The 114711-nt window shown below is 68.1% G+C and carries 110 protein-coding genes, 2 rRNA genes and 1 pseudogene (1 of these 113 only partly in view); 73 read left to right on the plus strand and 40 right to left on the minus strand.

All coding sequences use genetic code 11. From position 1 onward, the window contains the following. From GPX89_RS00005 to GPX89_RS00030, 6 genes are all read left to right on the plus strand, one after another. A 23S ribosomal RNA gene (locus GPX89_RS00005) occupies positions 1-84 on the plus strand; the annotation flags it as partial. A 187-nt stretch (positions 85-271) separates the two neighbouring features. Further along, positions 272-388 (plus strand): 5S ribosomal RNA (rrf, locus tag GPX89_RS00010). 158 nt (positions 389-546) lie between these two features. Continuing rightward, positions 547-1272 carry a rhomboid-like protein gene (locus GPX89_RS00015; RefSeq protein WP_157354366.1) on the plus strand — a complete coding sequence of 242 codons (726 nt, stop codon included), beginning with the start codon at positions 547-549 and terminating at the stop codon, positions 1270-1272. A gap of 23 nt (positions 1273-1295) precedes the next feature. Then, entirely contained in the window at positions 1296-1973 is a 678-nt protein-coding gene (nucS, locus tag GPX89_RS00020) for an endonuclease NucS (RefSeq protein ID WP_328601353.1), read from the plus strand. A gap of 10 nt (positions 1974-1983) precedes the next feature. Continuing rightward, positions 1984-2289 carry an ATP/GTP-binding protein gene (locus GPX89_RS00025; RefSeq protein ID WP_157354368.1) on the plus strand — a complete coding sequence of 102 codons (306 nt, stop codon included), beginning with the start codon at positions 1984-1986 and terminating at the stop codon, positions 2287-2289. 121 nt (positions 2290-2410) lie between these two features. Then, positions 2411-2983, plus strand: a complete 573-nt coding sequence (locus GPX89_RS00030) for a hypothetical protein (RefSeq protein WP_157354369.1) — start codon at positions 2411-2413, stop codon at positions 2981-2983. Positions 2984-3081: 98 nt separating this feature from the next. Here the strand turns inward: GPX89_RS00030 and GPX89_RS00035 are convergent, their stop codons facing one another. Next, on the minus strand, positions 3082-4053 hold the full coding sequence (locus tag GPX89_RS00035) for a coiled-coil domain-containing protein (RefSeq protein ID WP_157354370.1): 972 nt from the start codon (positions 4051-4053) through the stop codon (positions 3082-3084). 86 nt (positions 4054-4139) lie between these two features. Then, positions 4140-4598, minus strand: a complete 459-nt coding sequence (gene mce / locus GPX89_RS00040; protein WP_157386840.1) for a methylmalonyl-CoA epimerase — start codon at positions 4596-4598, stop codon at positions 4140-4142. Between the two features lie 152 nt (positions 4599-4750). Between mce and GPX89_RS00045 the strand changes: the two genes are divergently transcribed. The 3 genes from GPX89_RS00045 to GPX89_RS00055 all read left to right on the plus strand — a co-directional run bounded on the left by GPX89_RS00045 (position 4751) and on the right by GPX89_RS00055 (position 7460). After that, positions 4751-5935: an acetyl-CoA C-acetyltransferase gene (locus tag GPX89_RS00045; protein ID WP_328601354.1), complete on the plus strand. Its 1185-nt coding sequence runs from the start codon at positions 4751-4753 to the stop codon at positions 5933-5935. 240 nt (positions 5936-6175) lie between these two features. After that, a complete protein-coding gene (locus GPX89_RS00050) occupies positions 6176-6547 on the plus strand; it encodes a DUF3817 domain-containing protein (protein ID WP_157354372.1) in 372 nt (123 codons plus the stop codon). Positions 6548-6605: 58 nt separating this feature from the next. Next, the gene (locus GPX89_RS00055; protein ID WP_157386841.1) at positions 6606-7460 is read left to right on the plus strand and encodes a tetratricopeptide repeat protein; all 855 of its coding nucleotides are present in this window, start codon (positions 6606-6608) and stop codon (positions 7458-7460) included. A 74-nt stretch (positions 7461-7534) separates the two neighbouring features. On the opposite strand, the gene GPX89_RS00060 is transcribed toward GPX89_RS00055, so the two are convergent. Next, on the minus strand, positions 7535-8896 hold the full coding sequence (locus GPX89_RS00060) for a TrpB-like pyridoxal phosphate-dependent enzyme (protein WP_157354373.1): 1362 nt from the start codon (positions 8894-8896) through the stop codon (positions 7535-7537). A 119-nt stretch (positions 8897-9015) separates the two neighbouring features. Between GPX89_RS00060 and GPX89_RS00065 the strand changes: the two genes are divergently transcribed. Continuing rightward, positions 9016-9636, plus strand: a complete 621-nt coding sequence (locus tag GPX89_RS00065) for a TIGR03086 family metal-binding protein (RefSeq protein WP_157354374.1) — start codon at positions 9016-9018, stop codon at positions 9634-9636. On the opposite strand, the gene glgB is transcribed toward GPX89_RS00065, so the two are convergent. The 3 genes from glgB to GPX89_RS00080 are packed head-to-tail and all read right to left on the minus strand — an operon-like array spanning position 9599 to position 14491. Next, on the minus strand, positions 9599-11785 hold the full coding sequence (gene glgB, locus GPX89_RS00070) for a 1,4-alpha-glucan branching protein GlgB (RefSeq protein ID WP_157354375.1): 2187 nt from the start codon (positions 11783-11785) through the stop codon (positions 9599-9601). The two genes, GPX89_RS00065 and glgB, sit on opposite strands and share 38 nt — an antisense overlap. After that, positions 11782-13785, minus strand: coding sequence for an alpha-1,4-glucan--maltose-1-phosphate maltosyltransferase (locus GPX89_RS00075; RefSeq protein ID WP_328601355.1), 2004 nt, complete (start codon positions 13783-13785; stop codon positions 11782-11784). The genes glgB and GPX89_RS00075 overlap by 4 nt, the downstream gene beginning before the upstream one ends. Before the next feature lie 22 nt (positions 13786-13807). Next, positions 13808-14491, minus strand: a complete 684-nt coding sequence (locus GPX89_RS00080; RefSeq protein ID WP_407939285.1) for a PaaI family thioesterase — start codon at positions 14489-14491, stop codon at positions 13808-13810. 201 nt (positions 14492-14692) lie between these two features. On the opposite strand from GPX89_RS00080, the gene glgP reads away from it, so the two are divergent. After that, positions 14693-17260: an alpha-glucan family phosphorylase gene (gene glgP / locus GPX89_RS00085; RefSeq protein WP_328601356.1), complete on the plus strand. Its 2568-nt coding sequence runs from the start codon at positions 14693-14695 to the stop codon at positions 17258-17260. A gap of 3 nt (positions 17261-17263) precedes the next feature. Here glgP and GPX89_RS00090 read toward each other — a convergent pair whose 3' ends face one another. Further along, a complete protein-coding gene (locus GPX89_RS00090) occupies positions 17264-19318 on the minus strand; it encodes an AMP-binding protein (protein WP_328601357.1) in 2055 nt (684 codons plus the stop codon). 270 nt (positions 19319-19588) lie between these two features. On the opposite strand from GPX89_RS00090, the gene GPX89_RS00095 reads away from it, so the two are divergent. Both GPX89_RS00095 and GPX89_RS00100 read left to right on the plus strand, forming a co-directional pair. Beyond that, positions 19589-20956: an NCS2 family permease gene (locus tag GPX89_RS00095; protein ID WP_157354376.1), complete on the plus strand. Its 1368-nt coding sequence runs from the start codon at positions 19589-19591 to the stop codon at positions 20954-20956. A gap of 144 nt (positions 20957-21100) precedes the next feature. Then, positions 21101-21619 carry a DoxX family protein gene (locus GPX89_RS00100; protein WP_157354377.1) on the plus strand — a complete coding sequence of 173 codons (519 nt, stop codon included), beginning with the start codon at positions 21101-21103 and terminating at the stop codon, positions 21617-21619. A 163-nt stretch (positions 21620-21782) separates the two neighbouring features. Here the strand turns inward: GPX89_RS00100 and GPX89_RS00105 are convergent, their stop codons facing one another. The 3 genes from GPX89_RS00105 to GPX89_RS00115 form a co-directional block, all read right to left on the minus strand. Next, complete coding sequence (locus GPX89_RS00105; RefSeq protein ID WP_328601358.1) at positions 21783-23834, minus strand: ATP-dependent DNA helicase; 2052 nt, start codon at positions 23832-23834, stop codon at positions 21783-21785. 212 nt (positions 23835-24046) lie between these two features. Next, complete coding sequence (locus GPX89_RS00110; protein ID WP_157354378.1) at positions 24047-24616, minus strand: nicotinamidase; 570 nt, start codon at positions 24614-24616, stop codon at positions 24047-24049. Between the two features lie 106 nt (positions 24617-24722). After that, complete coding sequence (locus GPX89_RS00115) at positions 24723-26033, minus strand: nicotinate phosphoribosyltransferase (RefSeq protein ID WP_157386846.1); 1311 nt, start codon at positions 26031-26033, stop codon at positions 24723-24725. Positions 26034-26171: 138 nt separating this feature from the next. Here GPX89_RS00115 and clpS point away from each other — a divergent pair, with 138 nt between their 5' ends. The 10 genes from clpS (at position 26172) to GPX89_RS00165 (ending at position 33543) form a co-directional block, all read left to right on the plus strand. After that, positions 26172-26528, plus strand: a complete 357-nt coding sequence (clpS, locus tag GPX89_RS00120) for an ATP-dependent Clp protease adapter ClpS (protein WP_157354379.1) — start codon at positions 26172-26174, stop codon at positions 26526-26528. 22 nt (positions 26529-26550) lie between these two features. Continuing rightward, on the plus strand, positions 26551-27120 hold the full coding sequence (gene aosR, locus GPX89_RS00125; RefSeq protein ID WP_328601359.1) for an oxidative stress transcriptional regulator AosR: 570 nt from the start codon (positions 26551-26553) through the stop codon (positions 27118-27120). Between the two features lie 52 nt (positions 27121-27172). Beyond that, the gene (locus GPX89_RS00130; RefSeq protein ID WP_328601360.1) at positions 27173-28246 is read left to right on the plus strand and encodes a P1 family peptidase; all 1074 of its coding nucleotides are present in this window, start codon (positions 27173-27175) and stop codon (positions 28244-28246) included. A gap of 92 nt (positions 28247-28338) precedes the next feature. Beyond that, positions 28339-28764 (plus strand): M67 family metallopeptidase, encoded by a 426-nt coding sequence (locus GPX89_RS00135; protein WP_328601361.1) that lies wholly within the window; start codon positions 28339-28341, stop codon positions 28762-28764. 32 nt (positions 28765-28796) lie between these two features. Then, positions 28797-29075, plus strand: coding sequence for a MoaD/ThiS family protein (locus tag GPX89_RS00140; RefSeq protein WP_157354380.1), 279 nt, complete (start codon positions 28797-28799; stop codon positions 29073-29075). Positions 29076-29077: 2 nt separating this feature from the next. Then, positions 29078-30040 carry a PLP-dependent cysteine synthase family protein gene (locus tag GPX89_RS00145; RefSeq protein ID WP_328601362.1) on the plus strand — a complete coding sequence of 321 codons (963 nt, stop codon included), beginning with the start codon at positions 29078-29080 and terminating at the stop codon, positions 30038-30040. A gap of 534 nt (positions 30041-30574) precedes the next feature. After that, complete coding sequence (locus GPX89_RS00150) at positions 30575-31273, plus strand: rhomboid family intramembrane serine protease (RefSeq protein WP_235946607.1); 699 nt, start codon at positions 30575-30577, stop codon at positions 31271-31273. 75 nt (positions 31274-31348) lie between these two features. Continuing rightward, entirely contained in the window at positions 31349-32113 is a 765-nt protein-coding gene (locus GPX89_RS00155; protein ID WP_157354381.1) for a cyclic nucleotide-degrading phosphodiesterase, read from the plus strand. 54 nt (positions 32114-32167) lie between these two features. Next, positions 32168-32938 carry a ribonuclease PH gene (gene rph / locus GPX89_RS00160; protein ID WP_328601363.1) on the plus strand — a complete coding sequence of 257 codons (771 nt, stop codon included), beginning with the start codon at positions 32168-32170 and terminating at the stop codon, positions 32936-32938. Next, positions 32935-33543, plus strand: coding sequence for a non-canonical purine NTP pyrophosphatase (locus GPX89_RS00165; protein WP_157354382.1), 609 nt, complete (start codon positions 32935-32937; stop codon positions 33541-33543). Before rph ends, GPX89_RS00165 begins: the two co-directional genes overlap by 4 nt. Before the next feature lie 200 nt (positions 33544-33743). On the opposite strand, the gene GPX89_RS00170 is transcribed toward GPX89_RS00165, so the two are convergent. The 3 genes from GPX89_RS00170 to GPX89_RS00180 all read right to left on the minus strand — a co-directional run bounded on the left by GPX89_RS00170 (position 33744) and on the right by GPX89_RS00180 (position 35586). Continuing rightward, positions 33744-34151, minus strand: coding sequence for a DUF3817 domain-containing protein (locus GPX89_RS00170; RefSeq protein WP_407939286.1), 408 nt, complete (start codon positions 34149-34151; stop codon positions 33744-33746). Further along, positions 34148-34612, minus strand: coding sequence for a transcriptional regulator (locus tag GPX89_RS00175; protein WP_328601364.1), 465 nt, complete (start codon positions 34610-34612; stop codon positions 34148-34150). Before GPX89_RS00175 ends, GPX89_RS00170 begins: the two co-directional genes overlap by 4 nt. Before the next feature lie 98 nt (positions 34613-34710). Beyond that, positions 34711-35586, minus strand: a complete 876-nt coding sequence (locus GPX89_RS00180; protein WP_157354383.1) for an oxidoreductase — start codon at positions 35584-35586, stop codon at positions 34711-34713. A 122-nt stretch (positions 35587-35708) separates the two neighbouring features. On the opposite strand from GPX89_RS00180, the gene GPX89_RS00185 reads away from it, so the two are divergent. Both GPX89_RS00185 and GPX89_RS00190 read left to right on the plus strand, forming a co-directional pair. Further along, complete coding sequence (locus GPX89_RS00185; protein WP_157354384.1) at positions 35709-36365, plus strand: TetR/AcrR family transcriptional regulator; 657 nt, start codon at positions 35709-35711, stop codon at positions 36363-36365. Positions 36366-36441: 76 nt separating this feature from the next. Next, positions 36442-38481 (plus strand): MDR family MFS transporter, encoded by a 2040-nt coding sequence (locus tag GPX89_RS00190; RefSeq protein WP_157354385.1) that lies wholly within the window; start codon positions 36442-36444, stop codon positions 38479-38481. Positions 38482-38544: 63 nt separating this feature from the next. Here GPX89_RS00190 and GPX89_RS00195 read toward each other — a convergent pair whose 3' ends face one another. Then, complete coding sequence (locus tag GPX89_RS00195) at positions 38545-39744, minus strand: FAD-dependent oxidoreductase (protein ID WP_157354386.1); 1200 nt, start codon at positions 39742-39744, stop codon at positions 38545-38547. A gap of 210 nt (positions 39745-39954) precedes the next feature. Next, a complete protein-coding gene (locus GPX89_RS00200) occupies positions 39955-40617 on the minus strand; it encodes a PadR family transcriptional regulator (RefSeq protein ID WP_157354387.1) in 663 nt (220 codons plus the stop codon). 122 nt (positions 40618-40739) lie between these two features. Between GPX89_RS00200 and GPX89_RS00205 the strand changes: the two genes are divergently transcribed. Continuing rightward, positions 40740-41645, plus strand: a complete 906-nt coding sequence (locus GPX89_RS00205; RefSeq protein WP_328601365.1) for an FAD-dependent monooxygenase — start codon at positions 40740-40742, stop codon at positions 41643-41645. Here the strand turns inward: GPX89_RS00205 and GPX89_RS00210 are convergent. After that, positions 41642-42442, minus strand: coding sequence for a helix-turn-helix domain-containing protein (locus tag GPX89_RS00210; RefSeq protein WP_157354389.1), 801 nt, complete (start codon positions 42440-42442; stop codon positions 41642-41644). The two genes, GPX89_RS00205 and GPX89_RS00210, sit on opposite strands and share 4 nt — an antisense overlap. A gap of 122 nt (positions 42443-42564) precedes the next feature. On the opposite strand from GPX89_RS00210, the gene GPX89_RS00215 reads away from it, so the two are divergent. From GPX89_RS00215 to GPX89_RS00225, 3 genes are all read left to right on the plus strand, one after another. After that, on the plus strand, positions 42565-43608 hold the full coding sequence (locus tag GPX89_RS00215; RefSeq protein WP_157354390.1) for a zinc-dependent alcohol dehydrogenase family protein: 1044 nt from the start codon (positions 42565-42567) through the stop codon (positions 43606-43608). 156 nt (positions 43609-43764) lie between these two features. Next, positions 43765-44253: a hypothetical protein gene (locus GPX89_RS00220; RefSeq protein ID WP_157354391.1), complete on the plus strand. Its 489-nt coding sequence runs from the start codon at positions 43765-43767 to the stop codon at positions 44251-44253. Between the two features lie 31 nt (positions 44254-44284). Next, positions 44285-44701 (plus strand): hypothetical protein, encoded by a 417-nt coding sequence (locus tag GPX89_RS00225; protein ID WP_157354392.1) that lies wholly within the window; start codon positions 44285-44287, stop codon positions 44699-44701. Here the strand turns inward: GPX89_RS00225 and GPX89_RS00230 are convergent. Continuing rightward, positions 44698-45441, minus strand: a complete 744-nt coding sequence (locus tag GPX89_RS00230) for a VIT1/CCC1 transporter family protein (protein ID WP_328601366.1) — start codon at positions 45439-45441, stop codon at positions 44698-44700. The two genes, GPX89_RS00225 and GPX89_RS00230, sit on opposite strands and share 4 nt — an antisense overlap. Before the next feature lie 106 nt (positions 45442-45547). Between GPX89_RS00230 and GPX89_RS00235 the strand changes: the two genes are divergently transcribed. Continuing rightward, on the plus strand, positions 45548-46639 hold the full coding sequence (locus GPX89_RS00235; RefSeq protein ID WP_235946608.1) for a calcium:proton antiporter: 1092 nt from the start codon (positions 45548-45550) through the stop codon (positions 46637-46639). 18 nt (positions 46640-46657) lie between these two features. On the opposite strand, the gene GPX89_RS00240 is transcribed toward GPX89_RS00235, so the two are convergent. Beyond that, positions 46658-46888 carry a nuclear transport factor 2 family protein gene (locus GPX89_RS00240; protein WP_198347205.1) on the minus strand — a complete coding sequence of 77 codons (231 nt, stop codon included), beginning with the start codon at positions 46886-46888 and terminating at the stop codon, positions 46658-46660. A 399-nt stretch (positions 46889-47287) separates the two neighbouring features. Between GPX89_RS00240 and GPX89_RS00245 the strand changes: the two genes are divergently transcribed. The 11 genes from GPX89_RS00245 (at position 47288) to GPX89_RS00295 (ending at position 57924) form a co-directional block, all read left to right on the plus strand. After that, a complete protein-coding gene (locus tag GPX89_RS00245) occupies positions 47288-48124 on the plus strand; it encodes an ABC transporter permease (RefSeq protein ID WP_157354394.1) in 837 nt (278 codons plus the stop codon). Beyond that, positions 48124-48987 (plus strand): ABC transporter permease, encoded by an 864-nt coding sequence (locus GPX89_RS00250; RefSeq protein ID WP_198347206.1) that lies wholly within the window; start codon positions 48124-48126, stop codon positions 48985-48987. The genes GPX89_RS00245 and GPX89_RS00250 overlap by 1 nt, the downstream gene beginning before the upstream one ends. Positions 48988-48990: 3 nt before the next feature. Further along, positions 48991-50019 (plus strand): MlaD family protein, encoded by a 1029-nt coding sequence (locus tag GPX89_RS00255; protein WP_157354395.1) that lies wholly within the window; start codon positions 48991-48993, stop codon positions 50017-50019. Next, positions 50016-51065, plus strand: a complete 1050-nt coding sequence (locus GPX89_RS00260; RefSeq protein ID WP_157354396.1) for an MlaD family protein — start codon at positions 50016-50018, stop codon at positions 51063-51065. Before GPX89_RS00255 ends, GPX89_RS00260 begins: the two co-directional genes overlap by 4 nt. Next, positions 51053-52066 (plus strand): MlaD family protein, encoded by a 1014-nt coding sequence (locus GPX89_RS00265; RefSeq protein ID WP_157354397.1) that lies wholly within the window; start codon positions 51053-51055, stop codon positions 52064-52066. Before GPX89_RS00260 ends, GPX89_RS00265 begins: the two co-directional genes overlap by 13 nt. Next, a complete protein-coding gene (locus GPX89_RS00270) occupies positions 52066-53148 on the plus strand; it encodes an MlaD family protein (protein WP_157354398.1) in 1083 nt (360 codons plus the stop codon). Before GPX89_RS00265 ends, GPX89_RS00270 begins: the two co-directional genes overlap by 1 nt. A 256-nt stretch (positions 53149-53404) precedes the next feature. After that, positions 53405-54427, plus strand: coding sequence for an MlaD family protein (locus tag GPX89_RS00275; RefSeq protein ID WP_328601367.1), 1023 nt, complete (start codon positions 53405-53407; stop codon positions 54425-54427). Continuing rightward, positions 54424-55380, plus strand: coding sequence for an MlaD family protein (locus GPX89_RS00280; RefSeq protein WP_157354400.1), 957 nt, complete (start codon positions 54424-54426; stop codon positions 55378-55380). Before GPX89_RS00275 ends, GPX89_RS00280 begins: the two co-directional genes overlap by 4 nt. Positions 55381-55402: 22 nt before the next feature. Next, a complete protein-coding gene (locus GPX89_RS00285; protein WP_157354401.1) occupies positions 55403-55993 on the plus strand; it encodes a hypothetical protein in 591 nt (196 codons plus the stop codon). A 159-nt stretch (positions 55994-56152) separates the two neighbouring features. Beyond that, a complete protein-coding gene (locus tag GPX89_RS00290; protein WP_157354402.1) occupies positions 56153-57022 on the plus strand; it encodes an LLM class F420-dependent oxidoreductase in 870 nt (289 codons plus the stop codon). 98 nt (positions 57023-57120) lie between these two features. Next, on the plus strand, positions 57121-57924 hold the full coding sequence (locus GPX89_RS00295) for a nuclear transport factor 2 family protein (RefSeq protein WP_328601368.1): 804 nt from the start codon (positions 57121-57123) through the stop codon (positions 57922-57924). Here the strand turns inward: GPX89_RS00295 and GPX89_RS00300 are convergent. Both GPX89_RS00300 and GPX89_RS00305 read right to left on the minus strand, forming a co-directional pair. Then, a complete protein-coding gene (locus tag GPX89_RS00300; RefSeq protein ID WP_157354403.1) occupies positions 57921-58148 on the minus strand; it encodes a hypothetical protein in 228 nt (75 codons plus the stop codon). The two genes, GPX89_RS00295 and GPX89_RS00300, sit on opposite strands and share 4 nt — an antisense overlap. 113 nt (positions 58149-58261) lie before the next feature. Continuing rightward, positions 58262-59344 carry an AraC family transcriptional regulator gene (locus GPX89_RS00305; protein WP_235946609.1) on the minus strand — a complete coding sequence of 361 codons (1083 nt, stop codon included), beginning with the start codon at positions 59342-59344 and terminating at the stop codon, positions 58262-58264. Here GPX89_RS00305 and GPX89_RS00310 point away from each other — a divergent pair. From GPX89_RS00310 to GPX89_RS00325, 4 genes are all read left to right on the plus strand, one after another. After that, the gene (locus tag GPX89_RS00310) at positions 59343-60836 is read left to right on the plus strand and encodes a flavin-containing monooxygenase (RefSeq protein WP_157354404.1); all 1494 of its coding nucleotides are present in this window, start codon (positions 59343-59345) and stop codon (positions 60834-60836) included. The genes GPX89_RS00305 and GPX89_RS00310 overlap by 2 nt on opposite strands. A gap of 125 nt (positions 60837-60961) precedes the next feature. Then, positions 60962-61663 carry a hypothetical protein gene (locus GPX89_RS00315; RefSeq protein ID WP_157354407.1) on the plus strand — a complete coding sequence of 234 codons (702 nt, stop codon included), beginning with the start codon at positions 60962-60964 and terminating at the stop codon, positions 61661-61663. A gap of 98 nt (positions 61664-61761) precedes the next feature. Further along, complete coding sequence (locus tag GPX89_RS00320) at positions 61762-62307, plus strand: Rv3235 family protein (RefSeq protein ID WP_157354409.1); 546 nt, start codon at positions 61762-61764, stop codon at positions 62305-62307. Between the two features lie 135 nt (positions 62308-62442). Then, positions 62443-62784: a histone-like nucleoid-structuring protein Lsr2 gene (locus GPX89_RS00325; RefSeq protein WP_157354413.1), complete on the plus strand. Its 342-nt coding sequence runs from the start codon at positions 62443-62445 to the stop codon at positions 62782-62784. 49 nt (positions 62785-62833) lie between these two features. On the opposite strand, the gene GPX89_RS00330 is transcribed toward GPX89_RS00325, so the two are convergent. Then, entirely contained in the window at positions 62834-66397 is a 3564-nt protein-coding gene (locus tag GPX89_RS00330) for a BTAD domain-containing putative transcriptional regulator (RefSeq protein WP_157354414.1), read from the minus strand. Between the two features lie 269 nt (positions 66398-66666). Between GPX89_RS00330 and GPX89_RS00335 the strand changes: the two genes are divergently transcribed. Next, complete coding sequence (locus GPX89_RS00335; RefSeq protein ID WP_157354416.1) at positions 66667-66894, plus strand: hypothetical protein; 228 nt, start codon at positions 66667-66669, stop codon at positions 66892-66894. Between the two features lie 10 nt (positions 66895-66904). Here the strand turns inward: GPX89_RS00335 and GPX89_RS00340 are convergent, their stop codons facing one another. Continuing rightward, a complete protein-coding gene (locus GPX89_RS00340; protein ID WP_157354418.1) occupies positions 66905-68188 on the minus strand; it encodes a M20 metallopeptidase family protein in 1284 nt (427 codons plus the stop codon). A gap of 200 nt (positions 68189-68388) precedes the next feature. On the opposite strand from GPX89_RS00340, the gene GPX89_RS00345 reads away from it, so the two are divergent. After that, positions 68389-70980 carry an ATP-dependent Clp protease ATP-binding subunit gene (locus tag GPX89_RS00345; RefSeq protein ID WP_157386858.1) on the plus strand — a complete coding sequence of 864 codons (2592 nt, stop codon included), beginning with the start codon at positions 68389-68391 and terminating at the stop codon, positions 70978-70980. A 100-nt stretch (positions 70981-71080) separates the two neighbouring features. Here the strand turns inward: GPX89_RS00345 and GPX89_RS00350 are convergent, their stop codons facing one another. The 3 genes from GPX89_RS00350 to GPX89_RS00360 are packed head-to-tail and all read right to left on the minus strand — an operon-like array spanning position 71081 to position 74229. Continuing rightward, positions 71081-71914 (minus strand): DUF72 domain-containing protein, encoded by an 834-nt coding sequence (locus GPX89_RS00350; RefSeq protein ID WP_157354419.1) that lies wholly within the window; start codon positions 71912-71914, stop codon positions 71081-71083. A gap of 10 nt (positions 71915-71924) precedes the next feature. Next, positions 71925-73439, minus strand: coding sequence for a glycerol kinase GlpK (glpK, locus tag GPX89_RS00355; RefSeq protein WP_157354420.1), 1515 nt, complete (start codon positions 73437-73439; stop codon positions 71925-71927). A gap of 25 nt (positions 73440-73464) precedes the next feature. Continuing rightward, the gene (locus GPX89_RS00360) at positions 73465-74229 is read right to left on the minus strand and encodes an IclR family transcriptional regulator (RefSeq protein ID WP_157354422.1); all 765 of its coding nucleotides are present in this window, start codon (positions 74227-74229) and stop codon (positions 73465-73467) included. Between the two features lie 150 nt (positions 74230-74379). Between GPX89_RS00360 and glpK (GPX89_RS00365) the strand changes: the two genes are divergently transcribed. From glpK (GPX89_RS00365) to GPX89_RS00375, 3 genes are all read left to right on the plus strand, one after another. Beyond that, positions 74380-75918, plus strand: coding sequence for a glycerol kinase GlpK (gene glpK / locus GPX89_RS00365; RefSeq protein ID WP_157354424.1), 1539 nt, complete (start codon positions 74380-74382; stop codon positions 75916-75918). Between the two features lie 44 nt (positions 75919-75962). Further along, complete coding sequence (glpD, locus tag GPX89_RS00370) at positions 75963-77639, plus strand: glycerol-3-phosphate dehydrogenase (RefSeq protein ID WP_328601369.1); 1677 nt, start codon at positions 75963-75965, stop codon at positions 77637-77639. Positions 77640-77868: 229 nt separating this feature from the next. Beyond that, complete coding sequence (locus tag GPX89_RS00375; protein ID WP_157354428.1) at positions 77869-78699, plus strand: MIP/aquaporin family protein; 831 nt, start codon at positions 77869-77871, stop codon at positions 78697-78699. 18 nt (positions 78700-78717) lie between these two features. Here GPX89_RS00375 and GPX89_RS00380 read toward each other — a convergent pair whose 3' ends face one another. Continuing rightward, complete coding sequence (locus GPX89_RS00380; RefSeq protein WP_157354430.1) at positions 78718-79221, minus strand: PaaI family thioesterase; 504 nt, start codon at positions 79219-79221, stop codon at positions 78718-78720. A 143-nt stretch (positions 79222-79364) separates the two neighbouring features. Here GPX89_RS00380 and GPX89_RS00385 point away from each other — a divergent pair, with 143 nt between their 5' ends. From GPX89_RS00385 to GPX89_RS00395, 3 genes are all read left to right on the plus strand, one after another. Continuing rightward, positions 79365-79976, plus strand: a complete 612-nt coding sequence (locus GPX89_RS00385; protein WP_328601370.1) for a YbhB/YbcL family Raf kinase inhibitor-like protein — start codon at positions 79365-79367, stop codon at positions 79974-79976. 83 nt (positions 79977-80059) lie between these two features. Further along, positions 80060-80788 carry an ArsR/SmtB family transcription factor gene (locus tag GPX89_RS00390; protein ID WP_157354432.1) on the plus strand — a complete coding sequence of 243 codons (729 nt, stop codon included), beginning with the start codon at positions 80060-80062 and terminating at the stop codon, positions 80786-80788. A 59-nt stretch (positions 80789-80847) separates the two neighbouring features. Next, positions 80848-82197 carry an MFS transporter gene (locus GPX89_RS00395; protein WP_157354433.1) on the plus strand — a complete coding sequence of 450 codons (1350 nt, stop codon included), beginning with the start codon at positions 80848-80850 and terminating at the stop codon, positions 82195-82197. A 76-nt stretch (positions 82198-82273) separates the two neighbouring features. Here the strand turns inward: GPX89_RS00395 and GPX89_RS00400 are convergent, their stop codons facing one another. Next, a complete protein-coding gene (locus tag GPX89_RS00400) occupies positions 82274-83275 on the minus strand; it encodes an acyl-ACP desaturase (RefSeq protein WP_328601371.1) in 1002 nt (333 codons plus the stop codon). 302 nt (positions 83276-83577) lie between these two features. Here GPX89_RS00400 and GPX89_RS00405 point away from each other — a divergent pair, with 302 nt between their 5' ends. Together GPX89_RS00405 and fadD32 are read left to right on the plus strand one after the other, a co-directional pair. Beyond that, entirely contained in the window at positions 83578-84822 is a 1245-nt protein-coding gene (locus tag GPX89_RS00405) for a KasA/KasB family beta-ketoacyl-ACP synthase (protein WP_157354435.1), read from the plus strand. Positions 84823-84966: 144 nt separating this feature from the next. After that, positions 84967-86841: a long-chain-fatty-acid--AMP ligase FadD32 gene (fadD32, locus tag GPX89_RS00410; protein WP_157354436.1), complete on the plus strand. Its 1875-nt coding sequence runs from the start codon at positions 84967-84969 to the stop codon at positions 86839-86841. Between the two features lie 45 nt (positions 86842-86886). On the opposite strand, the gene GPX89_RS00415 is transcribed toward fadD32, so the two are convergent. Further along, positions 86887-87495, minus strand: coding sequence for an NADPH-dependent F420 reductase (locus GPX89_RS00415; RefSeq protein WP_157354438.1), 609 nt, complete (start codon positions 87493-87495; stop codon positions 86887-86889). Between the two features lie 39 nt (positions 87496-87534). Further along, entirely contained in the window at positions 87535-88110 is a 576-nt protein-coding gene (locus GPX89_RS00420; protein ID WP_328601372.1) for an NADPH-dependent FMN reductase, read from the minus strand. Between the two features lie 226 nt (positions 88111-88336). Here GPX89_RS00420 and GPX89_RS00425 point away from each other — a divergent pair, with 226 nt between their 5' ends. After that, positions 88337-89491 carry a lipase family protein gene (locus GPX89_RS00425; protein WP_157354442.1) on the plus strand — a complete coding sequence of 385 codons (1155 nt, stop codon included), beginning with the start codon at positions 88337-88339 and terminating at the stop codon, positions 89489-89491. A gap of 50 nt (positions 89492-89541) precedes the next feature. On the opposite strand, the gene GPX89_RS46150 is transcribed toward GPX89_RS00425, so the two are convergent. From GPX89_RS46150 to GPX89_RS00440, 4 genes are all read right to left on the minus strand, one after another. Then, positions 89542-89775: a putative sulfate exporter family transporter gene (locus tag GPX89_RS46150; RefSeq protein WP_407939287.1), complete on the minus strand. Its 234-nt coding sequence runs from the start codon at positions 89773-89775 to the stop codon at positions 89542-89544. A gap of 17 nt (positions 89776-89792) precedes the next feature. Beyond that, positions 89793-90104: a putative sulfate exporter family transporter gene (locus GPX89_RS46155; RefSeq protein ID WP_407939288.1), complete on the minus strand. Its 312-nt coding sequence runs from the start codon at positions 90102-90104 to the stop codon at positions 89793-89795. A gap of 4 nt (positions 90105-90108) precedes the next feature. After that, positions 90109-90264 carry a hypothetical protein gene (locus tag GPX89_RS00435; RefSeq protein WP_198347351.1) on the minus strand — a complete coding sequence of 52 codons (156 nt, stop codon included), beginning with the start codon at positions 90262-90264 and terminating at the stop codon, positions 90109-90111. 90 nt (positions 90265-90354) lie between these two features. After that, positions 90355-91407, minus strand: coding sequence for an AraC family transcriptional regulator (locus GPX89_RS00440; RefSeq protein WP_157354446.1), 1053 nt, complete (start codon positions 91405-91407; stop codon positions 90355-90357). Between the two features lie 110 nt (positions 91408-91517). Between GPX89_RS00440 and GPX89_RS45245 the strand changes: the two genes are divergently transcribed. Together GPX89_RS45245 and GPX89_RS00445 are read left to right on the plus strand one after the other, a co-directional pair. Beyond that, positions 91518-91643: a hypothetical protein gene (locus GPX89_RS45245; protein ID WP_268893239.1), complete on the plus strand. Its 126-nt coding sequence runs from the start codon at positions 91518-91520 to the stop codon at positions 91641-91643. Between the two features lie 2 nt (positions 91644-91645). Beyond that, on the plus strand, positions 91646-93370 hold the full coding sequence (locus GPX89_RS00445; protein WP_157354447.1) for a GMC family oxidoreductase N-terminal domain-containing protein: 1725 nt from the start codon (positions 91646-91648) through the stop codon (positions 93368-93370). Between the two features lie 26 nt (positions 93371-93396). On the opposite strand, the gene GPX89_RS00450 is transcribed toward GPX89_RS00445, so the two are convergent. Beyond that, the gene (locus GPX89_RS00450; protein ID WP_157354449.1) at positions 93397-94374 is read right to left on the minus strand and encodes an NAD(P)H-dependent flavin oxidoreductase; all 978 of its coding nucleotides are present in this window, start codon (positions 94372-94374) and stop codon (positions 93397-93399) included. A gap of 73 nt (positions 94375-94447) precedes the next feature. After that, complete coding sequence (locus tag GPX89_RS00455) at positions 94448-95701, minus strand: oxygenase MpaB family protein (protein WP_157354452.1); 1254 nt, start codon at positions 95699-95701, stop codon at positions 94448-94450. A gap of 104 nt (positions 95702-95805) precedes the next feature. On the opposite strand from GPX89_RS00455, the gene GPX89_RS00460 reads away from it, so the two are divergent. Continuing rightward, entirely contained in the window at positions 95806-96453 is a 648-nt protein-coding gene (locus GPX89_RS00460) for a TetR/AcrR family transcriptional regulator (RefSeq protein ID WP_157354454.1), read from the plus strand. Here GPX89_RS00460 and GPX89_RS00465 read toward each other — a convergent pair. Beyond that, positions 96443-97309 (minus strand): oxygenase MpaB family protein, encoded by an 867-nt coding sequence (locus GPX89_RS00465; protein ID WP_157354457.1) that lies wholly within the window; start codon positions 97307-97309, stop codon positions 96443-96445. The genes GPX89_RS00460 and GPX89_RS00465 overlap by 11 nt on opposite strands. Before the next feature lie 132 nt (positions 97310-97441). Here GPX89_RS00465 and GPX89_RS00470 point away from each other — a divergent pair, with 132 nt between their 5' ends. Beyond that, entirely contained in the window at positions 97442-98065 is a 624-nt protein-coding gene (locus tag GPX89_RS00470; RefSeq protein WP_328601373.1) for a TetR/AcrR family transcriptional regulator, read from the plus strand. Between the two features lie 79 nt (positions 98066-98144). Beyond that, entirely contained in the window at positions 98145-98705 is a 561-nt protein-coding gene (locus GPX89_RS00475; protein WP_157354459.1) for a TetR/AcrR family transcriptional regulator, read from the plus strand. Here GPX89_RS00475 and GPX89_RS00480 read toward each other — a convergent pair. Further along, positions 98695-99396: a TetR/AcrR family transcriptional regulator gene (locus GPX89_RS00480; protein WP_157354461.1), complete on the minus strand. Its 702-nt coding sequence runs from the start codon at positions 99394-99396 to the stop codon at positions 98695-98697. The two genes, GPX89_RS00475 and GPX89_RS00480, sit on opposite strands and share 11 nt — an antisense overlap. 125 nt (positions 99397-99521) lie before the next feature. Between GPX89_RS00480 and GPX89_RS00485 the strand changes: the two genes are divergently transcribed. From GPX89_RS00485 to GPX89_RS00505, 5 genes are read left to right on the plus strand one after another with little or no spacing between them, the layout of a single operon-like run. Then, entirely contained in the window at positions 99522-100382 is an 861-nt protein-coding gene (locus GPX89_RS00485) for a metal-dependent hydrolase (protein WP_157354462.1), read from the plus strand. A 31-nt stretch (positions 100383-100413) separates the two neighbouring features. Then, positions 100414-101295 (plus strand): metal-dependent hydrolase, encoded by an 882-nt coding sequence (locus tag GPX89_RS00490; RefSeq protein ID WP_198347207.1) that lies wholly within the window; start codon positions 100414-100416, stop codon positions 101293-101295. A 13-nt stretch (positions 101296-101308) separates the two neighbouring features. Then, the gene (locus tag GPX89_RS00495) at positions 101309-102877 is read left to right on the plus strand and encodes a flavin-containing monooxygenase (protein WP_157354463.1); all 1569 of its coding nucleotides are present in this window, start codon (positions 101309-101311) and stop codon (positions 102875-102877) included. Next, entirely contained in the window at positions 102874-103770 is an 897-nt protein-coding gene (locus GPX89_RS00500) for an SDR family NAD(P)-dependent oxidoreductase (protein WP_328601374.1), read from the plus strand. The genes GPX89_RS00495 and GPX89_RS00500 overlap by 4 nt, the downstream gene beginning before the upstream one ends. Next, complete coding sequence (locus tag GPX89_RS00505; RefSeq protein WP_328601375.1) at positions 103767-104819, plus strand: ferredoxin--NADP reductase; 1053 nt, start codon at positions 103767-103769, stop codon at positions 104817-104819. Before GPX89_RS00500 ends, GPX89_RS00505 begins: the two co-directional genes overlap by 4 nt. A 23-nt stretch (positions 104820-104842) precedes the next feature. On the opposite strand, the gene GPX89_RS00510 is transcribed toward GPX89_RS00505, so the two are convergent. Continuing rightward, entirely contained in the window at positions 104843-105631 is a 789-nt protein-coding gene (locus GPX89_RS00510; protein WP_235946610.1) for a class I SAM-dependent methyltransferase, read from the minus strand. A gap of 131 nt (positions 105632-105762) precedes the next feature. Here GPX89_RS00510 and GPX89_RS44180 point away from each other — a divergent pair, with 131 nt between their 5' ends. The 3 genes and pseudogenes from GPX89_RS44180 to GPX89_RS00520 form a co-directional block, all read left to right on the plus strand. Continuing rightward, positions 105763-106080 carry an MFS transporter gene (locus GPX89_RS44180; RefSeq protein ID WP_235946611.1) on the plus strand — a complete coding sequence of 106 codons (318 nt, stop codon included), beginning with the start codon at positions 105763-105765 and terminating at the stop codon, positions 106078-106080. After that, positions 106071-106634 carry an MFS transporter gene (locus GPX89_RS44185; RefSeq protein ID WP_235946612.1) on the plus strand — a complete coding sequence of 188 codons (564 nt, stop codon included), beginning with the start codon at positions 106071-106073 and terminating at the stop codon, positions 106632-106634. The genes GPX89_RS44180 and GPX89_RS44185 overlap by 10 nt, the downstream gene beginning before the upstream one ends. A 31-nt stretch (positions 106635-106665) precedes the next feature. Continuing rightward, positions 106666-107268 (plus strand): annotated as a pseudogene (locus GPX89_RS00520) (SGNH/GDSL hydrolase family protein); the annotation flags it as partial. A gap of 62 nt (positions 107269-107330) precedes the next feature. Here the strand turns inward: GPX89_RS00520 and GPX89_RS00525 are convergent. Together GPX89_RS00525 and GPX89_RS00530 are read right to left on the minus strand one after the other, a co-directional pair. Beyond that, a complete protein-coding gene (locus tag GPX89_RS00525; RefSeq protein WP_157354465.1) occupies positions 107331-108533 on the minus strand; it encodes an amidohydrolase in 1203 nt (400 codons plus the stop codon). Next, the gene (locus GPX89_RS00530) at positions 108530-109765 is read right to left on the minus strand and encodes an MFS transporter (RefSeq protein ID WP_157354467.1); all 1236 of its coding nucleotides are present in this window, start codon (positions 109763-109765) and stop codon (positions 108530-108532) included. Before GPX89_RS00530 ends, GPX89_RS00525 begins: the two co-directional genes overlap by 4 nt. A 49-nt stretch (positions 109766-109814) precedes the next feature. Between GPX89_RS00530 and GPX89_RS00535 the strand changes: the two genes are divergently transcribed. The 4 genes from GPX89_RS00535 to GPX89_RS00550 all read left to right on the plus strand — a co-directional run. Then, positions 109815-110897: an Lrp/AsnC family transcriptional regulator gene (locus GPX89_RS00535; protein ID WP_157354469.1), complete on the plus strand. Its 1083-nt coding sequence runs from the start codon at positions 109815-109817 to the stop codon at positions 110895-110897. A 79-nt stretch (positions 110898-110976) separates the two neighbouring features. Further along, the gene (locus tag GPX89_RS00540; RefSeq protein ID WP_157354470.1) at positions 110977-112200 is read left to right on the plus strand and encodes a serine hydrolase domain-containing protein; all 1224 of its coding nucleotides are present in this window, start codon (positions 110977-110979) and stop codon (positions 112198-112200) included. A 235-nt stretch (positions 112201-112435) separates the two neighbouring features. After that, positions 112436-114397 carry a thiamine pyrophosphate-binding protein gene (locus GPX89_RS00545; protein WP_328601376.1) on the plus strand — a complete coding sequence of 654 codons (1962 nt, stop codon included), beginning with the start codon at positions 112436-112438 and terminating at the stop codon, positions 114395-114397. Between the two features lie 41 nt (positions 114398-114438). Then, on the plus strand, positions 114439-114711 hold the 5' portion of the coding sequence (locus GPX89_RS00550; RefSeq protein ID WP_407939350.1) for an SRPBCC family protein. It continues 360 nt past the right edge of the window; only the first 273 of its 633 coding nucleotides appear in the window; the start codon lies at positions 114439-114441; its stop codon lies off the right edge, out of view.

Here is a 114711-nt window from a genome sequence, read left to right on the forward strand (position 1 = left end):
CAGACCATTGGGTTGATAGGCCAGAACTGGAAGTCTGGTAACAGATGTAGGTGACTGGTACTAATAGGCCGAGGACTTACCAACAAAGAAGCTACGCGTCCACTGTGCAGTATCTGAAACAACACACGACTCCGTCGGAGCAAAGGGGCAAGCCCCTTTGAACCCCGAGGGAATTCGTGGGGGCATGCCCCCACACCCCCTAAAAGGGGTCCGGGGACTTGGTCCCCGGGAAAATTCTCTCGGCACACGGAGTGTGACAGTTTCATAGAGTTACGGCGGCTATAGCGGTGGGGAAACGCCCGGTCCCATTCCGAACCCGGAAGCTAAGGCCACCTGCGCCGATGGTACTGCACTCGACAGGGTGTGGGAGAGTAGGACACCGCCGGAACATCATTCGCGAAGGCCCCCAGCATCAGCTGGGGGCCTTCGGCGTTTCACGGGTACGGTCGTGGTGTATCCAGGATGCATATCGAGAGATATGGGTTCACAGAAAGCTCCCAGCGGATCGTCAGTTCGCGTGGGGATGGACAGACAATGATCGAGGGCATGGTCATCGAAGCAGTGCCGGCTACGACGCCGGTGGTCACCCGCGGACGGTTTCGGCTGTCGGCGTTCTGGCTGCCCGCGACGTACAGCTATGTCGGGCTGCTGATCGCCGTCGCTATCGCCCTCACCATGGTGAGCGCGAAGTCCGCGACGCGAATCGTGTTGCACGCCAGCACGAACCTGCACAACTTGGCCGACGGCCGGTTCGGCACTCTGTTCTCGAGCGCCTTCGTCGTCAGTGAGGGCGCTGCCACGGTCTTCATCATCGTTCCGCTGCTGGCATGCCTGCTCGCTGTGGCGGAGCGGCGTTTCGGCACCGTGCGGCTGCTGCACACCTTCCTGGTCGGGCATGTCGCCACGACCGTGCTGGTGGCCATCGGCCTGTGGGTGGCGGTGGAGTCGCAGCTGGTGCCGAACAGCATCACCACGGTGGAGGATGTGGGCGTCAGCTATGGCGCGATGGCCGTGGTGGGAGCGCTCGTCGCGGCGCTGCCGCCGCATCGCCGCTTCGTCTGGACGGCGAGCTGGCTGACGCTGGCGCTGGGCGGCGTGCTGGTGTGGCACACCTTCACCAATGTCGGTCACTTCCTGGCGCTGTGCCTCGGCCTGGGTATCGGCCGTCTGATGATCCGCCGTCAGGTGGCTCCGTTGCACCCGCTGAACTGGCTGGAATACCTGTTGCTGGCAGTCGGTTCCGTTTTCGCGTGCCTGATGCTCCTGGGCTGAGAGCCGGTCACTAGACTCGACCGGTGCGCCTTGTGATTGCTCGATGCCAGGTCGATTACGTTGGCCGTTTGACCGCCCACCTGCCCATGGCCCGCCGTCTGCTCATGATGAAGGCCGACGGTTCGGTGCTGGTCCACTCCGACGGCGGCTCCTACAAGCCGTTGAACTGGATGAGCCCGCCGTGCTGGCTGGAGGAGCGGGAGACCGATTCGGAGACGAGCCAACTCTGGGTCGTCACCAACAAGGCCGGTGAGGAGCTCCGCATCACCGTCGAGGATGTCGAGCTGGACTCCAAGCACGAGCTGGGCGTCGACCCGGGCCTGCAGAAGGACGGCGTCGAGGCGCACCTGCAGGAGCTGCTGGCCGAGCACATCGAAACCCTCGGCGCCGGTTACACATTGATCCGGCGCGAGTACATGACCGCTATCGGCCCCGTTGACATCCTGTGCCGCGACGCCGACGGCGCGACGGTGGCGGTGGAGATCAAGCGCCGCGGCGAGATCGACGGCGTCGAACAGCTCACCCGCTACCTCGAACTCCTCAACCGCGACCCGCTGCTGGCTCCCGTCGCCGGCGTCTTCGCCGCCCAGCAGATCAAGCCGCAGGCCAAAACCCTCGCCACCGACCGCGGCATCCGTTGCCTGACGCTGGATTACGACGCCCTGCGCGGCACGGAGTCCGACGAATTCCGCCTGTTCTAACCTCGACACCATGCCCCGCCGCAAGCCCCGCCCCAAGGACTCGGCGCGATCCCGCCAGGATCCGCGCCCCTTGGGCGACGTCTTCGGCCGCACCGAACCCGGCCCCGGCACCGACGAAACCTTCATCGTCCGCACCGTCCCCGGCACCCGAGCCACCAAGCCCTACCGTTGCCCCGGCTGCGACCACGTCATCCCACCCGGCACCCCCCACATCGTCGCCTGGGCCGCCCACGACGGCGAAGACGACCGCCGCCATTGGCACACCGGCTGCTGGAAGGGTCGCAACACCCGAACCATCACCCGCCGCTGGTCCTGACCCGTTCGTCGGTCGGTAGCGTCGCCGTCGGTGTGGGAGATGGGTTCTCCGCGAGTGCCCGTGAACACTGAGCCGAGGAAATCCACGATGGAGGAATCGGGAGCGGCATGGAGCAATTCCGGTGAGTCACAGCGCCTATCGACTACCGCGGGCAGGTTCGGCGCCCGCTCGGGCGATATGGGTGGTGCTGGGTTTCGTCACGATGTTCGGGTTGCCGGTCGTGGGCTGGTTCGCGGGTGCGTTGGCGGGTGCGGGCATCGTCTACGGTCTGAGCCCGGAGGACCACTCGTACCTGAATGCGGCTATCCCGTTGGGCGGCCTGGCCGGATTGGTTCTGGCGATTCTCGGTTGGACGCGTTCGATGCGCGTAATCCACCGGTACAGAATCGATTATCTGCGCAGTACGGGCACCTCGGTGACCGGCTCGGTGAATTTGTCCCGCTGTGAATACCTTTCGAACCCGCGCGGCCCCGGTTCATATGTGGTGCACCTTCATGTTCGTTTCGAGGATCCGCGCTCGGGTGTCGTCTACCAGGTGGTGCGAAAGTACCGATTTCGCCAGAGCCGGGAGCGGAGCGCGCGAGCGATGCAGGCCCGGCTCCCGCTCGGTACGCCGGTCACGGTCTTGCTCGGTCGGGGCGGTGCTGTCGCACTGGATGTTCCGGAGCGGCCGATGTGGTTCTACGTGTGGTGAACGGCCGGTACGGCGGGACACGGGCATAAGGAAGGCCGCTTCCCGGGGGGTTGGAAGCGGCCTTCGTACGGATGCGGGTTGTCGCCCGGTGGAGTGAATTAGCTGGAGATGTCGGCGTTTTCGCGTTCGTCGACGAGGTCTTCGTCGTCGCGGGCATCGGAGATGGCCTTGCGGCCGCCCTTGTTGAGGGAGCGCTGTTCCGGTGCGCCGTCGAGGAGTTCGCTTTCGCGGTTGACGGCGGCGAGCATGGCCGGGACCGAGTCGAGCTGGCCGCGGATGCCGAGCAGCTGGGCCAGGACGCGACCGCGCAGGACACGCATCTCCTCGGCGAGTTCCTTGGCGTGCGCGATCTTTCGATCCGCGGTGTTGGTCGCCGAGGTGATGAGGCGGTTGGCCTCGTCGGTGGCGTCCTTGATGCGCTGGGCGGCCTCGGCGCGCGAGGTGGCCTCCAGCTCCTCCATGGCGCGGGTCAGCTTGGTGCGACGCTCCGCCATGGTGACCTCGAAGTCCTGCTGCGTGGCCTTGCGCTTGGCCTCGGACTCCTTGGTGAGGCGGTCGGCCTCGGCATTGGCGGCTTCGACGATCTTGGCGGACTCGGAGCGCGCGTTGGCGAGGGTCTGCTCGAATTCGATCTCGAGCGCTTCGCGCTTCTCCTTGGTCTCGGAGAGGAGCGATTCGTACTTCCCACGCATTTCGGTCGCCTGCTGTTCGGCGATCGAAATCATTTCCGCGGCTTCGGCTTGCGCCTGGGCACGAACCTCGGAGGCCTCGTCGGAGGCCAGGCGCAGCATGCGCGAGATGCGATCGGACATACCTTCGGCGGTGGTCGGCGGCACGGAGAGCCGGTCGACCTCCTTACGGAGCTCGTCGATCTCGTCCCGGGCATCCTCGAGCTGGGCTGCGAGATTGCGGGCCTGAGCCGCGGCGGCATCGCGATCGGTCGCGGTGACCCTTAGCTCGGCATCGAAACGGTCGAAGTAGTTACGCACCTCGTCACGGTCATAGCCCTTCCGCACAACGGTAAAGGGCAGTGCAACGAAGCGATTACGATCGGGCTCAGTGGACGACATGCCCCACAAACTACAGCCTGACGACCACTGATGGTGACCCGACCGCGAATGTTGTTACAGCCTCTTTAGGGTGCCGGATTGCGGTACTAGTGGGTAGTTTTCGCGGCCGGTTCGACGAGTTCGACCAGCACACCGCCAGCATCCTTGGGGTGGATGAAGTTGATGCGGGAACCTGCGGTTCCGCCCCGCGGCTCTGCGTACAGCAAACGCAAGCCCCGTTCACGCAGTTGCGCGGAAACCGCCTCGACATCGGTGACCCGATATGCGAGCTGCTGCAGGCCAGGCCCGTTTCGATCGATGAACTTCGCGATCGTCGACTCCTCGTTCAGCGGAGCCAGCAACTGCAGAGCGACCGAGCCCTCGGGCGTGCCGGGCACCGACAGCATGGCCTCGTGCACGCCCTGCGCCTCATTGATCTCGCGATGCGTCTCGACCATCCCGAGATTGTCCCGGTACCAGGCCACCGCGGAATCGAGATCCGGCACGGCGATACCCACATGATCGACGGCGACAACGTATTCCGACGGGATGAATTCGGTGTTCATCGACGGCGCCGCCGTCGTGTTCTCGGTGTTGCTCACACCACGAACGGTAGCGCGCACCCACATACCCTCGCCGAAGTGCTGCGAGTTACCGTGGAGTACTGCTCCGATGGTTGGCGGAGCGGTCACCATACGACGTAAGCGAGGCCATCATCGTGTCCACCACCTCCGTCATCGTCTCCGGCGCGCGTACCCCCGTCGGCCGGCTGCTCGGATCGCTGAAGGGCTTCAGCGGCTCCGACCTGGGCGGGGTCGCCATCAAGGCGGCGCTGGAGAAGGGCGGGGTCGCGCCCGAGCAGGTCGATTACGTGATCATGGGCCAGGTGCTCACCGCCGGTGCGGGCCAGATCCCGGCCCGGCAGGCCGCGGTCGCCGCCGGCATTCCGATGGACGTCCCGGCGCTCACCGTCAACAAGGTGTGTTTGTCCGGTATCAACGCAATCGCCTTGGCGGATCAGCTGATTCGCGCCGGTGAGTACGAGATCGTCGTCGCCGGCGGCCAGGAGTCCATGACCAACGCCCCGCACCTGCTGGAGAAGAGCCGCGAGGGCTACAAGTACGGCGACGTGAACCTGCGCGACAGCATGGCCTACGACGGCCTGTACGACATCTTTACCGACCAGGCCATGGGCGCGCTCACCGAACAGCGCAACGACGCCGACAAGATCAGCCGCGAGGAGCAGGACGCCTTCGCCGCCGCCTCGCACCAGAAGGCCGCCGCCGCGTGGAAGAACGGCGTCTTCGACAACGAGGTAACCCCCGTTGCCATCCCGCAGCGCAAGGGCGACCCGGTCCTGTTCGCCGAGGACGAGGGCATTCGCGCCGACACCACCGTCGAGTCCCTGGGCAAGCTGCGCCCGGCCTTCCGCAAGGACGGCAGCATCACCGCCGGCTCCGCCTCGCAGATCTCCGACGGCGCGGCCGCGGTCGTCGTCATGTCCAAGGCCAAGGCCGAGGAGCTGGGCCTGAGCTGGATCGCCGAGATCGGCGCGGCCGGCGTGGTCGCGGGCCCCGACTCCTCCCTGCAGGAGCAGCCGGCCAACGCCATCGCGAAAGCCTGTGCGAAGGAAGGCATTTCCCCCGCCGACCTCGACCTGGTCGAGATCAACGAGGCCTTCGCCGCGGTCGGCATCGCCTCCACCCGCAAGCTCGGCATCGACGCCGACAAGGTGAACGTCAACGGCGGCGCCATCTCCATCGGTCACCCGCTGGGCATGTCCGGCGCCCGCATCGTCCTGCACCTGGCCCTCGAACTGCAGCGCCGCGGCGGCGGTGTCGGCGCGGCCGCCCTGTGCGGTGGCGGCGGCCAGGGCGACGCCCTGATCATCCGCGTGAAGTAAGCGGAATCATCCGCGGAACCAGACGGATCGGCTATCACCGACGGCCCCGGCTCGAAACGAGCCGGGGCCGTTCGGTTTTGGGGGTTCGGTGGTGTTCGTGGTCGGGGTCCGGGGCACGGCCTCCCATTTCTGTCATGGGGGTTTGGGGGCACCGCCCCCAAAACAATCTCCTCACCCGCTGGCAGCGGGTGTGACCAGCTCCACTACGGGGCGTCGTAGGCGTCGGGCACAATGGACCCCATGGGTGATCTGTTCGACCTGTCCACGGTCGCGAAGCGCGTGCGGTTCTTCGGCCTCCTCGAGGTTCCCTCCTGGGTGCTGCTGTTCATCGGCTCGGCGCTGAAGCGCGCGGATGCGCTGGGCATCGCCGATCAGCCGATCAAGTGGCCGGTGATGGTGTTCGGCATGCTGCACGGCATCGTGTTCCTGGCCTACGCCATCAACTGCCTGTTGGCGTCGCGTGAATTCGAATGGCCGGGCAAGACCACGGGTCTGGCGCTGGCGTCCTCGGTGGTGCCGTTCACCTCCGTGTGGTTCGAGCGGTGGGCGATCAACTCCGGTCAGCTGGGTGAACTGAGCCAAGGCGCGACACCGGCCGCGGCTCGTTCGTGACAAACTGGATGTCGTGACTCGACCCGCACGCCGTCCTTCCGCCGCCGCAGCCGCCGCCATGTCGGGCGCGGTTGACCTGTCCGCCCTCAAGCAGCCGGCCGCCGCGCCGGGGGAGGTCCCGGGCGACCACGCCGTCACCGAGGCCAACTTCGAGGATCGGGTGCTGCGGCGCTCGACCCAGGTGCCGGTGGTGGTGGCGCTGTACTCGCAGCGCAGCCCGGGCAGCATCGAACTGGTGAAACTGCTGGAGAAGCTGGTCGCCCAGGGTGGCGACTGGGATCTGGCGACCGTCGAGGCCGAGGCCAATATGCGGATCGCGCAGGCCTTCGGCGTGCAGGGCATTCCGACCGTGGTGGCGGTGGCCGCGGGCCAGCCGCTGGCCGACTTCACCGGCAACCAGCCCGAAGAGCAGGTCACCCAGTGGCTGGCCGCCGTCGTGGACGCCGTGCGCGGCAAGCTCCCCGGTGTCGGCGAGGGTGAGGCCGCCGAGCCCGAGGCGCCCGAGGACCCGCGCTTCGTCGCGGCCGAAGAGGCTTTGGAGCGCGGCGATTTCGAGGGTGCCGTCACCGCCTACCAGACGATCCTGACCGCCGAGCCGAACAACGCCGAGGCGAAGGCCGCCCTGCGTCAGGTCCAATTCCTCTCCCGCGTCCAGGAACTCGATCCGGCCGCCCTCGCGAAGGCCGACGCCGACCCGGCGAACCTGGACGCCGCGATCGCCGCCGCCGACCTGGAAATGTTCAACCAGCAGCCCGAAGCCGCCTTCGACCGCCTCATCGCCCAGGTCAAGCGCACGGCAGGCGACGACCGCACCCGAGCCCGCACCCACCTGCTCGAACTCTTCGAACTCTTCGACCCCGCCGAGCCCATCGTGGTCGCGGCCCGCCGCAAGCTCGCCGCCGCCCTCTACTGACGCTTTCCACGATCAGGGAGCTCTCACCGTTGGGAATCGGACGAATTCCCGCAGTGAGAGCTCCCTGATCTTGTTCAGACCTTGGGGAGGGCGCCCAGGGCGGCGTCGATGCGGGGCTGGGGGAGTTCGAAGTCGGGGATTTCGCCCGAGAGGTAGCGCTCGTAGGCGGTCATGTCGAAGTGGCCGTGGCCGCACAGGGCGGTCAGCAGGACCTTCTCCTCGCCGGATTCGGTGCAGCGCTCGGCCTCTTCGATGACGGCGGCCAAGGCGTGTGAGGGTTCGGGGGCGGGGAGGATGCCCTCGGTCTTCGCGAACATGACTGCCGCGGCGAAGCATTCGCGCTGCTGCTTGGCCACCGCCTCGAACATTCCGAGCTCGTAGATGTGCGACAGCAGCGGCGACATGCCGTGATAGCGCAGCCCGCCCGCGTGCACGGGATCGGGGATGAAATCGTGGCCGAGGGTGTGCATCTTCATGAGCGGCGTGAAGCCCGCGGTGTCGCCGAAATCGTAGGCGTAGATGCCGCGCGTGAAGGACGGGCAGGCCGCGGGCTCGACCGCGCGGATGACGGGATCGGCTCGGCCCGCGAGCTTTTCGCGCAGGAAGGGCAGGAACAGGCCCGCGAAGTTGGATCCGCCGCCGGTGCAGCCGACGATCAGGTCCGGAAGTCGTTCGCTCGCAGCCGCGAACTGCTTCAGCGCTTCCTCGCCGATGACGGTCTGATGCAGCAGCACATGATTGAGCACGCTGCCCAGGGCGTAACGGGTGGCCGGATCGGCCGCCGCCACCTCGACCGCCTCGCTGATGGCGATGCCCAGGCTGCCGGGCGAATCCGGGTCGTCGGCAAGGATTTTCGCGCCCGCCGCGGTGACCGGTGAGGGGCTGGCGTGCACGGTCGCGCCCCAGGTCTGCATGAGGGTGCGCCGGTGCGGTTTCTGGTCGTAGGAGGCGCGCACCATCCACACCTCGCAGTCGATGCCGTACTGCGCGCAGGCGAAGGCGAGCGCGCTGCCCCACTGGCCCGCCCCGGTCTCGGTGGTGAGACGGCGGGTGCCCTCGGCGAAGTTGTAGAACGCCTGCGGCACAGCGGTATTCGGCTTGTGCGAATCGGCGGGGGAGACGCCTTCGTATTTATAGTAGATGTGTGCCGGTGTGCCCAGCGCCTTCTCCAGCCGTCGCGCCCGGTACAGCGGCGTCGGCCGCCACAGCCGGTACACGTCGATGACCTCGTCGGGAATCTCGATGTAGCTCTCGGCGCTCACCTCCTGCCGGATGAGCTCCATCGGGAACAGCGGGGCCAGATCCTCCGGTCCGACCGGCTGCCTCGTATCCGGATGTAGTGGTGGCGGCGGTGGCGCGGGCAGGTCGGGGACGACGTTGTACCACCGCCGGGGGATCTCGGATTCGTCCAGTGTGATCTTGGTGCGCTCGTCCATCGCAGCCTCCCGGCTCGAATCGGCTGATCTACCCAGACTCCTCCCGCGATCCGGTGTTGGTGTCGAATTCGCCGGATTGTCTCTATCGCACACGGCCCATAGTTAGTAAGCTGGTGCGTATGATAAGCACGTACGACGAATTGTTGAGATCCGGGACCGAACTGATCGAATTGGACGCGCGGGCGGTCCGCGTGAGCATCTCGGTGGTGTCGTGTCTGACTCCGGCGCAGCTGGACGCGCCGACGCCCTGTGTCGGGTGGACGCTGCGAGATCTGCTGGAGCACATGATCGTTCAGCACAAGGGCTTCGCCGCGTCCGCGCACGGCGAGGGCGATATCGCGTTGTGGAAGCCGCAGCCGCTCAGCGATGATCCGATCGCCGAATACCGGGCGGCGGCCGAGCAGGTGCTGGCGGCCTTCGCGGAGCCGGGCGTGCTGGAACGGCAGTTCCCGCTGCCGGAGGTGCGGGGCGGCATCGTGATCCCCGCGCCGCTGGCGATCAGCTTCCACTTCATCGACTACGTCGTGCACGCCTGGGATGTGGCGCGGGCCCTGGGCGCGACCGTCGAATTCGAGGACGATCTGCTGAGCGCGGGCCTGCCGGTCGCGGAGGCGGTGCCGCGCGGCGCGGATCGGGAGCAGCCGGACGCGTCCTTCGCCCCCGTCATCGAGGCGCCGGACGCGACCGGGCTCGACCGGATCCTCACCGTCCTGGGTCGCTCGCCCCGCTGGCCGGAGTGACGGGCGACAGCCAGATCGCACCGTGCGGCGGCAGCGTCAGCACGATCGAGGCCGGACGGCCGTGCCACGGTTCGGCCGTCACCGGAATCTCCCCGGCATTGCCGATGCCATTGCCGCCGTAGGCGATGGCATCGGTGTTCAGCACCTCGCGCCACGAAAGCTGTTCGAGCCCCGGCACTCCGATGCGGTAGCCGTCGAGCCGGCGGCCGGAGAAGTTGTAGACGCAGGCGAGGATCGAGCCGTCGGCGCCGTAGCGCAGGAACGACAGCACATTGTTGTCGCGGTCGTCGGCGTCGATCCAGGAGTACCCGCCGGGCGAGGTGTCCTGACTCCACAGCGCGGGTTCGGCGACATAGCGCCGGTTGAGATCGCCGACCAATGTCTGAATGCCTTGGTGCAGTGGGTTTTCCAGCTCGTGCCAGTCCAGCCCGCGGTCGTGGTTCCATTCCCGGAACTGACCGAATTCCTGCCCCATGAACAGCAGTTGCTTGCCGGGGTGCGCCCACATGTAGGCCAGCAGTGCGCGCACTCCGCTCGCCTTGGTGAAATCGTCGCCGGGCATGCGGGTCCACAGCGTGCCCTTGCCGTAGACGACCTCGTCATGGCTGATCGGCAGTACGTAGTTCTCGCTCCAGGCGTAGGTCAGCGAGAAGGTGACCTCGTTGTGGTGCCAGGTGCGGTACACCGGATCGTGAGCCAGATAGCCGAGCGTGTCGTGCATCCAGCCCATGTTCCATTTCATGGTGAAGCCCAGTCCGCCCACCTCGGTGGCGCGGGTGACGCCGGGCCAGGTGGTGGACTCCTCGGCCACGGTCAGCACGCCCGGATGATGCTTGTGCACGGTCGCGTTCATTTCCTGCAGGAACGAGACCGCCTCCAGGTTCTCGCGCCCGCCGTGAATATTGGGCTCCCAGTCCGGGCGTGAGTAGTCCAGGTAGAGCATGGAGGCGACGGCGTCCACGCGCAGGCCGTCGATGTGGAATTCCTCGATCCAGTACAGCGCGTTGGCGACCAGGAAGTTGCGGACCTCGTGGCGTCCGAAGTTGAAAACGTAGGTGCCCCAGTCGAGTTGCTCGCCGCGGCGGGGATCGGCGTGCTCGTAGAGGGCGGTGCCGTCGAAGCGGGCCAGCGCCCATTCGTCGCGCGGGAAATGCGCGGGCACCCAATCGAGGATGATGCCGATTCCCTTGCGGTGCAGATGATCCACCAGGTAGCGGAAGTCGTCGGGAGAGCCGAAGCGGGCGGTCGGCGCGTAGTACGAGGTGACCTGATAACCCCAGGACCCGCCGAACGGATGCTCGGCGACCGGAAGCAGCTCGACGTGCGTGAAACCCTGCGCGAGAACGTATTCCGCGAGCTGATCGGCGATCTCGCGATAGCCGAGCCCCGGTCTCCAGGAGCCCAGATGCACCTCGTAGCCGCTGACGGGAGCCCGCAGCGGATCGGTCTTCGCCCGGGTCCGGAGCCATTCGGCATCGCCCCAGGCGAATTCGCTCTCGGTGATCACCGAGGCCGTCGCGGGCGGCAGTTCGGTGGCGAACGCCATCGGGTCGGCGTGGTCGACGGTGCGCCCGTCGGCCCCGTGCACGCGATACTTGTACAGCGCGCCCGGCCCGATGCCCGGCAGGAACAGCTCCCACACCCCGGAATCGCCGAGTTTCCGCATGGGCGCGGTGTTTCCGCTCCACCCGTCGAAGTCGCCGATCACGGCCACGCCGCGCGCGTTCGGCGCCCACACCGCGAACGCCGTCCCGGAGATCTCGCCGTCCAGGGTGGAGTAGCGCTTCGGGTGCGCGCCCAGCACATCCCAGAGCCGTTCGTGCCGCCCCTCCCCGAGCAGATGCAGATCGACCTCGCCGAGCGTCGGCAGGAATCGGTACCCGTCGGCCTCCACGACGGTGCGCCCGCCGGGGTAGGAGGCGACGATCCGGTAGTCCCAGAGGTCGGCATACGGCACGACCCCTTCGAAGACGCCGCGATCACTGTGCGCCAGTGGATGATCCACGCCACCGACGCGTGCCGCGACCGTCTCGGCGTGCGGCCGCAGCACCCGGATGATCGTCCCGTCGGGATGCGGGTGCGCGCCCAGCACCGTGTGCGGATCGGGGTGGGTGCCCGCCGCCAGCAGCACCAGGTCGCGCCGATTCATCGGAACGATCGGCGATGGGCGAGCTCGGTGCGCGCGGCGGCCGGGACCGGCGGCAGGGTCAGGATGTGCGCGACCGCCCGCGTCGGATCCAGGCGCACGTAATTGCTCTGGCCCCAGTGGTATTCCTCGCCGGTGATCTCGTCGACCACGACCGGCCGATCGTGCCATTCGCGGCCGATGGCGGCTAGATCCAGCGACACCATGCCCTGTTGCGCGCCGAACGGGTCCAGGTTCACCACCACCAGGACGGCATCGCCGGTGGTGGGATCGAACTTCGAAAAGGCCAGCAGCGCATCGTTGTCCACGTGATGGAAATGGATGCAGCGCACCTGCTGCAGTGCCGGATGCGCGCGCCGGATCTCGTTGAGCCGGGTGAGCCACGGCTCCAGGGATTCCCCGCGCGCGGCGGCCTCGGCGAAACGGCGCGGGCGCAGCTGGTATTTCTCCGAATCCAGGTATTCCTCGCTGCCGGGCTGCACCGCCTGGTGCTCGTACAGCTCGAAACCGGAGTAGACGCCCCAGCTGGGTCCGAGCGTGGCCGCCAGCACGGCGCGGATCGCGAACATGCCGGGCCCGCCGTGCTGCAGGCTCTCGTGCAGGATGTCGGGCGTGTTCACGAAGAGGTTGGCCCGCGCCTCGTCGGCCTTGCCCGCCAATTCCCGCCCGAATTCCTCGATCTCGTGTTTATGGGTGCGCCAGGTGAAATACGTGTAGGACTGGCTGAATCCGCGCCGCGCCAATCCGTACATGCGGGCCGGTCGGGTGAATGCCTCGGAAAGGAAAATGATCTCCGGATTCCGGTGGTGCACCTGTGCGATGAGCCATTCCCAGAAATCGGCGGGTTTGGTGTGCGGATTGTCGACCCGGAATATGGTGACGCCCAATCCGATCCAATGCCGCACCACCCGCAGCACCTCGGCGTAGAGGCCGTCAGGATCGTCGTCGAAATTCAGCGGATAGATGTCCTGATACTTCTTCGGCGGATTCTCCGCGTAGGCGATGGTGCCGTCGGGCAGTGTGGTGAACCATTCCGGATGCGAGGTCACCCACGGATGGTCGGGCGCGCACTGCAGCGCCAGGTCGAGTGCCACCTCCAGGCCCAGATCGCGTGCGGTCGAGACGAAATCGGCGAAGTCGGCCTCGGTGCCGAGCAGCGGATGAATCGCGTCGTGCCCGCCCTCGGCGGAACCGATGGCCCATGGCGAGCCCACATCCTCGGGCCCGGCGGTCAGGGAATTGTTGGGCCCCTTGCGATTCACCTTCCCGATGGGGTGGATCGGCGGCAGGTACACCACGTCGAAGCCCATGGCGGCGATGCGCGGCAGATCCTTGGCGGCGGTGGCGAAACTGCCGTGCACCGGTGTGCCCTCGGCATCCCAGCCGCCGGTGGAGCGGGGGAAGAATTCGTACCAGGCCCCGTACAGCGCCCGCTGTCGTTCCACCTGGACGGTGTGCAACGGACCGTGGGTCACCAACTCCCGCAAGGGCGTTGCCCGCAGGATGGCGCCGACCTCGGCGCTGAAGGCGGGTGCGACGCGCGCGGGCAACTGTGCGTCGGCGCGCAGTGCGGCCGCCGCGTCGCGCAGGATCTCCCACTGCTTCTTGGGCACCGCCAGGGCGGCCCGTTCCAGCAGTCGCGCCCCGATTTCGAGATCATTGGCCAGATCGACCGCGCTCTGCCCGACCGCGAGCTTGGCTTCGACGCCGGAGCGCCAGGTGGCGATGGGATCGCTCCAGCCCTCGATCCGGAAGGTCCAGCGCCCGGGCTTGCCGGGGGTGAACACCGCGTTGAAGACGTCCGGCTCGTACTCCGGTGTCATGCGAATCCGCTGTGTGCGAGACGAACCCGGGCCGCGCACGGCCAGCGTGGCGGCCACCGCCTCGTGGCCCTCTCGCCAGACCACCGCGCGCACCGGCACGACCTCGCCGACCACGGCCTTGCTCGGCCGGCCGCCGGGGATCGCGGGGGCGGTGTCATCGATTGCGATGCGGCCGGTCACGCCCTCGAACTTACCGGAGTGGCTACTGCTGGCCCGGTTTGAGGAGCACGAACAGGCCGTGCGCCTCGGCGCAGAGCCGGTCGCCGTCGTGCAGGGTGGCGCGCACGAACACCTTGCGGCCCTCCTGCCGCTCGACCCAGCCGTGCACCTGCAGTTCGGTGTTGAGTGGGGTGATCGACCGGTAGTCGACGTGCAGGAAGGCGGTGCGGGTGGCCTGCCGGGTGTAGATGGCCGCCGTCATGCCGAGCAGGTCGTCGAAGCCCAGCGCGATGTGGCCGCCGTGGGCCGCGTTGTTGCCGCCCAGGTGGAAGGTGCGGAAGGTGATGCGCGCCCGCACGCCCTCCTTGCTCGCCGAGTCGACCAGGAACGGCGGCAGCGTGATGTTGCCGCGCGCGGGCAGGTCGTTGCGGTGCCAGGCCGGGGCGTTCCATTCGTCGCCGACGACCTCGTCCAGCTTGGCGTTGAGTTCCTTCAGCGTGGTGATGGCCTCCAGCGCCAGCTCATCGGACGGGTCGGCCAGCCGCACCCGGTCCATGAGCCCGCGCACCTGGTCGATGAACTCGCCGTAGTGCACGCCGCCCTTGGTGTTGTCGCGGCCCAGTTCTCGGATCGGCCGGAACCCGCCCTCGTGATGCTCCTGGGTGGGCGGTCCGTCAACCGCTTCGATCTGCTGCTCGCTCATATAGAACACGTTATCGGTTGCCATCGGGATGCTCCCGCCCGCCCCGGCCTTTTGAGCTGCTGATACGTGCAAGGTTCGCTCGCGGCCCAAGGCGCAGGTCGATGGAGCCGCTCGTTCTGGACTGAGCGGAGCGGAGGAGCGAAGCGGGGGAGCGGAGGGAGGGAAGAACGAGACTTTCGGGGCCGCGAACCCGCCCGGAGCGAAGCGGAGGGCAAAATAGACACCGTGAAGGCACTGCGTCGATTCACCGTTCGAGCCCACTTGCCGGAGCGGTTGTCCGCATTGACCGAGCTGGCGACCAATCTGCGCTGGTCCTGGCATGGGCCGACACAGGATGTGTTCGCCGAACTGGACCCCCGCTTGTGGGTCGAGGTCGGGCACGATCCGGTGCGGATGCTGGGGGAGGTTCCGGCCGAGCGGCTCGACGAGCTGGCGGCCGACGACGCCTACACGCGACGGGTGGATGCGGCGGCCGCCGATCTGGCCGACTACCTGGCCCGGCCGCGCTGGTTCCAGAAGCAGCAGCGGGGGCCGCGCGGAATCGCCTACTTCTCCATGGAGTTCGGTGTCAGCGAGGTGCTGCCCAACTATTCGGGCGGGCTCGGGATCCTCGCGGGCGACCATCTCAAGGCCGCCTCGGATCTGGGACTGCCGCTCATCGGCGTCGGATTGCTGTACCGCTCCGGCTATTTCCGGCAGTCCCTGACCGCGGACGGCTGGCAGGCCGAGCACTATCCGGCCCTGGACCCGATGGGCCTGCCGTTGCGCATGCTCACCGACGGCGGCGCGCCGGTGCTCATTCACGTGGCGATGCCCGAGGGCCGGGTGCTGCGGGCACGCGTGTGGATCGCCCAGGTGGGCCGGATTCCCTTGCTGCTCTTGGATTCCGACATCGCCGAGAACGATCCGGAACTGCGGGCCGTCACCGACCGGCTCTACGGCGGCGACCAGGACCACCGCATCAAACAGGAGATCCTCGCCGGTATCGGCGGCGTGCGGGCAGTGCGCGCCTACACCCGCGCCAACGGCCTGCCCGACCCCGACGTCTTCCACATGAACGAGGGCCACGCCGGATTCCTCGGCATCGAGCGCATTCGCGAATACATGGCCGCCGGAATGGATTTCGACTCCGCGCTGACGGCCGTGCGCGCCGGGACGGTCTTCACCACCCACACCCCGGTCCCCGCCGGCATCGACCGCTTCGCGAGCGGCCTGGTGCGCCGCTACTTCGGCGGTGCGCACGGCGAGCGGGAATCCCCTGTGCTGCCGGGCGTCTCGGTCGATCGCATCCTGGCCATGGGGCGCGAGGCCGACCCCTCGGTGTTCAACATGGCCCACCTCGGCCTGCGACTCGCCCAGCGCGCCAACGGCGTTTCGAAGCTGCACGGCGAGGTCAGCCGCGCCATGTTCGCCCCGCTGTGGCCCGGCTTCGATGCCGCCGAGGTGCCGATCGGCTCCATCACCAATGGCGTGCACGCCCCCACCTGGGCCGCGCGCGAATGGATCGACAAGGCGCGCGAACTCATCGGCGACGAACTGGTCGAGGAGGCCCGCGGCTGGGAACGCCTCTGCGATGTGGACCTGCGCGAACTCTGGTCGACCCGAAATGCGCTGCGCGGCCTGCTCGTCGACGAGGTGCGCCGCCGACTGCGGAACTCGTGGCTCGAACGCGGGGCCGCCCCCGCCGAACTCGGCTGGATCGACGAGGTCTTCGACCCGAACGTGCTGACCGTCGGCTTCGCCCGCCGCGTCCCGACCTACAAGCGGCTCACCCTGATGCTGCGCGATCCGGACCGCCTGCGCGCCATGCTCCTCGACCCCGAACGCCCGGTGCAACTGGTGGTCGCGGGCAAGTCGCACCCCGCCGACGACGGCGGCAAGGCCCTCATCCAGCAGATCGTCCGCTTCGCCGACGACCCGGCCGTGCGCCACCGCATCGTCTTCCTGCCCGACTACGACATGTCCATGGCCCGCTACCTGTACTGGGGCTGCGACGTCTGGCTCAACAACCCGCTGCGGCCATTGGAAGCCTGCGGCACCTCCGGCATGAAGTCGGCCCTCAACGGCGGCCTCAACCTGTCCATCCGGGACGGCTGGTGGGACGAGATGTACGACGGCGAGAACGGCTGGGCCATCCCCACCGCCGACGGCGTCCGCGACGAGCACCGCCGCGACGACCTCGAGGCCGCGGCCCTCTACGAACTGCTGGAACGCGCGGTGCTGCCGCGTTTCTACGACCGCGACCACGACGGCGTGCCCGTGCGCTGGATGGAAATGGTCCGCCACACCCTGCGCACCCTCGGCCCGAAAGTGCTGGCGTCGCGCATGGTCCGCGACTACGCCGTCGACTATTACGCCCCTGCCGCCGCGGCCTATGACGCGGTGTCCGCCAATGACTTCAAGGGCGCCCAGGACCTCTCGGTCTACCGCCGCCGCGTCGAATCCGCCTGGCCCAGCGTAAAAGTCTTCCAGGTCGACAGCTCCGGCCTGCCCGACATCCCGGTCATCGGCGCCGAGCTGGCGCTGCGCGCCCGCATCGACCTCGGCGGCCTCACCCCCTCGGATGTCTCCGTGCAGGCCGTCCTGGGCCGCGTCTCACCCACCGACGACCTCGCCGACGTTCACGCCTTCCCGATGCGCCATCACGGAATCGACTCCGGCGCAGACATTTTCACCATCGAGACCCCGGTCCCGATCTCCGGTGCGGTCGGCTACACCATCCGCGTCCTCCCGCACCACCCGCTGCTGGCCACCGACGCCGAGCTCGGCCTGGTGGCCACGCCGAGCCCCTGACCGTCAGCTCGGCGCGACCAGCATCCGCTTGAGGATCTTCCCGGTCGTGTTGCGCGGCAATGCGTCCAGGAAGGTCACGTCGCGCGGCACCGAGAAGCGGCTGACGCGGTGGCGGATGTAGTTGCGGACCATGTCGGAGTCGAGGCCGGAGCCGGGGCGTTTCACCACGAAAGCGGCCAGACGCTGGCCGAATTCGTGGTCGGGGACGCCTACCACCGCTACCTCGGAGACCTGGGGGAGGTGGGAGAGGGCCTCCTCGACCGCGCGCGGGAAGACGTTCTCGCCGCCGGAGATGATCATCTCGTCGTCGCGCCCGGCCACGAACAGCTTGCCCGAGGCGTCCAGATAGCCGATGTCGCCGGTGTCGAGCATGCCGTCGGCCTCGTCGGGCGGAGTGGCATCGGTGTAGCCGTCGAAGAGCATGTGGTTGCCGACGAAGATGCGCCCGGTCGCACCCACCGGCACCGGCCGCCGATCCGGGCCCAGCACACCGAGTTTCGTGCCCAGCGGCGGGCGACCCGCGGTGGTGGGTGACATGCGCAGATCCGCCGAGTCCGCGATGGAGGCCCACGACACCTCGGTGGAGCCGTACACGTTGTAGAGGATGTCGCCGAAGGCGTCGAGGAACCTCAGCACCACCGCGCCCGTCAGCGGTGCACCGCAACTGGCCACGATGCGCAGGCTGGACAGGTCGTAGCGAGCGCGAACATGGGTGGGCAGGTCCAGGATCCGGTTCACCATGATGGGCACCACGATCAAGGCGGTGACCTTGTTCTCGGCAATGCGGCGCAGGCAGTCCTCGGCGTCGAAGCGGTCACCGAGCAGCACCGTCGCCCGGATCGCGGTGGAGATCTGCAGCGCGCCCAGCCCCCAGGTGTGGAACAGCGGCGCCGGGATGAACATGGTCTCGTTGGTGCCGAACGGGATTCGCGACAACAGTGCCGCCACCGTCCCGAACCCCTTGGGGTGCGGCCGCCGCGCGCCCTTGGGCGTCCCGCTGGTCCCCGAGGTCAGCACCACCAACCGACCGGGCCGCGGCGCCTTGCGCGGCGGCTCCTGCCGCATGGCGATGAGTTCCTCGATGGTGGTGCGCCCCGGATCCGGCGGGACGTCGTCGCTGGTGAAACGTGGCAGATCGGTGGGCAGGTACCGGACCAGATGCTCGAACTCACTGTCCACGAACAAGGCCGAGAGCCGATGCCGGCCCACGATCTCCTCGACCTGCCGGGCGGGCAGCCCGGTATTGAGCAGCACCGCGTCCGCGCCCGACTTGCCCGCGGCCACCATGCACTCGACCAGCCCGGTGTGATTGCGGCACAGCAGCCCGACCGCGGTCCCCGGACCGAACCCGAGCGCGTGGAACGCGCCCGCGAGCGCGCTGCTGCGCGCGTGCAACTGGTCGAAGGTGCTCGAATACCGGTCGTCGATCACCGCCGCCCGCTGCGGTGAGTGCGCGGCCGCCGCCGCGTACCCGCCCGCCAGGCTGAAGCCCCACTTGGCCAGTCCGCCTATCTGTTTCAGCCCCACATCGGGCCGATAGGTGCGCACCACGCCCGAGGACACCATCTGTTTGACGACCCCGGCCTGCATCTTCATCGGCGAGTTCTCGCCGTTGACGATGAGCGAGGTCGGCGTGCCGTGGATCAGATCGCCCATGCGCTTCAGCGCGGCCTGCGTCCAGAGCACCACCGCCGAGTTCGGCAGCTGTGCCAGCAGCGGATGCACCTGCCTCGCCTTGAAATAGGTGACGTACACCCTGGTGTGCTCGCCGTCCCCGCGCAGCCGCACCGCCACGAAGCTGCCGCGCTCCGGGCAGTGCAGCTCGAAGCTCTCGCCCGTGCGGGTGATGTGGAGTTGGACGCGCAGCACCTGGACTTCCATGCCGTTGCCGCCGACGCGCATATTCAGCGTCGGGTGTTCGTCCACGGTGTCGAGTTGTTCGCACGCGCCGATTCCGGGAAATAGCCGGGGATAGGTCTGCGGGTCGACCAGCACGTCCCAGATCGCTTTGCGGGCGATCGCGAACTCCGCGACCGCGTCGATGACATCGGTTACCACTGGCGACTACTTCTGCCTGGCCGGTTCCCCTGAAAACCACCGGCTGATTACGTATTTGTAACGTCCCAGACAGTAAGGGTCAAGAGTCTTAAATTACCGGCCGGTAATTAGTTTATTTGCCATTGAATTGCGCTGATGGGGCGGGGAAAACAAGACTCAGGCGAGTGTGATAGCTCACGATTCGCCGGGTCGGTTCATGTTCGGACATACGGAACAAGTACGGTGCCCACGGCAACCTTCGTACCTTCCTCCGACTGGAGACACCCACACATGAGCACCGACGTGCTTACGCGCACCAAGGGGCGCGTCGACGCGTATTTCGGCATCAGCGAACACGGTTCCACCTTCAAGCGCGAGCTCATGGCGGGAACCATCACGTTCCTCGCCATGTCCTACGTGCTCGCGGTGAACCCGCGCATCCTGGGCGACGGCCCCGCGGGCGATCTCCACGACAAGGGCATGCCCATCCAGGCCGTCTTCACCGCCACCGCCGTCGCCGCCATCTTCGGCACGCTGGTCATGGGCCTGTGGGCGCGCTACCCCGTGGCGCTCGCCCCGGGCATGGGCCTCAACGCCTTCTTCGCCTACACCGTCGTGCTGCACATGGGAATCCCGTGGCAGGAAGCCCTTTCGGGCACGTTCCTCTCCGGCGTCATCTTCTTCGTGCTGGCGGTCACCAAGATCCGCGAGAAGATCATCGAAGCCATCCCCATGCAGATGAAGCTGGCCGTCGGCGCGGGCATCGGCATGTTCGTGGCCTTCCTCGGCCTCAAGAGCGCGGGCATCGTGGTGTCGGATCCGGCGACCCTGGTGCACCTGGGCAACTTCCACCACGGCACCACGCTGCTGGCGGTGTTCGGACTCGTGTTGACCGTCGTCTTCCTGGTGCTGGGCTGGCACGGCGCGGTGCTGTACGGCATTCTCGCCACGGCCGTCGTGGGGATCGTGTGCGGTCTGGTGCAGATGCCGGACTCGGTGGCCGCGCTGCCGCACGGGCTCGACCAGACCTTCGGTCAGGCCATCATCCATCTGCCCGGCGCCTTCACCGGGCAGATGGCGATCGTGGTGCTGACCATGCTGTTCGTCGACTTCTTCGATGCCTCGGGCACCCTGATCGGCGTGGCCAAGCAGGCCGGTCTGCTGACTGCGTCGGGCAAGCTGGACCGCGCCGGGCAGGCGCTGGCCGCGGACTCGGTCGGCACCGCCGCGGGCGCGATCATCGGCACCTCCTCGACCACCGCCTACGTCGAATCCACCGCGGGTGTGTCGGCGGGCGGGCGGACCGGGCTGACCGCGGTCGCCACGGCCGGCTGGTTCATGATCGCCATGTTCTTCTTCCCGCTGTTCGCGGTGTTCGCCAATGTGTCGGCGGTGACCGCCCCCGCGCTGATCGTGGTCGGCGTGCTCATGGCGCGGTCGCTGGGTGAGATCGACTGGGGCCGTTTGGAATACGCGGTCCCGGCCTTCATCACCGTGATCATGATGCCGTTGACCTACTCCATCGCCAATGGCATCGCCATGGGCCTGCTGTTCTACCCGGTGGTCATGGTCGCCAAGGGGCGGGCGCGGGAGGTCCATCCGATCATGTGGCTGCTCATGGCGGTGTTCCTCTCCTACTTCTGGTTCCTGGCCAAGTAATCGAGGGATCCGAAGAAATCGGGCGCGAGGCGGAATAGCCTCGCGCCCGTTCTCGTTGGGGACCTGCTGTAGGCTTCGAAGCGGACCATGGTCCGGTTGGAATCGCCCCCCGAGCCGTAAGACCCGAAAGACGAGGACCCCGACATGACCGCAACCCTGAACGCCGCCACCCGCGACACCGCTGTGAACGGAGTGACCGGCGCCGATATCGGCCTGCTCGTCGCCCGCGTGGGCTTCGGCGGCCTGCTGGCCGTGCACGGTAGCCAGAAACTGTTCGGCTGGTTCAACGGCTACGGCCTGGACGCCACCGCGAAGGCCTTCACCGGCATGGGCTACGACCCCGGCAAGTTCTTCGCGACCCTGGCCGGACTGAGCGAGATCACCGGCGGTCTGCTGCTCGTACTCGGGTTGCTGACGCCGCTGGCCGCCGCCATCGCGCTGGGAACCATGCTGAACGCCCTGAATGTCACCCGGGGCAATGGGTTCGCGATGTGGGAGCCGGCCGCGGTGTACGCCATCGCGGTCGTGGCGATCGGCTTCACGGGCCCGGGCCGGATCTCCCTGGACTCGGGTCGTCCGTGGCAGCGTCAGGGACTGGTGTGGGGCGCGGCCGCCGTCGTGCTCGGCGTGGTCGGCGCGCTCATCACGCTCGCGGTGAAGTAAGCGGCGGAGAAAGAGTTTTCGGTGTCCCCGCGCCGCGTGCAGGGCTTGGCGCGGGGACGACGGACACGTCCGATGTGGGAATTGGGGGGTACACCGGAGTATCGAAAGCCAATTTAGTTCCGATCAGAAGTAGAAACCACCCCTGTGACTGTTCTCACAGACGTCATTTCATTTGTGCGACACTATTTGTCAGTCTTTCGAGAGCTTTTGTCACAACTTGGGGATCGGACGTTTCCCAATAGGGCGGCAAAGATGCTCGGAGATAACCGCCATAGCGCGCGGTGGCGAGTCGCGAATCCAGAATTGCGATAACTCCGCGATCGTCCGTACTCCGCAGCAAACGGCCCGTTCCCTGCGCCAACAGCAGCGCCGCGTGATTGGCCGCCACCGACAGAAAACCATTGCCACCACGCGATTCCACCGCCCGCTGGCGCGCCACCAGCAGCGGATCGTCCGGCCGCGGGAACGGAATGCGGTCCAGGATCACCAGACTCAGCGACGGGCCCGGCACATCCACGCCCTGCCACAGCGAAAGCGTCCCGAAGAGTGAGATTTCCGGATCGTCGGCGAATTTGCGGACAAGGGTGCCGGTGGCATCGTCGCCCTGGCACAGGATCGGTGTGTCCAGGCGTTCTCGCAGAATTTCCGTGGCCGCCTTGGCCGCTCGCATCGACGAGAACAATCCCAGGGTGCGCCCGCCCGCGGCACGAATGAGGCGTTCGATCTCGTCCAGATAGGACTGCGGCAGGCCGTCGCGCCCGGGTGCGGGCAGATGCTTTGCCACATAGAGGATTCCGGATTTGGCGTGGTCGAACGGCGATCCGACGTCGACGGAATTCCAGCGCAGCGACTTCTCGTCGGAGGGGGCCTCGATGCCGCTGGCCAGCGCCGGATCCACCTTCGACGCCGACTGCGGCGGCAGGCCCCAGGTCACCGCCAGATTGTCGAACGAGCCGCCGATCTGCAGGGTGGCCGAGGTCAAAATCACGGTGGCAGTGCCGAACAGGCGGCTGCGCAGCAGGCCGCCGACCGAGAGCGGGGCCATGTGCAGCGTGCGGCGCGGCACCCCGCGCAGCTCCTCGGACGCCAGCCAGATGACATCGCGGTGCGCGGAGGGGTCGGCCTCCTCGAAGGTGGTGAGCACGCGGACCGCCGCGTCGTGCACCTCCTCGACGGCCGCCACCGCCTGATTGCGGGCCGCCGCGCCTTCCGGATCGGTGCCGGCCGAGCTGCCGCCCTGCGGGTTCAGTGCGGTGCGCACGTTCCAGGCCGCGTCGCGGACCAGCGCGAGCACCGGGGCCGCGCCGTCCGGCAGCCGGTCCCAGCGCCCGGGATTCAGGTCGTCGAGCAGGCTGTGCCAGGCCTCGGCCGCGCTTTCCAGGCGGTCGACCTCCTGCTCGTCGATGAGCTTGGTGCAGCGCTTGGCCGCGGCGCTGATGGCGGCGGTGGAGAGTTCCGCGGTGGCCACGCCGGTCACCCGGTCCACCAGCTCGTGCGCCTCGTCCACGACCACCACGTCGTGTTCGGGCAGCACCTGGATGCCGCTGATGGCGTCGATGGCCAGCAGCGCGTGATTGGTGACCACCACGTCGGCCTGCCCGGACTCGGCGCGCGCCTTCTCCGCGAAGCAGTCCTGGCCGAACGGGCACCGCGACTTGCCCAGGCATTCGCGCGAACTCACGCTCACCTGCCGCCAGGCCCGATCGCTCACCCCGGGGACGAGTTCGTCCCGATCCCCGGTCTCGGTGTCGGACACCCACTCGTGCAGGCGCTGCACCTCGCGTCCGAGCTTGGAAATGGCGAAGGCGTCGAACAACTCGGCTTCCGGTTCGTCCGGAATCGCACTGTTGATCTTGTTCAGGCACAGATAGTTGTTGCGGCCCTTGAGAATCGCGAACTGCGGCACCCGCCCGAGCGGGGCGGCCAATGCCTCGGCCAGCCGCGGCAGGTCTCGATCGACCAACTGCCGCTGCAGTGCGATGGTCGCCGTCGACACCACAACAGTCCGACCGGTTCGCACGGAATGCCGCAGGCTCGGCACCAGATAGGCAAGCGACTTACCCGTACCCGTCCCCGCCTGCACCGCGAGATGCTCGCCGGTGTCGATGGAATGCGCGACGGCCGCGGCCATCGTCTGCTGTCCCGTGCGTTCCTTACCCCCCAACGCCTCGACAGCGGTACTCAACAGCTTCGGTACGGGAGGCAGTTCGGGCACGGCGGCCAGATTACTGCGCTCAGCCGACAACCCTCGCGCAAACCTCGGCGGGCCGCCCGTCAGGACCGATTTCCGCCGGAACGAGGACGCCTTCGATATCGCCGCCTACGTCGGAATCGGGTGTTATGTGGTCGCGGTGGCCGCCGCGCCGGTTCTCGCGACCTTGGCCCGGATCGGGAGAGCGCCCGCCAGGGTCCCGGCCCAGAGCTGAGTCAGTTCTCCAGCGTCCCCGCCAGCTCTACGCCGGAGGCGCGGAGCTTGTCCAGGGCGGTGGAGAGGGTGTCGGGGGAGACGGCGGCGGTGAGGCCGAGGAGGACGCGGGTGTCGAAGCCCGCGGCGCGGGCGTCCAGGGCGGTGGCGCGGACGCAGTGGTCGGTGGCGATGCCGCAGACGTCGACGGCATCGATGCCGCGGCCGTGCAGCCAGTCGGCCAGCGTGGTCGAGCCGTCGGAGGCGGTGCCCTCGAAGCCCGAATAGGCCGCGGTGTACGCCCCTTTGGAGAAGATCTCCTGGATCGGCGCGGTGTCCAGGTTGGGGTGGAACTCCGCGCCGGGGGTGTCGGCCCGGCAGTGCGGGGGCCAGGTGTCGACGTAGTCGGGGGTGGCGGAGAAATGCGCGCCGGGGTCGATGTGGAAGTCGCGGGTGGCGACGATGGCGGTGTAGTCCGAGACGCCCAGGTATTCGCTGATGCGCTCGGCCACGGCCGCGCCGCCCGCGACGGCCAGCGACCCGCCCTCACAGAAATCGTTCTGCACGTCGACGACGATCAGGGCTCGGCTCATGGGCGGGACCTCCCGGGAATCGGCGGCCGAGCCGGGACGGCGAGCCGCTCGTATTGCATTGTGCCGCCCGCCGCCCGGCCGGTCCACGCGGCGCCGCGGCGGCGGCTCAACTCACGAAGGTTGTCGGAATCGCGGGTTCGCCGGACGAGAGCTTCAGACCCTCCCAGGGCAGGCTGATCAGGCCCTCGGCCACGAGTTCCCGGCTCTGCGCCAGGGTCGGCCCGTCGGCGAGCACCTCGCCGTCGCGCACCAATGGCACTTGCAGGTCACGGATTTCGAAGCCGTTGGGCTCGGGCCGGGCGGCGGCAGCGGGATAGACGATCTCCTCGACGACGGTGCCGGTGCGCCGGGCCAGTCGGACCGCGCGCTTGGTGCCGCCGCGAGACTCCTTGTGGGAGCTGCGCTTCGCCACCGGGATGCCCTCCACCTCGACCAGTTTGTAGACCATGCCCGCGGTCGGCGCGCCGGACCCGGTGACCAGCGAGGTGCCGACGCCGTACACGTCCACCGGTTCGGCGCGCAGTGCGGCGATGGCGTATTCGTCCAGGTCACCGGACACCACGATGCGGGTGCGGACCGCGCCCAGGGCGTCCAGCTGGTCGCGCACCTGCCGGGCCAGCACGCCCAGATCGCCGGAATCGATGCGCACGCCGCCCAATTCGGGCCCGGCCACCTCGATGGCGGTGGCCACGCCGCGGGTGATGTCGAAGGTGTCGACCAGCAGCGTGGTGCCGACGCCCAGCGCCTCGATCTGGCTGCGGAAGGCCGCCGCCTCGTGCTGGCCGTCCGCGCCGCTGTGCAGCAGGGTGAAGGCGTGCGCGCTGGTGCCCGCGCTGGGCACGCCGAAGCTGCGCGCGGCCTCCAGATTGGAGGTGGCGTCGAAGCCGGCCAGGTAGGCGGCGCGGGCGCTGGCGGGGGCGGCCAGCTCATGGGTTCGGCGCGAACCCATTTCGATCATGCGGCGGCCGCCGGCGGCGCTCACCATGCGGGCGGCCGCGGCGGCGATGGCGCTGTCGTGGTTGTAGATGGAGAGGATGAGGGTTTCCAGCAGGACGCATTCGGCGAAGGTGCCGCGCACGGTGAGGATGGGGGAGCCGGGGAAGAACAGCTCGCCCTCGCGGTAGCCGTCGATCTCGCCCCGAAAGCGGTAGTCGCGCAGCCACTCCAGGGTGCGGGCGTCCAGGAACTTCGCGGCGACCGCGAGTTCGGGTTCGCCGAAACGGAATTCGTTCAGGGCGGCGAGCAATCGCCCGGTCCCCGCGACCACGCCGTATCTCCGGCCGTTCGGCAAGCGGCGGGCGAATACCTCGAATGTGCAGTGCCGCTGTGCCGAACCGTCGGCCAGCGCCGCGGCCAGCATGGTCAGCTCGTACTGATCGGTCAGTAGAGCAGTACTGGTCAGTCCGTCAGCGATCATCACGGAACCCACTCTAAGCACAGTCGAATCCACTTCGCCGACCACGCGCCACGCCCGGGTGTCGATCTCCCGTACCGGTCGGCACGGCGTGTCGCCTGGGCTGTTGTTTCTGTGTTCTCAGGTCGTACCCTGGTTGTTATGGGTCTGTGTAAACACGACGAACTCCGGGTCGCCGCCGGTCCGGCGGGCGTGGACGTGATTTTGTCGGCGGCACAGGCGACACCGGAGGCCATCGAATACTCCGAGATTCTGGAAGCCGAGGACCGACCCTGGGTCACCGTCGTTTGGGACGATCCGGTCAACCTCATGCACTACGTGACCTACATCTTCCAGAAGCTCTTCGGCTACAGCAAAGGCAAGGCAACCGAGCTCATGCTGAAGGTGCACAACGAGGGCAAGGCCGTGGTGTCCGCCGGCTCCCGCGACAAGATGGAACACGACGTACAGCGCCTGCACGCGGCCGGGCTGTGGGCGACCATGCAACGTGACGACTGACCGCGACGACTACGGTTATCCCGTGCGGAAGTGGAGCAGAAAGAACTCCCTGAGCGGGTTGAAACTGCGGTCGGAGATGGACGCCCACGAGGCGGACGTGCTGCGTTCGCTGGTCGGGGCGGTCACCGGACTGCTCACCGATCGGGCTCGCTCGGCCCCCGAGGACGATCTGGCGGCCCTCACCGGGCTACAGGTCGGCAACACCGAACCGCCCGACGATCCGCGGCTGGCCCGGCTGCTGCCGGACTTCCACCGGCCCGAACCCGGGTCCCCCGACGCCGAGCGTGCCGACCTCAACAGCGCGCTGCGCGGCCTGCACGAGCCGGAGATCATCGAGACCAAGGTGGCCGCCGGACTGGTCATCCTGGAAACGCTGCCGCCGCAGGGCGGCCGGATCGTCATCACCCCGGAACAGGCCGACGCCTGGCTGACCGCGCTCAACGATGTCCGCCTGGCCCTGGGCACGGCCCTCGAGATCGACGCCGACACGCCCGACCATTTCTCGGATGACGATCCCCGCGGCCCCAGCCTCGAGGTCTACCACTGGCTGACCTGGATGCAGGACTCGTTGATCCAGGCGCTCGCGCCGTAGGTATCGTGCCGGGACGACCCGAGCGCCCCGCCGGGACACGAAGGGACCTGCCGTGAACAGTGTTGCGGGACCACGCAATTCGATCACCGACGTCAGCGGTGTGCTCGTCGGCCACCAGCAGGCGCTGGACCCGGACGCCACCCTGGGATCGGGCGCGGCCACCGGCTGCACGGTGGTGCGCGTGCCCGGCGGGGCGGTCGCCTCGGTGGACGTGCGCGGCGGCGGGCCGGGCACCCGCGAGACCGACCTGCTGGACCCGGGAAACACTGTGCGGCAGGTGAATGCGATCCTGCTCACTGGCGGCAGCGCGTACGGGCTGGCCGCCGCCGACGGCGTCATGCGCTGGCTGGAGGAGCACAAGGAGGGGATCCCGATGGATCCCGCCGACCCGGCCCGCGTGGTGCCGATCGTGCCCGGGGCGGTCATCTTCGATCTTCCGGTGGGCGCGTGGAACATTCGGCCCGATGCCGACTTCGGGTTCATGGCCGCCGAGAACGCGAGCGTGGACTTCGCGCGCGGGTCGGCGGGCGCGGGCGTCGGGGCGCGGGCCGGATCGCTCAAGGGTGGAATCGGCACGGCCAGTGTGCGTTTCACCGACGGCCCGGCGGCGGGGATCACGGTCGGCGCGGTGATCGTGGCCAATCCCGTCGGCTCGGTCTTCGACCCGCGCACCGGACTCCCGTGGGGCGCGGGCACCGACGGCCCCGAGCATTTCGGGCTGCGCCCGGCCACCGCCGAACAGCTGGCGGCCGCGAACGCGCTGGCGGTGAAGGGCACCGTGCTCAACACCACCATCGGAGTGGTCGCCACCGACGCCGCGCTGGATCCGGCCGCCTGCAAGCGGCTCGCCGCCACCGCGCACGACGGGCTCGCGCGGGCCATCCGGCCCGCGCACTCGCCCCTGGACGGGGACACCCTCTTCGCGCTGGCCACCGGCACCGCCGAGCAGCAGCCGAATTTCCCGCTGCCCCCGGCCTTTCCCGCGGATCTGCTCGTCCTCGACCAGCTGTGCACGGCCGCGGCGGTCTGCGTCGAGCGCGCCATCGTGGACGCGATCCTGTCGGCGACCGCTGTGGCGGGCATCCCGTCCTACCGGGACCTGTTCGGCGGTGCGTCCGGGGTGTGACCGGTTCCACCGGGAATAGCCGCATATTCTCACCTGTTGACGACAGCGTTTCGGCCGTTCGGCCGGGTCGTGGTGAACGGAAGGATGCGACTGTGCTGGTGATCCGGGCAGACCTCGTGGAGGCGATGGTCGCGCATGCGCGCGAGGACCACCCCGACGAGGCATGCGGCGTCATCGCCGGTCCCGAGGGCTCCGACCGCCCCGAGCGCTTCATTCCCATGATCAATGCCGCGCGCTCGCCCACCTTCTACGAGTTCGACTCGGGTGAGCAGCTGCGGTTGTGGCGCGAGATGGACGCCGCCGACGAGGAGCCGGTGGTCATCTACCACTCGCACACCGCGACCGAGGCGTACCCGAGCCGCACCGACATCTCCTTCGCCTCCGAGCCCAACGCTCACTACGTGCTGATCTCCACCCGCGACCCGGAGACCCACGACCTGCGCAGCTACCGGATCCTCGAGGGCGTGGTCACCGAGGAGCCGGTCGAGATCGTCCCCGCCTACAGCCAATCCGCCTGAGCCGCAACGAAACACACAAGGAGTCCCCACTCATGTCGGTCACCGTGTCCATCCCGACCATCATGCGCCCGATCACCAAGGACCAGAAGCGAGTTCAGGCGCAGGGCGCGACCCTGGCCGCGGTCATCGCCGACCTCGAGGCCAACTACCCGGGCCTGGAGGCGAAGCTGCTCAAGGACGGCAAGCTCAACCGCTACGTCAACATCTACATCGATGACGAGGACGTGCGCTTCACCGGCGGGCTCGAGGCCGAGGTGACCGACGGCGGCACCGTCACCATCCTCCCGGCGGTCGCCGGCGGGTCGCGCTGACCGTGGCGCGCTACGAGTCGCTGATCGCGACGCTGGGCAACACCCCGCTGGTCGGGCTGAAGAATCTGTCCCCGCAGTGGGACGGCGAGAATCACGTGCGCCTGTGGGCCAAGCTCGAGGACCGCAATCCGACCGGCTCCATCAAGGACCGTCCGGCGCTGCACATGATCGAGCAGGCCGAGGCCGAGGGCCGGATCACCCCCGGTGACACCATCATCGAGCCGACCAGCGGCAACACCGGTATCTCGCTGGCCATGGCCGCCAAGCTCAAGGGCTACAAGCTGATCTGCGTCATGCCCGAGAACACCTCGGTGGAGCGCCGTCAGCTGCTGACCATGTTCGGTGCGGAGATCATCGACTCCCCGGCCGCGGGCGGCTCGAATCAGGCTGTGGCGCTGGCCAAGCAGATCGCCGCCGAGCACCCAGACTGGGTGATGCTCTACCAGTACGGCAATCCGGCCAACGCGCTCGCCCACTATGAGGGCACCGGCCCGGAGATCCTGGCCGACCTGCCCGAGATCACCCATTTCGTCGCGGGCCTGGGCACCACCGGCACGCTCATGGGCACCGGCCGCTTCCTGCGCGAGAAGGTCCCCGGCATCGACATCGTCGCCGCCGAACCCCGCTACGGCGAACTGGTCTACGGCCTGCGCAACCTCGACGAGGGTTTCGTCCCCGAGCTCTACGACGAGTCGGTGCTGACCTCCCGCTTCTCCGTCGGCCCCTACGACGCGGTGAAGCGCACCCGCGAATTGGTCCTGGAAGAGGGCATCTTCGCCGGCATCTCCACCGGCGCGATCCTGCACGCCGCCCTCGGCGTCGCGAAGAAGGCACAGAAGGCCGGACAACGCGCCGACATCGCCTTCGTCGTCGCAGACGGCGGCTGGAAGTACCTCTCCACCGGCGCCTACGACGGCACCCTCGAAGAGGCCGAGGAGAAACTCGACGGCCAACTCTGGGCCTAGCCCGGCCATGCCCGACTCCCGCGCCCGCTGCGAAAACGCAGCGGGCGCGCGGCATTTGCGCGTCGACTCGGTGAAGGATGCCCCGGCCGCCGCCATCCGCGCCGCTGCGGTGCAGCCTCGGCGCGGGCGCATCGGGCAGCGTCATGGGCCGGTTCACGGCTTGCGAGCCGCCCACTGCGGCACGCCCACAAGGCCGGGCCCGGTGGCGCGGCCGGATTCGACCGATCACCGGATTGTCGATGGTCGCACACACTCGGGCGATGCCGGGGCAATGCCGAGGTGGTCCACCTCGGGCTCGATTCCCGCTGCTGCGGAATCTGCGACGTGACGTGAATGCCCAGCCATGTCGTGCCCACCGCTTGGCGTACGACGACAAGGGACCAGCCACGGGGTCGTGGCGGCGTCGTGCGCTGTGTCGGCTTCAGCAGGATGGGTCTCGAGGGGCGGTGAGGCGGCCGGGCTCAGGGTATTTCCCGAGGCGGGTGGACAGATGGCGGCGGTAGGCTCGGGGAAGGGCGGCTAGGAGGTCTTGCTATGAGCGGTGGCAGCGGGATGGGGTCGTTCGATCCGGATCGGATCGCGCGGTTGCAGGGGCAGTTGGCGAAGCCGGGCGGGGGTTCGGCAGGTACGGCTGCTCTGAAGTTGCTGTGGCAGCGGGCCATTGCGTTGACATTGGGATTCACGGCGTTGCTGTACGGCGTGGAGGGCGTCAATGTCCTTACCGACAACGCGCTCGACACCAACGGCGGGGTGCGGCCGCGCAGCGAGGATGGGCTGGTCGGCATCCTGTTCGCGCCTGTGCTGCACGCCAATTGGGGGCACCTGTTCGGGAACACGCTGCCGGTGATCGTGCTCGGGCTGCTCACGCTGCTGACCGGGATCGGGCGCGGGCTCACCGCGACGGCCATCATCTGGGTGATCGCGGGCTTCGGGCAGTGGCTCACCGCGCCGCCGCACAGTATCTCGCTGGGCGCTTCGGTGCTCGTGTTCGGCTGGCTCACATATCTGATCTGCTGGGGCTGGTTCTCCCGGAATGTGTTGCAGATCGCGGTCGGGCTGATCGTGCTGGTCCTGTATGGATCGATCTTGCTGGGCGTCCTGCCCGGCAACCCGGAAATCTCTTGGCAAGGACATCTTTTCGGGGCGATAGGTGGAGTGTTTGCGGGGTGGGTACTCTCTGGGAATGAACGTCGTCATCGTCGTGGGGCTGACGCCGGCCGTCTCGCGTCGTAGGGGTGACGCTGGACGCGGTCGGCGATTTGGGGGATCCCTCCTTTGAGTGAGAATGCAGCGTGGCAGCATGGGGGAATGCGCCTCACCGTCCTCGGGTGCTCGGGCAGCGTGTCCGGCCCGGATTCCCCGGCGTCGGGTTACTTGCTGACCGGCCCGGATATGACACCGACAGTCATCGATTTCGGTCCCGGCGTGCTGGGCGCGCTGCAGCGGCACCTGGATCCCGGTGAGGTCGACATCTTCCTCACCCACCTGCACGCCGACCACTGCCTGGATTTGCCGGGCCTGCTGGTGTGGCGGCGCTACCACCCGAATCCGCCCTCGGGTCAGGCCGTCGTCTACGGCCCCACCGACACCTCGCTGCGAATCGGCAACGCGTCGGCGGAGATCGGCGGCGAGACCGACGACTGGTCCGACGTGATCGACATGCGGGTCTGGAAGGCGGGCACCCCGACCGCCTTCGGCCCCGGCCACACCGTCGAGGCGCGGCGCATGTTCCACCCGCCGGAGTCCTACGGCCTGCGCATCACCACCGCCGCCGGCCGCACTCTGGTCTACACCGGTGACACCGCGCTGTGCGACGAGGTCTTCGAGTTGGCCAGCGGCGCAGACGTTCTGCTCTCCGAGGCGTCCTGGACCCACGATCCGGCCAACCGTCCGCCGGGCATCCACCTCTCCGGCCACGAGGCGGGCCTGATCGCCGCCCAGGCCGGAGTCGGCGAACTGCTGCTCACCCACATTCCGCCGTGGACCTCCCGCGAGGACGTGATCGCCGAAGCCAAGGCCGTGTTCTCCGGCCCGGTGCACGCGGTGTCGCCGGGTGAGGTCTTCGACATCTAGCCGAGGCGGGGGAGTCGCGGTTACCGGTGGGTCACGGCCCGTTACGCTGTGCGCGTGTCGAAACGAGCCGATGGCAGGGCGGATGACGAACTCCGCGACGTGAAGATCACCCGGGGATTCACCAGTCACCCCGCGGGTTCGGTGCTGGTGGAGTTCGGTCAGACGCGGGTGATGTGCACCGCGAGCGTTACCGAGGGTGTGCCGCCGTGGCGCCGGGATTCCGGATTGGGCTGGCTGACGGCCGAATACGCCATGCTGCCCGCCGCCACCCACACCCGCTCGGGGCGAGAGTCGGTGAAGGGCAAGGTCGGTGGCCGCACCCAGGAGATCTCCCGGCTGATCGGCCGCTCGCTGCGCGCCTGCATCGACCTGGCCGCCCTCGGCGAGAACACCATCGCCCTGGACTGCGACGTGCTGCAGGCCGACGGCGGCACCCGCACCGCCGCCATCACCGGCGCGTACGTGGCGCTCTCGGATGCCATCACCTACCTGGCCGCGGCCGGGAAACTGGCCGACCCGCAACCCATCTCCTGCGCCATCGCCGCGGTCAGCGTCGGCGTGGTCGACGGCCGGGTGCGCCTGGACCTGCCCTACGAGGAGGATTCGCGCGCCGAGGTCGACATGAACGTGGTCGCCACCGACACCGGCACCCTGGTCGAGATCCAGGGCACCGGCGAGGGCGCCACCTTCCCGCGCTCCACCCTGGACAAGCTGCTCGACTCCGCGCTGGCGGGCTGCGAGCAGCTGTTCGTGGTGCAGAAGGAAGCCCTCGCGCTGCCGTACCCGGGCGTGCTGCCCGAGCCGGAGGAGTCCCGGAAGCGATGACCCGCCGTGTCCTGGTCGCCAGCCGCAATGCCAAGAAGCTGAACGAACTGCGCCGCATCCTGGATGAGGCCGGTGTCGCGGGCATCGAGATCGTCGGGCTGAACGACGTCGAGCCCTACGACGAGGCTCCCGAAACCGCGCCGACCTTCGAGGGCAATGCGCTCGCCAAGGCCCGCGACGGGTTCGCGGCCACCGGATTGCCCTGCGTCGCAGACGATTCCGGCCTCGAGGTGGACGCTCTCAACGGCATGCCCGGCGTGTTGTCGGCCCGCTGGTCGGGCACCCACGGCAATGACGCCGCCAACAACGCCCTGCTGCTGGCCCAGCTCGGCGACGTCCCCGACGATCGCCGGGGCGCCCGCTTCGTCTCCGCCTGCGCCCTGGTCGGCGACGGCGTGGAAGCGGTCGTCCGCGGCGAGTGGCCCGGCGTCATCGGCCGAAAGCCGGTGGGCGACGGCGGTTTCGGCTACGACCCGCTCTTCTTCCCCGATGGCGGCGACGTGTCCTCCGCCCAGCTCACCCCGGCCGAAAAGGACGCCGCCTCCCACCGCGGCCGCGCCCTGCGCCAGCTCCTCCCCGCCCTGGCGGCACTCGCCGAGGGCTGAGTTCGCCCGCGCAGCGCAAGAATTCAGGGTTGGGACCGATGTCCCGGCCCTCGATCCGGTCGGCATGTGGCAGCTCGGTCGCTCGGATGACGAGGGTGGCGGGATGGCGGGTGAAACCGATGACCCGCCGTCGCGACTCACGCCCGCGAAACGACCGCGCCCCGCCGATTCCTCGGCGGGGCGCGGTTTTCGCTTGTGCGTCAGAGGCCGAAGGTGGCCTTCACGTCGCGGGTGCGGTAGTGCTCGAAGAAGAACGAGGCGAACGGGATCGTGCCGGCCAGGCAGGTGAAGGCCGTGGTCGACGGCTTCCAGCGGGCCTTGATGCCGAGGTCGATGGTGAAGACCAGGTAGATCATGTAGAAGATGCCGTGCACCTGGCCGATGTAGAACAGCCAGTGCGGGGCGGAGTGGCTGTCGTCGAGGAGCAGGTACTTGTAGACCATCTCGCCGCAGAGGACCAGCAGCCAGACACCGGTGATGTAGGCCAGCGCGCGGTAGCGGGTGAGGGCGCCGCGGATCTTCTCGGGCGCGGCGGCACCGAGCGGGCGGGGAGCCAGTGTGGTCTCACCGGCGACGGGGGACGGTGCGGAGTTGTCGCGGGTGCTCAACCGGCGCTCCTCTCGATGTGGTGCAGCCCGGCGTCACGGACCTTCTCGTCCATGTCCTGGGCATGCAGTTCGGCCAGGTACCTGTTGTATTCGGCGAGCTCGGGATCATCGTCCTTCGCGGCCTTGGGGCGTTCCGGCAGGATGCCCGCCGGAATCTCGCGCGGCGCCGCCGCTTTCGGCCGACGCGGCCGGGCGGTGGGTGCGCTCGGCGTGGCCTCGACCTCTTCGGAGACCGGGTGCTCCCCGGCTTCCTTCTCCAGACGCATGAAGCGGACGTAAGCCCACACCACGAATCCGGCGAAGAGCGGCCATTGCAGCGCGTATCCGAGATTCTGATACGTGCCGCTGCCCGCTTCGAACCGGGTCCACTGCCAGTAGCCCAGTCCCAGGCACGCCAGGAAGGCCACGATCACGAAGATAATCAGGGCCGGACGGCGACGGGGAGCGGACACGACCTCCACGGTACCTGGGGACTACGCACTGCGTAGTAGGTGGGTAATAGAAGGCCCGCCGCACCAAAAGGTGCGGCGGGCCTTCCTGACGAGCGGGGAATGAGCGGTCAGAACTTGTATGTGACGCCGGTCAAACGCTCGGACTCTTCCCACAGCCGGCGCTGCAGTTCCCGATCCTGGGAGATCTTGCTCGACGGCGACGGCTCGACCGGGCCCTGGCTGCCGAACCAGCGGGTCGGGCCCCAGTAGATGTTCGGGTCGGCGTCGGTCTCGGTCGCCGCGAACAGCGAGGAGTAGGCCGCGTGGTACGGGGACTGGCCGACGATCTTGATGAACGGCTTGGAGATCTTGTCGAGGGGGGTTTCGGTGCGCGCGAACAGGTCGGTCGCCGAGACGCCCGGGTGCACGGCGTAGGAGCGCTTGGGCGAACCCGCGGCCTCGAGCCGGTGCTGCAGCTCGCGGGCGAACATGAGGTTCGACAGCTTCGACTGGGCGTAGGCGAGATTGCGCTGGTAGCGGCGGTTCTCGTAGTTGAGGTCGTCGATCCACAGCTTGGGGGTCTGCTTGTGGGCGATCGAGGCCAGCGACACCACCCGGTCGCGGATCTTGTCCAGCAGCAGGCCGGTCAGCGCGAAGTGTCCGAGATGGTTGACGCCCCACTGGGTTTCGAACCCGTCCTCGGTCCGCGAGAACGGAATGTTCATCAGGCCCGCGTTATTGATGAGCACGTCGAATTCGCCCTGGCTGTCGGCGAACTTCCGCACCGAGGCGAGATCGGCCAGGTCCAGCGCCGCGACCCGCACGTCACCGTCGATGCGGTCGGCCACCTCCTGCGCCTTGGCGGCATTGCGGCAGGCCATGATCACGGTGGCGCCCTTGCTCGCGAGCACCTTGGTGGTCTGCTCGCCGAGTCCGCCGTTCGCGCCGGTGATCACGAAGGTGCGCCCGGACTGGTCCGTGATTTCGCTGGGCTTCCATGCCATGGCTGTTGACCTCACAATTCGAGTCGTTTGTTCGACCTTACTTCAGAGTAAGTTCCGGCGATACCCCGGAGTCCCAGACGGGAAACTTGTGACAGTCATAAAAAGATGTTGATAATGAGTTTATGACATCCTCGCCGACCGGCGTGCCACTGGGCCTGCGCGAGCGCAAGAAGCTGCAGACCAGGCAGAACATCTCGAACACCGCGACCCGGCTGTTCATGGACCGCGGCTACGACAATGTCACCATCGCCGAGATCGCGGAGGCGGCCGAGGTCGCCAAGATGACGGTCACGAACTACTTCCCGCGCAAGGAAGACCTGGTGCTGGATATTCACGACGTCTTCGTCGCGGGCCCGGCGGACACCGTGCGGCAGCGGCGGCCGGGGGAGTCGGCGCTGGCCGCGCTGCGTCGCGCCTACCTGGCCGCGGCCGCGTCGAAGGATGCCGTGCTGGCGGGTTTCTCGGGGCCCGATTTCGCGGCCCTGATCACCGGCAGCCCCGCGCTGGTCGCGCGCCTGCGGGAGTTCCACGAGGATCGCGAGCGCCTGCTGGCCGCCGTGCTCGCCGAGGAAACCGGTTCTCCGGCAGATGATTTCACCGCCCGGGTGGCGGCCGCGCTGTTGGGTGGCGTGCATCGGACCCTGTTCGACGAGGTGCTGGTCCGCACGGTCGCCGGGGAGTCGAACGAGGCCATCGCGGCCGTGCTGGCGCAGCGCGTGACGGCCGCCTTCGACACCCTGGAACCGGCGCTGGGCGGCTACGCGGTGCGGACGAACTGATCGGTCGCTCCGCCTGATTGCCCGGTTTGCCGTGTCGTTGCCAGATCTTCGCTGGTGAGCGCAACATACTGGGCCGATGACCGGTGCCAGCGCCACCGCCGAGAAGCCCGCCGCGCCACAACCCTTGAGCAAGGCGCGCAGAAACGTCATCTTCGGAACCGTCGCCCTGGGCATGCTCATGGCCGCGCTCGATTCCACCATCGTCTCCACCGCCCTGCCGACCATCGTGGCGGACCTGGGCGGAGCCGGGCACATGGCCTGGGTGGTCACCTCGTACCTGGTGGCCGAGGCCATCGCCACCGCGCTGGCCGGAAAATTCGGTGACCTGTTCGGCCGCAAGCTGGTGTTCCAGATCAGTGGTGCGATCTTCATCATCGGCTCGATGATCGCCGGGCTCGCGCACGGCATGACGCTGCTCATCTTCGCCCGCGCCATCCAGGGCCTGGGCGCGGGTGGGCTCATGGTCACCTCGATGGCCCTGATCGCCGACGTCATCCCGCTGCGCGAGCGCGGCAAGTACCAGGGCGCACTGGGCGCGGTCTTCGGCATCACCACGGTCATCGGCCCGACGCTGGGCGGACTGTTCACCGACCACCTGAGCTGGCGCTGGTGCTTCTACGTCAACGTCCCCCTCGCCATCGTCATGATCGCGCTGGCGGCCCGGACGATTCCGATGACGAAGTCGATCGTCAAGCCGATCGTCGACTATCTGGGCATCGCGCTGATCGCGGTCGGCGTCACCTGCCTGATCCTCGGATTGGAGTGGGGCGGACAGGAATACGCCTGGGGCTCGTCGACGATCATCGGATTGTTCGTGGCCGCGGCCGTGCTCATGACGACCTTCGTGTTCGCGGAGTTCCGCGCCCGGGAACCGATGCTGCCCATGCACCTGTTCCGCAGCAATGTCTTCACCGTGTGCTCGATCCTGAGCTTCATCGTCGGCTTCGCCATGCTGGGCGCGATGACCTATCTGCCCGCGTATCTGCAATACGTGGAGGGTGTTTCGGCGACCGCGTCGGGGGTGCGCACGCTGCCGCTGGTGGTCGGGCTGTTCTTCACCTCCATCCTGTCCGGCAATATCGTCGGGAAGACGGGGCAGTACAAGATCTTTCCGATCCTGGGCTGCGCGGTCATGGCGGTGGGCCTGTACCTCATGTCGACCATGGGGGCGCACACCAGTTTCTGGGTCATGTCGCTGTACATGCTGATCCTGGGCCTGGGCATCGGTCTGGCGATGCAGGTGCTGACCATCGCGGTGCAGAACAGCGTCCCCTACGTCGATCTGGGCACCGCCACCTCCGGGGTGACCTTCTTCCGGACCATCGGCAGCGCCTTCGGCACCACGGTGTTCGGCACCCTCTACTCGAACCAGCTCCGCCCGAATCTGCAAGCGGCACTGATCGAATCACGCGTGCCGCCGGAGGTGGCGCAGAATCCGTCGATGCTGCGGGATCTGCCGAAGGCGCAGGCCGCGCCGATCGTGCAGGCGTACGCGGACTCCATCGATTTCGTGTTCCGCTGGGTGGTGCCGGTGGCGCTGCTCGGCTTCGTGGTGGCGTTCTTCCTGAAACAGGTCAAGCTGCGCGACAGCGCCCGGGCCGAGGCCACCGATGTGGGGGAGCAGTTCTCGATGCCCGACTCCGCCGACCGGCTGGTGCAGTTGGAGCGGTCCATCGCCCGCGTGCTGCGCAAGCTGCGCGACAATGCCGTCCCGGATCCGGGAATCCTTGCCGCGGCGGGCAGTTCGCTCGGCCGGGACGAGGCGTGGGCGCTGGGTCAGGTGCGCATGTACAACCGCCTGCGCGGCACCGCCACCCTCGACGACATCGCCCGAACCCATTGGATCCCCGCCGAACTGATCGGACCGGTCTACGACAAGGCCGAACGCGACGGGCTGCTGCGCCGCGACGGTGACGAGCTCGCCCTCACCGACAAGGGCGTCGCCGAGGTCGACCGGGTGCGCGGCGCGTGGAAGCGGTGGCTCGAATCCCAGCTCACCGACTGGGATTCCACCGATCCGGCCGATCGCGCGCTGCTGGACCAGGCCATGGACAATATCGCCGCCAAGCTCCTCGACGAGGCCGATCGACCCGACGCGCTGCCGGTCGGCCGCTGAGCGAGGAACAACGCCCGCCGCGAGCGACTCGCGACGGGCATTGTTCCGCACAGGGTTTCGTGATCAGGCGGGAACGGTGGCCGGTCGCACCGTCGCGTCCCAATCGATGCGGAAGCGCTGTTCGTGGCCCAGCGTCTTCTCCGGATCCATACGCTTGAACATGAACGGCATCATGAGCTGCATGGCCTTGCGGGTGACCGGCCCGGCCGCCTTGGTCTGGTTCATCCGGGCGACGCGGGCCGCGACCGCCTCCACCCGGGGGCGGCGCAGCGCCTCGTAGGTGGCGAAAGCCCGTGTCGGATCATCGATATCGCGCAGACAGCGAGCCAACTCGATGGCGCTCTCGATGGCCATCGACGCGCCCTGACCGGAGGTGTTGCTGGGCGCGTGGATGGCATCGCCGGTGAGCACCAGCCGGCCGCGGTGCCAGTGCGGAACCGGCGGCATGATGTGCAGCGCGCCGATCACGGTCAGTTGCTCCGCGGTGGTGCTGCGCGCCAGCAGCTCACCCGGCTGCTCGCCGGCGTAGATCTCGCGCAGGCGGGCCAGCCACTGCTCGGTCGGAACCGAGCGGGCCTCGGTCAGCGAGTAGTACTGCTCGCTGGGCAGATTCGCGCCCCACGAGATCCGGCCGTCGGCCATCCGCCAGTACAGGTAGTAGGCCCGCTTGCCGAAGGCGAAGGTCATCCGCTCGGGCTCCAGGTCGAGGTCGCAGTCGGTGTACGCGCCGAAGCTGAGCATCCGCAGATACGTCGGACCGGGGGCCTTCGGATCGACGAGGGTGCGCACCGTGGAGCGAATACCGTCCGCGCCGATCAGGACGTCCGCGGTGGCGCTGCTGCCGTCGGAGAAGATGGCGGTCACCCCGCCCGCGTGCTCCTCGACCTCGACCAGTCGTCGGTTGTACTCGAAGCGGACGCCTTCCGCGACGGCGGCATCGTGCAGGATCCGGTGCAGGTCGGCGCGGTCGATCACCCGCAGCGGCTCGATATCGGTCATTCCCGGCAGGTTGAAACGCTTGCCGTTCACCGACATCGACGAGGCGCTGATGGGTGTGGCGAGGGCGCGGACCGGATCACCGGCGCCGATGATGTCGAGCGCGGCCACGCCGTTGGGCGCGAGCGCCAGATTGGAGCCGATGCCGTAGGCGGGGCCGGGGTAGGCCTCGCAGACGGTGACGTCGATCCCGGCCCGGTGCAGGGCGGTGGCGGTGACGGGACCGGAGATCCCGCCGCCGATGACGATTGCGGTGTTGGTGGACATGGTTCTCTCCCGAGAAATGTTCGAAGGCTTACGAAAAACCCCGAACCGACCCGTGTATGGAGAACCCAGTTATCCTGTAGTTGCCAAACTCGGTGCCGGGTTCGCCTGCACGGACGCGGTTCGAGACGGTGTGTTCCCGGGCTTCGGCGGTGGTGTTGCAGCACCCCGTCGGGGCCCGGTCTCGTAGGGATCGGTGATGTGAGCGAGCGGTCAGTCCCGCTCGGCATCCGGTGCGGGTGCTCCCCCTTCCGCCAACTCGATGAGCTCCGGTGGCATGACACCGTCGCGGTGCCAGGCCCGCCAGCCCTCCACATCGGGGAAGCTGCCGTCGGACAGTGAATCGCGCAGGGCGCGAGCCCAATTCGATTCCGCGCTCAGCATGGCCAGCTCGTAGTCGTCTTCGACCAGGAAAAGGCGCGGCACTGTGCCTTCCAGAGCGGCCAATTGGGCGCGGGTATCGGCAATGGTCTTGTCCAGCTTGGTGATTCGCTGGGTGAGCAGGTCGATGACGTCGTCTGGCGGCAGCACCGACACCACGGACAGGCCCGCCAGGAACCGGCCCTTCTCGGGCTCCGGCTCGGAGATGAGTTCCCTTGTCCAGTCGGTGAGTTCGGCGCGCCCCGCGTCGGTGATCCGGTAGATGGTCCGCTCCGGTCGCGCCCCGTCGCGTTCGCTGCCGCTGATCTCCAGGAAGCCGTGCTTGGTGAGGTTGTCGACGACGGTGTAGAGCGATCCCCATTTGATGCTCATGTCGTTGTCCTTGCCCCACGTCCGCAACCGGGCAGCGATCTCGTAGCGGTGCATGGGGTGCGCCATCACCGCGGAGAGCACCGCCAATCCCATGAGATTGGCGACCTTGCGCTTGCGGGCCATCCGGCACCTCCCTACTCGTCTACGAATATACGTCGACGAGTATTCGTCCACAAGTACTCGAACCGGATCGATATAACCCACCGTCGTTGACGCTTTTCGGCCCGCGACGGCACACTCGGGTGGTGGCCGATGCCGAGGTGGAGGTGCTGATCGTCGGGGGCGGTCCGGTCGGACTCACCGCCCGCGCGCTGCTGGACCGCTGGGGTGTGCGGACGCTGCTGGTGGAAAGGCACCCCGAGCTGTCGCCGTTCCCCAGATCCCGGCTGGTCAATGTGCGATCGATGGAGATCTTCCGGCAGCTGGGCCTGGCGGAGACGATCCGGGAGCGGGCCTTCGGGCCCGAATTCGGCCGGGTGCGATTCCGGGAGACCCTGGGCGCGCGCGACTTCGGCACCGAGGCGATGGTCGGAGTCCGCGCACCGATACCGGAGAGCCCCGAGATCGGCGTGGTCACCTCGCAGGACCGGCTGGAGCCGACTCTGCTCGGCGCGACGGACACGCCGGTGCTGGTGGAACGTGTCCCGGTCGCTCATCGCACCTTGCGGCAGGCGGTGACCAATGCCGAACGGGTACGTGCCGCGCAGGCCGCGCGCCGGGCGCGGCGCGATTCCGCGGATACCGGTGATGTGGTCGAGTTACCTTGGTCGGAGCGGTATTTCGATCAGATCGGATTGATACTGGGCGTCGGCTACGACTCGGATGCCGTCCGGTCCGACGGCAGTACGCCGCCCGACGGCGACGCCGTCTATATCCCCAGCGGGCGTCCCGGAGTTCGCATGCCGCATGTCCGGCTCGAATCCGGCCGCTCGAGTCTCGATGCCCTCGGAGAGTGGTTCACCGTGCTCACCCCGGACCCGTCGGGCTGGGAAAAAGCCGTCACCGCAAAGGTTCCGCTGCACATCGAACAATTGCCCGACGAATCCACCGACGTCTTCGGCATCGGCCGCGGCGGCGCGGTGCTCGTCCGGCCCGACGGCCATATCGGGGCGCGCTGGCCGGAGCTGCCCGACGGCCCGGTGAATCTCTAAGCGGGTGAGAACCTTTCGCGCAGATAGTCGGAGGTCGCCCCATCGGCGGGCAGGAATGCCTCCAGGTGCAGCTCCGACAAGGTGATGTCGGTGGCCGTCGCGAAGGAGGTGACGGTGGTGATCAGCCGCAGCTCGCCCACCTCGGATCGCAAGCGCAGCGGCACCGCGAAGCCGAGATGGCCGGGGCCCGGATCCACCGGCGGCAGATAGCCTTCCAGCTCGGCGATGAGCGCGTCCAGCTCCGGATCCGGGCTGCGGCCCGCCCGATTGCGCAGGCTGTCGGTGACGTGGCGTCCCCATTCCGGCATGTTCAGCACGCGCCGCCCCAGCCCGTCCGGATGCAGCGCCAGGCGCAGCACATTGATCGGCGGCTCCAGCAGTTCCGGCGCGCACCCCTCGGTCAGCAGCGCGAATCCGGGGTTGGCGGCCACCAGCACGCCGAAGGGCCGGGTCACCACCGCCGGATAGGGCAGATGACCCTGCAGGATGGTGTCGAGCGCGTACCGCACCGCCTCGAGTTCCGGTGCGTCCAGCGAGGATTCGGGAAAGATCGGCGCGTAACCCGCGGCCAGCAACAGGGCATTGCGCTCCCGCAGCGACAATCCGAGCACCTCGGCGAGCCGGACCACCATCGTGCGGCCGGGGTGCGAGCGTCCCTGCTCCAGGAAGCTCAGGTAGCGCTGGCTGGTTTCGGCGGCAATCGCCAGATCGAGCTGGCTGATGCGCCGCCGCGTCCGCCAGTCGCGCAGTTGCTGTGCGAACGGGGTGGGTGTCGTCGCTACGGCCATGGTCGTCATTTCTCCACTCTGCGGGCGTGACTGCCGCTCCGCGATTCCCTGGAGGGAATGACGCGGGTGGCGTCCCGATCATTCCTCGCAGGGAATCGCTGTGAGCGCCCGCGCTGCGCAGACTCGTTTCCATGACTGATGAACAGGGCTCGAATGTGAATGGTGTTGCCTACCAACTGGACCCGCTGCACGGTTTCGACGGGTTGAGCACCCGGGTGCAGGAGCGGCCGCAGGCCGGGCCGCACCAGGTGGTGGTGCGGGCGCGGGCGGCCTCGCTGAATCGACGGGACATCATGCTGATGGACGGCACATACCCGATAACGGCCCGGTCCGGGGTGGTGCCGCTGTCGGACGGGGTGGGCGAGGTCATCGCGGTGGGGGCGGGCGTGACCCGGGCCCGCGTCGGTGATCGGGTCATGGGCACCTACTCCGTGCACTGGATCGACGGGCAGCAGACCCGGGAGCTGTCGCGTCAGCAGTACGGCGCCGATCACGACGGCTGGCTCGCCGATTACGTTGTTCTGGAGGAAGACTCGGTGGTGCAGGTGCCCGCGCACCTGACCGACGCCGAGGCCGCCTCCCTGCTCTGTGCGGGAGTGACGGCCTGGGCGGCGCTGACCAAGCCGGTGCCGGTCGGCCAGGGGGACACCGTCTTGACCGTCGGCACCGGGTCGGTCGGGTTGTTCGCGGTGCAGTACGCGAAGATGCTCGGCGCCCGGGTCCTCTCGATCACCTCCTCGCAGGCGAAGGCCGAACGGTTGCGCAAGCTCGGCGCGGACGACGTGGTGGACCGCGCGGAGACTCCGGACTGGGAGAACGCCGTGCTGGACCGCACCGACGGGGTGGGCGTGCAGCGCGTGGTCGACGCGGTCGGCATGCCGACCCTGCCGAAATCCCTTGCGGCGACGGCCTACAACGGCGAGGTGATCCTGATCGGCGCGTTCCCGGCCCCGGAAGGGCAGCCGCTCGCCGACCCGCTGGGCGGCAGGTACGTCAGCCTGCGCCGCATCGCCGCGGGCAGCCGCGCGGACCTGGAGTTCATGAACCGCACCATCGCCGAGCACGGCATGCGGCCGGTGATCGACCGGGTGTATCCGTTCGAGCGGGCGGTCGAGGCGTACCGCTACTTCGAGGACGGCGACCCGTTCGGCAAGGTCGTGATCACCATCGAATAACAGCAAGCTATTGGCAATCGGTTCGAATAGATATCCACCTGGAACTATTTCCTTACCGTGTAGCCCATTCAGCGCACTGGCAAACCTGTGTAGCGTGCCTGAAGGAGAAGCTTTTCGGATCGGCGGGCGTGTACTTCGACTCGAAGGAGTTCCCGGGTGACGGTGGGTGCGGTTCGTGAGAAGCCCGACGCGGCGCGGGAGGCCGTCACCTCGCCGCCCGAGGGCACCCCGGGCCTGGCCGCCCCGGGGGAGATGTCGCCCAAGGTGCTCGCCGGACTGGTCATCGTCTCGATGGGTGTGGTCGTCGCCCTGATCGGCGGCGCGCTGCGCGAGGGGCTGAACAATCCCGTCGCGGTCGAGGAGACCGGCACCCCGTCCGCGAGCACCACCCAGCCCGTCAAGGCTCCGCCGCCCCCGGCGCCCGCCCCGGCTCCCGCGCCCGCCGCGCCGGTGCAGATGCCCGCGCCCGCACCGCAGACCCAGCAGTACGTCGCACCCGCCGCCCCGGTCGAGGTGGCTCCCGAAACGGCCGCGGCCCCGCCGCCCCCGCCGCCCGCGCCCGCCCCGCCGTCGCTGCCCGACATCCTGGCCCCGATCCTCCCGTTCCTGCTGCCGCCGCCCCCGCCCCCGCCGCCCGCACCCTGACGCGCGGCCCGGAATCCGAAGGAGGACAACCATGCTCCAGATCCCGCGCGATGACGGCGATATCGATCCTCGCCGTCTGGGCTTGGTGGTCCTGGCTGCGGTCCTGATGACCGCGGGGGTGGGCGCGGGCATGCTGCTCACCGGTTCCGGTGATCGGCCCATCGCCGACGACTCGATCGTGAATGTGATCCGGCCACGCCACGACCGAGCGGTGCCGCTCGTGCACCCGCCCAATATCGCTCCGGCCGAGCAGGTTCCGGTCCCGGCCGAGCCGAATCCGGCTCCGCCCGCTGTGGTGAACCAGGTTCCGCCGCCCGCTCCGGCCGCGCCCCACCCGGTGGAGATCCCGGTGGTGATCGGTCCGGGCGACACCGGTCCGATCGATGCGCCCGCGCCGCCGCCCGATATACCCGCGCCGCAGGACGATTCGGCCGCGGTCCCCGGCTAGAGCCCGGAGACCCCTGCCAGCTGGCCGATTCCGTAGGTGACGGCCATCGCCAGCGCGCCGCCGATGACGACGCGGAGCACCGCGCGGCGCGGATTGGCCCCGCCCAGACGCGCGCTCACCGAACCGGTGACGGCCAGGGCCACCAGCACGGCGGCGAAACAGACGGGGATGCGCCACTGGGTCGGCGGCAGCAGGATCGCGAGGATCGGCAGGATCGCGCCCAGGGTGAAGGAGATGGCCGACGAGATGGCCGCGTGCCAGGGGTTGGTGAGATCGTGCGGGTTCAAACCCAATTCGGCCTCGGCGTGGGCGGCGAAGGCATCGTGGGCGGTGAGTTCCTCGGCCACCTGGCGGGCCGTCGCCGGTGTGAGGCCCTTGGATTCGTAGATCTGGGTGAGTTCGGCCAGTTCGAATTCCGGCTCCTCGGCCAGCTCCCGCCGTTCCTTGGAGAGCAGGGCGCGTTCGGTGTCGCGCTGGGTGCTGACCGAGACGTACTCGCCGACGGCCATGGAGATCGCACCGGCGGCCAGGCCCGCGATGCCGGCGGTGAGGATGGCGTTGGTATCGGTGGAGGCGGCGGCGACACCGACCACCAGGCCGGCGGTCGAGACGATGCCGTCGTTCGCGCCGAGCACGCCCGCGCGCAGCCAGTTGAGTTTGGACGCGAGGCTCTCGTCGTGGGGCTCGTGCGGGTGCGGCTGTGGCGCGCCGGTCGCGCCGGGTCCGGAGGTGTCGTCCACGTGGGCAGCCTAATTCACCGGCGCCCGGTCATGCGGTAGGCCGATCGGGGGAGGCATGGCTCCCACTTCCGGGGTAAGCGAGCGGTTTGCTGGAACGATGGGGATCATGGTGCGTTTCTGCAGTCGATACTGGTCGGTCATTCTCCCGCTGGTGGCAGGCGTCGTGCTGGCAGCCACCTGGGGCCGGTCGCTGAACCCGTTCGTGGCGGTGCTGGTGGCGGTTTGGCTGATCGGCGCGGTGCTGTCGGCGGTGCATCACGCGGAGACAGTGGCGCACCGGGTGGGCGAGCCGTTCGGATCGCTGATCCTGGCCGTGGCGGTGACCATCATCGAGGTCGGACTGATCGTGACGCTCATGATCTCCAGCGGTGAGAAGGCCGCCTCGCTGGCGCGCGATACCGTCTTCGCCGCCGTAATGATCACGTGCAATGGCATTTTCGGCCTGTCGCTGCTGGTCGGCGCGCTGAAGCGGCGGTTCACGGTCTTCAATGCCGAGGGCACCGGCGGGGCGCTGGCCACGGTCGCCACCCTCGCGACCCTGACCCTGGTGCTGCCGACCTTCACCACGAGCGAGCCGGGTCCGATCTTCTCCGGCTCGCAGTTGATCTTCGCCGCGGTGGCCTCGCTGGTGCTCTACGGAGTCTTCGTGATGGTGCAGACCGTCCGGCATCCCGATGACTTCCTGCCCGTCGAAGGCGGGCCGGCCCAGTCCGAGGACGACGAGCACGCCGAGCCGCCCACCAAGAAGCAGGCGCTGCTGAGCCTGGGGTTGCTGCTGGTTGCCTTGATCGGTGTCGTCGGTCTGGCCAAAGTGGTCTCGCCCAATATCGAATCCGGTATCGCCGCCGCCGGGCTGCCGCAGTCCGCGGTCGGTGTGGTGATCGCGCTGCTGGTGCTGCTGCCCGAGACCATCGCGGCCGTGCGCGCCGCCCGCCGGGAGCGGATGCAGATCTCGCTGAACCTGGCGCTGGGCTCGGCCATGGCCAGCATCGGCCTGACCATTCCGGCCATCGCGTTGGCCTCGATCTGGATCGAGGGCCCGCTCATGCTCGGGCTGGGCGCGACCCAGATGGTGCTGCTGGCGCTGACGGTGGTGGTCGGCGCGCTGACCGTGGTGCCGGGCCGCGCGACCCTGCTCCAGGGCTGTGTGCACCTGGTGTTGTTCTCGGCCTTCGTTTTCCTGGCGGTCAGCCCGTGAATGCGGTCAGCCCGTGAATCAGGAATTCCAGCGGTAGATCTGGCCGTCGCGCAATTCGTAGTCGTGCGCGGGTTTCGTCGCGTCGTGCCGGGATAGCAGCGCCATCACCTGGACCCGCCCGCGAGTGGTGGCGCCGGACTCGGTCCAGTGCACGTAGGGGTGCACCAGTTTCGCGAATTCCGCCCAGTCGCCGGTCTCGATCGTGTGCAGGACCGCCGACACCATTTCTTCGGGAGGCACAGTGTCCACAGCGACAGTGAACACGTCGTGTCTCGGTTACGCGCGGGGTTCGGCGGGAACGAATAGTTGCTGAGAGATCACTCGATTCCGTGTTTGGTATGGCCGAGCCGCCTCGAATGGTCTCGGAAGAGGTTCGCCTGACCGGTGCTGGAGATCATATTGATAGCCGAACCGCTCTAATAACAGGTTCTAGAACCGCAGGTCACATGCGTATTCGTCTCGTTGACCGGGAACGACGCGGGGTGTACCAGACGGTAACTTAGAGGCTCCGATCACACCCGCAACCGATTTGTTGTAACTCACCGTAACCATTAGCTTTGATGGCAGGCAGTGTTGCCGATCACGGAGAAGAAATTTGAAGCTCGTCGCCTCGCGCCGGTTCCGGCGTCCTGATGAAGAAGTCCCCCGATGACCCGGGCCGTCAAGAGCCGGTCCGCCGCGCGCATCGTCCGTGACAACTTCTCCGGTACCGCGGTGGCGTCGCTGCGCACCTTCGGGCGCGCGGTCGGCATCGCCGAGGAAGCGGTGGTCGGCACCTTCACCGATATCGCGCGCCGGCAGTTCCAGTGGAAAGAGGCCATTCTCCAGGCGTGGCGGCTCATCACCGTCACCGCGATTCCGGCCGTGCTCATCGCGATTCCGTTCGGCGTCATCGTCTCGGTACAGGTGGGCAACCTGATCCACACCCTCGGCGCGGACTCGCTGCTGGGCGCGACCGGCGGCCTGGGCGTGATCAAGCAGGGCGCGCCCCTGGCCACCGGCTTCCTGCTGGGCGGCGCGGGAGCCGCCGCGCTGGCCGCGGATCTGGGCGCGCGCACCATCCGCGAGGAGATCGACGCGCTGAACACCATGGGCATCAGCCCGATTCACCGCCTGGTGATCCCGCGCCTGGTGGCCATGGTCTTCGTGGCTCCGCTGCTGAACGTGCTCATCATCTTCGTGGGCGTGCTCGCCGGCTACGGCGTCGCCATCGGCGGGCAGGGCGTGACGCCGGGCTCCTACTGGACCACCTTCGGGTCGTTCACCACCACCGCCGATGTGTGGGTGTCGCTGGCGAAGGCCGTGATCTTCGGCTTCCTCGTGGTGATCATCGCCTGCCAGCGCGGGCTCGAGGCGAAGGGCGGCCCGCGGGGTGTCGCCGACGCCGTGAACGCCGCGGTGGTGCTGTCGGTGGTGTCGATCGTGACCGTGAACCTGGTCGCGACTCAGCTCACCGACCTGTTCCTGCCGACGAGGCTGGCCTGATGTCGGCTACCTACGTGCCCAAGGGGCTGGGCTGGGCCGCGCGCGCCTATCGCCGCCGCGGCCTGATTCTGCGTCGCGTGGAGAACCTGGGCTTCACGCTCGCGTTCGTCTGGCAGGTGTTGTCGTCGATTCCGTTGACGCTGAAGCGCTATCGCGCCGAGACCATGCGGGCCATCTCGGACATGACCTGGGGTCGCGGCTCGGTCATCGTGGGCGGCGGGACCGTGCCGATGATGATCGTGCTCGGTCTGGTGATGGGCGCGTCGGTGGCGGTGGAGTCCTTCACCACGCTGGACATGCTGGGCATGGGCCCGGTGTCGGGCCTGGTGTCGGCCTACGCGACCACCCGTGAGCTGGCCCCGATCGTGGCGGCCATCGGTTTCGCCGCGCAGGCGGGCTGCCGCATGACCGCCGAGATCGGCTCGATGCGCATCTCCGAAGAAATCGATGCGATCGAGTCCTTGGGTCTGCGTTCGGTTCCCTTCGTGGTGACCACCCGCGTGCTGGCGGGCGCGGTCGCCATCGTGCCGACCTTCCTGATCGCGCTGATCCTGTCCTACGCGGCCTGCCGCGGGCTGATCACCATGGTGCACGGGGCCTCGGCCGGCGTGTACGACCATTACTTCTTCCAGTTCGTGTCCGGCTTCGATGTGATCGCGGCCGTGGTGAAGGTGGCCATCTTCGCGGTGGTCGTCATCCTGATCCACTGCTACTACGGTTTTTTCGCGACCGGCGGCCCCGAGGGCGTGGGTATCGCCTCGGGCAAGGCCGTGCGCGCGTCGTCGGTGGCGATCATCGCCATGGACATGGTGCTGTCGCTGTCCCTCTGGGGCTTCGACTCGGCGATTACGTTCACGGGGTAGGGGATGCCGAATTACGGAATGCCGGGTGTGGCCGTCGATCGCAAGCGCGCGATGACGGTCGGCGCGGTCGCGCTGGCGCTGGTCGCCGCGCTGGTGGCGGGCTGGGCGCTGTACCGGTCGCAGCAGACCGAGGCGGGACTGGCGGTGACGCTGCGCACCGAGCAGATCGGTGACGGCGTGCTGGTCGGCACCGAGGTGCGGGCCAACGGTGTGGTGGTCGGCAAGGTCACCGATATCGCGCCGGACCAGCACGGGACGCAGCAGATTTCGCTGCGCCTGGACGATTCGAAGCTGTTCGGGCTGGATGACAGCCTGCAGGTGGATTACGCGCCCGCCAACCTTTTCGGCATCAGCGAGATCGAATTGCGCAAGGGCGCGGGCGGTTCCCCGCTGCGGGCGGGCACGGTGCTCGACTTCACCGGCGGCCGCGCGGCCGATGTCTACGACGCCACCCTGGGTTCGATTCTGCGCAGCGCGTCGCAGGTGGGCGGTTCGGTGCTGACACCGCAGATGGCGTCGGTGATCGCGCAGGCCGCGGCCGACACCCAGGCGCTGACGCCGTTGGTGCAGGCGCTGATCGTCGCCCAGCGCACCATCACCGACAACCAGAAGATGGCGCTCTCGGAGCTGTTCGGCAATCTCGGACCGGCTTTCGACGGCGGCGGCAAGTTCGCCGGCGCGACCGTGCAGGTGGTGGATCTGCTGCGCAGCATCCAGCGGCTGCAGTCCAACCGCGACGCCTACGACCAGGGTGTCGCCACGGTCACCGGCAAGCTGTTGCCCGCGTTGTCGAATGCCTTGGGGGAGGCCGGAACTCAGCTGTCGGGTACCACCGGCATGTTGGTGCCGATCCTGAACATGCTGGCGCAGATGGTGCCGCAACCGCAGCAGTCCTCGGCCGAGTTGCGGGAGCTGTTGCAGCGCTTGCGTTTCGCCATGCCCGACAACGGGCAGGGGCCGCAGTTGAATGTCGATGTGGTGCTGCGGGGCGTTCCCGCGCTGGCGGTGCCGCTGCTGGGAGGGGCCAAATGAGGCGGCCATCGCGCAGCGATTCCCATAGGGGTGGCGGTGGGGCGACGGGTGGGCACGTCAAGGCCGCGGCGTGGCGGCTGGCGTTGTTCTCGGGCGTGATCGTGGTCGTGCTCATGCTGGTGATCGCCGCCATTCAGCGGCCGGTCTCGGGGAGCACCGAGACGCACGACGCCATCTTCACCGACGCGAACGGTTTGAAGGTCGGCGATGACGTGCGCATGTACGGCGTGCAGGTCGGCAAGATCAAGAGCATCGACCTCGACGGCGCGCAGGCGCGAGTTCGCCTGTCGGTCAAGACCGATGCGCCCGTCTACGACAACAGCAAGCTGGCCATCCGCTACCAGAACCTCACCGGGCAGCGGTACATTGACCTGCAGCAGCAGCCGCAGCCGGGCAACCGGCTCGCGGCGGGCGCGCGCATCGGCGTCGACCACACGGTGCCGTCCTTCGATGTGACCCAGCTGTTCAACGGCCTGAAGCCGGTGCTGCAGACCATCTCTCCGGAGGCCATCAACCAGTTCAGCGCCAGCATGGTGGCTCTGATCGAGGGCGACGGCAGCGGGGTCGGCCCGGCCATGGACGCCATCGGCAAGCTCGCGTCGTATGTGAACGACCGGCAGCAGGTGATCGGCACGCTCATCCGCAATATGTCCGACCTGTCGGACCGCGTGGGCGGGCGCGTGCACAACCTGGTGCCGCTGCTGGCGCGGCTGTCCGACATCTTCCAGTCGCTGCAGCAGAATATCGGCGGCCTCACGCAGTTCGCGCTCACCGCGCCGTCGGTGCTGCGGCCCATCGACACCCTGTTGAGCACGCTGGGCATCCACAACGGCACCGATGTGGACGCCATCCTGCGCCAGATCTTCCCCGACACCAAGGAGGCGCTGGACGTGCTCGGCCGCCTGCCCGGGCTGCTGGCCGCCGCCGACACCGCCACGACCGGGCCGACCGGCTGGAAGCCGGTGTGCAGCAAGGGAACCGCGCAGCTCCCGGCCGGAGTGGCCGTGCTGATCTCGGGACAGCGGGTGACGATATGCAACGACTGACACTGCCCCGCCTGCTGCGGCGCGACGACACCGTGATCGACGACGCCACCAAGAAGAAGCGGGAACTGCGGCGCGGCATCCTCGGCGCGATCGCGCTGCTGATCGGGCTGGGGATCGCCGGTGCGCTGTACGTGATTCCGATCGGCAAGCACACCTACACCGCGGAACTGTCCGAGGCGCAGTCGGTGAAGGCGGGCGACGATGTGCGCATCGCCGGCATCTCCGTCGGCGAGGTGAAGTCGCTGGAGTTGAAGCCGGACAAGGTGATCATGCGCTTCACCGTGAAAGACGATGTGTTCCTGGGCGATCAGACCTCCCTGGACATCCGTATGCTCACCATTGTCGGCGGCCACTATGTCGCGGTGTATCCGGCCGGTGCCAAACCGCTGGGCGCACAGGCCATTCCGGCCGATCGGGTGCGTTTGCCCTACAGCCTGGTCGAGACCTTCCAGGACGCCGCCACCCCGCTGTCCAAGATCGACGGCTCGACGCTCAACAAGAACCTCGCGGCCCTGGGCACGTCGCTCGACAACGCGCCGGACACCCTGCGGACCACGCTGGACACCGTGCAGACCTATGTGAACGCCCTGGACCGGCAGCGCTCGCAGGTGTCGAACGCGGTCGCGGTGGCCGATGAGTACGTGCAGATGTACAACGGCGCGAAGTCCGACCTGGGCCGGCTGATGGACAATGCGAACCTGCTGGTCACCGTGCTGCTGGACAAGCATTCGGAGATGGCCGAGGCGATCCGCCTGCTCAGCGATATTCTCGGCCGCCTCGACGGTGCGCGGCCCACCTGGGACGCCTCGCTGAAGCCCACCATCGACGCGGCCATTTCGCAGCTCGAGCAGCTCGGGCAGCAGTTCCAGCCGACCATCGACTCCGCGCAGTCGCTGCAGAAGAAGCTGTCGGACCTGGTGATTCCGGACGGCGGCGTCGGGATCGACCAGTCGAAGCAGACCGTGCCGGTGTGCATTCCGGTGCCCGGGAAGGACTGCTGATGTTCAAGCGCATGCTCGGATCGCAGGCGTTCATCTCGGTCACCGGCGCGGCGCTGGTGGCGGTGCTGGCGGTGGTCGGCTATCTGATCTGGTTCGATCCGATGAAGAAGACCGTCGCCTACTGCGCGATCATGCCGGACGCCGTCGGCCTCTACAGCGGGAACAAGGTCACCATGCGGGGCATCCCGGTCGGCACGGTGGATTCCGTCGTCGCCGACGGGACCAAGGTGAAGGTGAAGTTCTCCGTCGACGCCCAGTACCCGGTGTATGCCGACGCCGCCGCCACGACGGTCTCGGATTCCATTGTGGCGGACCGCAATCTGGCGGTGCTCAATGGCGGCAAGAACCTCGCGCACTGGGATTCGAGCCGGTGCATCACCAACACGCTGACGCCCAAGAGCATCACCGACACCCTGACCGCGCTCGCCGACCTGTCCTCGCAGCTGCAGCAGAGTCAGGCTCCGGATGCGTTGGCGCACGGGCTTTCCGCGCTGGACGCCTCGACGAAGGACTCCGGTCAGCAGATCAACGAGATCGTCAAGAAGCTGGGCAGTTCGCTGTCCCAGCCGGATGCGGACATCGGGCACCTGGTGGGCATCTTCGACGCTTTCTCCTCTGTCGGCGAGAAGGTCGAACAGCACTGGGGCGACCTGCGTTCCATGCTGTTGCGCCTGGCTCCGGCCCTGAACATCGCCACCACCGAATTGATCGGTCCCGGTGCGGATCTGATCGACCGCCTCGGACAGGCCCTGCCCATGCTCAACGATTTGGTCACCATCGCGGGCGACCCGATCATGCGGGCCCTCGACGACACCCTGCCGTTGCTGCGCCTGCTGCGGGCCAACGCCGGGTCGATCTCCGAGATCGTGCAGAAGCTGCCGATCCTCACCGCGGCGGCGCAGAACGCGATGGGCAGCGGCATCTCCTATGGCTCGCCGCGCGCGGCCCTGCCCGCCCCGCAGGCCGAACAGGTCTGTGCCGCGGTCAATGCCGCGTCACCGGGGGCCTGCTCCGACGCGAGCGGCGGCCGGATCAACGTGCCGCTGGTTCCGCTGGTTCTCGGCTTGGCGGGTGCGCGATGACGACGGATTTCGAGCAGGTGCGTTCCGGCATGGTCCGCTCGCTGGCAGGAAGGGCGGGCATGCGATGAGAATCGGACGCTGGGACATCAGAATCGAGACGGGCTCGCCCCGCAATCACGGTGAGCCTACCCGTCATCCCGGCATGCTTTTGGCCGGGATTCACACCGCCGCTGTGGATTCCGGCCAAAAACGCGCCGGAATGACGAGGGGTGTCTCGGGGCGAGGACCGCGCCGGGCGAAGAGGGTTGGTGCGGCCGTGCTGGCGGTCGGGCTGCTGGTGGGCGTCGGCGGCTGCGCGTTCGATCCCTCGTCGGTGCCGGTGCCCGGAACCTCGGTGTCGGGGCCGACCTACCGGATCCACATCGAATTCGGGAACGTGCTGAATCTGCCCGCCAAGGCGAAGGTCATCGCCAATGGCGCGCAGGTCGGCACGGTTTCCGGTGTGCGCCTGGTGGATTCGGCGCATTCGAACGGTCGGGGCGGCTATGTCGTCGTGGACGCCGATATCTCGAACAAGGTGCAGTTGCCGACCACCACGGTCGCCGAGCTGCGCCAGAACACCGTGCTCGGTGACATCCACCTGGCGCTGACCACTCCAACCGACGGATTCGGAGCCCTGCTGAAGGACGGTGGGACCATCGGCCGGGAGCGCACCAAACCGCCGGTACAGCTCGAGGACACCATGGCCGCGCTGGCCGCCTTCACCCAGGGCGGTGCCGTGAATCAGCTGCAGGACATCATCAATCGGGTCAACGCGGTGCTGCCCGCCGACCCGAACGAGACCAAGCGCATCGCCCAGAACGCGGCGGGCAATGCCGTCGACCTGGCCGCCAACCTGGACAAGGTCGACAGCTTGCTCGACGGCCTCGGCATGAACGCGCAGGTGCTGCACGATCGGCAGGACGCGCTGTCGCACGAGCTCGATCAGCAGTCGGTCGACACCATGAACGGCGTCGCCAAGTCCATCGACGGTGTGGCCCAGATCTTCACCTCGCTGGGCCAGGTCGGGCAGTCCCTGGCCTGGCTCGCGCCGGTGACCGAGGCGCTCGATCCGGTGACGCGGGTCTTCGCGCCGCTGGTGCTCTCGGGCCGCCCGCTGGATCTGTCCCAGCCCTCGAATCTCGCGCTGTTCACCGGGCTGGTGCGGGACAAGCTGATTCCGTGGATGCAGCAGGGGCCGAAGGTGAATATCACCGGGGTGCAGGCGGATTCGGTGTCCCGCGACGACCAGGTGACCGCGATCCTGTCCGCGCTGCGTGTGATCGGAGTGGTGCGATGAAGTGGGGATCGGTGGCCTCCCTGGGCGGCATCGCCGCCGTCACCGTGCTGGGCGCGAGCTATCTCGCCTTCGGCGTGGTGCGCGCGGATCCGTTCGCCGAATACACCGATGCCTCCATGGTGCTGACGAATTCGGGTGGGCTGAGCGTAGGTTCGCCCGTGCTGCTGACCGGCATCAAGGTCGGCAAGATCACCGCGGTCGATTCGACGCCACACGGTGTCCAGGTCGACTTCCGCATCGATGCCGACAGCAAGCTGCCGGTGGACAGCGCGATCACCATCGAACAGCTGTCCGCGCTGGGTGAGCCCTATGTGGAATTCCGGCCCAAGACCGGCGGTGCGCCCTACGTGAAGAACGGCCAGCGGCTCGACACCGCCTCGGTGCGGACGCCGCTGTCCATCCCCGAGGTGTCGCGGCTGGTCAACAAGGTCATGAACCAGCTCGATCCCAAGGTGGCGGCCTCGCTGGCGAGCACGCTGGGCACCGCCTTCCAGGGCACCGACGCGGCCATGCCGCCGCTCACCCGCGCCGGGGACCTGCTGGCCAACGCGATCATGAGCCGCGAGCCGAAGATCGCTCAGCTACTCAACAGCTTCCAGGTCGCGGCGTCGAACATGGATGGCATCGCCGCGGGCACGGCGGCTGCGGCACCGGCGTTCGAGCAGTTCGAGCAGTCGCTCGAGGCGCTGGTCAATGCGGTCGGTAGACTGGTCGACGGTACCCCCGGCCCGCAGACCTATGTCGAGGGCAACGGGCTGGCACCCTTCCTGGCCAGGCTGACCGAATGGTTGAAAACGGCCGGGCCCGAACTGAAGACCCTCACACCCCAGCTGCAGCCGGTCGTCGACGCGGCGCGTACCGCGGGTCCCCAGATCAATATCAGCAGCTTGATCACGCAGGCACTGGCATCCACCGGTGACGATGCCGTGCGCGTGCAGGTCAACGTGAAGTAGCACCACCAGCAAGGAGACACCGATGTCGCAGCACACCGACGCCCCCGAGGCCGATACGCCGGTCGTGGAGTCCAAGGCTCCGGCGGCCGCCAAGACGGTCTCGCTGAAGCTGTCCACGCTGCTGATCGCGGCGGCGGCCGTGGTGCTGGTGGGCGCGCTGATCACCGTCACCGTGCTGTGGCAGTCCGCGCGCGGCGAGGTGAACGATCGAAACACCCAGGCCGCCAACGACGCTCACGCCCAGCAGGTGGCCACCGACTGGGCCGTCGGCGCGGCGACCATCAATGTCGCCGATCCCAATGCCTGGATCGCCAAGCTCAAGACCAACGCCACCCCCGAACTGGCCAAGAAGTGGGATGCCGCGACCCCGCAGCTGCAGCAGTTCGTGGACATCCTGAAGCTCAATTCCAGCGCGACCGTGCTGAGCTCGCAGGTGATGAGCCGCGACAACGGCGCCTACAAGGTGAACGTCTACCTCAATACCAACAACACCAATGTCCAGAACCCGGACGGCGTGCTGACCACCATCTACTACACCATCACCGTCGACGCCAAGAACGACTGGAAGGTCGCCGACGCGGGCGGCGTGGATCTGCGGCTGCCCAAGCAGTAGCGCCACTCGCCGACAACTCCGATCCCGCCCGTGCTGCCGCGCCGGGCGGGATCGTCGTATCCGTGACAGGTCGATCGGGCAGACTGTAGGGCAACTGTCCAAGGCGTATCACCCAGGCACACAAGGTGTGTCACCCGGGGAACGACGAAGGAGTCCGGCATGGAACTGGGTCTGCACTACTGGAACTACTCGACACCGGCCGAACCCGAGCGGATCGCGTCCACGCTGGCGCACACCGCCCGCATCGCCGAACAGGCCGGGTTCGCGCAGTTCTCGGTCATGGACCACTACTTCCAGATGGAGCATCGCGGAACCCACGACGAGCCCATGCTGGAGGGTTACACCACCCTCGGGTACGTCGCCGCGCTGACCGAGCGCCTGCGGCTGGGGCTGCTGGTGACCGGCGTGATGTACCGGTACCCCGGGCTGCTGGCCAAGATCGTCACCACGCTGGACGTGCTCTCCGGCGGCCGGGCCGAACTCGGCATCGGCGCGTCCTGGTACGAACGCGAGCAGCGGGGCCTGGGCGTGCCGGTGGTCTCGATGGGCGAGCGATTCGAGCGGCTGGAGGAGACGCTGCAGATCTGCCGGCAGATGTGGGGCCCGGACAACGGTCCGTACAAGGGCGAGTACTACCAGCTGGCCGAGACCCTGTGCGTGCCCGTGCCTTTGACGCGCCCGCACCCGCCGATCCGCATCGGTGGCGGCGGCGAGAAGAAGACCCTGCTGCTGGTCGCCCGCTACGCCGACGCCTGCAACCTGTTCGCCAGCTCCGTCGAGGACGTCGCGGCCAAGCTCGAGGTCCTGCGCGGCCACTGCGAGGCGGAGGGGCGCGACTACGACGCCATCCGCAAGACCGCCGTCTACGTGGCCGCCCCCGCGCTGGGCGATCCGGACCAGGTCCTGCGTGACGCCGAACAACTGTCCGCGCTCGGCATCACGCAGCTCGACTTCATGCCGGACGCCGACCCCGTCGCCTACGCCACCGATTTCGCCGAACGCCTGCTGCCCCGCCTGACCGCCCTCTGAGCGCCGCCCCGGCCGGGGCGCGAAAGTGGCCGACCGCCTTCGGAAATGCCGGGAGTTCGGTATCATCGCGCGCGCTTGCTCACCACCTGGAGGACACCGTGCCCGCGAACCCCACCGCCGCCGAACTACTGGCGACCGTCGAAGCCTCGCCGCAGGCGGTCGGCGCGCACGACAAGGCCGCCTGGGTGGGCCTTTTCGCCGAGAACGGCAGTGTCGAGGATCCGGTCGGGTCGCGCCCGCATGTCGGGCGCGCGGCCATCGAGCGGTTCTACGAGACCTTCATCGCGCCCAATGGAATCGTCTTCGACGTGGCCCACGACGTGGTGTGCGGCATGACGGTGTTCCGGGACCTGGAGATCGCCACCACCATGTCGACCGGGGTCACCCTGCACGTGCCCATGCATCTGCGCTACGACCTGGTCGAGCGGGACGGCACGCTGAAAATCCGTGCCCTGCGCGCGCATTGGGAGCTGGCGGGCATGATCGGCCAGCTCATGGGTTCGGGCGTGCAGGGCCTGCTGGCCGGGGCGAAGCTGGGTCCGCAGCTGATCGGCAATCAAGGTGTCGGCGGCGCAATCGGTTTCATGTCGGGGCTGCGCGGCGTCGGCAAGCCCGGTAAGCAGGCCGCGGGCCGGCTGCTGGACGCCCTGGGGCGCGGTGACTCCGACGATGCTCGGGCGGCGCTGGTTTCGGTGCCGCGCCTGGAGTGGGGCACCGACGGGGTGATGTCGCTGGAGGACTTCGCCACCCGGGTGAAGGGCCTGCGCTGGAGCAAGCCGATCGCCGCCGGGCGCACGGTGACCGCGACGGTGGAGACCCGTCAGGGCCGCGGTCTGGCCGAACTCGAATTCGCCGAAGGGCTGCGCATCGCGTCCGCGCGAATCTTCGTGCAGTCGAGCTAATCCCGGATACCGACGATCTCGGCGACGGCGTCGTTGCTGCTGAACGTGGTGCCCCCGGCCGCGCCGACCACCTTCCCGTGCACGCTGATCAGCCACTGGCCGCACACACAGCGCAGATACTGCACGGATCGGTGCGAGGAGACGGCCGTGGGCGAGGGCCAAGCGCAGGACGGGCATTCGGCGATCATCAGCACATCCTGGTGGTACCGGTGCAACTTGACCATGATCGACACGCGGCAAGCTCGCAAAATGATTGCGTGTCCTGTCGGACTCGCCGTGCTTGATTTGCCAATGGGCTCACCGAATCTCGTGACCCATCCAGTGAAACGCCGCAGGTTCAGCCTGCTTTGCCTCGCCGCACGGCGGTAGGCGTAGCGCCCCACCAGCGTTGGCAGCAGCGAGTGAAAACCGACTGCTCCGAAAGCCCCAGGAGCGAGGCGACCTGGCTCATCGGCATATCCGTGGTGGTCAGATAGCGGCGGGCCTCGCCGCGGCGCACCTCGTCGAGAATGGCGGCGAAGGTGGTGCCCTCGGCGGCCAGCCGGCGCTGCAGGGTGCGCGGGTGGATGGTGAGCAGCCGTGCGACAGCGTCGATTTCGGGGGCGGCGGTGCCCAGCAGCTTCTGCAGGGTGGTCCGCACGCGCGGGGTGATGGCCGAGGCCGCGCCGCCGGACTGCTCGGCCAGGAAGGCCATGGCCAGCCGGTGCAGGTTCTCGTCGCCGCCCGAGAGCCGCCGGTTGGCCAGGCCGGCCGGCACCCGCAGCAGCGCGGCCGGGCGCTCGATTCGCACTGGCGCGCCGAAGAATTCCTCGTACGCCTGGATCGGGGCGGCGGGCCGGTAGGGGAGTTCCACCGACCGCAGGCCGTAGCGGTCCTCGGCGAGGCGCTGAATCGTCCTGTGCACGAAGGCCAGTCCGAGATCGGTGGCCTGGACCGGCGTCGGCAGGCCGGGCGCGGTGACGCCGTAGCGCAGGGCGATCACGCCGCGGTCGCCGTACGGGTCGGGTTCCATGGTCAGGCTGAGTGAGCGGGCGTGCACGAACAGATAGCGCGAGGTGCACTCCAGGACTCCGGCCAGGCTGGTCGCGTTGCGGATGGCCAGGGCCAGCGGGCCGAGCATGTCCAGGTCCTGCCGCCGGGCCATGCGCAGGCCCAGATCCGGGCAGTCGAGTCGATGCGCGGCGAGCTCGAGCACCGCGCCGACGGCCTGGTCGGGGACCAGCAGATCGTCGGTGTCGAGGGCGGTGACCGGCAGGCCGCAGGCCGCGACCAGCTCCTCGGCGTCCCCGCCGAGTTCGGCCACGGTGGCGCGGAATCCCCGCAGACCCGCGGACCTGATCACCGACATGTCACCCAGAATCAAATAGTTGTCGCGCAGAGTCAAGAAACCGGGTGGCGGGCACAACAGACTGGAGGTCATGAGCGCCGCACCCCCCTCCGCCGAACACCTCGACGTCGTCATCGTCGGAGCCGGGCTCTCCGGCATCGGCGCGGCGTATCGCCTGCAGACCGAACAACCCGGACGCAGCTACGCCGTCCTCGAGGCGCGCGACGCGCTCGGCGGCACCTGGGACCTGTTCCGCTACCCGGGCATCCGCTCCGACAGCGACATGTTCACCCTCGGCTACCCGTTCAAGCCCTGGCGCGACGCCAAATCCATTGCCGACGGGCCGTCCATCCTGCGCTACATCGAGGAGACGGCCGCCGAGAACGGCATCGACCGGCACATTCGCTTCGGCACCAAAGTCGTTGGCGCGGAATGGGACAGCGGTGAATCGCGGTGGACCCTGACGCTGGAGCGCAAGACCGCCGAAGGGGCCGAGCGCAGCACGCTCACCTGCGGGTTCCTCTACTCCTGCTCCGGCTACTACAACTACGACCAGGGCCACTCGCCCGAATTCCCCGGCCTCGCCGACTTCGCCGGGACCGTCGTGCACCCCCAATTCTGGCCCGAGGACCTGGATTACGCGGGCAAGCGCGTGGTGGTCATCGGCAGTGGCGCGACCGCGGTCACCCTGGTCCCGGCCATGGCCGAGCAGGCCGAACTGGTGACCATGCTGCAGCGCAGCCCCACCTGGATCTCGGCGGTCCCCGGCCGGGACAAGGTGGCCGACCGGATTCGCGAGCTGCTGCCGCCCGATCTGGCGCACCGGGTCATCCGCACCAAGAACATCCTGTTCAATATCGGCTTCTACCAGTACTGCCGGCGTCGCCCCGAGGCCGCGCGCAAGCTGCTCACCGGGCTCACCACGCGAATCCTGAAGGACGAGAGCCTGGTCGCCGAGCACTTCACGCCCGAGTACAACCCGTGGGACCAGCGCCTGTGCGCGGTGCCGAACGCCGACTTCTTCAAGGCCATGCGCAAGGGCAAGGCCGAGGTGGTCACCGATCACATCGAAACCTTTGTGCCCGAAGGCATCCGGCTGAAGTCCGGCAAGCTGATCGAGGCCGACCTGGTGGTCACCGCCACCGGCCTGCGGCTGCTCGCCTTCGGCGGCATCGACCTGGTCGTCGACGGCACGCCGGTGAACCTCTCCGACCAGTTCGTCTGGCAGGGCACCATGCTCACCGGCGTCCCCAACTTCGCCGTCTGCATCGGCTACACCAACGCCTCCTGGACCCTGCGCGCCGACCTGACCTCCCGCCTGGTCTGCAAGATCCTGGCCTACATGGAGCGCAACGGCTACTCGGCGGTCGTCCCCCAGCCCCAGCGTGCCCTCCGGGAACGTCCCCTCCTCGACCTGGCCTCCGGCTACATCCAGCGCTCCATCGGCGACTTCCCCCGCCAGGGCGACCGCCACCCCTGGCAGGTCCGCCAGAACTACCTGCTCGACACCGCCACCACCATGCGCACCGACCTCGGCAAAACCCTCCGCCCGGTCACCGAAGCCAAGGCCCTCCAGCGAGTCTGAGGACCGACGGGACCCGGCCCCGCGGGCGAGTGGGATACGGCGCACCGCGGTGGTATCGCGGTGGAGGTCACATCGTGGCTGGTGGGCTCGGTGGCAAGCGCATTCGGCTGGCTAGCATGGCGGGCATGACGTCGAAGCGGACAGCTGGGTCGGTGCGGTCGATTCGGGCGGCAATGACGGTTGTCTGCACGGCGGTGCTGGGGACGGCCGCGGGGCTCGGGGCGATCGCTTCCGCCGCGCCGGTTCCGCCTGCCGCCGCACCGGTCGCGGGTCAAGGGTTCTCGGATCTCTGGACGGTGCCGACCGCGCCCGCGGATACCGCGACGCTGATCGTGGCCTACAGCTTCGGCAATCGCATTCCGGCGGGGGTGGATCCGGCGCGCACGGTCGGTGAGCCGGGGCCGGTGAACGAGGCGCTGGCCGCCGCGGTCGTCGCGACGCGGGGTACGCGGGACATCCCGGTGTACGCGCAGACCGAGATCGCCGAGGTGCTGAAGTCCCGCTACGGGATGAACGATGTCATCTCGATCGATCCCGAGCGCGCCGCCGACGGCACGCTCGTGTATCTGTCCACCGACGGCGTGGCCGCGCAGGTCGCCGCCTTGCGTGGCACGGCTGTCGCGACCGACTCGGCTGCCGTGGTGGCGTTCGAGGATCATCAGTGGCGGGCCACGAAAACGACTGCCAAGCATGGTTTCCTGGCCTTCGCGCCCGAGGGCGTCGCCATGCCCGATCAGTACGATCCGCAGTCCGGTCAGACCTGGACCACCAGTCCGCTGCTCTATCTGCCCACCGATTACCTCGGCCGCCTCGCCCTGCTGAAGTAGTCGCGGGGTGCGAAGTTCCCTTCCTGCCCACACGCCGCACGGCGTCGTGCGAGGCTGAGCGCTCGGACACTGGTTCCCGCGGATGAGGCGAGGAGAGCATGGTCGTGGCGTCGGAGGCCGGATTCCTGTTGCCCGCACCGCGGTTCGAGCCGCCGCTGCAGCCCTGCCGTCGCGATCCGGAACCGGTTGCTCCCGCTCCGGATCCGCCGCGGTGTGCGAATCGGGTGGCTCGCAATTCCACCCCGCGGTCGCCGGGTTCGGTGGGCCTGCGGCGGGTATTGCGGTCTTCGCACGCTGTGAAAACACGGCACAGTGATGAGTACAACACTGCGGCAAGGGAATTCGCTGGGAAGGCGCTGCGTTCGGCGCTCGAGGTGCTGGACGGGCGGCGTCCGCCGGGTCAGTTGACGCCGTTCGCCGAGCCCGCGGTGGTGGCGGCGGTGCGCACCCTGGCCGGCGCCGGCCGGCTGCCCGGGCGCGAGCTCGGGAGCGCGACTCTCACCAGGGTCGATGTGATCATGGCCGAGCCGGGGAAGGCCGAAGTATGCGCGGGATACGACCGCGGCTCGCGGCATTTCGCGCTCGCCGCCCGTATTGTCCGCGGTCGTTCCGGGTGGCGGTTGGCCGCATTCCGGGTGTGCTGAAGACCGTCTGGTCTCTGCGGTAATAGCAGAATAGTCTGGTCGCCCCTAATTCGATTCGCGCCTGGTTTGAATCCTGCAACCCGCGGCATTAGCATTTCGGCGAATAGCGGCACCTCACACGTGGAAGGGCAGTCCATGGCGAAGAAAGTCACCGTAACTCTGGTTGACGACTACGACGGCGAATCGAAGGCCGACGAAACCGTCTTTTTCTCGATCGACGGTAACGACTACGAGATCGACCTGTCGAACAAGAACGCCGGCAAGCTGCGGGAGTCGCTCGAGCAGTGGACGGAGAAGGCCCGCAAGGTCGGTCGTTCGAAGCGCACGAAGGTGGCCGCGGGCCGCACCCGTCCGGCCGTGGACCGCGAAGAGAGCACCGCGATCCGGGAATGGGCGCGCGCCCAGGGGCACCAGGTTTCCTCGCGCGGTCGTATCCCGGCCGAGATCGTCGACGCTTACCAGCGCGCCAAGAATTAACCAGCAAATCGCGAGCTGGTGAATTCGGGCGGGAGCCGATGACCGATGGTCATCGGCTCCCGACATATCCGGCTAATGGCACGGGAAGTTCCGCGCGAATCCTTTCCAGCAGGCGTTCGGCGCGGTCGCGATGCGCCGCGGCCGCCTCGGCGTCGCCCCTGGCCTCGGCCAGTGCCGCCAGGATCGAATCCATCGGGCCGAACTCGGTCATACCGGTCTCGACACCGACGAGGGTCCCGCCGTGCGGGGCCAGGTATTCGTACAGCCGTGAAATTGCTGGAATGTCGCCGAGCTCGATCGCCGCTACCGCCCGCAGGGCCGACATGAGAACCGGATAGAAACCCGCCGCAATCGGATCCGAATTCTCGTAGACCATCCGCGCCCGCTCGTGCTGCCCCGTCCGGAGCAGCGCGAGCGTGTACGCCGGGGCGGCGGCCGCGGGCAGGGCCGCATAGGCGTTCGCGAGCCGAGGCAAAAGCCCGCCCAGGTCCCCGCGCGCCCAGCCGACCGCCAACGCGCAGAACAACTCCGCCTCCGCGTGATTGGCGACCCCGGACCGTCGCGTGCGCGTGGTGAACTGCGCGTAGAGCCCGTCCGCCAGCTCGATGTCGCCGCGCAACAGTTCCATGGTGGCCGCGAAACAGCCGACCATATCCAGCAACGGCTGCAACTGCCCTTCGTCGGCGAACTCCACCGCGGCCGCCGCCCGCTGCCCGGCTTCGCGCAGGTCGGCCCGGGCCAGCGCGGCCCGATAACCGAGATAATGCGAGAGCGCCCGATACTCGGCCAGCCCCGCCGCCGTGGCCACGGCTTCCAACTCGGTCACCAGCTCGGAGAACTCCGCGTCGTACTCGAAAGCCAGATACGTGACCGCATTGATGGCGGCGCACAGTAATTCGGGATCCCCGGTCCGGCGCGCGATCGCGAGCGCCTCGGCGGCCAGCCGATGCCCGGTCGAGAATTCCACCAGCCCGGTCTCGAAGGTCGCCGCCACCAGCAGCAACACCAGGTCGCCGTCCGCCGCGTCGGATGAATTGGCCGTCGCCGCAATGAGTTCCGCATCCCGCCAGGCGGGGGAGCGATGATCGATCGCGGCCTTCCCGATGCCCGTGGTCTCGAGCAGGGCCAGCACCGAGGGATGGACGCCGTGCCGGGCCAGTGCGCGCGAGAGCGCGCGGCGCATGTGCTGGTCGGGCTCGCGCCAATCGCGGATCGCCCAGATCACCGGCGCTCGCCAGCAGGTCAGCGCCCGCACCAGCAGATCCGGATCATCGAGCCGCTCGGCCAGGGCGAGCGCCCGATCCCGTTCGGCCTGCGCCTCGCGATGCCGATTGTCGTAGGCCAGCGCGGTGACGAGCGCGCACCGGGTCCGCAGCAACGCGATTCGATCCGCCACCGGCGCGTGATCGGCATCGTGCCGCGCGAGCCGATGCAGCTCCACCGCGGACCGCAGCAGCCGCACACTGGCACTGCGCATCCCGCTGTGGCTGCGCAGCTCCGCCGCCTGCTCCACGTACTCGATTGCCCGCGAGGCGTTTTCGGCCGTCGCGCCCCGAACGGCATGCCGGGCCAGCACGTCCGGATCCCGTGCCACCGCCGGGAACATCGCCCCGTCCCGCTCCAGCAATTCCAATGCCGCCCAGTGCATCCGCCCCCGCCGCAGCGCCGGGATGCTCACATACACCGCGTCCCGGATGAGTCCGTGCTCGAATCGGATGCTGCCGCTGCCCCCGGACTCCACCAGCCCGGCCGCCTCAGCCGCCGTCACCAGATCGATCACGGTGTCCTCGTCCAGCCCGGTGGCCGCGCTGAGAATGGCGAGATCGACGCTCTCGCCCCAGATCGACAGATGTCGCAGCACCTCGGCCACGCCGGTCGGCAGTTGCCCGACCCGATCCTCGATCAGCTCCCGGATCGAGTCCGGGACTTCATCCGGATTGCCCTGTGCGGCCAGCAGTTTCGCCAGCTCGCGGACGAACAGCGGATTGCCGCCCGTCCGTCTGTGCAATTGCGCGAGCCGCGCGTCGTCGATCTCGCCGACCCCGGCCGCCAGCGCGACATCTCTGGTCCCCGCGGGATCCAGCCCATCGAGTTCGACCCACGCACCGGTGAATTGCGCCAGCGCCGCGACCGTATTGTGCGTCGCGGCAACGCTTTCCGACCGCCGCATGGTGACCAGCACGAACACCGGCTCGTCCCGCAACCAACTCGCGACCTGCCGCAATACCTGCAACGTCGCGGGATCGGCCCGATGCGCATCCTCCAGCACCAGTGCCACCGGAGCGAAACCCGCCGCCCGCCGGCATTTCTCGGCGATCACGCGCGCCAGCCCGAACACGTCCGCCGCCGTCGGTGCGGCCGCAGGTGGAGATGTCGGTGGGTCCGGCACGGGTGCCGGCCCGCCGGTGGTGGCATCGAGGGTGCTGAGGATCTCGGACCAGGCCCACGCCATGGGCGCACCGTCGATTTCGGGGCAGGTGCCCGTCGCGACGATCCAGCGGGCGGTGGCGAGGGCGGAGAGCGTGGCCTCGGCGAGCACGGACTTGCCGATCCCGGCCTCGCCGGACACCCAGGCGAGCCGCAGATGGCCGTCGCGTGCGGCCTCGGCGGTGCCGAGCAGTTCGGACAGCTCGGAGACATAGCCCGTGGCGCTGTGGGATTCGGTCGCCGGGGCGGCGATCGCCGCCGCGCCGCCGACGACGGCGTCGGCGCCGGACACTCCGGTGACATCCGGGTCGGCATACCCCGTCGTCGAGTGTGGCTGCGCGGCAGTCGGATCCGTGGGCACCGTGATGACCGCGGTCTGGGTGGCCGGGAGGGGAGAGGCCGCGGTGAGGGTGGCGGAGTGGTTGAGGATGGCGAGTTCGAGGTCGCGCAGGGCGGGGGAGGGGTCCACGCCGAAGTGGGTGGCGAGGAACTCGCGGGAGCGGCGGATGGTGGTGAGGGCCTCCAGCTGCTGGCCGAGTTGGTATTGGGCCAGGGCCAGGAGGCGGACTATTTCCTCGCGGCCGGGGTGGTCCTCGAAGAGCTGGCGGAGTTCGCGGACGACTTCGCCGGAACGGCCGAGTTCGAGTTCGGTGCGGGCGTTGAGTTCGACGGCGGTGAGATAGAGGTCGGTGAGGCGGTCGGCCTCGGCGACGGCCCAGTCGGCCTCGGCGAAGGCCTCGAGGGCGGGGCCGTGCCAGAGCGAGAGCGCGGCTTCCAGCAGGGCGTTGCGTTCGGCCGGATCGGTGTCGATATCGGGATTGCCGACGAGTTCCTGGTAGGTCCGCAGCTGTTGCTCGAAATGCCATGCGTCGACGGCGTTCTCGGGAATCTTCAGGGCGTACCCCGAGGATTCGGACACGATGAATCGGGAGGGCGCCCGCCGCGCGCGCTGTGGTTCGAACAGCCGGCGCAGCGTGTGGATGTGCACCTGCAGCACCGCGGCGGCCTTGGGCGGCGGATGCCCGGACCACAGGTCGTAGATCAGTCGCTCGGTGCTCACGACCTGGCCGTGGGCCACGATGAGGCGGCCCAGCACGGCTCGCTGCATGGGGGTCCCGAGCGCGGTGTCGCGGCCGTCGACGGACAGCTGCAGCGGGCCGAGAACTCTCAGCTCCGCGCCTGCCATCGGTTGTCCTCCTGCGACCGGAAGCGAACTGGACGTTCGCCGCAAGAAGAGCACTATCCCTCAAAAACCTGAAGATGCCAAAAGGTTGCGGGATAGTTGTCGGATAGTTATGGACGGCCGCGTCGATGAAGAAGACCGTGTGGTACGGAAAATTGTTTCCAATGCTAACAGTAGGAATATGTCACACAACCCGGCCGGAAGTGAACCGCAAGAAGCGGGGAGAATACTTCTGATTGGAAGCAAACCCGAGATACAAGGGGATGGTTGGTGTGGCGAAGCGATTGGATTTCCCCGCAGGAACGGGTGAGACCGGCATCGAGCCCCAACGCAGTGGCGTGTACGTGGACCGCGACGGCGATATCTGGGAGAAGCGCGAGGACGGCTGGCGACTGATGCTGCAGCGCGGCGTGGCCGTCGACCCGAGTTCGCTGTGGGACTGGACCGAGGGCCACGTCCGCGATTACGCGCCGTTCATGCCGGTCGTCGCGGGACGCTGACCCGCAGCGGCTATTTCGGCACCAGCGCGCCGCTGAGATGGTCGTAGGCCACGTGCGCGTGTAATCGCACCCCGGTCACCAGGGTGTCGTCATCGGCGTAGAAGTGCGGGTTGTGGTTCATGAATAGCCCCCGTCCGCCCGGGGTCGGCAGCGGCATACCCGTTGCGACGTCGATGTTCACGTCCTGCACGCCCAGCGTCACATACAGCCCGCCGTACTTGTTGACGAACTCCGAGACGTCGTCGTACCCGAGGGTGGGCGGGGTCGGCACGACCTTGTCGTCCCCCGCCACCCGCCGGAAGGTGGGCAGCGCGGCGTCCATCCAGCCCTGGCCGTTGTGCACGGCGGGTACGTCCTGCAGGAATTCGACTGTGGCCGAACAGTTGTAGGCCTGCGCGGTATTGACGGCCAGGGTGCGCACGCGCTGCTGGACCTCGCCCATATCGCTCTCCACGGTGCAGCGAACGGTGCCCCACAGCGTCACCGTCTGGCCGATGATATTGAACCGCCCGACATCCTCGACGTGCCCGATGCTCACCGTGACCGGGTCGAAAGCGCTGATCTGGCGGTAGATCTGGCCGATTCCGGTGAGGATCGCGCCCGCCGGGGGCATCGGGTCTATGCCCATCCACGGCGTCGACCCGTGCACCTGCTGACCGGTGATGGTGATCTTGACCAGGCACGAGGCGCCGAACTGATTGCCGACCCGATAGCCGATGTAGCCCTTGGGCAGTGGCACCACGTGGAATCCGAACGCCATGGTCGGCGCCGGATGGTCGAGCGCGCCCTCCGCGAGCATCGCACTCGCACCGCCCTTTTCGTCGACCGGTGGGCCCTCTTCGGCGGGCTGGAACACGAAAAGCACCGTGCCGGGCAGGTTTTCGCGAGCACCCGCGAGCACGTCGGCGGCGCCCATGAGCATGGCGGTGTGGCAGTCGTGCCCGCAGGCGTGCGAGACCGGGAACGGCCCGCCCGGATACTTCTGATCCACCACATGCGAGGCGAACGGCACCCCGCACAGATCCGGCACCGGTAGCGCGTCGATGTCGGCGCGCAGGGCGATGACCCGCTCGCCCGGCTGCCCGCCCCGCAGCACCCCGACCACGCCGTGCCCGGCGATATCGGTGCGAACCTCGTCCAGGCTCAACGACTTCAGATGATCGGTGATCAGCGCCGCGGTGTTCACCTCGCGGTTGGAGAGCTCCGGGTGCTCGTGCAGATGGTGCCGCCACTGCACGACCTGCCGGGCCACCGCCGACGCGCGGGTGTCGAGGTCGTCGTAGATCGAGCTCATCCGGACTCCGTTCGATCGGTCGGAACTCCGACGGTTGGGCAAGGGCCCACCGGATCCAAAACAAAGTCGTTACGGCCATATGCCGTCCGAGCCGAGGCTACTACTGTGGATCAGGAATTCGCCATCCGTTAGCTGACGCGTCGGCTGGCTCGTTGCCAAAAAGAGTCGCGCCGATGTGTCACCCGAGCCGCGAGGTGACCATGACCCAGGGTTGGCCCAGTTCGATGGGTTCTTTCGACTCCTTCGACGACATCTTCAACCGCTTCTTCGGGTCCGGAATGTCCCGCCAGCCCCCGGTGCAGCGCATCGACCTGAGCCGTTTGCTGAGCGAGAGCGCCAAACAGGTTGTCGAGGACGCCCGCAAGGCCGCGCACGACTGGGGCAGCACCGAGATCACCCCCGAACACCTGCTCCACGCGGCCGCCGGCATCGAGCCGTCCAAGAGCATCATCGCCGAAATCGGCCGGGACCCAGAACAACTGCGCAAGCAGATGCGGACCGCCGCGGGCAGCGGCGTCGGCGCGCACGGCGGCGACCACGCCCTGGCCCTGAGCCCGGCCGCCAAGCTGGCCCTGCGCAACTCGCAGCGAAGCGCGGCCGAGGCGGGCAGCAGCTACATCGGACCGGAGCACATTCTGCTCGGCATCGCGGGCCTGCCCGACAGCCCGGCCGCCCAGGCGCTTTCGGGCGCGAAGATGCCCGCGCCCACCACGGCCAAGGAGCCCTCGGAGACGCCGACCCTCGACGAATACGGTCGCGACCTCACCGCCGAGGCCCGTGCGGGCAAGGTGGATCCGGTGGTCGGCCGGGCCGAGGAGATCGAGCAGACCGTGGAGATCCTTTCCCGGCGGCGCAAGAACAATCCGGTGCTCATCGGTGATCCGGGCGTCGGCAAGACCGCGATCGTGGAGGGCCTGGCCCAGCGCATCGTCAACGGCGATGTGCCCGAGACCCTCGCCGATCGCCGGGTCATCGCGCTGGACGTGAGTTCCATGGTGGCGGGCAGCAAGTACCGCGGCGAATTCGAGGAGCGGCTGACCAAGGTGCTCGACGAAGTGCGCGCGCACTCCGACGAATTGGTGGTGTTCATCGACGAGCTGCACACCATCGTGGGCGCGGGCGGCGGTGGCGAGGGTTCCATGGACGCCGGGAACATGCTCAAACCCGCCCTGGCCCGCGGCGAGCTGCACGCCATCGGCGCGACCACCATCGACGAGTACCGCAAGTACATCGAGAAGGACGCGGCGCTCGAGCGGCGCTTCCAGCCGGTCATGGTGTCCGAGCCGTCGGTGGCCGACACCATCGAGATCCTGCGCGGGCTCTCCGACGTGTACGAGGAACACCATCAGGTGCGCTATCTGGACGAGGCGCTGGTCGCCGCGGCCGAGCTGTCGGACCGCTACATAACCGACCGGTTCATGCCGGACAAGGCCATCGACCTGGTGGACCAGGCGGGCGCACGGGTGCGGCTGCGCGAGCGCACCCCCGACCCCAAGGTCCGTGAGCTGGAAGACAAACTGGCGCACCTGAACCGGGAGAAGGACGCGGCCGTCGCCGCCGAGGACTACGAGAAGGCCAACAAGATCAAGGCCGAGATCGCGAAAACCGAGAAGAAGACCGCCGACGAGGTGGACCGCACCTCGATCCCGACGGTCGAGATCACCGATATCGCCGAGGTGGTCTCGCGCCAGACCGGCATCCCGGTCGCCGACCTCACCACCGAGGAGCGCGCGAAACTGCTGAAGCTGGAACACGATCTGCACCAGCGGGTGGTCGGCCAGGACGAGGCCATCGTCGCCGTCGCCGAGGCGGTGCGCCGCGCCCGCGCCGGGCTCAAGGACCCGAACCGGCCCGTCGGATCATTCCTGTTCCTGGGCCCGACCGGCGTCGGCAAGACCGAGCTCGCGAAGGCGTTGGCGGAGACCGTCTTCGGCGACGAGGACCGGCTCATCCGCTTCGACATGAGCGAGTTCCAGGAGAAGCACACGGTCTCGCGGCTGGTCGGCGCGCCGCCCGGATACGTGGGCTACGACGACGCCGCCCAGCTCACCGACAAGGTACGGCGGCAACCGTATTCGGTGATCCTGTTCGACGAGGTCGAGAAGGCGCATCCCGACGTCTTCAACGTCCTGCTGCAACTGCTCGACGACGGCCGCGTCACCGACTCCAAGGGCCGCACGGTCGATTTCAAGAACACCATCGTCATCCTCACCAGCAATATCGGCTCCGACCTCATCCTGTCGGCCAAGGACGGCGACCTCGACTCGATCACCCCGCAGCTGGAAGAGCGCCTGCGCAAGCAGTTCCGCCCCGAATTCCTCAACCGCCTCGACGAGCAGATCATCTTCCACCGCCTCGACAAGACCCAGCTCCGCAATATCGTCGGCCTCGTCCTCGACGGCACCCGCCGCCGCCTGCACGCCCAGGACATCGCCCTCGACGTCTCCGACAAGGCCATGGACTGGCTCGCCGACAACGGCTACCAGCCCGAGTTCGGCGCCCGCCCCCTACGCCGCACCGTCCAGAAACAACTCGACAACGCCCTCTCCAAGAAACTCCTCGAGGGCGCCCTCGCCCCCGGCGACACCGTCCGCATCGACGCCGACGACACCGGCCTCCAGATCCAGGCCATCCACCACACCGGCGGCAAGAAAACCGACGCCAAGCTCACCGAAGAGTCCATCATGACCACCGGCAAGAGCGGTAAACCCAAGCCCGCCAACGGCAATGGCCACGGCAAGACCGGCACCAGCAAGTCCTCCGGCGGAAAGTCCACCGCGAGCAAGAACTGACACCTTCTCCCCGCGAAAAGCGCCGCGCCGGAACCCATCCGGCGCGGCGTTGCGCGGTCGATGGGGGGCCTGTGCGCGATCCGCCTCGGCCGGGCGATGGTCAGAACAGGGTCATCGGGTCGGTGGGGATCGGGTCGGGGAGCGGTTCGAGGTCGGGGAGGCGGTCGCGGACTTCGGCGTGGAAGCGGCGGGCCAGGGTGCGGGAGCCGGCGTTGTCGGGGGTGTGGATGAAGATGGTGGGGGAGCGGCCCTCGCGGAGCCAGGCGACGGTGGTGTCGATCCAGGGTTGCCAGCCGGCGACGGTGGCGGCCACGTCGTCGCGGCCGTGGTAGCGGACGATGGGGAATTCGGTGAGGGCGCGGGTGCGGCGGGGGTTGTGGGGTTTCTTGGCGCGGGCCTCGGCTTCGGCGGGGCTGGTGGCCGGGCCGGTGAACAGGACGGTGGTGTCGAAGGGGATCCATTCCGCGCCCGCGGCTTCCAGGACGGATTCGAGTTGGGCGGTGGCGCGGGGGTTTTCGAAGAAGACGGGGTGGCGGACCTCGACGGCGCAGCGATAGTGGGCGGGCAGGCCGTCGAGGAAGCTCGCGAGGGTGGGCAGGCTGACGAAGGAGGCGGGGAGCTGGACCCACAGGGCGTGCAGGCGGCGGCCGAGCGGTTCGATGGCGTCGAGGAAATTGGTCATCTCGTCGTCGATGCCGGTGAGGCGGCGGTCGTGGGTGATGGTGCGGGGCAGCTTCATCACGAAGCGGAAGTCGGGATCGGTTTGGCGGGACCAGGATTCGACGGTCCGGCGATGCGGCGTCGCGTAGAAGGTGGTGTTGCCCTCCACCGCATTGCACCAGGAGGCGTAGTTGTGCAGACGTTCGGCCGGGGGTAGCGGCTTCTCCTGCCAGTTCGGGTGTTGCCACATTGCGCAACCGACGTAGAGCCGCATGAGAACAACGTTATGTCATTGACTTCTTCGGCCGCAGCCACCCGAAGGTCAGCTCCACGGCCCGCTTCCAGTTGTCGTACTCCTCTACCCGCAGCGCCGGATCCATGCGCGGCAGCCACTGTGCGGCGACCCGCCAATTGTGGCGCAGGCCCTCGAGATCCGGCCAATAGCCGACCGCGAGGCCCGCGGCGTAGGCCGCGCCCAGCGACACCGTCTCGGCCACGATAGGACGCATGACCGGTATGTCGAGGACATCGGCGACGATCTGCATGAGCAGGTTGTCGGAGGTCATGCCGCCCGCCACGCGCAGCGCCCCCGCGTGCAGCCCGGAGTCGGCGTTCATGGCCTCGACCACGTCCCGGGTCTGCCAGGCCGTCGCCTCGAGCACCGCACGGGCGATGTGCCCCTTGGTGATATACGACGTGAGCCCGATCAACAGCCCTCGCGCGTCACTGCGCCAGTGCGGCGCGTACAGCCCCGAGAAGGCGGGCACGAGATAACACCCGCCGTTGTCCTGCACTGTCCCGGCGAGGGTTTCGATCTCGGGCGCGCTGGCGATCAGCCCGATATTGTCGCGCAGCCACTGCACGAGCGAACCCGTCACCGCGATCGGCCCCTCCAGTGCGTACACCGGCTCCGGACCGATCTGATACCCGATGGTCGTCAACAGCCCGTGCTTGGACCGCACCAGTTCCCGCCCGGTGTTCATGAGCAGGAATCCGCCTGTGCCATAGGTGCATTCGGTCTCACCCGGCGCGAAACAGGTCTGCCCGAACAGCGCCGCGTGCTGATCCCCCAGCGCGGCCGCGATCCGCACCCCGGGCAACACCCGCCGCGCGGTCCCGAACTCGCCGGTCGAGGGCTGGATGCGCGGCAGCATGGCCTTGGGAATGTCGAAGAACCGCAACAGTTCGTCGTCCCATGCCAGCGTGGACAGGTTCATCAGCAGCGTGCGCCCCGCATTGGTCACGTCGGTGACGTGCACCCCGTGATCGGCTCCTCCGGTGAGGTTCCAGATCAGCCAGGTCTCCATGGTCCCGAACAACACCTCGCCGCGCTCGGCCCGCTCCCGCAGCCCGGGCGTCCGGTCCAGCAGCCAGCGCAGCCGCGGCGCGGCGAAGTAGGTCGCCAGCGGCAATCCGCACAGCTCCCGAATCCGTTCCGCCCCAACGGATTCCCGCATGCGCTCGACGAGCTCCTCGGTGCGCACGTCCTGCCACACGATCGCCCGCCCGATCGGGGTCCCGGTCTTGCGGTCCCACACCACCGTGGTCTCGCGCTGGTTCGCGATCCCCACCGCCGCCACCTGATCCAGGGTGATCCCCGAATCCCGCAGTGCCGCGGGCACGATGCGCTCCACATTGCGCCAGATCTCGAGCGCGTCCTGCTCCATCCAGCCCGGCCGGGGGTAGTGCTGTTTGTGCTCGCGCTGCGCGACCCCGGTCAGCCGGGCCCGCTGGTCGAAGAGGATGGCCCGGGTGGAGGTGGTGCCCTGATCGATGGCGAGCACATAGCGTTGCGTCATCCGAGCCTGCTCCTGTCCGGGAAAATCATTGCGTGCCACCGAGATCCCGCGATACCGCGGCCGCCGCGTCGCGCACCTGGGCGATCGGCGCGGGCCGGAAACGCAGCTGCCCGTCGCAGAGCCGATCGATCGGCCCGGTGATGCCGATGGCACCGACCACCAAACCACCCCGGGAGCGAATCGGCGCGGCGAGACTCGCCTCGCCCGAACGGTATTCACCGATGTCCCCGGCCCACCCGGTGCGCCGCACATCGGAGATGGCGCGGCGCAGGGCGACCGGGTCGGTGATGGTCCGGTGGGTGAGCGCGGGCAGCCCGCCCTCGCGCGCCGCCTCGGCCAGCTCCCCGTCGTAGGCCAGCAGCACCTTGCCCAGCGCCGTGGCGTGCGGCGGCAGTTCCTCGCCCACGGCCAGTTCCTGCTCGGTGTTGTCGGGCCGGAAGACGTGATGGATCACCACCACTCCGCCGTCCACGGGCGCCGCGATCCGCACCGATTCACCGCTGCGCGCCGCCAGGGCGTCGGCCCGGTTGATGGCCCGTGACCGCAGCTCGTTGGCGTCCAGCCGCCCGGACCCGAGATCCTGCAGCGCCGGACTCAGCTGATATCTGCCGCTCACCGCGTCCTGATCCACGAAACCCACACCCTGCAGCGTTCGCAGGATGCCGTGCGCGGTCGGCTTGGCCAGGCCGAGCGCCGAGGCGATCTCCCCGACGCCCATGCGCCCGGATCCGCGCGCGAGCAGCCGCAGAATGGCCGCGGCGCGCTCGATCGACTGAATCGGTCCGGGCATGTTCGTAACCTATCAGCAAACCGTTCAGCATTGTCGAACGCGTTGCCTGTCCTCCGGACGTTCCACTTCGTAGCGTGGACGTCGGGCCCGCTGAACCCCGCGCCCACCTGGGTAAATGAACTCAACGACGAGTTTCTGGAGAGGACCGCGATGACGCAGTATGTCGGAGCCATCGATCAAGGCACGACCTCCACGCGATTCATGGTGTTCGATCACGGGGGCAATGTGGTTGCCCGCCATCAGCTCGAGCACGAGCAGATCCTTCCCCAGGCCGGGTGGGTCGAACACAATCCGGCGGAGATCTGGGAACGCACCCGCACCGTCATCAAGAGCGCCCTCGCCGGCGCCCGCCTCACCGCCGCCGATCTGGCCGCGGTCGGTGTCACCAATCAGCGTGAGACCACCATCGTGTGGGACCGCCGCACCGGCGTCCCGTACTACAACGCCATCGTCTGGCAGGACACCCGCACCGATCGCATCGTCGCCGACATCGACAAGGCCGGGCACGGCGATCTGATTCGCGAACGGGCCGGTCTGCCGCCCGCACCGTACTTCTCCGGCGGCAAGCTCAAGTGGATCCTCGACAATGTCCCCGGCGTGCGGGAAGACGCCGAGAACGGCCACGCCCTCTTCGGCACCCCCGACACCTGGCTGATCTGGAACCTCACCGGCGGCGTCCACGGCGGCGTGCACATCACCGATCCGACCAATGCCTCGCGCACCATGCTGATGGATCTCGAAACCCTGGACTGGGACGACGAATTGCTCGCGGTGTTCGGGGTGCCGCGCGCCATGCTGCCGCGTATCGCGCCGTCGTCGAATCCGGAGGGCTTCGGCACCACCAACCCGGACGGTCCGTTCAAGAGCGCCGTGAAGATCGCCGGCGTGCTCGGCGACCAGCAGGCCGCCACCGTCGGCCAGGTGTGCTTCCGGCCCGGCGAGGCCAAGAACACTTACGGCACCGGCAACTTCCTCATGCTGAACACCGGTCCGGAGATCGTGCGCTCCAAGCACGGCCTGCTGACCACCGTCGCCTACCAGTTCGGCGACGAGAAGCCGGTGTACGCGCTGGAGGGTTCGATCGCGGTCACCGGCTCCGCGGTGCAGTGGCTGCGCGATCAGCTCGGCATCATCGCCGGCGCCGCGCAGGTCGAGAACCTCGCCAACCAGGTGGCCGACAACGGCGGCGTGTACTTCGTGCCCGCCTTCTCCGGCCTGTTCGCGCCCTACTGGCGCGCGGACGCCCGCGGCGTGATCGTGGGCCTGTCCCGCTACAGCAACAATGCCCACTTGGCCAGGGCCACACTGGAATCCATCGCCTACCAGACCCGCGACGTGGTCGAGGCCATGCAGCAGGACTCCGGCGTGAAGCTCGACACCCTGCGCGTGGACGGCGGCGTCACCGCCAACGAACTGGCCATGCAGATCCAGTCGGACTTCCTCGGCGTGCCGGTCTCGCGGCCCGTGGTCGCCGAGACCACCGCGCTCGGCGCGGCCTACGCCGCCGGTCTGGCCGTCGGATTCTGGAGCAGCACAGACGAACTCGTCGCCAACTGGCACGAGGACAAGAACTGGCAGCCCGCCATGACCGACGAAGCGCGCCAGAAGGGTTACGCGCGCTGGCTCAAGGCCGTGTCGCGCACCCTCGAATGGGTCGATCTCGACGATGACGACGACCAGAAGCGATGACCGGTCGCACCAAGCTTCACCTCACCGATAACAAGGAGTATTTCGTGTCCGCACAACTGGATCCCGCCTACCGCGCCCGGGCGATTGATTCGCTCGGCGACACCGAAATCGACGTGCTCGTGATCGGTGGTGGAGTGACCGGAGCGGGTGCCGCCTTGGACGCCGCCTCGCGCGGTCTGTCCGTCACCCTGGTCGAGGCGCGCGATTTCGCCGCCGGTACCTCGAGCCGTTCCTCCAAGCTCATCCACGGTGGCCTGCGCTACCTGGAGCAGTACGACTTCGCCTTGGTCCGTGAGGCTTTGAAGGAGCGCGGGCTGCTGCTGAACAAGCTGGCCCCGCACCTGGTGCACCCGGTCTCGTTCCTGTTCCCGCTGCAGAAGCACTACGAGCGCTTCTACATCGGCGCCGGCATCGCCCTCTACGACACCATGGGCGGCGCGCGCTCGGTGCCCATGCACAAGCACCTGAGCCGTTCGGGCGCACTGGAATTGGCCCCGGCGCTCAAGGAAGACGCCATGACCGGCGCCATCCGTTACTACGACGCCCAGGTCGACGACGCCCGCCACACCATGACCATCGCCCGAACCGCCGCCCAGCACGGCGCGACCGTGCTGACCCGGACCAAGGTCACCGGCCTGCTGCGCGACGGCGAGAAGGTCGTGGGCGCGAAGGTCGTGGATCTGGAAACCGGTCTGGAGCACAGCATCCGGGCCAAGACCGTGATCTCGGCGACCGGCGTGTGGACCGACGACATGATCAAGATGACCGGCGTGGACTTCCCGTTCCACGTGCGCATGTCCAAGGGCGTGCACATCATGGTGCCGCGCGAGAAGCTGAACATGGACACCGGCATCGCCATGAAGACCGAGAAGTCCGTGCTGTTCGTGATCCCGTGGGCCGAGCACTGGATCATCGGCACTACCGACACCGACTGGTCGCTGGACAAGAACCACCCGACCGCCACCGCGTCGGACGTGCAGTACATCCTCGACCACGTGAATTCGCTGCTGCGCGAACCGATCACCCGCGCCGACATCGTCGGCACCTACGCGGGCCTGCGGCCGCTGATGACCGGCGCGAACAAGGAGACCTCGAAGCTGTCGCGCGAGCACGCGGTGGCCGAGCCGGCTCCCGGCCTGTTCGTCATCGCGGGCGGCAAGTACACCACCTACCGGGTGATGGCCGCCGACGTGGTGGACGCCGCCGCCGAGCGCCTGGGCAGCGATGTCGCGCCGTCGGTGACCGCCAACCTGCCCATCCTGGGCGCGGTCGGCTACCAGGACATGCTGGACTCCGTCGCCGATGTGGCCGCGCGCGCCGAGCTGCCGGTGGAGACGGTGGAGCACCTGCTGGGCCGCTACGGCTCGCTGGCCGAGGACATCTTCGGCCTCATCGCCGCGGCTCCCGAACTGCGCGAGCCGATTCCGGGCGCCGAGGACTACCTGGCCGCGGAGGCCGTCTACGCCGCCACCCACGAGGGCGCGCTGCACCTGGACGACCTGCTCACCCGCCGCACCCGCATCTCCATCGAGGTCTCCGACCGCGGCCTGAAGGCGGCCCCGGAGATCGCGCGGCTCATCGCCCCGCACCTGGGCTGGACCGACGAGCGCACCAACAACGAGATCAACCGGTACTTCGATCGCGTGCACGCCGAGCTGGCCGCGAACGAGGAGAAGGACGACGAGGCGGCCAACGCGGCTCGCCTGATCGCCGTCGGCTGATTCCGGACGCACCGCCCGATTTCGAATATCGAGTTGTAGCGCCGCACGGGCGATTCCCGCGCGGCGCTACAGCCGTATCTTGTGAGCCGAATTGCCTTGCGCCGTAATTAATTTACGGAACTTGTGTTCGGCGTCCGTTTACCTCTAGCGTGTTTCTAAAGGTTTGCTGAGCGAAAGACCGTAGAGTCTGGTTCAGAGTGGCATCGGACGCCGATCGGAAGGCGAATCAATGGGCTTCAGCTCTATCTTTGTCAGTGAGGCACTGGGCACCGGAGTGCTGATACTTCTGGGCGCCGGTGTGGTTGCCAACGTGGTGCTGGCCAAGTCGAAAGGTTTCGACGGCGGCTGGCTGCTCATCACCTTCGGTTGGGGGCTCGGCGTTTTCGGCGGCGTGTACGTCGCCTACAAGACCGGCGGCCACCTCAACCCCGCGGTCACGATCGGCAATCTGTTCTCGGGCGCAAAGGAATACGCCCCCGGTATCGAGGTGAACTTCACCAATACCGTTGCCTACCTGTCGGGTCAGCTGGTCGGCGCGTTCCTCGGCGCCTGCGCGGCCTACGTGGTCTACAAGAAGCACTTCGACGAGGAGCCCGACGAGGGCAAGAAGCTGGGCGTGTTCTCCACCGGCCCGGCCATCCGCTCCTATACCTGGAACTTCCTCACCGAGGTCATCGCGACCTTCGTGCTGGTCTTCGTGATCCTCGCCTTCGGCAAGACCCCCAGCGGCCTCGGCCCGTTGGCGGCGGCCTTGCTGGTGGTCGGCATCGGCGCGTCCCTGGGCGGCCCGACCGGCTACGCCATCAACCCGGCCCGTGACCTGGGTCCGCGCATCGCCTACGCCCTGCTGCCCACCCGCCGCGCGGCGAGCGTGGCGCCGGAACGGGTTCCGGCCGGTGTGGCCGCGGGTGGTGCGGGTCAGCGCGTCCTCGAGGAGAACCCCGGCGACCCGGTGTCCTCCACCGAGAAGAATGCCGACTGGTCCTACGCCTGGGTGCCGGTGCTCGGCCCGCTCGTCGGCGGTGCGCTCGCGGGCCTCGTGGCCCAGTGGTACATGTAGGCCCCACGCGGCGCTGAATCAGACTCCCACGCTGGAGAGTTCGCCCGGGGTCGCACCCAGGCGCAGGAAGTGCTCGGGAGCCACCTCCACGAAAATCGCATGACCGGTGGCGATCACGGTGTCGCCATCGGTCAGCGTGGTCTCGATGAAGAGCTTGCGACCCTCCCTGGCCCGCAGCATCGAAGTGACTACGAATTCTCGATTCAATCGCGCGGGGGCGAGGAAGCTGACGTCGAGTTTCACGGTCACGGCGGGCTGCTGAAGCGGAACCAGGATCGCGCCGGACCCCTCGTCCAGGGCCGCGGAGACAATGCCCCCGTGTGCCACGCCGGGCGCGCCCTGATGCCGCTCATCCATGGTGAAAGTGCCGCGTACGGTGTCGCCGTGGCGCTCGAAGGTGATCCGCGGGGAAGCCGGATTGGACGGTCCGCAGCCGAAGCAGCCGTGGTGATGCGGTGGAAAGGGCCCCTCGGCGAAGAGATCGCCCAGCGGCAACGGCGCGGTGCCGCGGTCGTGGTCCATGTCTAGAAGTTAACCCAGATTCGAATCTGTTGCGCAACCCGTGACGGGTGGTTCGTTTTCCGGCGCGCCGGGCGACACCCGCGATTCATCCCATATATCGGGAATCGGGTTTCAGATTGTGGACGCGGTGGGAAGATGCTCGCGTGAACCGCATCGCACGCTCGCTAGCCGCTGTCTGCGGAGTCCTGGCCGTGGCCGCCGGGACGACAGCCTGCGGATCGAGCAACGACCACTCGGCCTCGACCACGTCGGCGGGTACGCCGACGGTTCGATCGGGCATCCCGGATTCTGCCAAGAAATTCGACGTCTCCAGCCCGGATCTCAAAGACGGGCAGCCCGTGCCGCAGGCGCAGTGGGCGAACTCCAACGGGTGCACCGGAGGCAACCAGGCCCCGAGAGTGCAGTGGTCGGGGGCTCCCGCCGACGCGAAGAGCTTCGCGGTCACCATGTTCGACGTGGACGCGCCGACCGGCAGCGGGCTGTGGCACTGGCTGAGCTGGGATATCCCGGCCTCGGCCACCGATCTCGCCGCGGCCCCCGGCGCCGTCGCCGGCACCAACGACCTCGGCATGACCGGCTACCTCGGCCCCTGCCCGCCCACCGGCGACGGCCTGCACCACTACTGGATCACCGTGCTGGCCTTGGACACTCCCAGCCTGGGCCTACCCGCCAACACCCCACCCGCCCTGGCCGCCTTCGCCCTCAACCACCGCATCATCGGCTACGCGCGCATGACGGTGACGGCCCAGCAGTAGGCCGACACGACCGGCCGTCCCTCGGGATCGACGCCGCGCATGCTTCGGCGCGCGCCGAAGTATGGGGGCGGGAGACTGGAGGCATGGAACCGATCAGAGACGGCGATGTGGACATCTCCGGGGCCGCACGGCTGCTGGCGGATCCGGCGCGGGCGCGGATGCTGACGGTGCTGGCCGATGGGCGGGCACAACCGGCGGGGGAGTTGGCGCGGGCGGGCGGGGTGAGTGCGGCGACCGCCAGCGAGCACCTGGGGAAGATGGTCGATCAGGGCTGGCTGGGGGTGGAACGGGTGGGACGGCACCGGTATTACCGCATTGCCATGCCCGAGGTCGTGCAGGTGATCGAGTCGATGGCGCTGATCTCCTCGGTGCGGCCGGTCAAGTCGCTGCGCGGCGCGCGAGCGAGCCGGGACCTGAAGATCGCGCGCTCCTGCTACGACCATCTGGCCGGAGCCGTCGGCGTGGCCGTGTTCGACGCACTGTGCGACGGACAGCTGCTGAACGTCACCGGCGGCCAGTGGACCACGGGCGACCGCTCGCACCCTCTCCTCGACGAATTGAGCATCACCGCAACGGATCTGCGCCGATTCGGGCGCCGGCCCGCGGTGCGGGTGTGCCTGGACTGGTCCGAGCGCCGCTACCACCTGGCCGGTGGACTCGGTGCGCTGATCCTGCGCCGCATGCTCGACCGCCGATGGTGCACACCCGGAAACACCCCGCGCGCTGTCGCATTCACCCCCGAGGGCTGGGAAGCACTGGATCGCACGGTGAGCGTCGACCGGGCCGCGATCATGGACAAGTACGCCGCGTAACGACCTTTGCGGCGCATGGTTCGGCTCGGGCCGAAGGGTTTCGGGGCCAGGGTGGATACATGACTTCGACACTGGAATCGGCTCGGACGGAGCACGGGGGGCTCGCGCTGACCGCGATCTCGGCGGGGTTCGCCCTGGTCATTCTCGACACCACGATCGTGGCGGTCGCCTTGGACCGGATGGCGGTCGGGCTGCACACCACCGTGACCGGGCTGGAGTGGGTGGTCGACGGGTACACGGTCACGGTCGCCGCGCTGCTCATGCTGGGCGGGGGACTCGCGGACCGGTTCGGGCCGCGGCGCTCGTTCCAGGCGGGCCTGGCGTTCTTCGGGCTGGCCTCGCTGGCCTGCGCGGCCGCGCCGGATGTCGGCATGCTCGTGGCCGCGAGGGTGGTGCAGGGAATCGGTGCGGCACTGTTGATTCCGGCCTCACTGGCGTTGATTCGCTACACCTATCCCGACGACACCGCCCGCGCTCGCGCCACCGGAATCTGGGGTGCGATCGGCTCGACGGCCGCCAGCTGCGGTCCGGTGCTCGGTGGCGTGCTGTCCGAAAACCTCGGGTGGCCGGCTATTTTCGCCATCAACGCGCCGGTCTGCGTGGTCACGGCGGTCTTGCTGCAGCGGAACGTGCCATCGGTACCCGGTGCGGCGGAACGGATTCCGGTGCTCGGCCACGTGGCGACGGTCATCGCCATGGCCGGTGTCACCGCGACCGCGATTCTCGCCGGCGCCCGGCCCGTCGCGGTGAGCCCGCTCATCGCGGCCGCGGTGGCGGCGGCCGTGGGAGTCTCGCTGAGCGGGTACGCGGCCCGAACCGGAAAGGGGCTGCTGCCCAGCGGACTCCGGCGATCGCGGGCCTTCACCGTCGGGACCCGGGTCGGCCTGGCCCAGAACCTGGGCTTCTACGGGCAGCTGTTCGTGATCAGCCTCTACCTGCAGCGTCACCTCCACTATTCGCCCACCGCAGCCGGTTTCGCGCTGCTCCCCGAGGCCGCGATCGGCATCCTGGCCTCCACCCTGGGCGGTCGTCACGCCGCTCGGCTCGGTCCCCGCACGGTCATCGTCACCGGATTGACCACGGGCGCGGCCGGTCTGGCCGGCCTGGCCTGCATCGGCCCGCACACCCCGTTCGCCGTGATCGCGATCCCCTTGCTGCTCATCGGATTCGGCATGGCCTACACCATGCCGGCCGCGACACATGTGACGGTGTCGGCCGCCGGTCCTGCGAACGCCGGGTTGGCCGGCGCCGCCTTCAACGCCGCCCGCCAGCTGGGATCCGCTCTGGGCGTGGCGCTCCTGGGTTCCCTGCTGATCCTCGCCCCCGGCGGCATCGCCCTCCCCCTGACAGCCGCCGCCCTCGTCTTCCTGGCCGCCGCTGTCCTCGCCCGCACCCTCCCGAAACGCTGAGTGGCACACCATCGAGGGGATTTGTCCCGAATTCCTCGATGGTGTGCCACTGGACGAGCAGCCGTGAGGTCGACGATCAGCCGATGAGGACGGAGTTCTTGTCGGCGCGGGCGGCCTCGCGGGCGAGGGAGCGATCGCGTTGTTCCTCGAAGCGGACCACGTCGGCGCGGAGCTTGTCGAGGAATTCACCGAGTTCGTTGCGGCGGCGGTCGCCGAAGGAGCCGAAGTCGGTGCGGTCGAAGATGTTCCACTTCTTGAGGTTGGGGAGCAGGACCTCCTCCAGGTGCTGGCGGAGGTCGTAGATGCCGTGCTTGGCCATGAGCACGCCGTTGCGGCGGAAGTTGGGCATGCCCATGCCGGGCATCTGGAAGCTGGTGACGATATTGGTGATGGCGTCGATGGCCTGGTCGGGCGAGATGTCCAGAGCCGCACCGCAGACATTGCGGTAGAAGATCATATGCAGGTTCTCGTCGGCGGCGATGCGCTGCAGCATGCGGTCCGCTATGGGGTCATTACAAACTTTGCCGGTATTGCGGTGTGAAACGCGAGTAGCCAATTCCTGAAAAGTCACATAAGCGACGGAATGCATGAATCCGGCATCGGCTCGGACATTGACTCGACCTTCGCCGTGCTTCTTGATCAGATGTGCGGGGTTGTACCCGTTGGTCATATGGACCATGCGCGCCTGCTCCAGCGCCACCGGATCCACGCCCCGGGTCACCACCAGGTAGTCGCGGATGACGATGCCGTGGCGGTTCTCCTCGGCGGTCCAACGGCCCACCCACGTGCCCCAGGCCCCGTCCTGCGAGAAGTTCTCCGCGATTTCCCGGTGATAACTGGGCAGATTGTCCTCGGTGAGAAGGTTGGTGATCATGGCCGCCTTGGCGACTTCGCTGAGCTTGGACTGTTCTGGATCCCAATCCACGCCGTCCATAGCTGCGAAGTTGCGACCCAGATCCCAAGGCACGTAGTCGTGCGGGTGCCAGTCCTTGGCCATCGCTAGATGGCGATGCACATTCTGCTCGGCAATCGGCTCCAGCTCGATGAGCAGCTCCAACTGCGTGAGACTCCTGGCCACGATCGTGTGCCCTCCCTCGAAATGGCTCGACGCTGCGAGAATGATGGTGGAGAACAGAATGCTGGAGATCGGCGGACGGTGCCGCGGCGGAGGGGACCCGGGGATTGAAAAGGGATGCCCGCGTGTCGCTTAATGAGACTGGTCGGCTCCGCCTCGGATAATCTAGCCCAGTTCGCCGATGATTGGCTTCATACCCCGCCGATGCGTTCCTGGCCGGGCCCGCTCGCTAGTTGCACACCAGTCCTTGACAGCCCACGCGGATCGAAAGCTGGTTCGCCGAAGCATTGCTACGGAGAGTGAACATGCAGACGCCCAACCGCCGGAAGTTCCCCAGTGTTGTCGTTACCTCCCTCGCGGCGACCACCTCTATCGCGGGAGACGTCGACTCGACGTGGAAGGGACTACTCAACGGGGAGAGCGGGATCGACGTCCTGGAGGACAGCTTCCTGGATGATTTCGGCCTCCCGGTCCGCATCGGCGGCCACCTCAAGGTGTGCCCGACCGATCTGCTGACCAAGCCCGAGGCTCGCCGCCTGTCCTACGTGGAGCAGATGGCGCTGGTGCTCGGCCGTGAGGTGTGGGCCAACGCCGGTAATCCCGAGGTGGACAAGGATCGTCTCGGGGTCTCCATCGGCACCGGCCTCGGCGGTGCGGAAGTGCTGATGTCCGCGCGCGACAAGCTCGTCAACGGTGGTTACCGCAAGGTGCCGCCGATGGCGGTCCAAGCCATCATGCCCAATGGCGCGGCCGCGTGCGTGAGTGTCGAACTGGGCGCGAGGGCCGGTGTGTCGACGCCTGTTTCGGCCTGTTCGTCCGGCGCCGAGGCCATCGCCAACGCCTGGCGGATGGTGGTCATGGGCGATGCCGACATGGTGGTGACCGGAGGTGTCGAAGGATCCATCCAGGCGCTGCCGATCGCGGGATTCTCCATGATGCGCGCCATGAGCACTCGCAACGACGATCCCAAGGGCGCGTCTCGCCCCTTCGACATGGACCGCGACGGTTTCGTGTTCGGCGAGGCCGGTGCGCTCATGACCATCGAGACCGAGGAGCACGCCAAGGCTCGCGGCGCGACCATCCACGCGCGCATCATGGGCGCGGGCATCACCTCCGACGGCTTCCACCTGGTGGCCCCGGATCCGGAGGGGACGGGCGCGGCGCGGGCGATGACACGCGCGATGGAGTACGCCGGGCTGTCCAAATCCGATGTGTCCCACATCAATGCGCACGCCACCGCCACGCCGATCGGCGACACCGCGGAGGCGAACGCCATCAAGCAAGCCGTCGGCAATCATGCCGCGGTGTACGCGCCGAAGTCCGCTCTCGGACATTCCATCGGCGCGGTCGGTGCGCTGGAGTCGATCCTGACCGTGCTCAGCGTGCGGGACGGAATCATCCCGCCCACACTGAATTTGGAGAATCAGGACCCGGAGATCGACCTTGACGTGGTCAAAGGCCAAGCGCGCAGCGGCACGTTCGACTACGCCCTGAACGACTCCTTCGGCTTCGGCGGGCACAACGTGGCCATTGCTTTCGGTCGCTACTGAGCTCAGCTTGGCCCGTACTCAGTGACGCGGGAATGCGGCACCTGCTAGAGTTCCCCAGCCCCCAGCTACATTCGGGCTTTCGGTGTCGATCTTTGTTCGGTGTCACTACACAGTTCTCGACTGTGAGTTGAAGAAGGATAGGGAATGATCGGCGAGACCTTCGAAGACGTTCTGGACGAGCACGGCAACATCAAACTCCCCGAGAACCAGACCATGGTGGACCTGGTCGACAAGCACGCCGAGGTCAACGGGGACGAGCTCGCATACCGCTATATCGACTATTCGCGCGAGCGCGACGGCGAGTACCACGACATCACGTGGAACCGCTTCGGCGTCCGGCTGCGCGCGGTGGCGGCCCGGCTGCAGCAGGTGACGCAGCCGGGCGACCGTGTCGCCATCCTGGCACCGCAGGGACTCGACTACATCGTGGCCATGTACGCCGCGGTGTACGCGGGCAATATCGCGGTGCCCCTGTTCGATCCGGACGAACAGGGCCACACCGACCGGTTGCACGCGGTGCTCGAGGACTGCGGACCCGCGGCCATTCTGACCGTGGGCTCGGCCGCGGCCGGGGTGCGCGAGATCTTCAAACACCTGCCCGCGCCGCAGCGGCCGCGCATCATCGCGGTCGAGGCGATTCCGGACAATGTGGGTGAGAGCTGGGTCCGGCCCCGGATCGAGATGGACGATGTGGCCTACCTGCAGTACACGTCGGGGTCCACGCGGACGCCGGCGGGCGTGGAGATCACACACCGGGCGGTCGGTACCAACCTGCTGCAGATGATCGACGCCATCGGCATCACCGAGAAGGCCCGCGGCGTCACCTGGCTGCCGCTGTTCCACGACATGGGCCTGCTCACGGTCATCCTGCCGACCATCGGCGGCAAGTACATCACCATCATGTCGCCCAGCTCCTTCGTGCGGCGGCCCTACCGCTGGATCAAGGAGCTCGCGGCCCAGGAGGACGGCGCGGAGATCTTCGCCGCCGCACCGAATTTCGCCTACGAGCACGCGGCCGCGCGCGGATTGCCCAAGCCCGGTGAGGAATTGGACCTGTCCAATGTCATCGGCCTGATCAACGGCAGCGAGCCGGTGTCGGTGACCTCGATGAAGAAGTTCAACGACGCCTTCGCCCCCTACGGCCTGCCCAAGACCGCCATCAAGCCCTGCTACGGCATGGCCGAGGCGACCCTGTTCGTCTCCGCCACCAAGCGCGAGGACGAGGCCCGCACCGTCTGGGTGGACCGCACCAAGCTCAATGCCGGACGCATGGTCGAAGTGGACGAGCACGCGGAAAACGCTGTGGCCCAAGTGTCCTGCGGTTACGTGGCGCTGTCGCAGTGGGCGGTCATCGTCGATCCGGAGACCGGCGCGGAGAAGCCCGAGGGCGAGGTGGGTGAAATCTGGTTGCACGGCGCGAACATCGGCCGCGGCTACTGGGGTCGCCCCGAGGAGACCGAGGCCACCTTCCACAACCGGCTCACCTCGCGGCAGGCCAACTCGCACGCCGAAGGCGCGGAGCCCGAGGCGAATTGGATGCGCACCGGCGATTTCGGCACGTACTACGACGGCGAACTGTTCATCACCGGCCGCGTCAAGGATCTGGTGATCGTGGACGGGCGCAACCACTACCCGCAGGATCTGGAGTACTCCGCCCAGGAGTCCAGCACCGCCCTGCGTCCGGGTTTCGTGGCCGCCTTCTCCGTCTCCGGCAACCAGCTGCCCGTCGAGACCGTCGATGTCGCCGATCGGGGCAGCGCGGCCGAGCAATTGGTCATCGTGGCCGAACGCGGCACGGGCGCGGCCAAACTCGACCCGGAGCCGATCACCGAGACCGTGCGCGCGGCCATCGCCAAACGTCACGGTGTCACGGTCCGGGACCTGCTGCTGGTGCCCGCGGGTTCGATCCCCCGCACCTCCAGCGGCAAGATCGCACGCCGGGCCTGCAAGGCCGCCTACCTGGAGGGGACGCTGCGCGGCGGCCACCGCCAGCAGGCGTTCCCCGACGTGGCGGAATGACATCTCGCCGCGTGGGCCCCGTCGAAAGGCGGGGCCCACGCGGCGTCAGGGGGCGATGAGCGGGATGGAGAGCCGGCGCAGCGCGCCCTGCGGCTCCATCACCACGCTGTCGCCGATATTGCCGATGATGATGGGCACGAAGCCGGTGGTCTTGATGAGCTCGGCGACCCGGCACAGCGCGGCGGGATGGTCGCCCGCGATGGGCGCGACGATGCGGCCCAGCGAGGTCAGCGGTCCGGAGCGGTACATGGGCGTGGTGAAGGCGTTGAAGGCCTTCACCAGCTGCGCCTTCGGCACCAGATCGGCCACGATCGCGCTGGTGGGGCGGCCGTCGGTGGTGAGCTGGGTGACGGTGCCGTCGGCCTCGCGGACATACGGGTTGGCGGGGTCGATCCAGATCTTGCCCTCGAGATCCGGCAATTCCTTTGCGAGGGTTTCCAAGTCGAGCCACTGCACCGCGCCGATGAGGATGGTCGACGAGCCCGCCACCAGGTCGACGTCACCGATGTAGGTGTGGCGCAGTCCGCGCTCGGAAATGGTGGCCGACAGTCCGTCGAGGTGACGGCTGGCGATGTGCACGGTGTGCCCGGCGCGGTCGAACAGTCCCGCCAGGCTCAAACCGAAATGACCTGCTCCGAAGATTCCCACGTCCATTGCCCGCACACTCCTGTGTCCGGAGGGGTGTTCCGACCTTCAGGATCGATTATCAAGGTTGATCGAGGTGAGGGCGGCGGCGGGGCGGGCGGCACGCGTGGCCAGGGCTCGGGCGGCGGCGTTCAGACCGGCTCGGGCGGTCGGCTCGGCGACCAGGCCGTCGGGTCCGATATCGCTCTGCAGCACGGTGATCCGGCCGCAGGCGGCCTCGACCAGCTCGGCTCCGGCGTAGCCGACCACCGTGCGCAGCGTGGCGACGGCGGCCTCGCCGCGACCCTCGTAGGCCACGTTCACGTACGCGACCGGTTTGTCGCTGAGATCGGCATTGCCGATCGTCCATTCGAGCAGGTTCTTGAGGCTGCCGGGGATCATGCCCGCGTACTCGGGGGTGCAGAACAGCACGGCGTCGACCGCCCCGATCTCCCGGTGCAGGGCCTGGACCTCCGCGGGTTCGGGATCCGTCCCGGGGATGAAGGGCGGCAGGCCGAGCAGGCCCGCGTAGTGCACGGCCTCGAAATCGGACCCGGCGTCGGCGGCGATGGTGCGCAGCGCGGCGGAGTTCGTGGAGCCCTCACGGGTGCTGCCCGAGATCAACAGAATGCGGGGAATGGTCACGACTGCGCCAACATGGCTGGGGCCGGGAGTATTTCGCGGCACTGTGACCGTTGTCTCTGTAGTGCCGTCCCAATAAGTGGGAGTTGTTGTGACAAGAGGTGTCGCTATCTCCCATAGTGGGTATGGTTTCGAACAGCCGGACTGTCCGGGACAGCTGACGCCCTCCCTGTCGATCCGGTTGCGCGACAACTGCATAACGCGAGTTTTGCGAGAAGGGCAGGCAACGATGACTGCGAACACCAACCGCTTCGACGAGGCGGCGGTCGGTGCCGGACATCCGGGAGCGTTCGGACCCGGCAGGCTGCTGGCCGCCGAACCGATGACCGCGCGGATGCTGCCCGGACTGCGACTGCCCGCGCGCGCCTGGCGCATCAGCTACACCACGACCACCGGCAAGGGTGATCCGACGCAGGTCACCGGCACCGTCCTGGTGCCCCACGCCCCGTGGCGCGGACCCGGGTCCCGGCCCCTCGTCGGATACGCGGTCGGCACCCAGGGCCTGGCCAATACCGTCGCCTCCGCCTCCTGGCAGCTGCGCTACGGAATCGAATACGAAGCGGTGTTCCTGCGCGCCGCGCTGCGCCGCGGGTGGGCGCTCGCCGTCACCGACTACCCGGGACTGGGCAGCCCCGGCCTGCACCCGTACGTCATGGGCAAGTCGCTGGGACCGGCGGTGCTCGACAGCATGCGGGCGGCTCTGCGCCTGCCCGAGGCCGGACTGGACGAGGACGGCCCGCTGGGCATCTACGGCTACTCCGAGGGCGGCAACGCCGCGGGCTGGGCACTGCAGTTGCAGCCCACCTACGCTCCGGACCTGCCGCTGATGGGCGGCGCGGTCGGCTCGGCTCCCGCCGATCTGCTGGACATGGTGAAGTTCCTCGACGACACCCCGTACGCGGTGTTGCTGTTCTACGGCGTGCTCGGCATCGAGGCCGCCTATCCGGAACTGAATGTGCTGCAGCACCTCAACGTGACCGGCCGTGCGCTGGCCGCGCTGGCTCGGCGCACCCACGCCGGACTCGCGGCCGTGGTCGGCATCGGCGCGGGCATGGTGGTGCCCACCAAGGTCTCGACCTACACCCATCGCCCGCCCTTCGAGGTGCCCGAGGTCAAGGCGCGACTGCTGGAGAACCGGCTGGGCGGAATCGCGCCCGCCGCACCGGTGTTGGTGGCCGGCGGCACCAGCGAGCAGATCATTCCGTATCCGCAGGCGGTGCGGTTGGCGGAGGACTGGAAGGCGCTGGGCGCGGACGTCACCATGCACACCATGCATGGGCGCGAACACGTCGGCGGCGCACTGGCTTTCGCCGGTCCCGGCATGCGGTTCCTGGCGGAGCGCTTCGCCGAGGCCGAGACGTTCCTGCTGCGGCGCGGGGCCTGATACGGCGCAGAGCCGGGAACCCACACGGGCTCCCGGCTCTGCGATCCGGTCTAGTTGCCGACCCCCCAATGCAGGACTCGGGAGGTGAACAGCACCAGGCCGAGCGAGACCACCGCGACGGTGACCAGCCCGACCACCGCCACCACCAACGGACGCCAGCCCATACGGGCCAGCTCGCGGATATTCGTGTTCAGCCCGACGCCCGCGAAGGTCAGCAGGAACGCCCAGCGCGACACCGCGCCCATGGCCGTGTCGGCGCTGGCGACCGTGCACTGGCTGAACAAGGCTCAGGTCGCGAACCTTAGGTGCCGATGCCGGGCTTGAAGATCGGGTGCAGGCCAACGATATTGGTGATCAGCAGGCCGATCAGGATGGCCCACAGCACGTATTCGATGTCGGGGACGGTCCAGTGTTCGTGCTTGGCGAGCTTGAGCCACCAGATCTCGGCGTACTTGCCGAGCACGCCGACCGCGATGAGCAGCGCGATGCCGGGGACGTAGCTCAGCAGGCGGGCGAGAGTCAGCGGGCCGCTCGGCTCGTCGAAAGCTGCTCCGTCGGAATCGGTTTCGGCGGCGGTCTGGGTCAGTTCGGGGGTCGCGGCGATATCACTCATGACGTCACCACGGAATCTTCGGCAGGGCGTCGAAGACCGCGAGCGCGACCACGACGCCGGATACGATCACCGACCACCAGTCCGCGCCCAGACGCCCGAGGGCGTCCGGCCACGAGGGGCGGGCAGCGGATTTCTCCGGCGCGGGAATGGGACTTGTCACCAGGGCCTCCAGGTAAAAACGCAGTACAGCAGGTGCACTATGGCTCCACCGGAGGTTTTCGGACACTGTTGGAATCGGACTGATTCCAGCTCAGCGATGGGCCCGCCGGTAGGCCGCGGGCGTGGTACCGGTCCAGCGTTTGAAGGCGTGGATGAACGGGGTGGCCTCGGCGTATCCGAGCCGGATCGCGATGTCGTCCACCGAGAGCGGGGTGGCGGTCAGCATCTCCTCGGCCAGGGTGTGGCGGACCTCGTCGAGCAGGGCCCGGTAGGAGGTGCCGGCGGCCTCGAGATGGCGGCGCAGGGTGCGGGTGCTGACGTTCAGGTTGCGGGCCACCGCGTCGAGGGCGGGTGGGGCGGTGAAACCCGTTGCGCCGGAACCGGGGAGCAGGCGGTCGCGGACCTCGGCGGCGATGCCGGTGCGGGCGCTGCGGCGGTGCAGCAGGTCGCGGCACTGTGCCACGCACACCGCCCAGGTGGGCTGGTTGGCCTGAGGGAGGGGGCGCGCCAGCAGGTCGGGGTCGATGCCGAAAACGGTGTGGGGGCGGTCGAATTGCGGTCGCACACCGAGCAGGGATTCCAGGTGTTGACCGATATCGGTTGCCGGGTAGCCGAATTCGGCGCGGGTGAAGTCGACGCGCGCGCCCAGCAGATCGCTCATGACCCGGTGCATGGCCACGATGTCGCGTTCGACCAGGAACCGCTGCACGTCGTCGGGCACGGTGTCGTGGTGGATCCAGGTCACCACCTCGCGCGGGCGGGACTCCACGATCGGTGTGCAGAAGGCGAATCCGAGCCGGTAGTAGCGCAGGGCCAGGGAGATCGCTTCGCGCAGTGTGGGACTGGTAACGCAGGCGTAGCCGAAGATGCCGAAGGTGCTGATCCGGTAGCGGCGGCCCACCTCGACACCGAGGGCGGGCAGGTCGGGCAGCGCGCGAACCAGGTTGCGCACCACGGCCAGTTCGGTCTCGGCTGGAATCTGCGCTTCGGCGTCGGTGAGCTGCCGTTCGGTGAGTCCGGTCCCGGCGAGCATGCGCTCGGCCGCTATGCCGTGCTCGGCCGCGAACTCGGTCATGACCGCGACGCTGGCCGTGCCGCGCGGAAAGTTCCAGGTCCGGACGTCCGGTTCCTCGACCGTGCTCATGCGGCCATTATGGCCGAAAGTATCGATTTAATGGCCGTCGCTCTTTCATGATCCGATAACCGCAGGTCGTAGCGTCGAATCCGATCACATCGCAGTGAGGAGAGGGACGCATGGGCAGCAGTCCGTCGATCGTCAACATCGGCACCGGCTTCGGCGGCATCGGAAGGGCGCCGGAGCGGACATGGGCCGGGCACGACCGGCTCGTTCCGGCCGCCCGCGCGGAATGCGAGGAATAGCAATGCGATTCGACTACGACGTCCTGGTCATCGGTTCCGGCTTCGGCGGCAGCGTGAGCGCGCTGCGGCTGACCGAGAAGGGTTATCGCGTCGGCGTGCTGGAAGCCGGGCGGCGGTTCGAGGACCACGAATTCGCGAGGACCTCGTGGCGGCTGCGGCAGTACCTGTGGGCGCCGGCCTTGGGCTGCTTCGGGATTCAGCGACTGGCGCTGCTGAACGACACCTTCATCATGGCGGGCGCGGGTGTCGGCGGCGGATCGCTGGTGTACGCCAACACGCTCTACGAGCCGCCGGACAAGTTCTACGCCGACCGGCAGTGGGGGCACATCACCGACTGGAAGGACGAGCTGGCCGCCCATTACGACCAGGCCAAGCGGATGCTGGGCGTCACGGTCAACCCCGCGACCACCCCGACCGACCGCGTATTGCTGGAAGTCGCCGAGGACCTGGGGATCGCCGACACCTACCAGCGGACCCCGGTCGGCGTGTTCTTCGGCGGTCCCGGGCGGCGTCCCGGCGAGGACGTGCCGGACCCGTTCTTCGGCGGGGCCGGACCGGATCGGCGCACCTGCACGCATTGCGGGGAGTGCATGACCGGCTGCCGCCACAATGCCAAGAACACCTTGGTCAAGAACTATCTGTATCTGGCCGAAAAGGCCGGAGCCACCGTGCATCCGCTGACCACCGTCACCGATGTACGACCGCTGTCCGGCGGCGGCTACGCGGTGACGACCACCCGCACCGGCCGCTGGGTGCGCAGGCGGAAGCGCGAATTCACCGCGGAGCAGGTGATTTTCGCGGCCGCCGCACTCGGCACGCAGAAACTGCTGCACCGGCTGCGCGACCGCGGCTCGCTGCCGCACATTTCGCCGCGCCTGGGCTACCTGTCCCGCACCAATTCCGAAGAGCTGCTGGCGGTTCGCAGCCGCCGCAAGGACAGCGACTTCACCAAGGGCGTGGCCATCACCTCGTCGGTGCACCCCGATCACGACACCCACATCGAGCCGGTCCGCTACGGCAAGGGCAGCAATGCCATGTCCCCCATGACCACCGCCATGGTCGGCGGTGACGGCCCGCGCTGGCGCGGCTGGCTGCGCGAGCTCGCCCGCAACCGCCGCGACCTGGTCCGCATCCACAACCCCCGCCGTTGGTCCGAACAGACCCTCGGCCTGCTGGTCATGCAGTCGGTCGACAACTCCATCACCACCTACACCAAACGCGGCCCCTTCGGCCGCCGCATGACCACCAAACAGGGTGAGGGCCAACCCAATCCGGACTGGATCCCTGCCGGCCACGAGTTCGCCCTCCGCCTGGCCGACAAGATCGACGGCGTCCCCACCGCCGCCACCAGCTCCAGCATCTTCAACATCCCCATGACCGGTCATTTCATCGGCGGCTGCGTCATCGGCGACACCCCCGCCACCGGCGTGGTGGACCCCTACCACCGCCTCTACGGCCACCCCGGCCTGCACATCATCGACGGCTCCACCATCTCCGCCAACCTCGGCGTCAATCCCTCCCTCACCATCGCCGCCCAAGCCGAACGAGCAATCTCGTTGTGGCCCAACAAGGGCGAGCAGGACCCCCGCCCAGCCCCGGGTTCGTCCTACGTGCGTATCGCCCCGACCCCACCCCACACCCCGGTCGTCCCGCCCACCGCTCCAGCGGCCCTGCGCCTACCCATCGTCGGAATCAACGACACCCGCACCGACACAGCGAACAGCTAGCAAGATCGGTGTCCTGTCACCCGCGTTCAGAGCGCCAGCAGCCGCGCTTTGGCCTCGTCGTATTCGCGGATGAGGCGCTCGACCAGCTCTGCGGCCGGGAGGACGGCATCGACGGAGCCGATGCCCTGCCCGGACCCCCAGATATCCTTCCAAGGTTTGGCGCCCGGGGTGCTCGAATCCGATTCGCCGGTACCGAAATCCATGGCCGTGGGGTCGGATTGCCCCAGGTTGTCAGGGTCCATGCCGGCAGCCGAAATGCTCCCGCGCAGGTAGTTGCCGTGCACGCCGGTGAACAGGTTGGAGTACACGATGTCGCCCGCCCTGGAGTCGACGATCATCTGCTTGTAGCCCGGAACGGCATTGGCCTCGTCGGTCGCGATGAACGCCGAGCCGATGTAAGCGAGGTCCGCACCCGCAGCCTGCGCCGCGAGAATGGAGCGACCGTGGGCGATCGCCCCCGAGAGCAGCAGCGGCCCATCGAACCAGTCCCGAATCTCCTGGATCAGAGCGAACGGAGACTGGGTGCCCGCATGCCCGCCCGCTCCGGCGGAGACCGCGATCAGCCCGTCCGCCCCGCGCTCGACGGCCTTGTGCGCGAACACATTATTGATGATGTCGTGCAACACGATGCCGCCGTAGGAATGCACGGCCTCGTTCACATCCGGCCGCGCGCCGAGCGAGGTGATGACGATCGGCACCTTGTGCTCGACGACCGTGGCCAGGTCTTCCTCCAGCCGGTCATTGCTCTTGTGCACGATCAGGTTCACCGCATACGGCGCGGACGGCCGCTCCGGATTGTCGGCGTCGTGCTTGGCCAGCTCCTCGTTGATCCGCACCAGCCACTCTTTGAACAGCGACTGCGGTCGCGCGTTCAGCGACGGGAACGAGCCCACGATGCCCGCCTTGGACTGCGCGATCACCAACTCGGGCCCGGACACGATGAACATGGGAGAGGCGACCGCGGGCAGACGCAGACGCTCGGACAGGATGGGCGGCACGCTCATGACAACTCTCGTTACTCTCCGGGGCTTCCCCTGAAACCCCTTTTCAACCGGCAGGTTACTAGGCGGTAAGAAGTCAGGCCGCGCGGGCTCGGGCCAGTCGATCGTGGCGGGCGTAGCTGCGATCCGGGCTGTTCACCAGCGCGGCCCGGCGCATCATGCGCTCGGTGACGCGCCGGCCCACGCGCTCGCTCAGTCGCGTCGCGCCGGGAATGAGCCTGCGGGGCACCTCCAGGGCGCCGTTGATCGCCGCGGTGGCCAGCACCGCCGCCAGGAAGATCCGGCTGTAGGGCATCTCCAGGAAGTCGGAGTTGGTCTTGCCCAGTAGGATTCGGCTGTAGGACACGGAGTACAGGGTGAAGGCGCGGCGCATGAGCCGCGACCGCAGGGTGGAGTCGTCGAAGCCGTAGATCGGACCGAGGGCGGACACCAGCGCCTTGGACAAGGCCCGCGAATCCTCGTCGGGCAGGAACTCGTAATCGGCCTGCAGCCACAACAGTCGCCAGGTGTCGGTCTCGTCGGCGGGCAGGATCTCCGGATCGAGCCCGATCACATGGCCGACATAGCGCCACAGGTGATAGACCGCCGCCTTCTCCTTCTTGGAAAACGTCAGCCCCACCGCATTACATCCGGCAATCGTGGCCAGCGAGAACAACATCAGCGTGCCCGCGGTCAGCGATTGGTTGATGGGGTGATCCCAGTTCTCGTAGTCCCAGTCCGGCCGCCGGTTCATGCCCGCCCGCACCTGCGCGTGCATGAGCCGGACCCGGACGGTGTTCTTGAATCCCGGCGCGAACCGCTCCAGCCCGCCCTGTGCGGTCACATCGATCCACCAGGTCGCGGTCTCGACGACCCGGCGCGGGGCCATGAGCTCGGCCGACAGGCCGCCGGTGCCGACGAGCACCTTGCCCGCTCGCGAGGCCAGGTATCCGCCATTGAGTGAGAACATCGACAGCGCAAGGTTTGTCGCCCACGGCCCGACCCGCCCGCTGACTCGTGCGGCCCGGTCCAGCTTGTCCTGATCGAGCCAGAACGGCACCGAATCGATCTGCGCGAAGAAGGCTTTCAGCTCGGCGGGCGCGTCGGGCACCGCGTCGATGCCGTTCTCCAGGGCCGTCTCGAACATGGCCCGCCCCTGCCCGACCGGCAGCCGCCCGAACATCGTGACTACGGCGTCGGCGAGCGGATCGCCCATCTTCGTGAACTTGCGGTAGGCCGCCTGCTGTTCGGCCGTCGGCCGGATATCGCCGGGGCCGATCAGGCGGATACCGGCATTGAACGGGAACTCCCGGAAGATCACCGGATCGGGCAACTGCTCGGAACGCGCCATTGCGTGCCTCCTGTGTGCGCTCAGTCTCTGGTGAAGGACGTCACCAGAACTTTGGTGATAGTCTTCACCAAACTGGGCGGCAAGGCAACAGACAGGGCGGAATCGTGGAAGCACCCCGTGGTCGATACGCCGGGCTCAGCGCCGACGAGCGCCGGTCCCAGCGGCGTGAACAACTGCGTGCGGCGGCGCTGGACGTCATCGCCGAGGAGGGCGTCGCGGGCCTGAAGGTGCGAGCGTTGTCCGTCCGCGCGGGGCTGAACGACCGTTACTTCTATGAGGCCTACGGACATACCGACCGACTGCTGTACGAGCTCGTCGACGAGCAGCTGGCCGAGGTCGTCGCGGCCGTCATGGGCGTCATCGCCACCGCGCCCGCCGACACCCGGATCCGCCTGCGGGCCGTGATCGAGGCGGGCGTCACCGCCATCGCCGATCATCCGGCCCGCCGCCGGCTGGCCATCGATATGCAGACCACCGAGGAATTGCGCAACCGCAGAACCGATCTCGTCGGAGTGGTCGCCCAGGTCATGCTCGATCAGGGGCGCGAACTGCTCGGCGACGCCGCGGTCACCGGCCTGCATTCCGAGCTGGCCGCCCGCACGGTCGCCCACGGCGGCCTGGAGATCCTCATCGAATGGCTGCGCGGCGAGCTGGACATCGACCGCGCCCAGCTCGTCGACTTCCTGGTGGCGATGATCCTGACGGCTTCCGAGATCACCACCACCGTGCAGCGCGAGATGTCTACCAGCTGACGGCCTTTTCGGCCGCCCGGATCTTCCGGTACACGCGCCGGTCATAGCGCAGCGGCCGGGGGACCAGCGGCCAGGCCGATCGGACCGCCCCGGCGAAGAGACGGAATCCGAACTCGTCCAGGCGCTTCCATTCGATACCGAGAATCTCGCGGCCGCGGTCGGGCATCAGGGCCGCCAACAGCCAGATATTGAATTCCATGAACGGTCGCCGGATCACCGCCCACACCCACTCGGGAATGCCGGGCACCGGCGGGATCGGGGTGGTCGCGGCGTTCAGCGCGAAGTCGGTGGTCTCGTTGGACTCCAGCTCGTGCGCGAGCATGTGGTCCCAATACGCCTGGAACTCTTCGTAAGTCCCGAAGACCGGCTGCATGGACAGCCCGTAGCGTTCCCACCAGGTGACGCCCTCGGCCCACAGTTGTTCCTTCTGGGCGGGCTTGAGCGGTGTCCCGAAGACCTCGTTCATGGTCATCACGGCCTCGACGAAGGTGACGTGCGTCCACCAGAAGATGTCGGGACGCAGTGCGTGATAACGGTTTCCGTGGTGATCGACGCCCTTGAGGTCGCGGTGGTAGTCGCGCACCCGTCCGGCGGCCTCGGATTCCGGCGGGTCGTAGAGGGAGTCCTCGATCTTCGGGACCGAGCGCAGCAGGCGATCCCACGGGTCGTCGAAGAAGTTCGAATGCTGTTGCAGCGCGGCGCTGACGGCCGGATGCATGTTCTGCAGCGTGCCGGAGCGGCCGAAGAAGAGCTTCAATCGCTGGTCCCCGAAGTACTCCCACAGCAGTGAGCCGGGGCCGAGGGGCGCGCCGCTCGGCGGGGTCGTCGGCTGCTCGGTCTCTGCTGCGCTGGTCATGGCTCGGCCTCCACGTCATTGGGAACTCCTGCCTGGACAGTGCAACATATTGTCTCTCATTGTCGCAAGACCAAGCGACAAATTGTGTCGCTCTGTCGCATATCGATAGACTCCGCTCAGGAGGTGCCGCCGGTGGAATCACCCTTGTCGCTGCAGGCGTTGCTCACGGTCGCCGAGCCCGGCGATGCCGTGGACACGCGCATCAAAGAGGCCGCGCTGGAACAGTTCGCGCTCGTCGGCATCCGCCGGACCAGCGCCGATGACATCGCCAAGCGGGCGGGCGTCAACCGGGCCACGCTCTACCGGCGCATGGGCGGCCGCGAGGAGATCACCCGGGCCGCGCTCTCGCACGAGGTGCGGAGAACCCTCGCCGAGATCGAGCAGCGCCTCGGCGACATCGCGGATCCGCTGGAACGGCACAGCCGCGGATTCGTCGTCACGGTCACGACGCTGCGCGACCATCCGCTGCTGCGCCGACTCTTCGCGGTCGACAAGGATGAGGTGCTCAGCTGGCTGACCCTCGAGGCCGGTGAAATCCTGAGCATCGCAACCCTCTTCGTCACCGCCCAGGTTCGGGACGGCCGGGCGCAGCTCGGGCTGACCGGTGTCGATCAGGCGGAGTTCTACGCCTCGACCATCGTGCGGCTCATCCACTCGCTGGTCCTCACGCCCGACGCCCCGCCCCGGCTGGATTCCGAGGACCAGTTGCGCGACTATGCCGTCCGCTACCTGCAGCCGCTGCTGACCGCGCCCTGACCCGCACCGATTCGACTCTGGACGGATCGGGTTCGGCGTCTCAGGATGAGACCGGATCTTCGCCGATGAGGAGCAGGGCATGGTGGCCGAATCTGTCAGGCCGAACGAGCAGCGGGTGGACTGGCTGGCGGGCGGGGTGCGGCGATCGGTCGCGTCGGAGCGGATCGTCGGGGTCGCGACCGAGTTGTTCCAGGCGCGCGGGTTCGACCATGTGGGGATGGATGAGGTGGCGAGTGCGGTCGGGTGTTCACGGGCCACGCTGTACCGGCATTTTCCGGGGAAGGCCGCGCTGTTCGACGCGGTCATGGCGAAGTCGGCGATCCGGGTGGCCGAGCGGGTGACGGCGGCGGTGCGGCGTTATGACGGGTCGCGGCGGATCGTGGAGGCGATTCTGGCGTCGGTGGCGGCGGTGCGGTCGGATCCGGTGCTGGCCAAGGGGTTCGCGGGGAGCCGGGCGGGCGGCAGCGACGGGGCCTTCGCGAGTTCGCCGGAGCTGGGGCGGATCGCGACGCTGCTGACCGGGATCGCGCCGGATGACGAAGCGGCGCAATGGATCGTGCGCATGGTGTTGTCGCTGCTGACCTGGCCGCTGGCCGACGCCGCGAGCGAACGCCGGATGGTGGAGCGGTTCATTCGCTGAGCTGGGGGACCGGGAGCAGGGGAGCTTCGGGGTCGAGGGTCAGGCCCCGGGCCTCGGCGGTGGCGGACAGGGCTCCCCAGGCGAAGGCGCTGAGTTCCTCCGCGAGTTCCTTGGCGGAGATCACCGGTTCGTTGAGCCAGCGCAGCACGCCCAGGCCGATCGCGCCGAGCATGGAGTCGACCACGAACTGGGTGTGGTCGCCGTTCGCGCCGCGCAGTCGCAGCACGCCGGAGAAGAAGTCGGCAACTGTATCGGACAGTGGACGGCCATCGTCGATCAAACGCGCCGCGCCGAAGGCCGTGACCACCTGGGAGCTGACAATGAACCGAAACAGGTTGGGCCGCTCGGCCACCAGATCGATGTAGGCCGACAGGGCCGTGCGCACGGCGTCGCGCACCGGACCGGTCGGATCCAGGTGCGGGGTCACCCGTTCGACGATGAGTTGCTGCACGCGCCCGCTCACCGCGGCCAGCAGTTCCACCTTGTCGCCGAAGAAGCGATAGAGCTTGGGGCGCGGTATACCAGCGGTTTTCACCACATCGTCGATGGAGAGCTCGGGGCCGTGGGCGTCGATGGCGCGGATGGTGGCCTCGATGAGTTCGGCCCGGACCGTGGTGCGATGCGTGTGCCAGCGGTCGTGGCGGGCGTCACCCTTCAGCTCGGCCGGGCGGTCGCGAGGGTGGGAGGCCATGGGGCAGATTGTAATTCGATTCGTTAGGGCACACCCCCTTGTGTGGTGTCTGGGACAATCCTACACTGGGCCGTACATCGAACACGTAGTACTAGGTACTTAGTGTTGCACCAAGGACGGTCAAGATGGCGAATACCCTTCCGGCGCAGGCGTATCCCAAGGCGCGCCGCATCAGGTTCCGATTCGATCAGAGCGATTCACGCGACAAGTACTTCGTCGAAAACGACATGGTCTACAGCCATTTCGTGGCCGGCATGTCCGGCGGGTTCCCGGCCGGGGAGGAATCCTTCATCCGCTCGGTCCGCCGCGTGGCCGACCGGGTCACCGATCCCGTGCTCAAGAAGAGGGTGACCGGTTTCGTCGGGCAGGAGGCCATGCACGGCCACGAGCACCGCAGACTCAATGAAAAGCTCGTCGAGCTGGGCTATCCCATCGATTGGCTGGACTCGGACAAGATCAAGGAACGCGCCCTCTGGCTCGAGGAGCGGCTCTCGCCCGAAGTGCACCTGGCCATGACCGCGGCCGCCGAGCACTACACCGCGGTGCTCGCCCAGCGGGTCCTCTCCAGCGACGAGATCCAGAACATCCCGGGTGATCCCGAGGTGTGGAACCTGCTGAACTGGCACGCGCTGGAGGAGCTCGAGCACAAGTCGGTGGCCTTCGACGTGTTCCGCGCGGTCGGCGGCAGCGAGCGCACCCGCATCGGGGTCATGCTCGCCATGTACTCGCTGACCCTGCCGCTGACGTATCTGAGCCTGGCCCTGGCGGTCTGGCGCGACGACAACGCGCGGCGGCAGCCGGTGCGGGTCGCGCGCGAGGCGTACCGGCTGTTCACCGGCCCGGTCTTCCGCGGGCTCATGCCGGAGCTGGGCAAGTACCTGCGCCCCGGCTTCCACCCCGACGACATCGACACCTCCGAGCTGCTCTCCCGTTGGCAGCGTGAGCTTTTCGGGAAGAACGGCCAGCTCGTCGACCACCTGAAGTAACCACAACTCCATCGCGAGAAAGGACCGGCCAATGGTGATCGGTCGGCAGGAAAACACGTCCCCCATGCCCTACCCGAAGGTGCGGCGCATGCGATTCCGGTTCGGCGAGCCCGAGCCGATGGCGCATCACTTCGTCCAGGGCGACATTCCCCTCACCCATTTGATCGCCGTGCTCTCGGGGGCCTTCCCGCCCGGTGAGGAATCCTTCATCCGCTCGGTCCGCAAATTCTCCGGTGAGATCACCGATCCCGTGCTCAGGAAGCGGGTGGCCGGATTCATCGGTCAAGAGGCGGTGCACGGGCAGCAGCATCGGCGACTCAACGAGCAGCTCGTCACGAACGGCTTCCCCATCGTCCGCGTCTTCACCTTCGGTCATGACGCGCTACGGGAGAAGGGCCTGATCGCGCTCGAGAACGCGGTGCCGCGGCAGGTGCACCTGGCGGTGACGGCGGCGGCCGAGCACTACACGGCCACCCTCGCCAAGCGGGTACTGGGCACCGCGGAGATCCAGGATATTCCCGGTGACTCCGAGGTGTGGAATCTGTTGAACTGGCATGCTTTCGAGGAGCTCGAGCACAAGTCGGTGGCCTTCGACGTCTTCCGCAATGCCGGCGGCGCGGAGGTCGTGCGCATCGGCGTGATGGCCGGGATGTACGTCTTCACCATTCCGGTGGTCTCGCTCGGCGTGCTGGCCTCGATCCTCAGTGATCCGCGCAGCTGGCGGCCGATCAAGGTGGTGCGGCAGTCGATCCGGCTCTACCGCGGGCCCATCGTGAAGGGCCTGCTGAAGGAGATGCGGCCCTATATGCGGCCGGGCTTCCACCCCGACGACATCGACACCACCGCGCTGCTCGAGCAGTGGCGGCGGGAGTTGTTCGGGACCGACGGCGAACTGCTCGACCGAATCGGCTGAGCGGGAGACGGACATGGGAAGAAACGGTGGCAGTGGTGTGCCCACCGAGGCCCGCCCCGACCACGAGGTCATCGTGGTCGGGGCCGGGTTCGGCGGAATCGGCACCGGGATCGCACTGCAACGCAAGGGCATTCATGACTTCGTGATCGTCGACAAATGGGATCGGGTGGGCGGCACCTGGCACGCCAACACCTATCCCGGTGTGGCGGTGGATATTCCGTCGTTCATCTACAGTTTCTCCTACGAGCAGCGTGGTGACTGGTCGCGAATCTTCGCGCCCGGGACCGAACTGCGGGACTACGCGGAGGGCATGGTCGACAAGTACGGGCTGCGGGACAAGCTGCGGCTGAACACGACCGTCACGGCCGCGGAATTCGACGACCGGAACAGTCTGTGGCGCTTGACCACCGACGGCGGACAGCGGCTCACCGCGCGGTATGTGGTGCTTGCCATCGGCGGGCTGGAACGGCCCAAGATGCCCGACATCGAGGGGCTGGACAGCTTCGGCGGAACGTTGATGCACACGGCGATGTGGGATCACGACGTGCCGCTGACCGGCAAGCGGGTGGCGGTGATCGGCACGGGGGCCACTGCGCTGCAGTTGATTCCGGCCATTGTCGACGAGACCGAGCATCTGACGGTGTTCCAGCGGACGCCGATCTGGGTGTTCCCCAAGAACGACGCCGAGGTCGGCCGGCTCGGCCGGCGGATCCTGGGGAACCGCCGGATTCGGTCGGCGTTGCGGCTGGTCGGCAATGTCGGCACCGAGGTGGCCATGAGCGGCATGGTGGTCGGGCCGACCTGGGTCACCGATACCGCGCGGCGACTGGCCGAGGTGCCGATCCGGCGGTGGATGCGGGCTCAGGTGCGCGATCCGGAACTGCGGGAGAAGCTCACGCCGCGTTACGGTTTGGGCTGCAAGCGGCCCTCGATGTCCAACGACTACCTGCGGACGTTCAACCGCTCCGACGTCAGCCTGGTCACCGATTCCATCGCCCGGATCACCGAACGCGGTGTGGTCACCGCGGACGGCACCGAGCACGAGATCGATGTGCTCGTCTGCGCCACCGGATTCAAGCTGTGGGACAAGGGCGCGATTCCGCCGTTCCCGGTGCACGGCCGCGGCGGCAAGGACCTCGAACAGTTCTGGGACGAACAGCGATACCAGTCCTACCAGGGGGTTTCGGTGCCGGGCTTCCCGAACGCCTTCACCATCACCGGGCCCTACGGGTTCGTGCTGGGCTCCTACATCTGGATGATCGAGGCCACCTCGGCGCATCTGGCGCGGGTCATCGCGGAGTCGCGGGAACGCGGCACCAACGAGGTGGAGATCCGGCAGGAGGTGCACGACGAGTACTTCCGGCGGTGCCTGAAGCGGCAGGAGCGGAACTTCCTGTTCACCTCGGTCTGCGACGGCTCCAACACCTATTACCTCGACAATCACGGTGATTCGCCGTTCCGTCCGTCGACACACGGCGAGATGTACTGGCAGAACCGGCATTTCGATCTCGACGTGTATCGCTACACGGTCGGCGCGCCGGTCGACTCACCGGCGGTCGCGCTCTCCGAGGAGGCACTGTGAAACTCAATTCCGTCGATCCACGGCTGGTCGTGGTCACCGGCGCGGGCAGCGGCATCGGGCGGGCGACGGCGATGCGGTTCGCGCGCACGGGGTCCAAGGTCGTGGTCTCCGATATCGACAAGGACGCGGCGCTGTCCACGGTCGCGCTGATCCAATCGAAGGGCGGGCGCGCGGGCGCCGCGCAGCTCGATGTCACCGATCCGCACGCCTGGGCCGAGTTCGCCCGGGACGTGCACGCCGACCACGGTGTTCCGGATGTGCTGGTCAACAATGCCGGAATCCTGGTCAGCGGCGCGTTTCTGGATCTCGAACCCGAGGACTGGGATCGGCAGCTGAGCGTGAACCTGCTCGGGGTCGTGCACGGCTGCCGCACCTTCGGGCGGCTCATGATCGACGAGGGCAAGCGCGGCCACATCGTGAACATCGCCTCGGCGGCAGCCTTCACGCCGACGCCGGTGATGTCGGCGTACTCGGTGTCCAAGGCCGGGGTGAAGATGCTGACCGAATGCCTGCGGCTGGAGCTCGCGCCCAAAGGTGTTGGTGTGAGCGCGATCTGCCCCGGCGTGATCAACACCAATATCGGCGAGCATGCCATCGCGGTGGGCGTCGACCCGGCCTTGGTCGAGCGCGGCAAGCAGATCACCGCGCAGATCCAGGAACTGGCGGAACGCCTGCCGTTCTCGCCGCTGAGTCCGGACCTGGTGGCGCGCGCGGTGGTGCGGTCCATCCGCTACGACCTGGCCGTGGTTCCGGTTCGGGCCGAAGCGTGGCTGGGCTACTTCATGCTGCGGATCGCTCCCGGCGTGAATCGTCGGATCACCCAGCCGCTTTCGATGGAGCGCATCCAGTCGCTCGGCGAGCTCGTCCTGGGCAGGGGAGGAGGCACCCGGTGAATGCTCGCGCCCACGAACTCGAGGTGCGCGAAGTCATCAGCGAGACCGCCGACGCGGTCTCGCTGATCTTCGATATCCCCACCGACCTCACCCGCCGCTTCGTCTACGCGCCCGGCCAGTACCTGACCCTGCGCGTCCCCGGTGACCGCACGGGTTCGGTGGCCCGCTGCTACTCGCTGTCCTCGAGCCCCCACTGCGGCGACCGCCCCACCGTCACCATCAAACGCACTCCCGGCGGCTACGCGTCGAACTGGCTGTGCGACAACGTCTCCGCCGGCGACATCCTCACCGTCCTCGAGCCCGCGGGCAATTTCGTCCCGCGCACCTGGAACCGCGATCTGCTCCTGTGCGCCGCCGGCAGCGGTATCACCCCGATCATGTCGATCCTCAAATCGGCCCTGACCCTCGGCAACGCCGCCATCGCCCTCCTCTACGCGAACCGCGACCGTGACTCCATCATCTTCGCCCCCCAACTCCGAGACCTGGCCCGCCGCCACCCCCGCCGCCTGACCGTCACCCACTGGCTCGAATCCGAGCGCGGCCTCCCCACCTCCCGCGATCTCGCCACCTGGGCCCGCTCCCACCGCCGCCACGACGTTTACCTCTGCGGCCCAACAGGTTTCACCGCAACCGTCAAACAGGCTCTGACTCAGCTCCGCATCCCCGACCGGGCCATCCACCAGGAGGAATACCGCTCTCTCACCGACAACCCCTTCGAACACCACACCTCGCTCACCACCGAGCCCCCACCCTCCACACCCATCGCCACCTCCGACGCCGCGACAGTCCGCGTCGACATAGACGGCGAAACCCACACCCTCCCTTGGCCCCGCAACAAGAAGCTCCTCGACCTCCTCCTGGACCACGGCATAGACGCCCCTTACGTCTGCCGCGAATCCGCCTGCGGCACCTGCATCTGCCACGTAGACCAAGGCCGCACCCACATGCTCCACAACGAAGCCCTCATCGACGATGAACTAAGCCAGGGCTACACCCTCGCCTGCCAAACCCTCCCCGACTCCGACACCGTCGACATCACCTTCGAGTAGGCGGGTTCAGGCCCTGATCGTCCCTACTCACTCGAAAGACGGGTGGCGCGGATTACCTCGGTGCGGAGGGGGACTTCGAAGGGGCCGGCGGCGGTTTCGGGCATGGTCTGGAGGAAGGCGGAGACTCGGGCGAGGAGGGCGGTGCGTTCGGCGGGGGTGATCACCAATGTGTGGGATTGGGTTCCGATTGTGGCGGTGAGGGATTCGGCGGTGCGGAGGTGGTAGTGGGGGAAGACCGAGTGCTCGAAGGGCGTGAATCGGGGGTCGGAGGGGAGGATTTGGCGGGACGGGCGGGGGAGTGAGGCGCTCGAGCGGGAGATGCGGTCGAGTTCGGCTACCCACTCGACCGAGGTGTCGGTGTCGTACCAGAAGGCCGCCAGCACGCCGCCCAGGCGGAGCACGCGGGCGATCTCGGGGAAGGCGCGGGGTGGGTCGAACCAGTGAAAGGCTTGGCCTACGAAGACGGCGTCGACCGAATTCGAGGGCAGGGGAATGGATTCGGCGGTTCCGTCCAGGACTGGCACTCGGGGGTGGTGCTGGTGGAGGACGGCGCGCATCGCTTCGTCGGGTTCCACCGCGGTGACGTGTGTACCGGCGGCGAGGGCCACTCCGGTGAGTTTGCCTGTGCCCGCGGCGAGATCGAGCACTCGCGGGGAAGCCGGTTCGTGCAAGGGTTCCAGGGCCCAGCGCACGGCGGCCAATGGGTAGTCCGGGCGATGGTCGTCGTAGGACTCGGCCTCCGCTCCGAATGTTTTCGCGCGACGGGTGCGCTCGTCGGAATCCTGGATCTCCCACCTGCCCATTCCGCTCATATCGCCATGCTATGTCGCTCGTCCGGCTGCGATCTCGGATCCGGGCGAACAACCCGTTGCAATCGACATACGCTCGTACGTATTCTTTTCGTGCATCGGTTGGGGCCGGTGACGACGAGGAGGGATTCCTGATGGATGGGATAGCGACCGAGGTGAACGTGGCGGCGACGCCGGTTCGGGATCGCTCGACGGCGATCGTGTGGGTGCTGTGTTCTGCCGCGTTCATGGCGATGCTCGACGTGTTCGTAGTGAACGTCGCCTTCACGAAGATCGGTGAGTCCTATCGCGGTTCGTCGCTGGCCGACGTGAGCTGGGTGCTCAACGGTTACGCGATCGTCTATGCGGCACTGCTGATTCCGGCGGGCCGCTTCTCGGACCGGTTCGGCCGCAAGGCCGGATTCCTGGTCGGACTGGGTGTTTTCACGCTGGCGAGCCTGGCGTGCGGATGATGCGGCATCCGAATCCGGTGGTGTCGCCGACCCTGTTCCGGGTGCGAACGTTCAACTGGGCGAATGCCACCGTGCTGGCGTTCTGCACCGCGTTCGGGGCGTGGTTCCTCAGCATCGCCCTGTGGCTGGAGAACGCGGCCCACTTCAGCACCATCGCAACCGGGTTGGCCATTGTGCCCGGTCCGCTCATGGTGCCGATCTTCGCGGCCGTCGGCCAACGCATGATCAAGCGAATGCCGGTGGGCGTCGTTGTGGCCCTGGGGAATCTGCTGCTCGCCGCCGGAGTGCTGCTGGTGCTGGCCGCCGCCTCGACGCACGTGGAGTACGCCACCCAGGTGCTGCCGGGCTGGGTGCTGTCCGGTGTCGGCATCGGCCTCGCGCTGCCCAGCATGATCGCCTGCGCCGCCGTCCTGATCGCCATCCTCGGATCGCTCGATATCCCTGCCGGGCGCATGCTGACCGCATTCCAGCACGGCTGGCTGTTCATATCGCTCGTCGCGATAGCCGGTGCCGCAACGTCATTCGGCATCACGACCCGTGCCGCCCGGGCATAACCGAAAGCAGATGACCATGCGGACAACAGCCATGACCGAACAGTCCGACCCGCTGTGCCTTTCCGAGACCACCTCCGCGGCACTGCTTTTCGACGCTCCATGGCGGCGGTTCGGTGTGATCGGCGACAGCTTGTCCCTGGGCGTCGGCGACCCGACCCCCGGCTACGTGAACAAAGGCTGGTCCGATCGAGTCGCGGACCTGCTCCGACGCGTGTCCCCGGACCTGAGCTATCTCAACACCTCCGAGATCGGCGCTACCACGGCCCGGACCATGGAGACCCAACTCGACCGCATCCTCGACTTCGGCCCGGACCTGCTGCATCTACCCTGCGGCCCGAACGACATCCTGCGCCGTGACCCCGATTTCGGTGAGATCGAACGGAACCTGCGAAGCCTCTACGCCCGCGTGGCCGCCACCGGAGCGCTGCTGACCACCTTCACCCTGGGCCGGGCCTTCGACGTACCGTCATTTCCGGACTGGCCCAGACGAATTCGCACCATGAACGACATCACCCGCCGGGTCGCCGCCGATTACGGCGCGCTGGTCGTCGACACCTGGGACCACCCGTTCAACGACCGCCCGAATCTCGTCAGCGCGGATCGGATCCACTTCTCGACATCGGGTCAGGCGGTTCTGGCCACCGAGGTCGTCCGGCACCTGGCATACCTGCTCGAGCGCCGGACGACCAGTCGGCCTCAGGCCCTGGCGAGTTCGGAGCGGGCCGCGGTGACCATGGTGGTGATGGCCACCGGGAGCGCCTGCACGGGATCGGGCGCGAAGCGGGGGGAATGGTTGGACGGGAAGCGGGGCGGCAGCGCGCCCTCGGTCAGCATGTAGGTCTGGTCCTCTTCGGTGAAGCGGGCCGGATCGATGCCGCCGATGTGCCAGAACACCGACGGGGCCTGGGCGGCCGTGCCGAAAGCGCCGAAATCCTCACTGCCGGTTATGGGATGCTCCATGGGCATGACGGGCAGCCCGGCGCCGGTGAGGGCGGCCAGCACCCGTTCGGTGTCGCCGGGGGTGTTCTCGGTGACCGGGAAGTGGTCGTAGAACTCGACTTTCGGCTCCTGGGGCGCGCCCGCCGCGGCGGCCTCGGCCTCGGCCATGCGCTGGATACCCTCGATCATGTGGTCGCGGGTGCCGTCGGTGAAGGTGCGCAGGCTCAGCAGCACCTCGGAGGTGTCGGCGATGATGTTCGGCCGGGTCCCCGCGTGCAGCGCCCCGGCGGTGAGGACCGGGCTCGAGGCGGTCGCGGTCTGGCGCGCGGTCAGCGACTGCAGGCGCACCACCAGCGAGGCCGCCATGAGCAGCGGGTCGATGGCGGTGTGCGGCTGGGAGGCGTGGCCGCCCTTGCCCAGGAAGGTGATCCGCACCGAGTCCGAGGCGGCCATCAGGGTGCCGGGCCTGCTCAGGATGATGCCCGCGGGCAGCGGGCTCACGTGCTGGCCGAGCACGATCGCCGGATGCGGGAACCGTTCCAGCAGACCGTCATTGACCATTCCCTGCGCACCCGACCCGGTCTCCTCGGCGGGCTGGAACAGCGCGACCACGGTGCCGGGCATCGGATTCGCCGCCAGTTCGGCGCAGGTGCCGAGCAGCGCGGTGACGTGCACGTCGTGCCCGCAGGCGTGCATGACGCCGGGGACGGTCGAGGCGTAGTCGAGGCCGGTCTCCTCCTGCACCGGCAGCGCGTCCATGTCCGCCCGCAGCCACACCACCGGGCCGGGCCCGCTCCGCAGCACGCCGACAACGCCGGTGCCGCCGACATTCTCGGTCACCTCCCAGCCGGGCATGGCGCGCAACTCCTCGGCCACCAGGCGCGCCGTGGCGTGCTCCTGGCCCGACAGCTCCGGATGGGCGTGCAGGTGGCGGTAGACCTGCTGCCAGTGCTCGGTCATGTGAGACTCTCCTTCGTGGGGATGGTCGCCGATGTGCGGGCCAGAGTCGCCCGGAACGCGTCGGCGGTTTGCGGGACCACGGACGCCGCCAGCAGGGCCAGCAGCGGGCCGACGGCCATGACTTCGAAAGCCGTTGTGTACGAGAAATGATCGGTGATGACACCGAAGGTGAGCGGGCTCGCCACGCCCGCCAGCTGGCCGCCGAAGATGATCACGCCGGTGGCCGCGCCGATATAGGCGCTGGGCAGCGCGCGCAGCGGCACCGCGAAGGCGGGCATGTAGGCCAAACCGGCGACCAGGCTCATGAGCGTGCCCTCGACCACGAACAGCGGGAAGGACCCCGCGCGCGGCAGGGCGAAAAGCATTGCGGCGGTGAAGGCCATGGCCGGCACCACGATGACGCGCGGTCGACCGCCGATCCGATCGGACAGCCGCGCGCCCAGCACCACCCCGGCCGCCGCGGCCAGTGTGGTCGGCACGGCCGCGAAAGCGATGCTGCCCATCGAGATTCCGAGTTGCTCTTGCAGGAAGGTCGGGGTCCACGCGGTGACACCCCACACCAGGACGTCGTAGCCGAAGAAGATCACCGCGAACCCGAGCAGCGCGGGGGAGAACAGCACGGCCCGGCGTTCGGCCTTGGTGCCGACATCCGCCAGCGGAATCTCGTCCTGCACCAAGGGTTCCGGCATCCACCGCCGCCACGCGAAGATCACCGCCACCCCGAGTACCGAGATGACCGCGAACATCACCCGCCAGCCCACCGTCGGCAGCGCGACCCCCGCGATCACCGCCGCCAGCAGCAGCCCCGCCGCATTGGAGGAGTTGGTCCAGCCCGCCGCGGTGGTGCGCTGCTCGGGCAGACTGCGTTCGGCGAGCGCCTTGATGGCCGCGGCCGGAAAGACGCCCTGCACCAGGCCGAACAGGAATCGGATGGCCAGCAGCACCGCGAAAGTCCAGGCGACGGCGGTCAATCCGGTGAAGACCGACCAGGCCGTCAGCCCCACTATCCCGACCTTCAGGGCCCCGTACCGATCCGCCAGCAAACCTCCGGGAATCTGCACCAGCGCGTACGGGATGAAGAACACCGACACCAGCAGGCCCTGTTGCGCGTGGTCGAGATGCAGGTCGTGGCCGATCGAGGGCAGCGCGAAATTGATCACCGTGCGATCGATGTAGTCGACGACCCAGGCCACGAACAGCAGCGCGATGGTTATCCGGGTGGTGCGTGGCATCCAGGCCCCTTCATAAGCGGGAGGAGGTGGCTGATGCCACACTGACCCCATGCCCGAGGATACGGCGAAATCGCCGGATACCGCCATCCCGGGGAGCGGTGTGCCGGAATCCGCCGTGCTGGCCGGCTTCGACGAGCGCGACCTGGATCTGGTTAATGCCTTGCAAATCAATCCGCGCGCCTCGTGGACGCGGATCGGGGAATCGCTCGGCATGGACGCCACCACCGCCGCCCGCCGCTGGCAGCAGCTCACCGCCTCCGGGCTGGCCTGGATCACGGCCTACGCGCCGGAGTTCGCCACCGTCGCCTACCTGCGATTGCGCTGCCGGACCGAACATCTCGGCACGCTCTCCGACCGGCTGACCGCCATGCCGTGGGTGCTCAGCGTCGACCGCCTCACCGGCGTCTTCCCGCTCCAACTCACCGTGGCGGTCGAAAACCTGGCCGCCCTGGACGATTTCACCGCCCGGGAACTGGCCGCGCTGCCCGGCGTCGAGGAGGTCCGCACGGCCGTCAACCTGCATCTCTATGTCGAGGGCAGTCAATGGCGGCCGCAGGCCCTCGACCCCGGCCAGCGCACCATGCTGACCGACCGGCGCGGCCCCGCGCCCACCGCCTCCCGGCCGCGGCCCGGCGACCGGGCCCTTGTGCTGGCGGTGTCCGCCGACGGCCGCCGCAGTATCGCGGACCTGGCCCGCGACACCGGCCTCACCGAAACCACGGTGCGCCGCCGGATCGGCGATATGACGGCCTCGGGCCGCTTGGTGTTCCGCTGCGACTTCGCCGAGCAGGCCGCGGGCTGGACCGTCACCGCCACCTATTGGGCGCGGCTGCCCGCCCGCCACCTCGACGCGCTCGGCGCTCGGCTCGCGTCCTGGCCGGAGATCCGGTTGTGCGTCGCCACCGCCGACGACAGCAATGTCATGCTCATCGGCTGGCTGCGCGGACCACGCGAGGGGCTGCTGCTGGAAGCCCGGCTGCAGCGCGAATTCCCGGAGTTGGAGATCGAGGAGCGTCAACTGACCCTGCGCACACTCAAACGCATGGGCCGCATCCTCAGTCCGCGCGGCCGCGCGGTGGGGTATGTCCCATTCAATGTCTGGGGTCGCGACCCCGAGTCCCCGCTTGGCTAGGCGTACCTCCGCATTCGCTCCGGCCATGCGCGGGGACGAAGGACGGCTACGCCGACAGCGCCCATTAGGCTCGCCCTCGATGACTGAGACGATGACGCACGGGTATGTCGCCGACGGATACGGGCGGGTCGCCGACGCCTTCCGGCGGAACTTCGAGCACCACGGCGAGATCGGCGCGGCGGTCGCGGTCTTCGACGGGGATACCCCGGTGGTGGATCTCTGGGGCGGATGGCGCGATTCGGTGCGGCGGTTGCCGTGGGAGCGCGACACCATCGCGCCGGTCTTCTCGTCCACCAAAGGCGTTGCCGCGCTGATCCTCGCGATGCTGGTGACCCGCGGGCAGCTGGACTACGACGAGCCGGTGACGCGGTATTGGCCCGAGTTCGCGGCACGCGGCAAGGGTGAGGTGACCGTCCGGCAGCTCATCGATCATCAGGTGGGGCTGCACATTCTGCGGGGGACCCGGATGACCCTGGCCGATCTGCGCGATCTGGACCGGGTCGCGGGCGTGCTGGCGGCGCAGCGGCCCGCGTGGACGCCGGGCACCCGGCAGGGATACCACCCGGTCAGCATCGGACTGTTCATCAACGAGCTGGTGCGCCGCGCCGATCCGGCCGGGCGCAGCATCCGGCACTTCCTCGCCGAGGAGATCGCGGAACCACTGGGCGTCGACTTCACCCTCGGGCTGGACGCGGACCTCGGCGGTGACCGCATCGTGAGACTCGTTCGCACCAACGGGCTCGACCTGCGCTTCGAGCGGAATCTGCCGTGGAATCAAGCGATTCCGGCGCTGTTGCGGCGCGGGCCGCTCTTCCGCGCGCTCGCGACCCCGGACCTGGGCATGCCCGAGGACTTCGTGCGCCCGGAGATCATGTCGGTGGAACTGCCCGGCAGCAACGGCGTCGGCTCGGCCCGCGGGCTGGCCCGGATCTACGCGGCGGGGCTGACCGGCGAGCTCCCGATCTCCGCGGCGGTCCGCACCCGCCTCGCCGACGCCGGGCCGGTGCCCGCCCCCGACGCGGTCCTGAAGACCACCACCCGATTCCATCTCGGCTTCCGAAAGTCCTGTCCCACTTTCCCGTTCGGGTCGGCGGACCACCGTGCCTACGGCACCCCCGGCATGGGCGGCTCACTGGGCTTCGCCGACCCGCACACCGGTCTGTCCTTCGCCTATGTTCCCAACCGCCTCGGCCTCACCCTCAATGGCGACAACCGCTGCCTGCGCCTGTCCCGCGCGGTCTTCGGAAAGACGACACGCCGATCGGGCACTCGCGGTGAACCGCAGCGGGCCGCCACTCGTTGATGCGGGTGTACCGGCCCCGAGCCGGTAGCTGTCCCGATGCGGTCCGGTACTCCCCCCTGCACCCGGACCGGGACCCCGCCGACGGTCTCGCGGCGGGGTCTTCGCATACCTAATTGCCCTGGCTAGCAGTGTATTTCGGGCAAAGGTGTGACTCGTGACACATTGATCAAGCTCGACTCCCATGGATACCTTGTGTGCGATGTATCGCGGACAAGGTACAACGAAATGGGGGATCGTGTCCGAGAACCAACCCGCCGCGCCCACCGTGGCCGACCTCATCATCGACCGCGTCGCGGCGCACACCGACCACCTCTTCGGTGTCGGCGGCGCCAATATCGAGGACCTCTACGACGCCCTCCACCGCCACCCGACCCTCACCGGCATCATCGCCAAACACGAGTTCGGCGCGGCCACCATGGCCGACGGCTACGCCCGCGCCACCGCCCGCCTCGGCGTCGTGGCCGCCACTTCCGGCGGCGGCGCCATGAACCTCCTGTCCGCCCTCACCGAATCCTTCGACTCCCGAGTCCCACTCCTGGCCCTGGTCGGCCAACCCCCGACCGCCCTCGAAGGACGCGGCGCCTTCCAGGACACCAGCGGCCTCCCCGGCCGCCTCGACGCCGAACACATCTTCACCGCGGTCTCCCGCTACTGCGCCAAAGTGACCAGCCCCCACGACATCCCCGAAGAACTCGACCGGGCCATCGCCGCCGCGTACGCGGGAGGACCGGCAGTCCTGCTGCTGCCCAAGGACGTTCAGACCGCGCTGTTCGCCGACGGCGGTGGTCCAGAGGGGGATCTCTCCCTGCCGGGGTGGTCCCCGGGAACTGACGCGGATCAGGTCCCCGTGATGCGGTGCTCCACGAGAACGGCTGTGTTGGAAAGTGATTCGGCATCACCGCCACCCTCGACGGTAGGTCCGAGTACCCGACCGGTCGCTTCCGCCGCAGGGGCCGTTGGAAGACCGGAACGCCTTGACGAGGGCGGTGCCTCCGCGCTGCCCGGTGAGCACTCGGCATTGCCGGACGCGGTGGACGCGCTGTCGGTTGTGGTGGCCGAACTGGTCGGTGCGGTGCCGGCGGGCGGGCGGGTTGTGGTCATCGCCGGACCGGAGGTGGGGGCGGCCGACGCGCGCACCGAACTCGCGGACGTCGTGCGGTTGTCGCGGGCGTCGGTTCTGGTCACCCCCGATGCCAAAGATGTCTATTCGAACCGGGATCCGCGTTTCGCCGGGGTCGTCGGTGTCATGGGGCATCCGCGTGCGCCGGAGCTCATCGCCGCTGCCGAGTTGTGTCTACTGGTGGGGGCGCCGCTGTCGATGACCGCCCGGGCCGGATTGGATGCGGCGCTGGCCGCGTGCCCGCGCGTCGTCTACCTGGGCTCGGAGGAGCCGTTCGTACCCGTGCACGCGGAGGCGCGCGGCTCATTGGCCGCCCTCCTGAGGGATCTGGCGGCTTCATTGGCGGCGTGGCCGGCCCGCGATCCCGGAGTTCCGGCGCACTCCTGGCCGGAATCCATTGAAACCGATTCGGGCACAGTGAATGCGGATCCGTTGCCAGGCCGCTACGGGATGACGAAGGGGTGGCTGCCCGAGTTGGTCGTGCCGCCCGCGTCCGGGCCCGGGGTGCGGTATCGCGAGGCGGTGGCAGCGCTCGAAGCGGGTCTGGAGCCCGGGACCGATGTGGTCGCGGATGCCGGGAATACCGGGGCCGCCGTGGTGCATTGGCTGCCCGTGCCCGAGGGTGGGCGGTTTCTCATCGCGTTGGGGATGGGCGGGATGGGGTATTCGTTCGGCGCGGGGATCGGGTGTGCGCTGGGGCGAGGCGGGCGCACGGTCGTGATCGCCGGGGACGGTGCGTATTTCATGCACGGGCACGAGCTGCATACGGCTGTCGAATATCAGGTGCCGGTCACGTTCGTGGTGTTCAACAACAACGCGCACGCCATGTGTGTGACGCGGGAGCAGGTCTTCTACTCCGGCGAATACAGCTTCAACCGATTCCGGGCGGCGGAGATCGGGGCCGGGGTGGGGGCCATGTTCCCCGAGCTGCCCGCCTGGACCGCGCGCACGCTCGGCGAATTCGAGCATGCACTGGACAAGACGCGGGCGATACCGGGCCCCGCGTTCATCGAACTGCAGTGTGACCCGGACGAGATACCACCGTTCGCACCGTTTCTGAAGGAGCCCCTCGCATGACCGAGACCGTCAACGCAGCACCGACCGACAAGGCGGCGCCGATCGAAGTGCCGGAGCTGGATGTGCCGGGGGTGTACCGCATCGAGACCATGGCCCTCAAGGAGGGCATGCCGCTGGTGCTGGACATGACCCGCTCGGTCTACCCGCACGACGAGATCTACGGGCAGTACTGCACCGTCACCGAATTCGTCGACGCGCCGCCGGACGAGGTGTTCGAGTACCTGGCCGACACCCGCAGCCTGTGCGAATGGACCTACAGCATGCGGGGTTTCGAGCGCACCGAGGACCCGGAGATCTGGGTCTCCGATGATCGG

The sequence above is a fragment of the Nocardia terrae genome (genome assembly GCF_009760405.1).
Lineage (GTDB): Bacteria > Actinomycetota > Actinomycetes > Mycobacteriales > Mycobacteriaceae > Nocardia > Nocardia terrae.

Coding starts and splice junctions, on each gene's coding strand:
- GPX89_RS00055 (WP_157386841.1), top strand. CDS start 6,606: ATGTCGGGCGCGGTTGACCTGTCCGCCCTCAAGCAGCCGGCCGCCGCG.
- GPX89_RS44180 (WP_235946611.1), top strand. CDS start 105,763: ATGGATGGGATAGCGACCGAGGTGAACGTGGCGGCGACGCCGGTTCGG.
- GPX89_RS00250 (WP_198347206.1), top strand. CDS start 48,124: ATGTCGGCTACCTACGTGCCCAAGGGGCTGGGCTGGGCCGCGCGCGCC.
- GPX89_RS00530 (WP_157354467.1), bottom strand. CDS start 109,765: ATGCCACGCACCACCCGGATAACCATCGCGCTGCTGTTCGTGGCCTGG.
- GPX89_RS00180 (WP_157354383.1), bottom strand. CDS start 35,586: ATGGCATGGAAGCCCAGCGAAATCACGGACCAGTCCGGGCGCACCTTC.
- GPX89_RS00150 (WP_235946607.1), top strand. CDS start 30,575: ATGAGCGGTGGCAGCGGGATGGGGTCGTTCGATCCGGATCGGATCGCG.
- GPX89_RS00320 (WP_157354409.1), top strand. CDS start 61,762: ATGGTCGTGGCGTCGGAGGCCGGATTCCTGTTGCCCGCACCGCGGTTC.
- GPX89_RS00390 (WP_157354432.1), top strand. CDS start 80,060: ATGGAACCGATCAGAGACGGCGATGTGGACATCTCCGGGGCCGCACGG.
- GPX89_RS00525 (WP_157354465.1), bottom strand. CDS start 108,533: ATGACCGAGCACTGGCAGCAGGTCTACCGCCACCTGCACGCCCATCCG.
- GPX89_RS00245 (WP_157354394.1), top strand. CDS start 47,288: ATGACCCGGGCCGTCAAGAGCCGGTCCGCCGCGCGCATCGTCCGTGAC.
- GPX89_RS00465 (WP_157354457.1), bottom strand. CDS start 97,309: ATGACCAGCGCAGCAGAGACCGAGCAGCCGACGACCCCGCCGAGCGGC.
- GPX89_RS00225 (WP_157354392.1), top strand. CDS start 44,285: ATGCTCCAGATCCCGCGCGATGACGGCGATATCGATCCTCGCCGTCTG.
- GPX89_RS00050 (WP_157354372.1), top strand. CDS start 6,176: ATGGGTGATCTGTTCGACCTGTCCACGGTCGCGAAGCGCGTGCGGTTC.
- GPX89_RS00215 (WP_157354390.1), top strand. CDS start 42,565: ATGACTGATGAACAGGGCTCGAATGTGAATGGTGTTGCCTACCAACTG.
- glpK (WP_157354420.1), bottom strand. CDS start 73,439: ATGACGCAACGCTATGTGCTCGCCATCGATCAGGGCACCACCTCCACC.
- GPX89_RS00200 (WP_157354387.1), bottom strand. CDS start 40,617: ATGGCCCGCAAGCGCAAGGTCGCCAATCTCATGGGATTGGCGGTGCTC.
- GPX89_RS00035 (WP_157354370.1), bottom strand. CDS start 4,053: ATGTCGTCCACTGAGCCCGATCGTAATCGCTTCGTTGCACTGCCCTTT.
- GPX89_RS00265 (WP_157354397.1), top strand. CDS start 51,053: ATGCAACGACTGACACTGCCCCGCCTGCTGCGGCGCGACGACACCGTG.
- GPX89_RS00490 (WP_198347207.1), top strand. CDS start 100,414: ATGGTGATCGGTCGGCAGGAAAACACGTCCCCCATGCCCTACCCGAAG.
- GPX89_RS00190 (WP_157354385.1), top strand. CDS start 36,442: ATGACCGGTGCCAGCGCCACCGCCGAGAAGCCCGCCGCGCCACAACCC.
- GPX89_RS46155 (WP_407939288.1), bottom strand. CDS start 90,104: ATGAGTGATATCGCCGCGACCCCCGAACTGACCCAGACCGCCGCCGAA.
- GPX89_RS00350 (WP_157354419.1), bottom strand. CDS start 71,914: ATGCGGCTCTACGTCGGTTGCGCAATGTGGCAACACCCGAACTGGCAG.
- GPX89_RS00310 (WP_157354404.1), top strand. CDS start 59,343: ATGAGCGCCGCACCCCCCTCCGCCGAACACCTCGACGTCGTCATCGTC.
- fadD32 (WP_157354436.1), top strand. CDS start 84,967: ATGATCGGCGAGACCTTCGAAGACGTTCTGGACGAGCACGGCAACATC.
- GPX89_RS00375 (WP_157354428.1), top strand. CDS start 77,869: ATGGGCTTCAGCTCTATCTTTGTCAGTGAGGCACTGGGCACCGGAGTG.
- GPX89_RS00080 (WP_407939285.1), bottom strand. CDS start 14,491: ATGGCAACCGATAACGTGTTCTATATGAGCGAGCAGCAGATCGAAGCG.
- GPX89_RS00495 (WP_157354463.1), top strand. CDS start 101,309: ATGGGAAGAAACGGTGGCAGTGGTGTGCCCACCGAGGCCCGCCCCGAC.
- GPX89_RS00450 (WP_157354449.1), bottom strand. CDS start 94,374: ATGAGCGTGCCGCCCATCCTGTCCGAGCGTCTGCGTCTGCCCGCGGTC.
- GPX89_RS00405 (WP_157354435.1), top strand. CDS start 83,578: ATGCAGACGCCCAACCGCCGGAAGTTCCCCAGTGTTGTCGTTACCTCC.
- glgB (WP_157354375.1), bottom strand. CDS start 11,785: ATGAATCGGCGCGACCTGGTGCTGCTGGCGGCGGGCACCCACCCCGAT.
- GPX89_RS00475 (WP_157354459.1), top strand. CDS start 98,145: ATGGTGGCCGAATCTGTCAGGCCGAACGAGCAGCGGGTGGACTGGCTG.
- mce (WP_157386840.1), bottom strand. CDS start 4,598: ATGAACACCGAATTCATCCCGTCGGAATACGTTGTCGCCGTCGATCAT.
- GPX89_RS00255 (WP_157354395.1), top strand. CDS start 48,991: ATGCCGAATTACGGAATGCCGGGTGTGGCCGTCGATCGCAAGCGCGCG.
- GPX89_RS00155 (WP_157354381.1), top strand. CDS start 31,349: ATGCGCCTCACCGTCCTCGGGTGCTCGGGCAGCGTGTCCGGCCCGGAT.
- GPX89_RS00025 (WP_157354368.1), top strand. CDS start 1,984: ATGCCCCGCCGCAAGCCCCGCCCCAAGGACTCGGCGCGATCCCGCCAG.
- GPX89_RS00285 (WP_157354401.1), top strand. CDS start 55,403: ATGTCGCAGCACACCGACGCCCCCGAGGCCGATACGCCGGTCGTGGAG.
- GPX89_RS00210 (WP_157354389.1), bottom strand. CDS start 42,442: ATGACGACCATGGCCGTAGCGACGACACCCACCCCGTTCGCACAGCAA.
- GPX89_RS00110 (WP_157354378.1), bottom strand. CDS start 24,616: ATGAGCCGAGCCCTGATCGTCGTCGACGTGCAGAACGATTTCTGTGAG.
- GPX89_RS00270 (WP_157354398.1), top strand. CDS start 52,066: ATGTTCAAGCGCATGCTCGGATCGCAGGCGTTCATCTCGGTCACCGGC.
- GPX89_RS00510 (WP_235946610.1), bottom strand. CDS start 105,631: ATGAGCGGAATGGGCAGGTGGGAGATCCAGGATTCCGACGAGCGCACC.
- GPX89_RS00315 (WP_157354407.1), top strand. CDS start 60,962: ATGACGTCGAAGCGGACAGCTGGGTCGGTGCGGTCGATTCGGGCGGCA.
- GPX89_RS00380 (WP_157354430.1), bottom strand. CDS start 79,221: ATGGACCACGACCGCGGCACCGCGCCGTTGCCGCTGGGCGATCTCTTC.
- GPX89_RS00095 (WP_157354376.1), top strand. CDS start 19,589: ATGAGCACCGACGTGCTTACGCGCACCAAGGGGCGCGTCGACGCGTAT.
- GPX89_RS00260 (WP_157354396.1), top strand. CDS start 50,016: ATGAGGCGGCCATCGCGCAGCGATTCCCATAGGGGTGGCGGTGGGGCG.
- GPX89_RS00140 (WP_157354380.1), top strand. CDS start 28,797: ATGTCGGTCACCGTGTCCATCCCGACCATCATGCGCCCGATCACCAAG.
- glpK (WP_157354424.1), top strand. CDS start 74,380: ATGACGCAGTATGTCGGAGCCATCGATCAAGGCACGACCTCCACGCGA.
- GPX89_RS00330 (WP_157354414.1), bottom strand. CDS start 66,397: ATGGCAGGCGCGGAGCTGAGAGTTCTCGGCCCGCTGCAGCTGTCCGTC.
- GPX89_RS45245 (WP_268893239.1), top strand. CDS start 91,518: ATGGGCAGCAGTCCGTCGATCGTCAACATCGGCACCGGCTTCGGCGGC.
- GPX89_RS00415 (WP_157354438.1), bottom strand. CDS start 87,495: ATGGACGTGGGAATCTTCGGAGCAGGTCATTTCGGTTTGAGCCTGGCG.
- GPX89_RS00540 (WP_157354470.1), top strand. CDS start 110,977: ATGACTGAGACGATGACGCACGGGTATGTCGCCGACGGATACGGGCGG.
- GPX89_RS00305 (WP_235946609.1), bottom strand. CDS start 59,344: ATGACCTCCAGTCTGTTGTGCCCGCCACCCGGTTTCTTGACTCTGCGC.
- GPX89_RS00165 (WP_157354382.1), top strand. CDS start 32,935: ATGACCCGCCGTGTCCTGGTCGCCAGCCGCAATGCCAAGAAGCTGAAC.
- GPX89_RS00425 (WP_157354442.1), top strand. CDS start 88,337: ATGACTGCGAACACCAACCGCTTCGACGAGGCGGCGGTCGGTGCCGGA.
- GPX89_RS00100 (WP_157354377.1), top strand. CDS start 21,101: ATGACCGCAACCCTGAACGCCGCCACCCGCGACACCGCTGTGAACGGA.
- GPX89_RS00395 (WP_157354433.1), top strand. CDS start 80,848: ATGACTTCGACACTGGAATCGGCTCGGACGGAGCACGGGGGGCTCGCG.
- GPX89_RS00440 (WP_157354446.1), bottom strand. CDS start 91,407: ATGAGCACGGTCGAGGAACCGGACGTCCGGACCTGGAACTTTCCGCGC.
- GPX89_RS00360 (WP_157354422.1), bottom strand. CDS start 74,229: ATGCCCGGACCGATTCAGTCGATCGAGCGCGCCGCGGCCATTCTGCGG.
- GPX89_RS00300 (WP_157354403.1), bottom strand. CDS start 58,148: ATGGTCAAGTTGCACCGGTACCACCAGGATGTGCTGATGATCGCCGAA.
- GPX89_RS00325 (WP_157354413.1), top strand. CDS start 62,443: ATGGCGAAGAAAGTCACCGTAACTCTGGTTGACGACTACGACGGCGAA.
- GPX89_RS00535 (WP_157354469.1), top strand. CDS start 109,815: ATGCCCGAGGATACGGCGAAATCGCCGGATACCGCCATCCCGGGGAGC.
- GPX89_RS00235 (WP_235946608.1), top strand. CDS start 45,548: ATGGTGCGTTTCTGCAGTCGATACTGGTCGGTCATTCTCCCGCTGGTG.
- GPX89_RS00195 (WP_157354386.1), bottom strand. CDS start 39,744: ATGTCCACCAACACCGCAATCGTCATCGGCGGCGGGATCTCCGGTCCC.
- GPX89_RS00340 (WP_157354418.1), bottom strand. CDS start 68,188: ATGAGCTCGATCTACGACGACCTCGACACCCGCGCGTCGGCGGTGGCC.
- GPX89_RS00280 (WP_157354400.1), top strand. CDS start 54,424: ATGAAGTGGGGATCGGTGGCCTCCCTGGGCGGCATCGCCGCCGTCACC.
- GPX89_RS00065 (WP_157354374.1), top strand. CDS start 9,016: ATGATAAGCACGTACGACGAATTGTTGAGATCCGGGACCGAACTGATC.
- GPX89_RS00185 (WP_157354384.1), top strand. CDS start 35,709: ATGACATCCTCGCCGACCGGCGTGCCACTGGGCCTGCGCGAGCGCAAG.
- GPX89_RS00345 (WP_157386858.1), top strand. CDS start 68,389: ATGACCCAGGGTTGGCCCAGTTCGATGGGTTCTTTCGACTCCTTCGAC.
- GPX89_RS00455 (WP_157354452.1), bottom strand. CDS start 95,701: ATGGCGCGTTCCGAGCAGTTGCCCGATCCGGTGATCTTCCGGGAGTTC.
- GPX89_RS00115 (WP_157386846.1), bottom strand. CDS start 26,033: ATGATCGCTGACGGACTGACCAGTACTGCTCTACTGACCGATCAGTAC.
- GPX89_RS00060 (WP_157354373.1), bottom strand. CDS start 8,896: ATGGACGAGCGCACCAAGATCACACTGGACGAATCCGAGATCCCCCGG.
- GPX89_RS00480 (WP_157354461.1), bottom strand. CDS start 99,396: ATGGCCTCCCACCCTCGCGACCGCCCGGCCGAGCTGAAGGGTGACGCC.
- GPX89_RS00445 (WP_157354447.1), top strand. CDS start 91,646: ATGCGATTCGACTACGACGTCCTGGTCATCGGTTCCGGCTTCGGCGGC.
- clpS (WP_157354379.1), top strand. CDS start 26,172: ATGGGTCTGTGTAAACACGACGAACTCCGGGTCGCCGCCGGTCCGGCG.
- GPX89_RS00485 (WP_157354462.1), top strand. CDS start 99,522: ATGGCGAATACCCTTCCGGCGCAGGCGTATCCCAAGGCGCGCCGCATC.
- GPX89_RS00290 (WP_157354402.1), top strand. CDS start 56,153: ATGGAACTGGGTCTGCACTACTGGAACTACTCGACACCGGCCGAACCC.
- GPX89_RS00015 (WP_157354366.1), top strand. CDS start 547: ATGGTCATCGAAGCAGTGCCGGCTACGACGCCGGTGGTCACCCGCGGA.